This window comes from Chroogloeocystis siderophila 5.2 s.c.1 (assembly GCF_001904655.1).
Lineage (GTDB): Bacteria > Cyanobacteriota > Cyanobacteriia > Cyanobacteriales > Chroococcidiopsidaceae > Chroogloeocystis > Chroogloeocystis siderophila.
In genome coordinates, this window is record NZ_MRCC01000003.1 from 115,343 (window position 1) to 230,685 (window position 115,343).

A 115,343-nucleotide genomic window follows, 5' to 3' on the forward strand; every position below is an offset into this window, starting at 1 on the left:
TACATAAATGTCAAAACATTAAAGTTAAGTTGCTGACGTTCTCATAGGTCTTGAAATAATTTAATATTTCGTCAAGCAGCAAATAACTCGATTTTTCTTATTATTAGTTGTTTTAAAATAAAAACGGATACATTTTTGACAAAACAACTATTTTCTTTAAATCGAAGGGCATAATAAACTAATTTATTATAATTATCAAGAATTCAGAAATTAGCAACACAAATAAGTACTACTAAATAGTACAAAAAACCAGATTAAAAGTAGATAGACTGCTCCTAATTACTTATAACTAGTAAGTTTTAAATAATAAGGGACTCGCTTACACTGAGGAAGTCATCGTTTTGAGCGAGTCAGTTTCTATCGGAGAACCGTCAGGAGATTCGATCGCAAACCCAGCATCGCGAATCATTTCCAAATCGCTGTGCGTTGCTTGTCCAGGAGTTGTTAAATAATCACCAATAAAGATTGAGTTTGCTGGATAAAGTCCTAAAGGTTGCAGCGATCGCAAATGAACTTCTCTACCGCCAGCGATTCTAATTTCCTGTGCGGGAAGGACAAAGCGAAATAAACATAACACTCGCAGACAACGACGCGGGTTCAATTCTTGAATCTTCTCAAACGGCGTTCCTGGAATTGGAATCAAGAAATTTAGGGGAACACTTGTAACGTTTAATTCCCGTAGCGAAAATGCTAAGTCGATAACATCATCATCCGACTCGCCCATCCCAATAATTCCGCCCGAACAAGTTGTGATTCCTGCGGCTTTGACATTTTCTACTGTCGCGATGCGATCGCCAAACGTATGCGTCGTACAAATTTGCGAGTGGTAATCATCCGAAGTATTCAAATTGTGATTAACGCGGTCTACCCCGACTTCTGCTAAACGCTGCGTTTGCTCTTGACTTAACAACCCAAGACACGCACAAATTTTTAAATCATAGTTGGCTTTAACCGCTTGTACAGCGTCCAGAACCTGCGTAAATACTCGTTCGCTGGGAGAACGCCCCGAAATGACCATACAAAAAGTTCCAGCTTGCAATTTCTTTGCCTGCGCAGCAGCGTCTAAAATTTTTTCTTTAGCTAAGAGTGGGTACTTCTCAATTTCAGCAGTAGAAATCTTCGATTGCGAACAATAGTGACAATCTTCTGGACAAAGCCCACTTTGAGCATTAAGGAGAAAATGCAACCGGACGCGATTTTCCCAATAATGGTAGCGCACGCGATAGGCAGCAGCAAGTTGCTCAAGCAGTAAACAATCAGGCGCGTTGAGTACCGCATGGGCGGCTTCCCGCGTCAATAGTTCTCCAGCCAAAGCGCGATCGGCAAGTTCATTCCAGTTAAGTGCAGAAGATTTCAACATAAGAAGAGGTCAGAGGTCGGGGATTAGAGGTCAGAAATGATGATGAAAACAGGGACAATGCTTTGCTCATCACTGAAGCCATAATTCTGATTGACCATTGCTATATGATAGTATCAAGTACGCGGCGGATCGCTTGATAAATTGATTCGAGTTGCTCTGAGGTAATGCAGTAAGGTGGCATCAAGTAAAGCGTATTCCCCAGAGGACGTAAGAGAAATCCTTCCGCTAGAAACCTTTGTTTGAGGATTGGTGCGATCGCATTAAAATATCCACTCTGACTGTCTGTGACGATATCCATCGCGGCAATCGTCCCGCAAGTGCGCACTTTATCGATTTTGGGATGATCCGGCAAGTATTTTTTTAGATAGCAGCGATGCTGCTGTTCTAGATTGCGAAAGTTAGGATTTTGTTCTAGCAATTCTAAAGACGCAACGCCTGTAGCACACGCTAAGGGATTTCCTGTGTATGAATGGCCATGAAAAAATGTTTTACTGACATCATCACTGTAAAACGCACGATAAATATCCTCTGTCGCAACGGTTACAGCTAAAGGTAAGCAGCCGCCTGATAAACCTTTTGATAAACAAATGATATCCGGTGCGGTTTCTGCTTTTAAGCAAGCAAATAATTCACCAGTGCGCCCGAAGCCTGTCATCACCTCATCGTAAATGACAAGTACACCAAACGAGTGCGCCAAGTTTCCTAAAGCTTGTAGAAATTGTGGACGACATACTCGCATTCCCCCTGCACCCTGTACAAGTGGCTCGATAAAAAGACCTGCATATCGCGTAGGATTTTGTTTGAGAAGCCGCGTCAGGATTTCTAGAGTTTGTGCTTCACGTACTTCGACATCAGCATCATTATCAAACGTAGCAGGAAAAGGCACAAGCTCTGTCGAGAACATTAAGCGGTGAAAAGGCTGATCCCAGGGAGAATTACCTGCGATCGACATCGCTCCTATCGTATCGCCGTGATATCCACCTTCAAAGCTAATAAACGTCGTGCGATCGCTTTCTCCTTGATTAAACCAATATTGATAAGCCATTTTCAGCGCGACTTCCATCGCTGTTGAGCCATTATCCGAAAAAAATACTCGCCTCAGCGATTTTGGGAGATGCTGAAGTAATTTTCTCGCTAGCTGTTCAGCTGGTTCGTGCGTAAAACCTGTAAAAATGACATGTTCTAAGGCTTGGGCTTGTTTGTAAAGCGCCTCAGCAAGTATAGGATGGCCGTGTCCATGAATCGTCACCCACCAACTGGAAATACAATCCATAATTTGGCGTTTATCTTCGAGTTCGAGCATCACGCCTTGTCCCTTGACGACTTTCAAAGGTATCGGCGCGGTTTTCATTTGGGTGAATGGTTGCCAAATCGGAGAATCATAAATTTCTTCAGTGCTGCTCATAAAAAAATCAACTTCTTTAACTAGAAAAGCTGTTAATAATCCAGAAAAATCAGAGAATACGACTCAATTTATTCCTTTTACCCGCTGTTCGCGAGTCATTCGCTACTTAATTCTTACTTGACTGCTGCGGTGAGTTAAGCGAAACTGACAATAATTGATGTGAGACTTCATCTATTGCTAAATTTTGTTAATTTTTTATTCTCTATAATTCGATAGATGAAACATTATTTAGCAATAGTGATAGTGAGGAGAGCGTACAGTAGGCATAAAAGCTTACAAATAGCAACGAGCAGCCGATGCAGTGTCGGTGCAAATTATAAATAAAGCTATGGTGATTAGCTAGAAGTATGGAAACGCTAGAGTTTGTGATTTATCCCGATGGTCGCGTACAGGAAAAAGTTTCCGGTATAGTCGGAGCAACTTGTACTGAAGTCACAGCCGCAATCGAAGCAGAACTGGGACACGTCGTCAGTCACCAGCCAAGCTCAGAATTTTATAATGCAGTACAACACCAATCTACAGTTGCAACAACCCAAGCTAGTTTTAGCGAGTGGTAACTTTACTAACTAGTCCAGTTTGATTCAATTCACAACTACTACAATGTCACACTTTAGCCAAATCAAAACACAAATCCGTAATCTTTCATCGTTACAAGCTGCGCTCACTGATTTAGGTATTAATTGGAAATCTGGTCCTAGAGCAGTTCGAGGCTATCGCGGTCAAACTCGTAATGCCGAAATCACCATTGAGCAGGAGAATGGTTACGATGTCGGTTTTAGTTGGAATGGCAAAGAATACGAACTTGTTGCTGATTTGCAATATTGGCAGCAAAATTTGTCTGTCGAAGGTTTCTTGAAAAAAATTACGCAGCGTTATGCCTATCACACAGTATTGAACGAAACCTCGCGCTTAGGATTTCAAGTAGCAGAACAGCAACAAAACGAAGACGGTTCAATTCGACTATTAGTACAGCGCTGGAGTGCGTAATGTCTGATTTTATGCCGCTGGAGCGAGCAAAATCTGGAGCAATGCGGTCGCACCTTGAACCCGAACTAGGTGGAATTTTTCGCGATGCACCTGAACGTTCAGGCTTAGAACCTGAGTTAGGCGGTGAACTACGGCAAAAAGGTGTTTATGTTGACGAAATCACCTGCATTGGTTGCAAGCACTGCGCCCATGTTGCCCGCAACACCTTCTACATTGAACCAGATTACGGTCGTTCGCGCGTCGTCCGTCAAGACGGAGACTCAGAAGAGTTAATTCAGGAAGCAATTGACACGTGTCCAGTTGATTGCATCCATTGGGTTGACTATACCGAACTGAAAAAACTCGAAGAAGAGCGACAGTATCAAGTCATCCCTATTGTTGGATACCCTGTAGAAGAAGCTGTTGTTGCTGCTCATCGGCGGCGTAAGAAGCGCCAAGCCCAGAAAAAGGCTCGCTATTAACTTTGATTTATATAATTTTTGTTGAAAAGGCTGTAACAACAGCCTTTTTTTGGTTACTCAGCAGCCTCACGCGGATCTCGCGAAACTTGTGGCGCTTCGCGATCTTCCAAAAAGGTTTGCACTTTGCCATCGGGTGTTAAAACGACTCGAATTCTAGCTACTTGACCATCAGCAATGGGAGATACAAAAGGCTCGCCAATCAGAGGCATTCCAGTGCGGTCAATTTGGTCTCTAGCAGCTTGATTTAGCGGTTCAATACGTTGAATTGTGCCATCAACATCCAACAGCAAACTATACTCCAAGGTTTGCTTAACAGCTTCTGTTGGTTCCCAGCGGCGCTGAAAGAATTGTCGAGCTTCGGCTACCTGACTAATATTATCTAACGATGTAGGTTGACTTGGGGCTGGAGGAGGTTGGTTTGGCGATCGCACTGCCGCAGTCGTGTTATTTGCCGCCTGTCGCTGTGGTGCTGGTGCAGTTCGCTGCGTTTGAGATATTGCTGCTTGCGAACCAGGATTAGGAGCGTTAAGTTGCGCTAAAGGACTCGGTATCGCGATTGTGGGCGCAGAATTTCCCGCCGCAGCTGTACCGGTTTTATTCGGCGACCCTGGACTAATGACCGTTGTTTGTGGCGCTGGTGTCGTGCCCCCAGGAAGAGTAGACGACGGTGCGGCTGCGGTTGATTCAGTCGATGGGCTAGCGTTTGGGACAGGAATTGCGGGCAAGGGGGCGTTAGGCACGGGGACAGGAGAACCCGCAGGTGGTGGAGGTGGTAATGTATCTAATGATGATAAAGGTGGTAGTGGTGAAGGCTGCGCCGCAAGCTGCTGTGGATCTTCCGTGATTTGATTACTGGTTGCTGTTTGTTGAACAGGGCGATTAAGTTGTTGTAAGACAGCAAAGATACCTACGGCAAGTGTTAATCCGGCGGCAATCGTTGCCCAAGCGGGAGGAGTCGTACTTACTCGACGTTGGTTGAGGCTGGGTAGGGCTACAATATCCGCTTCAAATTCATCTAAAGCTGTTGCTAAATCAAAAAGTTGCAGTACGCTCAACTGCACTACAGGTCCGGTTGTGGGCGTTGCTAGAGGTCCCAAAAAGAGCGTATGTGATAACCCTGTACCAGGTTTCAGGAAGATTTGTTGCGCCCGCGCAAAAGGTGAATCAGAGGAATTGGTAGGTGAAATCACGATTTGGGAATTAGCAACCGAAGTGGTTGACTCAGCCGCAGTCGTTTGCGACGCCAACTGTGCAGTAAATTGGGCTGGCGATTGACTTAATAACTCTTGCACATACACTGAAACGGCTTGCTGTAAGGCTTCAAGTTGTTCGCGATCGCCTGTAATCTGAACTCGTTGGTCTGGCGATCGCGGATCGTCAAAATGCAAATGAAAGCGTAACTGCGTGGCTACTGTCCGCCCAGCCCAACGCGACAATGGTGATTGAGGAGCCACAATTTCTAACGTACAAGTGGGCGGAGTATACCGACGGAGAACCTGTGAATTTGACAAAGCCATAGGTGAGAACTTAGCAGGGGTCAGGGGTCAGGGGTTAGGGATCAGCGGGAAACTGGGAGTTATGAATGATGTCAGAATTCAAGACTAGTTAATAATCACTCGCTCCTTGCTCCTCGCTCCTCGCCCCTTAACTATTTCGAGCGATCTAGCAGTGCTAACCAAAGGCGACGATGACCGCCAGGCGCACTATAAAATAACAAGTCAATCAAGAGTTTGAGCGCCAACTGAGTTAGGACATCGGTGGAGACGTTTTCATCTTCCTCCATGCGTTCTTGGTAGGTGTTACTGAAAGCATCTAGATAATCTCCTAAAAGAGCGGCTTTGTGAGGAGCTTCATTGTTTTGGGTGACTTGTTCAAGCAAAGCAACCGCGCGGCGAATTCGTTCTTGGTGTTGTTTTGCGAGGTAGCAGCTGATTAAAACAAGCGATCGCGCTTCTTCTACATCGAGCTTTTTTCTTCCTCCTTCGCCTTTACGAAGTGGATTTGATTGGCGTAGTCGCCATAGTGCTACGCGGTCTGGGATTTTGGACTCTAGATTAAGTTGAGCCGCAGCTTGGAGCATTGCCTCTGAGCCAATCCCCGCCAAAGCTTCAAGCGCCAACAATACCAAGTCCAGCTGAGCCTTGATGTTATCTAATTGGGCTGGGTTGGGCTGAATATTAGTAAGCTCTTCCCATCGTGGAGTTGGTGTCGGCGATTGTGCGCTGGAGTGCATAACCTTAAGCATAGGAGATAATACAAAAATGGGCTTTTATTGTTACCCATTTTGAAACCAAAGTTGTCTAAATCGACGTTGATTTCTAATTAGCTACCAGCTTATCCTGTTTGGTTCAAATGTAAAATCGCTCTTGTAAAAAAAGCAGGGGAAGAAATACTACAAATAAACTTTTCTGTTACGATCACTAACCACTAGCGACTCATCACTAGTTACTCTTTCCCTCGCCCCCTATTACTTATTCGATATAAGCAACGGTGACACCTGTTCCACCATCTTCTGGGGCTGCTGGCTCAAAGCGGTTAACGCGGGGATTTTGTTGCAAGAAAGTGTGTACTCCCTGCCTTAGCTTGCCAGTTCCATGACCGTGAATAATCCATAATGGTCCTTGGGCTTGAGCGATCGCGCGTTCTAAGACAATCTCAGCATCTGCAACTCGGCTTCCGCGCAGATCGATAGTGTTTTGTGAGGTGCGGATTGCGAGGGCGGATTGCGGTGTAGTCAGGGCATCTTGCTTAGTACTATTGCGCGGTGTTTCTTTAACTTGCTTCTTAGTTGTGACTGGTTCGGCTTTTTGTCCGTCGAGCGATTCTATATCTTCGAGCTTGACATTCATTTTCATGATTCCGAAGCGAACACTTAATTCGCCATCTTCGTCGGGGGCGCTGATCACTTCAGCCGTTTGCTCAAGACGCGGTATGCGAATGCGATCGCCTACTTGAGGTTTAAATCCTGGTTTGGGTTTGGGTGGCGGCGGAAGATGATTTTTGGCAATTTGAGTCAGCGCATTTGTTGCTTGTTGCGCGTCTTGGGCTGTCGTCGAACCTTGCTGGAGACGACGTATTACTTGCGCGATTTCACCTTTGGCTTGCACAAGCGCTTGTTGAATCGATTGCTCTTGCTGCTGTCGCAGTTGCGCTTCGCGCTCTTGCAGTTGTGCGGCTTTTTGCGATACTTCGGTATATAGCCGCTGTACTTGTTGTAGTAATTGTTCTGCTTGAGCTGCTTTAGTTTCTTGGAGCCGCCGTTGTGCTTCTAATCCGGCGATTACCTGGTTGACGTCTTCGGTTGCACCGCCTATTTTAGTTTTAGCTTGCTCGACAACTTCAGCGTTTAGCCCTAGGCGGCGGGCAATTGTCAAGGCGTTAGAACGTCCTGGAATTCCCCACAACAGGCGATAAGTTGGCGAAAGGCTTTCCTCATCAAACTCGACAGAAGCATTCTCAAAGCGTTCGTCTTGATATTTCAAAGCTTTTAGTTCGCCAAAGTGAGTCGTGGCAATACTTAATTGCGTGTGGTCTGCTAAGTATTGTAGAAGCGCGATCGCTAAAGCACTGCCTTCTGCGGGGTCAGTTCCTGCACCTACTTCGTCGAGTAACACGAGCGAGGAGTGAGCGGTTAGTTCTTGAGTGTTTGATAGGGCATCGATAATTCGACTGATGCGGCGAATGTGACCGGAGAATGTCGATAAGCTCTGTTGAAGTGACTGTTCGTCGCCAATATCAGCTAATACCTGGTCAAACCACGGAATTTCTACAGGTTCGCGTGCTGGAACAAATAAACCCACCTTTGCCATCAAAGCCGCTAAGCCGAGGGTTTTGAGCGTGACTGTTTTACCTCCCGTATTTGGTCCTGTAATCGTCACTACCCGAATTTGTGGTTTAATGACTAAATCAACTGGAACGACTGCCGTGCCTTGTTCGTGAGCAAACTGCCATATTAGCAACGGATGGTGCAATTGCCGTAAGGTAATAGTTTCGCCTTCACTGCGTTGAATGAAGCGTGGTGGATTTGCTTTTAGCCAGTAGCTATAACGCGCGCGGGCGCACGCCAAGTCAAGAATTGTTGCAACACTTAATAAATGTTCTAAATCAGGTGTAACCGCCGCGATTTGCTCAGATAATTTCCGACGGATTGCGGTTTCTTCAGCTTGCTCTTTGACGGTTAATTGTCGTAATTGATTACCTAAAGGAACGACTGAATTCGGTTCAATGTAAAGTGTTGCGCCACTTGTAGAAGTATCATGTACAATTCCTGGAATCGCATCTTTTTGGGGTGCTTTGACGGGAATCACAAAGCGATCGCCGCGTTTAGTAATCAGTTGCTCTTGTACCGCACTCGCTTGCCGTTGCAGAATATTTTGCAGTTTTTGCGTGATTTGACTGCGAATTTGCCGCAGCGAACTGCGAATATTTGATAGTGTTGTGCTGGCACGATCGCTGACTTGTCCGCGCTCATCGATACAACGATGAATTTCCTGCTCGATTTCGGGATAAGTGCGAATGTCTTCTACTAAAGCGCTGAGGACGGGTACATCAGGATGGTTGTCAATTGCGCGACGTAGCTGGCGAGTTCCTGCAAGCGTCGTTGCGATCGCTAAAAGTTCTTCCCCAGCTAAAACGCCTTGGTGTTGTACGCGCGCTAACGCATCGCCAATATCTTGAATACCTTCAAACGACAAACCTCCCGTGAGGCTGTTTTCTAGCTGGTATGCTTCCTGCGTTTGGGCAAGAAGTTCTTCACTGTGTTTTTGGGATTGCGGGATTTGCAAATTACGCGCTGCTGTTGCCCCTAATTTCGTTGCCGCAAAAGTGGACAAGTGTTGACACAGGCGCGACCATTCGAGTAATTCTAGCGTCTCTGATTGAATCAAAGCTTAACCGTTATGCAGGTGCGATAAGTGGGTGAATAGCTTGTTATGATTAAGCAAACTGCTATTTCTATTGTAGCGAATTCGCAACAATTCTTTTGCAGCAATGAGTACTTGGATATCTAGAAGTAAAATAAATTTCCCTGCAATTTGGTACGCTAGCAAAAACAGTATTGGAACTTAAGAAGTAAACAGGCGTGGATATTCAGATTGGGCCTGGGAAAATGGCTCGCCGAGCCTACGGAATTGATGAGATTGCGCTCGTTCCTGGACAGCGCACAATAGTGTTGCCTCAGTATTGTTACCTTCAGCTAGTTTTACAACTAGTAATGTAGCGAGGGAAGATTCAGATTCCAGCGTTGCTCAGTAGAGATAAAGCTTAAGTTTGATTATTCTGATAAGCTACCTGCGTAAATCTTGCTTTTTATTACGAATTATTTTAGATAATTTCTGTAGTTTCTATAAATTGCCTGTACTCTCTTACCAAATTTCATGTGTAGGTCTGAAGCTAAGTTAACTAGTTCACTGTTGTTTTTGATACTTCTTACTGGATTACCTGTAACTGCACAAACAACCAATTTTAGTGGTAAAAAATTGCCGAGTCGAGCCAATGTGGAGTTCAATCAGCATTGGTCAGTTAAAGACGTAGTGGCTCTTGCCAACAAACATAAAGTCAAAATTTCGCAGCTTGAGAGTAGCTATGTTATTGGCTCTACAGAAATTTACGATGGTTATGTCAATCCTGAAACTGGAACCACAGCAGATCTTGAGGCAAATTATGCAAAAAAACGCTTGGATTATTTCGCTGACATAGTAGCCTTAGAATCTAATATGGCTAACTATGAACGTATTGAACTCCAGCCAAGGCTCAATGCAATGAAAGCAATTCTCAACAAGCGACAAAATATTGCACCAGTACGTGTAGCTAAGGCATCTTTTTACGGAGAAACATCAAATCTTATAGGAATTGCTCAATCTAATATATCGGCTAAAGTTAGCGTTATCGACCAACAGACCATACAAAAGCTAATACAAGAAAGGATTCAACGTGAAAGTCTTCCCAGGAGGTTCGGTCCAGAGTATGTTCCTAACCAAGTAAATGAACATTTGAATTTCCAACATCTATTTGCAGCATTAAACCCAAGCTGACTTTTGCCTGCAGCATTCAAAAACAACAAACTCATAGCACAAACATCGTCCGGAGGAAGAGCGCCTGATGTTGGGGCATCATATGTTTATCCCAGCGCAAACGGCGGACGCTATACACGTCAAACAATGCGGTGGGGAAACTTCCCAGGCTTCCGTTATGAAGAAACTTATGAACATGACTTTTTTCTATACAACTATGACAGGGCAACGTACTTAGATCCAAGAAATATAGGGTATCCCAATTGTTTGCCAGCAGCAACTTATTGGTCTACAACGTGGCCTGCGTCATCGCGACCATATTTAGATACAAGGTTTGGACAAAATAGCAAGTGTGAAGTTGATGAATTAGCGTACACTGTAGGAGCAGCCTTTGCTAATCAACTTTTCAACGGGATAACCTATGAAACATATATCCGCACTGCTAATGGTAATGCAAATTCAGACAGGTTTAGACTAAGTGGACAAATTGGCTATCGTTCACCCGTAACTAACTGCCCTCGCGATTGGACATGGTGTAGTTTTGGAAAATATTCAGTAGTGTTGGTACCAGCGTGGAGCGTTAATGTTCCTAACACTAGATCTTGGGTAAAATAATAACTTAGTTGAAGTGTAACTGTTATATATTTAGCTAGGAATAGAACAATTAAAGTAGACAAATAGCAGTAACTTCATAACGATTCATTCTGAGGTTACTGTTAATATTGGATAATTACTGGAGTAATTATATCCGTCAATAATCTAAGATTAAAAATCATTGTTTATGAAGCGCTCTGCTACACTTGCAGTATTACTACTTAGTGTTGTTACTGTTCTTGCTTCTGCCTACCTTCCTGTGACGGTTTACAGTCAAGCTAATTTATCTGAAGTCAAGCTAGGCTTACCTCTGCCATTTATCATCCAAAATCAAAACTATCATCCACAATTTCCTTGGCAAACTGGTCTTCGTTCTGTTTGGGAGAATCCAACGCAGATTCTTTGGCTAGTGTTTTTTCTTGACGTATTTATTGTCTTTGGAGCTTTCAGTTTGGTTTTAAAGGTTTTTCAAAATTTTTTTTACACAACACCGTAGGCAATAGCTGCGATAAATACTTTAAGCTTTTAGCTATCTGACAGTTTTTTTCATTATAAACTAGCTATTTGCACCAAAATTGATCATAAGTAATCTCATGAACCATAATTTCATCTGACGAATGAGAACTCTTTAGATCATCAAAATACTAAGCGATGAGAATGCCTGAACTACACCCGATTAGCCTGGCAATTTGGTACGCTAACAAAAACAGTATTGGAACTTAAGAAGTAAACAGGCGTGGATATTCAGATTGGGCGTGGGAAAATGGCTCGCCGAGCCTACGGAATTGATGAGATTGCGCTCGTTCCTGGACAGCGCACGCTAGACCCAAGTTTAGCAGATACACATTGGCAAATTGGCAGTATCCAGCGGGAAATTCCGATTATTGCCAGTGCTATGGATGGTGTTGTTGATGTCCGCATGGCAGTGCTTTTGTCGCAGTTGGGTGCGTTGGGTGTTTTGAATTTAGAAGGAATTCAAACGCGTTATGCTGACCCAAATCCTATTTTAGAAAGAATTGCCTCGGTAGGTCCGCAAGAATTTGTACCGCTGATGCAAGAACTTTATGCTGAACCTGTCAAGCCCGAACTCATTACACAGCGTATCCAAGAAATCAAACAGCAAGGAGGCATTGCCGCAGTCAGTGCGACGCCGCTAGGCGCAAGTAAATATGGCTCAATTGTCGCGAGTGCAGGCGCTGATTTATTTTTTGTCCAAGCAACAGTAGTTTCTACAGCGCATTTGTCACCTGAATCGATGGCAAACTTGGATTTAGCTGAATTCTGCCGCGAGATGCCCATGCCTGTCGTGTTGGGAAATTGCGTGACGTATGAAGTGACGCTAAACCTGATGAAGGCTGGTGCAGCGGCTGTGCTTGTGGGAATTGGTCCTGGCGCTGCGTGTACTTCGCGGGGTGTTCTGGGTGTGGGTATACCACAAGCAACCGCGATCGCTGACTGTGCGGCTGCGCGTGATGATTATCATCGGGAAACGGGTAATTATGTTCCAGTCATCGCTGATGGCGGTTTGATTACTGGTGGTGACATCTGTAAGTGTATCGCCTGCGGTGCTGATGGCGTGATGATTGGCTCCCCCTTTGCGCGTGCGGCTGAAGCCCCAGGACGCGGTTTTCACTGGGGTATGGCAACACCTAGCCCTGTATTACCTCGTGGCACGCGTATTCGAGTTGGTACGACGGGTACGTTAGAACAAATTCTGCGTGGGCCTGCGCAACTTGATGACGGAACACATAATTTTTTAGGCGCTTTAAAAACTAGCATGGGTACGTTGGGAGCTAAGGATATTAAAGAAATGCAGCAAGTCGAAGTTGTGATCGCGCCTTCGTTGCTAACCGAAGGTAAGGTTTATCAAAAAGCACAACAGTTGGGCATGGGCAAGTAAATCTACTTGGGTAAAACTCCCAATGAAGTTTGCAGGAATTGTTCAGTAAATTCTGAAAAAAGCTAACCTGTCGCCTACAATAGAAAAAGCGGAGACGCATGTTTCCGTTCACTCCTCACACCACACTCCGCTCGGACTTCTGTTCGAGCGGTTCCTTATTATTAGGGGTGAGAGACCTTTATAGGTATTATCTCCTCTGCTCTAAAGTCTACTTCTGGGTATAAGAACCTAAGATCTATCTAAATATAGACAGTTGAGAAAGCAGAACGCGGCACGCGGCTATGGTAGAATTTCAGCAAAGTAAGAGATATAGCTTAAGGATTTCTAGGCATGTCAGTAGCCGCACAAGTTACAGACTCGACGTTTAAACAGGAAGTACTCGAAAGCGAAGTTCCAGTTCTAGTGGACTTTTGGGCACCTTGGTGTGGTCCGTGCCGGATGGTAGCTCCTGTTGTGGATGAAATTGCACAGCAATACGACGGTCAGGTGAAAGTTGTAAAACTTAACACAGACGAAAACCCCAACGTTGCTAGTCAATACGGTATTCGCAGTATCCCGACATTAATGATTTTTAAGGGTGGGCAACGAGTTGATATGGTCGTAGGTGCAGTTCCTAAGAGTACTTTGTCTAACACGTTAGAAAAGTATTTGTAAAATTGCTCTTAGGCGAATAACTTTATCGTTTAGCAGTGCGGCATCTTAGTTGGACTGTTAGAGTAAAGTTGATAATATTTCGCTCAAATACCATGCTTAGAAGTATTATTGAGCTTTATTTGAGCGAATAAAATAATATGAGTTTGTAGTTTAAGTTGGGCGATCGCAAAAAAGTACTAAAAAGCAATATTAAAAAATTATTAATCTACGACTTGACAAATAACCCCCAAAATATCGATAAAATAGAGTGCCACTTGTGCGGAAGCACTCATGACCTCATCTTCCCATTTTCCATCATTAGAGTCTCTTGAATTAGACCTGACTGACTTAATCGAGAAGCTGCCGCATCACAAACACCGGCAACTGATTCAGTACGCGCTTGCCACGATTGTCAAGTTAGCCAATAGCGATATCGAACGCCTTGACTGGAAAATATTGTCAGCGTCATTAGCTGATATGGAGCAAGGCTTTAACATTTTTTACCCGTATCGACACGTACGCAAGGTAACAATTTTTGGCTCAGCGCGGACATCACCAGAAGCACCAGAATATCGTATGGCGTTTGATTTTGCGCGATGTGTGACGCAGTTAGGCTTCATGGTGATGACGGGGGGTGGCGGTGGAATTATGCAAGCAGGAAATGAAGGCGCTGGGCGAGAAAACTCGTTTGGGTTAAACATTCAACTACCGTTTGAACAAGAAGCAAACCCTGTTGTTGAAGGCGATGCTAAACTGATTCACTTTAAGTACTTTTTCACTCGCAAACTATTTCTACTGCGTGAAAGTGATGCGATCGCGCTATTCCCTGGCGGATTTGGCACGCAAGACGAAGCTTTTGAGTGCATGACGCTCAGTCAAACAGGTAAATTTGGTCCTGTACCTGTCGTTTTAATTGATCGCCCAGGAGGGGACTATTGGCGGGCTTGGAGTGAGTATATCGATAAGCACCTCCGCCAACAAGGATTAATTAGTCCTGAAGACGATAGCCTTTACACAATTACAGATAATCTGGAAGTGGCTTGCAATGCGATCACGCGGTTTTACCAGGTTTATCACTCTAGCCGCTACGTAGGTGACAAACTCGTCATTCGGATGAAAACAGATATCTCGGATGCAGATGTCGAGACGTTAAATACTAACTTTAACGATATTCTCGTTAAGGGACGCATCGAAAAAAGCCAAGCTTTACCACAAGAAGCGCAAGACGAAACCTCTGAACTACCCCGTCTCGTGTTGTATTTTAATCAGCGCGATTTAGGGCGTCTCTATCAAATGATCGCCACTATCAATGAAATGGGGACTCCTTCACCTGTAGAAGCGCATCCAGAACGAAAATGAGCCGGCGTTTGATCGCGTCCTTTTAACGTGGTGATGTTTGTGCTAGGTAATGGGTAATGGAAGCAGATATGCTACTGATTACCAACTGTATGTAATTTCAGGGTATTTTTCAGGAAGTCTAACTCAATGCGATCGCGCATACCTCATCGTAAGTTGCCACAATAGATAGGGAGGGCGATCCATTGCAGCAGGCATTAATGATAGGCAATGATCCCTGATCTCTAACCTTTGATCTCTGAATTTGATTGCATGGAATGGAAGGAAATTGCTGGTAACTGGGTTTTAGTTCCCCGACATCCTGTGGGGATTGTGCATTTTTTAGGAGGCGCTTTTGTTGCAACCGCACCTCAATTAACGTACCGTTGGTTGTTAGAACAATTGGGAAAAGAGTATGCTGTCGTTGCGACACCGTTTGTTAATACTTTAGACCATGCAGCGATCGCGCAAACGGTTTTAAATAGTTTTGATCAGGCGATCGCCGAATTACATGATCGCGCGCTATTACGTCGGCGCTATCTACCGACCTACGGGTTAGGACACAGTATGGGCTGTAAACTACACTTACTTATTGGTAGTCTGTTTGACGTCGAACGTGCAGGAAATATTCTCATTTCTTATAACAACTACGCAGCACGCGACGCGATTCCTTTAGTACAACAATTCACGCCTACTTTTGCGGTCGAGTTTACACCTTCTCCAGTGGAAACAACAAACTTAGTCCGTGATCGCTATCGTGTTCGCCGCAATTTGCTGATTCGATTTACTAATGACACAATTGACCAATCCACGGCACTGCATCAACTGTTACAACAGCGTTTTCCGGAAATGGTTACGTTACAAACACTACCAGGAAGTCATACAACACCTTTAGGACAAGATGTTAGTTGGCAAACTGGAATGAATTTTACACCGTTTGATGCGATGGGACAGTGGTTTAAGCAAGAGATCTATCGGGATTTAAACCAACTCAAACGCACTATTGTTTTGTGGCTCAATCCTTTTTCTCATGTCTCTAATCTTAGTAATCGATGATGACCCTACAGTGCAAACTCTGCTCTCTAGGGTACTAAAAAGCCAAGGTTATCAAGTTGTTGTAACTCATAACGGTGAAGAAGGAATTAGGCTGGCGCGCCAGTTGTATCCTGGGTTAGTGATTTGTGAGTGGACAATGCAATCGATGAGTGGGTTGGAAGTTTGTCGCCAAATCAAAGCTGATCCAAGATTATCGACAGTATTTTTCATTTTTCTTACAAGTTTAGGCTCGGTATCTGATTGCGTTCAAGCATTCGATGCAGGTGGAGACGATTTTATTACTAAGCCAATCGAACAAAATGAACTAACCGCGCGGGTGCGTGCTGGATTGCGCTTGCATCAAATGAGTCGGGATTTACAAAAACAAAAGCAATTACTCGAAGCAGAATTATCCGAAGCTGCTGACTATGTGCGATCGCTACTTCCACCACAGCTAAAAGAACCGCTCGAAATTAATTCTCGGTTTATTCCTTCATTGCGGCTAGGTGGAGATTGTTTTGATTATTACTGGCTAGATCCTGACTATTTGGCTATTTATTTACTTGATACGGCGGGACATGGGCTAGGGGCTACGCTTCCTTCAATTTCAGTCCTCAATATGTTACGTTCTCGTGCGCTTGATGGAATTAATTACTACCAACCAACCGAAGTACTCAGAGCTTTAAATAGTACGTTTCAAATGACTTCTCAAAACTCGAAGTACTTCACAATTTGGTATGGAGTTTATAATCGAGTCAATCGTCAATTAATCTACTCTAATGCCGGACACCCACCTGCTGTTTTGTTATCAGAAAAACCAAGTGTACAGGCAACAAAACTAGAAACTCCAAGCATACCAATTGGTATGTTTCCTGATACGAATTATACAGATAAGTTTTGTCATATTCCTGAATCGAGTACGCTTTATATTTTTAGCGATGGAGTTTACGAACTACACTTAGTAGATGGCTCAATTTGGGAACTTGATTCTTTTATTGATTTACTCAAAATGGATCATGTAGTAGGTAACTGCGATCTAGACACCATTTTAGCTCAGCTAAATCAAATCAATCATAAAGAGAGTTTTGATGATGACTTATCGATTCTTCAGATTAGGTTTGACAACTGAAAAAATCTGCTAATTTATTATACTCCTGTACTAAAAGATTTAAGTTTTAAGAATTCTGTGGAATTTAGATTACTAGGTATTTAGTAACCTATCTGTTTTGGGCGATCGCGATTTTCGCTAACCCTGAACATCTCACTCATATATATTCCTGAACAGCAACTCTATCACTATAGGACTTACGTAGTTGATGTCATGCTGAACCCTTCGCTATTACTCAAGCGCAAGCTCCGTGAAGCATCTCTGGGATTCTTTCTTAGCCTACAGCAAAGCTACGAAGAAGGGAACGCTGCACTCAGAATAAAATAGCGTTCAAGTGCGCAACGCCTAAACTACATACAAATACAGTTAAATTGCTATTTTTATTAAGAAAAATTATTATTGGGTCTAACTTAAATTTAGGTGTCAGTAACACCCAACCTTCTTGTAAATCAATCATGTAAGTAGCCCAACTGAGTAATGTGACCATGACAATTGCCTTCGAGGAGTTCATCGAGACAGCTGATTTAGTAAAAGAATATACAGATACAGACAACAATTACTCAGAAACGTTATCGGAATATCCTCAAGATTTAGGTAAAGGCAGTATCTTAAACGTTGAGCTACGCAACGGATTTTACCTCACAATCGAAGATTACCAAGTACATAACGATGTGATCATCAGTTACCCAGAATCGCAGCATCCTTTGGGGTTTTATTTCCAACTCTCAGGCGGTATACATTGTCAACGCTATGGCTTGAATTACGCTGGTGACAGCATTTATCCGGTAGTGGTTTAATACCACAATTACTTCATCAGAGAAGCTGTTAAAGTGCATTATAGTGCCAGAAGTGTTCAATAGTTTCATGAGGATTGGGGATGATGCTATTCCATTGCAAATGAAGCACCTTTTTAGGAAACCGGATCAAGAGTACTACCTTCCTTCGTAATAGGACAGTTACAACACAAATGCAAGTCGCTGTACAGCAGATTTGGCAGTGTCCTTTTCAAGGTTTGGTTAAACGTATTTACTTAGAAAGCAAAATTTTAGAGTTAATTGCTTTGTGGTTGCAACAAGACATTGAAGGAGAAGCAATAGTAAATCATTCTATTAAAAATGTGGAATCATTGCGTCATTCTTGCTGCTTGCTTCTCCCGTGCAAGCTTCGGAGTTGGGACAAGTTGCAGATAAAGAAGATATTCTTCAACTTGATCAAATTGAGCATTCTCAGAGTGCAGAATTACCCGTACAATCTCCAGCACCCACATCAGAATTGGTAAATTACGGACTCGCGCATCATCCCCTCCCGAAATATTTGTTGTATCAACTCCTTGTTGTGTTTTAACCCCGCTAAGATTTGCGTATAAACTGAGATTTCTGAGCGTTTTTCAACTTCTTCAAGTTGATTGACTCGTTTCACAACTTGCTTTAATAAGGTTTGAGGTTGCGTCGTTGCAGTTAATGGTGCAAATGGTAACAACGCTGGATTAACTAGAAATTGTGCAGCATTTTCCTCCCATAGTCGAATCACGCGATATTCATGGCGAGTTGTTTCCATGTTGAAGGAAGTTTCAATGATTGTGTCTGGTGCGGGTGGAACTAACAAAACGACGACTTGCGTGACGAAGATAGGTAGGCGGGTAGTTGGGAACAATAGCAATTAAATCTCTCAATCTCTACAACTTTCCCACACTCCCACGCTCCAACTCTCCCACAATGTAAAATGCGTTCTTGTAGCTGCAAAAATGTGACGTAATCCGCGCGAATTGGTTCAATGCTTAATTCGGTTGTTAAAACTTAAATTCAGTTTGCGGTGTACCTAGCACCCAACTAGCAAATGTTGTTGGATATTTTTTCGATAGCAGTTTGCAGAGATCATCAAGGGATATGAAAAACTGATAGCGATTAAATTAGGCATCGCTATTATCTTGATAAAGGTACACTACGATTATCAATAATGAATAAAATTCAACAAATTAGCTTGAGTGATACAATAGTTCAAGCGTTGATTGCGGAATTAAATAAGTTCCAAGAATGAGAGCGATCGCTCCCGGCAATGAAAGCGATCACCCCACAAAAACTAAGTCCCCTCACGCAATTTATCGAGGACGCCGCGATCTTCTAATGTAGACGTATCTCCAGAGACTTCTTGCCCAGCCGCAAGACTGCGTAACAACCGCCGCATAATTTTACCCGAACGAGTTTTTGGCAACGCATCGGTAAAACGAATTTCACCAGGACGCGCGATCGCACCGATTTCTTTCACAACGTGCTGTTTCAGTTCTTTACTAAGTGCTTCACTTGGTTGGTACGTACTTTCTAAAGTTACAAAAGCAACGATATCTTCACCTTTAACCTCATCAGGTTTACTGACAATTGCTGCCTCGGCAACGGCGGGGTGCGACACCAATGCCGATTCAACTTCCATTGTTCCTAAACGGTGTCCTGAGACATTGATCACATCATCAACACGCCCCATTACCCAAAAGTAACCATCTTCATCGCGCCTTGCACCATCACCCGCAAAATAGACGTATTTACCATCTTGCGGCGGAATGTGTTCCCAGTAAGTACGCCGAAAGCGATCAGGATCGCCATAGACTGTACGCATCATCCCAGGCCAAGGATGACGGACGACTAAATAACCACCTTCGTTGTTGCCTACAGGATTGCCCTCTAAATCAACGATATCGGCAAGAATTCCAGGGAAGGGACGTGTTGCAGAACCTGGCTTTGTAGGAATCGCACCAGGTAGCGGGGTAATCATAATTCCCCCAGTTTCCGTTTGCCACCAAGTATCGACAATCGGACAGCGATCGCCGCCGATGACGCGGTAATACCACATCCAAGCTTCGGGGTTAATCGGTTCGCCGACGGTTCCGAGTAAGCGCAAAGAAGATAGATTGCGGGCTTTCGGCAAGTGTTCGCCCATCTTAATAAACGCCCGAATCGCTGTCGGTGCGGTGTAGAAAAGCGTTACGCCATACTTTTCGATCACATCCCAGAAGCAACCAGGATTTGACGATCGCGGCGCACCTTCATACATTACCGTTGTCGCACCGTTGGAAAGCGGACCGTAAACAATATAGCTGTGTCCGGTAATCCAACCAATATCAGCCGTACACCAGTAAACATCGGTATCTTGCAAATCAAAAATCCATTTGGTAGTTATATGGGTGTATAAGTTGTAACCACCTGTAGTGTGTACTACTCCTTTAGGTTTACCTGTGCTACCCGAAGTGTAGAGGATAAACAGCATATCTTCACTGTCCATCGGTTCGGCGGGGCAATCGGCAAAGACACCCTGTTGCAGATCGTGCCACCAGTGATCGCGCCCTGGTTCCATCTGTACTTCTTGCCCAGTACGCCGCACAACTAATACATTTTCGACGCTGGTAACATCCCCACTCGCTAAAGCTTTATCAACTTGTTCTTTGAGCGGAACCGCCACATCTTTCCGATAACCACCATCTGCTGTGACAACAACTTTAGCTTGTCCATCGATTAAGCGATCGCGCAACGCTTCGGCACTAAAACCACCAAAAACGACTGTATGCGGCGCACCGATTCGCGCACAGGCTAACATCGCGATCGCCGCTTCGGGAATCATCGGCATATAAATTCCAACGCGATCGCCTTTTTGCACGCCCAACTGCTTTAAAACATTGGCAAATTGACACACTTCGCGATGCAACTGCGCGTAGGTAAGCGTGCGCGAGTCTCCTGGTTCACCTTCCCAAATCAACGCCGCTTTATTTTTACGCCAGGTGGTGAGATGGCGATCGAGACAATTGTAAGAAATATTAATTTTACCATTGACAAACCACTTCGCAAACGGCGGTTGCCAATCGAGTACTTTGTCCCACTTTTGGAACCAGTGCAACTCTTGTTCGGCAAGTTCTGCCCAAAATTTTTCTGGGTCGGAAGACGCTTTATCGTACAGTTGCTGATAATCTTCTAGGCTTTTGATATGTGCATTTTGCGAAAATTCAGCTGGAGGATGAAATAAACGTTTTTCTTGCAGAATTGATTCGATTGTGAGAGACATGACTGTTTCTAACTAATTGGCATTGCTACTCAAAACCATTTTGCGCGTAGATTTGCTCGAAAGTGTTTTGAATTTCTTTAAGCTTCAGAATTGTTTACTTGCACTATGCGATCGCAGTTTGATTTAGTCCGTTTATGCTTCAGTTATCAATACTTAACTCACCAATCGCAGCACACCCCCCATAATGTATGGATAACGAAGCGTATGAGTCGTCTTCTTCATTTGCTGTGAATTGCCTCGCTGCGGATTTCCTGTCTAAAGGTTAATTCCTTAAAGTATGGCGATTTGTTAAGATTCTTAGATTGATGTATTCGTTGCTATTAGGTTTGCTAGTTCAGGTGCGAAAAATTATTAATGATAGACCAAGTTTTTAATTCTCCCTTCAACATCGGGATTGAAGCCACTTTAGTTTTAATTATCCTGATTTTTTTAGAATCAGTACTTTCCGCAGACAATGCCATTGCGCTTGCAGCGATCGCCCAAGGACTAGAAGATAAAAAGCTGGAACGCCAAGCGCTCAACTTTGGTTTAGTTGTCGCTTACGTCTTGCGGATTAGCTTAATTATGACAGCGACATGGGTAACAAAGTTTTGGCAATTTGAACTTTTAGGCGCTGCTTATTTACTTTGGCTGGTATTTCAGTATTTCACAGCCAATGACAATCCGGAACACGAACATCATGGTCCGCGCTTCGCGAACTTATGGCAAGCGATTCCTGTGATTGCGTTTACCGATTTAGCCTTTTCGCTCGATAGCGTAACAACGGCGATCGCAGTTTCACAAGAAAAGTGGCTAGTCATTACAGGCGCCACAATTGGCATCATTACGCTGCGATTTATGGCAGGATTGTTTATTCGTTGGTTGGACGAATTTGTTCACCTAGAAGACGCAGGTTACATCACTGTAGCGCTAGTCGGCTTACGATTGCTATTGAGAGTCATCAACGCAGATTTAGTGCCACCCGAATGGTTGATGATTAGTGCGATCGCTGCGATCTTCGTGTGGGGTTTTTCCCAGCGAACCGAAACTAAGCTTGCTAAAGATGAACCAGCAGAAAGTCAGCGAGAAATTGTGCAAGTAGGAGAATCTGAAGGAAATCAACGGTGAGGAAGTTTCCTTGAGTAGAGGAAGCAGAGGTGCAGAGGAGAAGTACATATGATGTTCTCTCACCCCTCACCCCTCACCCCTCACCCCTAGTGACTAATTACTCGCGAATCCAGGAACTTAGACTCGATTGCCAACTCACAAGTTCTTCGTCTTTAAACCATAGGCTGACTTCTTGAGTTGCGGTTTCTGGCGCATCCGAACCATGAATGATGTTGCGTCCAATATCAACGCCAAAATCACCGCGAATTGTTCCTGGTTCAGCATTTAAGGGATTCGTTGCGCCAATCATTTTGCGGGCGGCGGCGATTACACCATCACCTTCCCAAACCATTGCTACAACAGGACCAGAAGTAATAAATTCTACCAATCCTGCAAAAAAGGGCTTTTCCCGATGAACGCCGTAATGCTGTTCGGCGAGTTCGCGGCTAACTTGCATGAATTTTAAGCCGACGAGGGTAAACCCCTTTGCTTCAAAGCGGCTAATAATTTCGCCTACAAGTCCGCGTTGTACACCATCGGGCTTAATTGCTAAAAACGTGCGTTCCAAGGTTATCTCCTGTAAAGATGAACAAAGCGATTAGCATATTAGCTTCTGAGATCAAAAGTATCCCAGAATCAACCTAAAGGTTAACTACAGGTTAAATTTGAATGCTAACAGCTGAATACTACCGCCATACAACAACAAAAAACAGATTATCTCAGAAAGTCTCTCTTAGTTCAGAATTCGTTTTGAAATAGATGAGTTAAACTGGCTATTCGTGGGTGAAACTATACGAGGTCAAGACATAATGGGTGTTGAGTTAAGCACAAATTCAGCATTAGAGAGCCAGCCGCCTCTTGAACTCCAACCGCAGAAGCAAGAACAAGCTTCTGAAGCTAAAAAGGCAGCAGATAATGGATACAAAGCGGAGCAAAATAATAAGAAGTCATTATCAAATCCTAAAACCGATTTGCCACAGAGAAAATGGAAAATAGAGGACAGCGAAGCTCTATATCGAATTGACGGATGGGGCGAGCCTTACTTTTCCATTAATGCTGCTGGTCATGTGACAGTTTCCCCAAAAGGCGATCGCGGTGGCTCTTTAGATTTGTATGAGTTAGTCAACGCGCTCAAGCAGCGTAATTTATCATTACCATTGCTGATTCGTTTTTCAGATATTTTGGAAGATCGAATTCAGCGGTTAAATGCGTGTTTTGCCAAAGCGATCGCGCGCTATAACTACCCTGGTGTTTATCGTGGTGTTTATCCGGTCAAGTGCAATCAACAAAAGCACTTAATCGAGGATCTCGTGCGATTTGGTCAACCGCATCAGTTCGGCTTGGAAGCTGGCTCTAAGCCGGAATTAATGATTGCTTTGGCAATGCTTGATACCCCTGGTGCGCTGTTAGTCTGTAATGGCTACAAAGACCGCGAATACATCGAAATTGCGATGCTAGCGACACGCCTAGGGCAAACTCCGATTATTGTTTTAGAGCAGATTGAAGAAGTCGATCTTGTGATCAACGCCAGTCGCCAGTTAGGAATTCGACCGATTTTAGGCGTGCGGGCAAAGTTAAGTACCCAAGGAATGGGACGTTGGGGAACGTCAAGCGGCGATCGCGCTAAATTTGGTTTAACAATTCCTGAAATTATTCAAGCAGTCGATAAGTTACGCGATGCAAATCTCCTCGATTCGCTGCAACTGCTTCACTTCCACATCGGCTCGCAAATTTCGGCAATTAACGTTATTAAAGATGCGATTCAAGAAGCTAGCCGCATTTATGTTGAGTTAGCTCAACTTGGCGCAGATATGAAGTATCTCGATGTTGGCGGTGGCTTAGGCGTAGACTACGACGGCTCGCAAACGAACTTCTACGCCTCGAAAAACTACAATATGCAAAATTACGCTAATGACATCGTTGCCGAGCTGAAAGACGCGTGTGCAGAACGGAAAATGCCTGTACCGACACTCATTAGTGAAAGTGGGAGAGCGATCGCATCGCATCAATCGATTCTCATTTTTGATGTGCTGAGTACCTGTGATGTTCCTTCTGGTTCACCCGAACCACCGCGCCCTGAAGAACCGCCGCTGATTCACAACCTGTGGGAAACGTATCAATCGATCAACGTTGAAAACTACCAAGAAGCCTATCACGACATTACTCAATTTAAAGAAGAATCGATCAGCCGCTTTAATTTGGGGATTCTCAGCCTGACTGAACGAGCGCGCGTCGAGCGGATATACTGGGCTTGCTGCGAAAAGATTATGAGCATTACGCGCCAGCAAGAATACGTTCCAGATGACTTAGAAGAACTCGAAAAAATTATGGCTTCGATCTACTACGTCAATCTGTCGGTATTTCAATCTGCACCAGATTGCTGGGCGATCGACCAGTTATTCCCAATTATGCCGATTCATCGATTAGATGAAGAACCAACACGGCGCGGTATCTTAGCAGATTTAACGTGCGATAGTGACGGTAAGATTGATAAGTTTATTGACCTGCGGGATGTCAAATCAGTTTTAGAACTCCACCCGTTTAAACCTAACGAACCCTACTACTTAGGAATGTTCCTCAGCGGTGCTTACCAAGAAATTATGGGCAACCTCCACAATTTGTTTGGTGACACAAATGCGGTTCATATTCAGTTAACGCCCAAGGGATACCAAATTGAGCACGTCGTCAAAGGTGACACGATGACCGAGGTTGTTGGGTATGTACAGTACGACTCTGAAGATTTAGTAGAAAGTATCCGCCAGCGGACTGAACAAGCACTCGAAGAGAAGCGGATTACGCTTGCTGAATCGCAACGACTGCTACAAACTTATGAGCAGAGCCTGAGTCGATATACTTACTTGTCTCCGTAATTACAGGGGTCAGAGGTCGGGGGTTTTGAAGCAGAGGGGGCAGAGGAGAAATATATATGATGTTCTCTATCCACTAGCTATTTGCCCTTAAAGACCCTGACCCCTCGCCTCTTACACCTCACCCCTAGTTGCCGTTTCCCAGCAATTCAACGATCGCGCGGTGTTCTAATGGCGGTTGTGAGGGTTGGGGATGGCGGGCGTCAGTAATTAGCCAATCGAGTGCAGCGGCTTGCACATCAATCGTCGCTCCGTTTTTATCGACGCAATAACGTCCAAACACTAACTTGTCAACCAAGCGGACTCCAGGTCCAAGACGCGAGTAATCAAAAATTACGCTGTTATCGACCGTAGCGCCGCTGCAAATCCAGCAATTTGGACCAATCATCGCTGGACCAATAATTTTTGCGCCATCTTCAATGCGCGTCATTCCACCGATATAAACCGGACCTGTAATATCAACTTTATCCCAGTTCACCGCTACATTTAACCCAGTGTAAATTCCTGGCGCAACTTCATGACCTGGAATTTCCACATTTTTGATTTCGCGCGAGAGAACACCGCGGATCGCGTGCCAATAGTCAGGGACTTTACCGATATCGACCCATTGAAAGTCCATCACTAATCCATAAAATGGCGCGCCGATTTCTACAAGTTTCGGAAATAATTGACTACCAATGTCGTATTGCTGACCGGAAGGAATGTAGTCTAAAACTTCCGGTTCAAAAATGTAGATCCCCGTACTGATATTGGTACTCAGCGCTGCTTCAACCGCAGGCTTTTCTTGGAAAGCTTTGACGCGCCCTGTGTCGTCGGTAACAACGATACCGTAACTGGAAACTTCCTCGCGAGGAACCGATCGCATAATCACCGTCGCGATCGCACCTTTGGCTTTATGCCATTTAACTGCGGCGGTAAGATCCAAGTCAATCAATGCATCACCGCACAGCACGACAAACGTATCATCAAAAAATGGGGAAAAGTCTTGGATGCGCCGCATTCCTCCAGCAGATCCGATCGCTTCTCCCACTAATTCACCGTCTTCAATGCGCCCTTCAAACGAATACGCAATCTGGACGCCAAAACGCTGTCCGTCACGAAAATAACTTTCAATTTCGCTGGCTAGATGGCTGACGTTGACCATGATTTGGTCAAATCCGTGCTGGCGTAGCAATTCCAAAAGAAACTCCATCACTGGTTTTTGCAGGATGGGAATCATTGGTTTAGGAATTGTGTAAGTAATTGGACGTACGCGAGTTCCTTTACCAGCCGCCAAAATCATGGCTTTCATAAATAGTTGCTCCTCAACCTCATATTTTTATACCTAAGTTAACGGATTGATACCTAATAATCGCTTAAATTTGAATATTTAGTCATCATTGAAACCACTGACAGCTATAAGTAGAAACTAGGGGCGGGGGGAAGAGTGGTTAGTGAGTAGTGATGATTTTTGAATGCGTGAGTTTTGAGTTATTTAAAACACTATTCCTCCCCTGCTTCCTCTGCCTCCTCTGCTTCTTTAACTCCCTGACCTCCGACCCTTGACCTCTGACCCCTTACCACTAATTGTCCGAATTTTGATTTCTTGATAAAACTCATCTTGGGATAATTCTACTTTTGACTGCGCTGATAGAAGTAATAACGCCCAGAAAACACTAACGCGTTCTTGGACGGGTGCATGACTTGAAGTTTCAAGTGTATGGGAACACTTCGTCTGAGTCCACAACTCTACCAATTGATCTAGATTTAGCCATCGCTGTTCCTGCAGTTGAGTATTGTACGTGCAAGAATTTAAAAATTGTTCGATTTCTCCTGCGACCTCAGTGAGATTTTCCTGATGCGCTAACTCCAACGCCTGACGCAATTGTGTACGCGATGGCGGGGAGAACTTACGCGTGCGCGTGTTGTTATTGGATGATACTTGTTGCGAAAGTTGCAATTGATTTGCCATTAATTGCAGCTGAGCGATGAGTTCTTGCAAAGTCACTCGGCGCTTTGGTGGTGGTAAAGCTGCTGGACGGCGACGTAGTTGCTGTTCTAGGGGTAAACGTACTCGCGTGTAGGTATCGTTGGCATCTACAAGAAAATCATCGTCAACAGGCTGTAGTTCAGCTTGTTGAGATTCTAGCTCAACTAAGGTGTTAGCTTTGAATAACACAAGCATTGACGCAGATAAGAAGGCTTGCCCTGATTGTGATAAGTTTTTTTCAGAGGCGGTTTGTGTTGTTTCATCAATTGCAAAAACTACACTCAAGTAGCGATCAATGACGTCAATTACTTGAACATCCCAGGGATCAATTTCTCCTTTCTCAGCAAGCTCAATTAAGTATGTAATTTTTGCTAGTAGTTGCGCAGCGTCCATAAGTTAGAGGTCGGGGATCAGGGATCGGAGATCAGAGGATAACAGCGATTCTCAAATTTCAGTGCCATAGTACTTGCAACTTGCATGACGTTGTGACCTCAATACGTAGTTGAGGAAAATTGTAGGGAAGAGTAACGTTTTAGACAACGCATGAAAAATCTGAAAGTTCACTAAAAGTTCACTAAGGGTTAAGTACTCAAAAGTAACGAAATGCGATCGCCACACCATAGCATACAAAATGCCCGCGCGATCGCACTTAGTACTCGAAATTTACAGATAAATATATCAGGGTTCTCTAGTTGTGGCTCGGTAAATTATCTTAACCCGTTTTAAAATCCAAATGAGGGTATAAGTAACGATCGAGCAATATGAATACCAGCGTAGCGGATCTTCGTAAAGACTATACTTTGCAAGGCTTTCAAGAAAAAGACGCCGATCCCAATCCGTTTAAACAGTTTCAAAGGTGGTTTGACCAAGCATTAGCCGCCGAGTTACCTGAACCCAACGCAATGACTTTAGCAACTGCTACCCCGGATGGGCGACCTTCGGCGCGGATGGTTCTGTTGAAAGATTTTGACGAACGCGGTTTTGTCTTTTTCACAAACTACCATAGTCACAAAGGACAAGAACTCGCAGCAAATCCACAAGCTGCTCTCGTCTTTTGGTGGGCGGAACTCGAACGTCAAGTACGCATCGAAGGGCGCGTAGAAAAAGTATCTGATGCAGAATCTGAAGCATATTTTCAAAGTCGCCCACTGAACAGTCGTTTGGGGGCTTGGGCATCAAATCAAAGTCAAGTTGTCGTTAATCGCGAAGCTTTAGAACAGCGCTTGCAGGAACTCAAAAGTAAGTATGAACATGAGGAAGTCCCGCGACCACCCCACTGGGGAGGATATCGTGTCATTCCCAGCGTGATTGAATTTTGGCAAGGACGCCCTAGCCGGCTCCACGATCGCCTCAACTATCGTCGTCTGGAAGACGGAAATTGGCAGATTGAACGCTTGTCACCGTAAATAGGGGTGAGGAAGCAGGAGAGAAATACTGTATACAAATTTCTCTGTTACTAAACTATGTTGCTTTTCTTGCTCAGCTTTTTAGGTTGTTTTCGTTTCAGGAGTTAAATTTTGTGCTAATTGAATTGTAGGATCGGGCATGAAACGGTAGCGTAAGTAGATTCCACAAGCGACAAATAGGATAATGATGAAGCTGCCAATTCCTAATGGGTTGGGTAACCAGAAAATAGCTTCGAGGTGATTGAGTTCACCTGGAAGCAGTCGCCATACGAGTTGTTTTCCGATAATTTCAGGCTGCACGGCGTTTTCGTCAGTTTCAACGCTTTTTGCACCCCAAGGAGTATTTAAGCGAAACTCTAAGTCGAGGATTTCGCTGGGGTTAACGAGAACGTTACCGTTTGTCGAGATTAAGGAAAGCGATCGCAAATCTAATTCATAAACTAAGCGATTGCGGAGTAAGAATATAAAGTTGTTTTGATTGAGGTTGAGTTGTGACTTAACGACAGGTAATTCGGACGGTTGGGAAACAGCAGTATTTGTTTTAACGGTGGGATGAAAGAATTCGTTGAATTTAGATGCGAGTTCTGCACCGTTATTAAAAGGAATCGTGACGGCGAGTTCCTCACTCGAAATGCGCTTGACTTTACCATCGAGCTTGCGCGCGCGACGTTCGATGCTGTTTAACCATTCTGTCGCTGAATCGCCGCTAAAAGTCATGAGGCGATCGCTGAGCTTAATATGCTGGATAATTTCACCATGGTTGGGGTTGTCAAAGTTTATACCAGCTTGATACTGCACGCACCCTGAAAGTAGCAGCGATGACAAGAGAATAATCCATACTAGCCGCCATCGCGCTAGAAATCGAAGTATAGTACGCAAAATGCGAGTTTTATGCATTGTCAAAATCGCAGACATTCAACCTCCTATAAATTCAAATCGACCAAATTAACCCAGCAAGGGTTAACGCGATCGCAATAAGTGCTACCCAAATAAACCGATTATCTTTTGTATTGACTTTACTCGGATCGATCGGTTCAGGAATCACAGATGTTGGCGATGGGCGTTTTTTCCTCACCGTACTACTACCTAATCGTGTTTGACTTTCATTATCGGGTAACGCGCCCAAGTCAGGAATTTGTGTTAACCATTCTTGAGGCCGTTTGAGTTGCGGTGCTTGTAATATATAAAGTAATCGGCGCGCTTGTTTACTTGTTTCGGGATGCGGATGGCGTTTAAGTTGTTCGCACAGTGTTACGGCTTCTTGCTGCTGTCCTGCGGCTTGATAGGCTGTTACTAACCAAATTTGAATTTCGCCTCCTACGCGTGTATTGCGGGCGATCAGAGCGCTGGCTTTTTCGAGATGTTGCACTGCTTCGCGGTACTTTCCGCGTTCAAATGCGGCTTGTCCCGCTTGGTACTCGGTTTTTGCGATCGCTTGTGGTTCAGAAGTCACTTTTCCTATTACAATACCTTCTTTCTTGATATTGCCACTTTCATCGGATTTTAGATTGAACCAGTTCTATGCTAATTGCCAAAGCACGGATGAAGCTTTCTTAGCCGTGTTCTAAGCTACGGTATCTTCTGAATTTAGTTGTTACCACTTAACTAATAAAAAGTGCTTTAAATCAAGAGGGCATCATGAAACGAGTTGCAATTAATGGATTTGGAAGAATTGGACGTGCGTTTTTACGGATTGCTTATGGCAAGCCAGATTTGGAAGTTGTCGCAATTAATGATATTGTCTTGAAACCCGACTTAGCGGCGTATTTGCTGCAATACGACTCAGTATATCGGCAGTTTCCGGCGGAAGTGGGCTATGACGATACAGGGTTGATAATTGACGGTAAAAAAATTGAACTCGTTGCCGAAAAAGATCCGGCGGCGCTTCCGTGGAAACAGATGGATATCGATGTGGTTATCGAATCGACAGGAATTTTTCGCAGTGCAGATAAAGCTGGATTACATCTCGAAGCGGGATGTAAAAAAGTGATTATCAGCGCGCCAGCGAAGGGTTCGGCTGTACCCACGTTTGTGTATGGTGTGAATCATGAAAGTTACGATCGCGATCACGATTCTGTGATTTCTGCGGCTTCTTGTACGACTAACTGTCTTGCACCGATCGCCAAAATCCTCAATGATGAATTTGGTATTGAGAAAGCGTTGATGACGACGGTTCATGCTTATACTGCGGATCAGCGATTAGTCGATACCGGACATCCTGCGGAGTGGACGCGAGGGCGTGGTGCAGCGCAAAATATTGTACCAACGACAACAGGTGCAGCAACCGCAGTCGCTTTAGTATTACCCGAACTCAAAGGAAAACTTGATGGCATGGCGTTGCGCATACCGACCCCTACAGGTTCAGTGACAGATCTAAATGCAGTTTTGCAAAAATCGGTATCTGTGGAAGAAGTGAATGATGCTTTACGCAAGTATGCAACTAACGGAATGCGCGAAATTCTCAAAGTCAGTGAAGTCCCTTTGGTTTCTTCCGATTGTGTTGGTGACCCGCATTCAGCAATTGTCAACCTCTCCTCTACAAGTGTTCTTAGTGATAACTTTGTTAAGGTGCTTGCTTACTATGATAACGAGTGGGGATATGCAAATCGTTTAGTAGACTTAGCAAGTTACATTTAAGGCAGGTAATAGGTAATGGGTAATGGGTGGAGAACAGCAATTACCTATTACTAGTTACAAAATTATTGATTTTATTAGTAAAAAAAAGATTTATGGTAAAAGTAGCTGAAGAACATTTCCCTTCTTCGCAAGCGCGATCGCTAATCCTTTGGTTCGATCAAGTTGGTATTGCGGATATCCCTTTGGTAGGTGGTAAAAATGCCTCGTTGGGAGAAATGATTCAACGGCTAACATCACAAGGTGTCAATGTTCCTAATGGGTTTGCAACAACAGCGACAGCGTATCGCTACTTTATTCAAGCAGCAGAGTTAGAAGCTAAACTGCGATCGCTATTTTCTGGTCTTGATGTTGCTGATGTTAACCATTTACGCCACGTTGGTAAACAAGCGCGATCACTGATTTTAAATACGCCCTTTCCTGAAGATTTGCAACAAGCAATTACAGATGCTTATCAAACCCTGTGCGATCACTACGGCGCTGATACTGATGTTGCAGTACGTTCGAGTGCGACTGCTGAAGATTTACCTGATGCCAGTTTTGCGGGACAACAGGAAACTTATCTCAATATAAGCGGTATTTCTAGAGTTTTAGAAGCCTGCCATCGTTGCTTTGCTTCCCTATTTACTGATCGCGCAATTTCTTATCGACAAATTAAAGGATTCGATCACTTCGATGTCGCGCTTTCTGTCGGCGTCCAAAAGATGGTGCGTTCCGATTTAGCAACTTCGGGTGTGATGTTCTCAATTGAAACTGAAACTGGTTTCCCCGATGCTGCATTAATTACAGCCGCCTATGGATTAGGAGAAAACGTTGTTCAAGGCGCGGTAAATCCCGATGAGTACTATGTTTTTAAAACAACTTTAAAAGCCGGATTTCGCCCAATTTTAGAGAAAAGATTGGGAAGTAAAGAATTAAAGATGGTGTATGACGATGGTTCTAAACTTACCAAAAATATCAAAGTATCTGCTGAAGAAAAAAATCAATTTGCGCTAAATGACGAAGAAATTTTACAACTTGCACGGTGGGCGTGTTTAATTGAAGACCATTATTCGCAAATTCACGGTAAACACACACCGATGGATATTGAATGGGCAAAAGATGGTGTTACGCAAGAATTGTTTATTGTTCAAGCACGTCCTGAAACAGTGCAGTCACAAAAAAGCACCAATATACTGCGTAACTATGAGTTTACCACCGAAGTAAAGGCACAACCATTAGTTATCGGGCGGGCGGTGGGAAGTGCGATCGCCCAAGGGAAAGCTCATGTCATCACTGATGCGAGTAAAATCGATCAATTCCTTCCAGGCGAAGTTTTAGTTACCGATCGCACCGATCCTGACTGGGAACCGATCATGAAAAAAGCCAGTGCGATGATTACTAATCAAGGTGGGCGGACGTGTCATGCAGCAATTATTGCACGCGAGTTGGGAATTCCGGCGATCGTGGGTTGTGGTGATGCAACAACAGTATTGCAAACAAACCAAGATGTGACTATTTCTTGTGCAGAAGGCGAAGAAGGCAAAGTTTATGCCGGATTATTGCCGTTTGAAGTCAAAGAAATTACCTTAGAAAACCTACCGCGTACCCGCACGCAAATTTTAATGAATGTGGGTAATCCGCAAGAAGCATTTCGCTTAGCGGCAATACCGAATGATGGGGTAGGATTAGCGCGATTTGAGTTTATTATTGCTAACCATATCCAAGTTCACCCGCTAGCTTTATTAAACTACGGCAAGTTAGACCAATTTACTAAAGCAAAAATTGCCGAATTAACTGCACTTTACGACGATAAACCGCAATATTTTGTTGATAAATTAGCACAAGGTGTTGGCAGAATTGCTGCGGCTTTTTATCCAAAGCCTGTGATTGTGCGAATGTCAGATTTTAAAAGTAATGAATATGCAAATCTTTTAGGTGGAAAACAATTTGAACCTGATGAAGAAAACCCCATGTTAGGATGGCGAGGTGCAGCGCGTTACTATGATGAAGGATATAGTGACGGTTTTGCTTTGGAATGTCAAGCAATTCTGCGGGTACGCGAAGAGATGGGGTTAACAAATATTATTCCAATGATTCCTTTTTGTCGCACTCCCGATGAGGGACGAATGGTACTCGCAGAAATGGCAAAAAATGGTTTGAAGCAAGGTGAAAATGGCTTGCAAGTTTACGTGATGTGCGAGTTGCCTAATAATGTGATTATGGCAGAGGAATTTGCCGAAGTATTTGATGGATTCTCGATTGGTTCTAACGATTTAACGCAGTTGACTTTGGGAATTGATCGTGATTCTGCACTTGTCGCCAGGTTATTTGACGAACGCAGCGAAGGAGTTAAACGGATGGTAAAAATGGCGATCGCTGCTGCAAAAAAACACAATCGTAAAATTGGTATTTGCGGACAAGCACCTAGCGACTATCCTGAATTTGCTCAGTTTTTAGTTGAACAAGGTATTGATACAATTAGTCTTAATCCTGATTCGGTTTTGAAAACAATGTTAATGGTAGCAGAAGCAGAGGAGAATGAATAATTACGAATCAATATTCTCTATAAATGGCTAACTTCGTTACCTATCTCTCATCCAATCCCCTAGCTGATGTGCGGCTATTTTGCTTTCCTTATGCTGGAGGAGGAACATTAAGCTTTCGTTCCTGGGGAAAAAACCTACCTGTTCTAGAAGTTTGTGCGATTGAACTTCCAGGGCGAGGAAGGCTAATGACAATACCGCCGTTTACACAATTAGAACCACTAGTTGAAGCGATCGCGACCAACATTCTACCGCACTTAAATAAGCCTTTTGCGTTTTTTGGTCATAGTATGGGAGCGATCGTTAGCTTTGAACTAACGCGCATCCTACGCAAAAATTATGGAATAGAACCCTTACATCTATTTGTTTCTGGTCGTCGCGCCCCGCAAACTTCTTCTGAAGCATCATTTATTCATACTTTACCCGAACCAGAGTTTCTCATTAAACTTCGTCACCTCAATGGTACTCCTGAAGCAATACTAGCCAATGCTGAATTAATGGAACTACTATCACCAATATTACGTGCAGACTTTGCAGCAGTTGAAACTTATGTCTATACAGAAGAATCGCCGCTAAATTGTTCAATTACGGCTTTTGGCGGATTACAAGATCCAGAAGTTAATTTTACTGAACTAGAAGCTTGGCAACAACAAACAATTGCAGCCTTTTCTGTGGAAATGTTTCCTGGCGATCATTTCTTTTTGCACTCTGCTGAAGATCTACTGTTACATAGTATTGAAAAATCTTTGCAGATAGGTAATGGGGAACGCGGTAATGGCAAAGCATGATATTGAATGAATACTGCTGAGTTGTGGGTGAATCCACCGTCAAATCTTACTTTATCCGGTAACGAAGTTCATGCATGGCGTGTGGCTTTAGATGTTGATGCAACGATTGTTTGCAGTCTTTTTAGTACTTTGTGCGCTACAGAACAGCAGCGAGCCGAACGTTTTTATTTACAATTACACCGTGATCGCTTTATTGTTGGTCGTGGCGTACTCCGACAAATACTTGCTAGTTATCTTCAGATTCACCCTAGCGAAATTAACTTTAGCTACAACACCTACGGTAAACCGAGAGTGATTATCGCCAATGAAGAACCGTTACGTTTTAATTTATCGCATTCGCAGGAACTTGCTTTAATTGCAGTGACCCAGAATTGTGATGTTGGAGTTGACTTAGAATACATTCGCTATGACTTTCCCTGTCAAGAAATTGCAGCAAGGTTCTTTTCTCCAACCGAAGTAGCCTTACTGCGATCGCTTCCACCACATCTGCAAACAGCCGCGTTTTTCACTTGTTGGACACGCAAAGAAGCTTTTATCAAAGCAACAGGCAAAGGTTTATCATTGCCACTATACCAATTTGATGTTTCCTTCCTACCAGGAGAACCCGCAAAATTACTCTACACCGCTTGGGATGAATCTGAAGCCCAACGCTGGATACTGCAAGAAATTATTCCTGACGTTGGATATGTGGGGGCGATCGCCGTTGCTGGGAATAATTGGCAGTTGCGTCAGTATCAGTTTTCTTGGTAGAGTAGAACTCATCATAAACAGCAAAAGCTCTGATTCACCAGTTTTTCCAACCCTTAAATACTTGATGTTCCTCTAAATGGGCTTGAATTTCTTGACGCGATCGCCACACTGGACGTAATTGCATTTGTGCAAACAACGATAAGTTGATCGCCGTTATGCTGCGAATTGGGTTGCGTTGAATTACCGTAGCTGTTGAGTGTCATTGCTCGAATGGGATTTGAGAATTCAATCGCCGCGACATACGAATCGCCACCGATCGCTGTAAAAGATCCCGTCTGTTTGGAGTGCGAACCAAACCGCGCGGAACACGCCCAAATCATCAAACCCCCATTACCAGGTAACTTTTGATTTCCGTACTCTAATTGAAAAACATCTCCCCAGTGGACATTTAATGCACCATACACCTGTTCTACCTTGCTAGCCGCCGTTTCTAAAGCTTTAACTGCACTTTGCGCGCGAGTCCATGAGGCGTAGTGAGAGGAGAATCAACTTGCCAAGGAGTTGCAAACACTTCAGGAAATTTAACTTCTTGTGTCCATGCTGCGAATAATACTACGCCGCTACTATCAACTTGCGTTTGACGAGCCCAAGCTTCGAGAACATCTGCCGCTTGACGTGCTAATTCATTGCCATACTGACGCGCTGCCAAAATCAAATCAGCGATAAGGCGATCGCCCAACTCCATGCGTGTTGAGTGCTTGTATTGTACCATCTCCTCAAACGAAATTTGTGGATCTTCATCTAACATCCGTGCGGATCGCTGCGCGCGAAAATGCATAAATTGCGGTGCCATATATGCGGGAAATTTTGCCGGATCTAACGCTTGCGGAAACGTTGTCGTCCACGGTGGATCGTTCGCGTTTTGTAACCAACTACTTGCAGGATCGACGACTCGTGGTAAATCTTGGTAGGCATGATACTTTGTCCATAGCGTCTTTGAAGTATCGCCAGGAATGACACCTGACCAAAATTCGTAATCTCCTTCGCGCCGAATCGGAACTTGACCGTTAAATAGGTGCATAATGTGACCGTCACGATCAGCATACATCACCGTAAACATTGGTAGCTGCAAACGTTGTAACGCCGCTTCAAACTGCGCGAGATTTTTAGCTCGCGCCATATCCCACCATTGTTCTAATACCCCTGGTTGGTCAAGTCCGACAACTCGTAACGCCAATGCCTTACCATCTTTTTATGATACCACAGGTCTATGAATTGAACGTCGTACTACGAGGGGTTGCGATCGCACGCTTCCATCTTGCTGCTTTACCCGTAGCGTTAAATTTTCCGTTTCAAACGCTTGCACCTTGCCATCAAAAAGATACCCATCATTTTGAAGTTACAATTCATACGCATCTCAACCATCGTGCGTATTGACGGTATACGTTCACCCCAAACAATCGTTAAATGCGATCACTAGCCCAAGAAACCCGACAAGTGTCGCGCCGTAAATATTCACACCACCAGCCTGCAACTGTGCTTCGTACCAAAAAAATCGATCCGACCACAACAAATGCGGATTTGCGAGTAACACTGCATGACTATTCGCGTTCCGCCTACGTCCTCTGCGCACGCTAGTTCGCTCAACAGAGGATACCTTCGCACCTCTTGCCTCCTGTGTGGTTCGTTTCTCTCTTAAGACAACCTACGTGCCAAATAACTACCTAGTTCCAAGCATAATACTCCTAAAAGCGCACTACTGATCCCATACACCACGGTCATGTTCCAATGTCTATCTATCAAGAGTTTTTCCGTATCTAGTTCATAAGTCGAAAACGTAGTGTACGATCCGAGAAAACCTACCGTAACGATGAGCCGTAAATCAGGTGAGATGAAAGTTTGGTTCACAGACAAAGTTGTGAAAAAGCCCATTACCAAAGCACCCAGTAAGTTAACAAAAAACGTACCAAAGGGAAAAGTTGTTCCCAACCATTGAGTTAAATTCAATGTCATGTAATAACGGCTCAAAGAACCGGCGATTGCACCAAAGCTGATCGCTAAAGGTACTCGTACCATCGCGACGGAGAGAATTTTTCGTGCTTGTCGTCGGTCACTCACTTTCGGCTACCTCACCATGTGAGCTAAACTCATTCCCATTGCCAGACAAATTCCCCCAAGCACTACACTCCCTGCCCAGTAAAAAAATGCTTTGACGCGAGCGCCGCCGTGCCACAAAATTGAGGTATCAAGCGCATAGGTAGAAAATGTTGTATATGAGCCAAGAAACCCTGTGGTAATGAGCAGTTGTAGCTTTGACGAAGTGATGACTTGCTCGATGAATAATGTTGTAAAAAAGCCCATCAGCAATGCACCAGACAAATTAATCACCAATGTGCCATAGGGGAAATGAGTTCCCCACCGTTGCGCCAAGTAAAGCATCAGATAATATCGGCTTAAGGCACCAGGAATTGCTCCTAAACTGATAGCAATCGCTGTACTGAGCGAAGCGTAATTCTGAACATTACTCCTAAGAAATAGTAGAGTAAACATTGCTCGCCATTATAGAAAGTAGGAGCCATCAGCCTTCGTTGGAAGCGAAGCATGGCAGTGAATTTTAGCTGGGACTAACTTTTCAGATTCTACACTAAGCGATCGCCCCTCTGACTTTGCGACTTAACGGAATACACATCGGCGTTCCCGCAACCGGATCAACAATAATCCGCGAATCTAATCCAAACACCTCACGTACAACTTCCTCCGTCATCACCTCTTTAGGAGTTCCATGCGCGTAAATTCCTCCCTCTTTCAGCGCCACTAAATAATCTGTATAGCGACAAGCTTGATTGAGATCGTGCAACACCATCACCAAAGTTCGACCTTGTGTATGATTTAACTCTTGTAACAAATCTAAGACCTCGATTTGGTGCGCCAAATCTAAAAAAGTCGTCGGTTCGTCTAACAGCAAAATTTCCGTATCCTGGGCTAGCGCCATCGCAATCCAGGCGCGTTGTCGTTGTCCACCCGACAACGTATCGAGTTCGCGTTCAGCAAATTGGGTCATTCCTGTTATATTTAGCGCCAACTCTACCATCCGCTCATCTTCTGGCGACCACTGCTGCAACCAACTTTGATAAGGATACCGCCCGCAAGCTACTAAATCTCTCACAGTTAAGCCTTCTGGCGCAATGGGCGATTGCGAAAGAATACCTAATTGCTTAGCAACCTCTTTGGTAGATAACTTAAACACATCCGCTGCATCGAGATATACAGCCCCTGATTTTGGTTTGAGTAATCTTGCTAAACCGCGTAAGAGTGTCGATTTACCACAACCATTCGCACCCACTAAAGCGGTCATTTTTCCCTTAGGGATTGCCAAATCTAAGTTTTTAATAATTGTTGCTCTGTCATAAGCAAGCGTGAGGCGGCGGGTTGCGAGTCGATTTGATGAGGAAGCTTTTGAAGTCATTTTTTGCAGTTTTGCACCAACAAAGCGTTGTAGTAGTACAGATAACTAACTACAAACAATTATCAAGTTCGTAAGTTAATCAATCACAATATTGGTCACTTCAACGATACAGACGCTAATGTTTTTTTGTACCATTGTCATGCAAGATAACCACTAAGAATTACTTTATACTTATTGCTAGTTATTATCAAGTTTTCTGCAAGGCGATCACTCAACGGATAACATCTGCGATAGGCTCCACTAAATTTGCAAATTTTCAGTACCATAAGTAACGCATCCAGGCAAAATATTAAGATGCTGTGAGCTAAAGAGCGTGGTTTTATGTCATTTGCAAAAAAATCTCTCCAGCAATCGCCGTGGTTTTGGCTAGGAATGTTAGCAATATTTCTGGTTTCGCTTGGGCTACGGTTTTGGCAACTAAGTCGGTTTAACACCTTAGTCTTTGATGAAGTTTACTACGCTATTTTCGCCAACAACTATCTAACTCGCACTCCCTTTTTTGATGGACATCCACCTTTAAGCAAATACATTATTGCGATCGGAATGTGGATTGGCAGTCATCTTCCCATTGGACAAGATACGGTGAATAGCTTCACAGGTTCGTTGCGGTCTACGTGGAGTTATCGCTGGTTAAACGCGCTTACAGGTTCTTTCATCCCTCTTGTCATTGCTGGGATCGCTTACCAATTAAGCTACAATCGCACCTATGCTTTAATTGCGGCTTTGTTCGCTGCTGCTGATGGCTTATTTTTAGTCGAGTCGCGCTATGCGTTGAACAACGTTTATTTAGTAATTTTTGGGCTATTAGGACAGTTGTGTTTCTTACTCGCCTTACAGCATAAAAGACAACGCGCGATTTGGCTCGCACTTGCTGGAATTGCTTTCGGCGCAACCATATCAGTCAAGTGGAATGGTTTATGGTTTTTACTAGGAGCTTATGCTATTTGGGCAGCAGCGTGGTTAAATCGGCTATTCCCGCAACATTATAGTCATCACAATGAGTTTATCCAAACAACGCCTTTAGTTAACCTCAGACAAGTCAATCTTTGGCAAGTTGTATTCTATCTAGGTATTATTCCCGTTGCTTTTTATAGCATTCAATGGGTTCCTCACTTGCAACTAAATCCATCTCCGAACTTTTGGGAAGTACAGCAAAAAATATTGACTTATCATCAAAACATTGGTAGCGGTGCGGATGTCCATCCTTATTGTTCTTCTTGGTTCAGTTGGCTGTTCATGATTAGACCCGTAGCCTACTTTTACTACATTGCACAGTCTACAACCGCACCCATATCAATTGTAGGACCACCGCTGCCTGTTAATTACGCTCGTGTAATTTATGACGTTCACGCGATCGGAAATCCCGTTTTATGGTGGCTGTCAACGGTGGGAATTGTCACTTTGTTTTGGAGACTATTAAGGCGTTTAATCACTTGGGTCACTAACACCAAAAAACGTTTATCTTATCGTGCATCAGTTACAGATACTTGGATTGCGCTGTACTTGGTACTAAACTGGTTAGCAAATCTATTACCTTGGGTAAGAGTCACCCGCTGTACATTTATTTATCACTACATGGGGGCTTCAGTCTTTGCGGGACTGGCGATCGCCTGGTTAGTGACTCGTTGGCTACAAAGTTACTCTTTGCTTTTGCGAGGAATCGCGGTGACAATCATTTTCTTGATTTTGGCAGCATTTATCTTTTGGATGCCAATTTATCTTGGTTTACCCTTAACCCCAGAAAGTTATCGATTGCGAATGTGGCTACCTACATGGATCTAAGTGTCAAGATCTATGATTTATACCATTTCACCAAATAAAAACAACAAATCTTTCTCCTCTGCTTTTGAAGCTGCCTATTTGTAGTAAATTCAAAGTGACATGGTGTTACTCACCCCTAATAAACACCGCCCGATACACAGGTTCTCCGCGTGACACGGTTGATTTTTCTCTTTCTGTTTGGATTGGTAAAGGATTTTCAGCCAACCATTGCCTTGTCTGGCGATGAAAAGCGGGATGTGCCGCAAAGCGATCGCACATTTCTTCAGCGATTGATTTAATATCCGATTGCAGAAAGACAATACCACCCGCAACTAGGTGTTCTGCTAACTCTGCGACTAACTCTGGTTGCACGACGCGCCGTTTAGCATGACGATTTTTAAACCAAGGATCAGGAAATTGAATTGTGACTCGTTGTAGTATGTTAGGAGCTAAATTACTCAAAAGCGGTGCTAGCGAATTATTGACATTACAAAACAAGTAATGTAAGTTACATAGTCCTAATTCGTCGCGCAAATGATTTGCTTCGACAACAAGCGGTTCGCGAATTTCTAACCCTAAGAAATTCCAATGTGGCTCACTTGTTGCCATTTCTAATAGAAATCGCCCCTTACCGCAACCAATATCTAGGTGCAACGGTTGAGTTGCATTTGCATATACTTTTTCCCAATTTAAAGGCTGAATGGGTGTTTGATACTTCTGCGATAATGGGTTGACGTGTTGACGTACGCGGACTGGTGCCAATGTTTACCCTCCAGATAATTTGAGTTGTGAGTTGTAAGTTTTGTTAGCTACCGCAATGCGTTAGCACATTTTGAGTTAAAAGAATTTGGTCAACAACCTCGCTCTTTACCCCTACCCGATCTGGATGTGATGCATAATGAGGCTTATTTATATAATTAACAGCGATAACAAACTTGCGTCATGAGCTTAAATTTTCGCTTTGCCGTAGTTAGCGACTTACACATCGCCCTTCCTCACACTGTCTGGAGTCATCCTAGTCGATTTCATATGGTGGAAGTGAGCATTCCTGCATTAGAGCTTGTTTTTGCGCATTTAGAACAACAACAACTCGATTTTATGTTACTACCTGGCGACTTAACCCAGGATGGTGAACCAGACAATCATGCGTGGTTGCAACAGCGTTTAGCACAGTTACCTTTTCCAGTTTATGTTATTCCAGGCAATCACGATTTTGAAACAGCGATTCCAGGCAAAGAAGCGATCGCTGCTAGCGATTTTCCCCAGTATTATCGCAAGTTTGGCTATGAAAATTCGCAGCAACTTTACTACACTTGTCAAGTGTTACCTGGTTTAAGACTCATTAGTTTAAATTCCAACTATTTTAATGCACAAGGACAACTCATCGGGCGCGTCGATGATCAGCAAATGAATTGGTTACAGCAAGTTCTCGCGCAAACTACAGAAGACGTTGTGTTGGTCATGGTACATCATAATGTCATCGAACACATACCGCATCAATCACGCCATCAACTCGGTCGGCGGTATATGTTAGAAAATGCACCGGATTTGTTGCAGCTACTCCAAGAATTTAACGTACAGTTAATTTTTACTGGACATTTGCACGTTCAGGATGTCGCGCAGTGGCAGAATATCTACGAAATTACCACAGGTTCGCTCGTCAGCTATCCTCATCCTTATCGGATTTTGCAGTTTCATCAAGACGATGGGGGTCAAAATTGGTTAAAAATCGAGTCGCATCGTGTCGAAGCTGTACCCGATGTTCCCGAATTGCAAGAAATGTCGCGTCAATGGATTGGCGATCGCAGTTTTCCCTTTATGATCAAGCTATTGACTCAGCCGCCTTTGAACTTACCGCAAGTTGAAGCTGAAAAACTTGCGCCTCATCTCCGCTATTTTTGGGCAGACATTGCAGCAGGAGATGCGCTATTTGAATTTCCTAATTTTCCTATAACTGCACAACGCTACTTTGCAGAATTTGGCGCGATTTCTCCTGAAGGCAAACCACTATTAATTGATAACAATACAACACTAAAACTTTGATGAGTAAACATATGTGGTGATACGCAGTGACATTAGGAGTAATTCTGTTTACTACTGACTTGTTTGAGCCGAGAATGTTATAAACCTAACTATCTGTAGCAGTCCTAAATCATTTGTGAAAACCTCTCGCTATCTCTTTCTTCTGCGCTCTCTGCGTCTGGAGTGGTTCGTTAAAATATATTGTTCACAAATCAAATAGAAGTGCTATCTTTATAACACGAGCTAAGTTAGGAGTGTGTTCCTAAGTAGTGTGCCGCTACAAATTTTCTGTTACATATGAGGTTCTAAGCAAGAACAAATCGGTGTCGCAGAAGCAGGAATAGATAATAGCACTAAATGTAATGAACTTCCTGCATGAGTGCTTGACGAACAGATTCGCAGCTAAATAAAAGAAAATCTACCGCTGTGAACTTATTGATAAAAGTTATAACTTAAGTGTACGAAGGTACACTTTGCTTGAGTAGCTTCTGACTTCAAACAGAGAGCGTTTGTGATTTATGCAGAAAGTCTAGCGTAGAGATTATCCAATTGCGTTATATTAAGTAATATAAAGATGTTTTCATAAATTACTATGCTGTTTGGATTAGGCAAGAAATTAACCATACCCAAGCCCGAAGAAGCTTTACCAGGGCGCGCCGAAAAGATGCCCGTTCCCGAACGTCACTATGTTAATGGCAATCCTTTGCAGCCTCCCTATCCTGAGGGCATGGAAGTTGCAATGTTTGGTATGGGTTGCTTCTGGGGTGCAGAGCGCAAATTCTGGCAGCAACACGGAGTTTTTGTCACAGCAGTAGGTTATGCGGGTGGCATCACACCCAATCCTACTTATCAAGAAGTGTGTAGCGGCATGACAGGACACAACGAAGTCGTGCGCGTTGTATTTGACCCTAAAGTGGTTGGTTACGAGCAACTATTGAAAATCTTTTGGGAAAACCACGATCCCACGCAAGGAATGCGTCAAGGAAATGATGTCGGTACGCAATACCGTTCTGGGATTTATGTCTACTCTGAAGTACAAAAAAAATTAGCCGAGGCGTCTAAAGCAGCTTATCAACAAGCATTGAGTGCTGCGGGCTATAAAGCAATTACGACAGAAATTCTGGAAGCTCCAGAGTTTTATTTTGCTGAAGGGTATCATCAACAGTATTTAGCGAAGAACCCAAATGGCTATTGTGGCTTAGGTGGAACTAACGTCGCTTGCCCCGTCGGAGTCAACATCTAAATTTGTCTTTGAAAATATTGTTCAAAACCCAATAATACCGTTTCACTTTAAAGTTGCGACACTTGGGCAGCAGAAGGCGCAAACAAAGCGGAGCTATACAGAAGCAACTATTTGTATTTCTTATCTAAAGTGAAATGGCATAACTCTTTATTCCTCGTTAGCCTTAGTTGTCTAGCCAGGGCTTTTTAGGTTCAAAATCAGTCGTCAAGTGAGTAATATTAGCAGTGGCTAAAGAGCTTGAAAGCAAGTCAGATAGCATCTTTACGAACACAGTAGCAGTAAGTTAACATCAACAGAGTAATAAGATTAAGTGATCCAAAATTCCTAGTCTTTGGTAAGCAAGCTACTTGACAATTTGGTGTGTCTTCTGGAGGTATTTTGGCTGCTGTTCCTTTGCCGCATAATGAATCAGAGCGTCTAGAAGCACTACGTCGCTACAACATCCTTGACACGCCTCCCGAAGAATCATTTGACCGTATTACAGCTTTGGCAGCACGCTTGTTTAATGTGCCTGTTGCGCTAGTTTCCTTCGTTGATGAATTTCGGGCTTGGTTCAAATCTGCGCATGGGTTTGATTCGCGGCAGATTCCTCGCCAAGACACTATCTGTAGTATTGCTATTTTGTCAGATGATGTTTTCGTCGTTTTAGATACTCGTGAAGATCCGCAATTTGCGTGTAAGGACTTTTCATTACGCGAACCAGGAATTCGTTTTTATGCGGGTGCGCCGCTGATCACGAGTGATGGCTTTAATTTAGGTACGATTTGCTTGGTAGATAGTCGACCGCATCAAGATTTTAGTTTACAACAGCGAGCAACACTTGCTGACCTAGCAGCGATCGTCGTTGATGAATTAGAGTTGCGGTTTGCTGCCTATAAAATCTCTCAGTTGGACGCTGCACTATTAAAAATTACTGAGGCAGTATCAGCGGCAACAGGGGATGCATTTTTTACGTCGCTGGTTACACACCTCACCCAAGCACTCGGCGTAGAATATGCATTTATTGGCGAATTAGTCGAGCCAGAAAAAGAGAACATCAGAACGATCGCACTCTATGCTCAAGAACGAATTAGCGAAAATATCGAGCATTCTTTGCTCAACACGCCTTGTCAACACGTTATTCAGCAAAAAAAGCCCTGCTGTTATCCGCGTAATATTCAAGCAGAGTTTCCGGAAAATTATTTACTCGCACAGATGGGAGTAGACAGCTATCTAGCAACTCCACTGTTAAATTCGACTGGTAAGGTGCTGGGATTGCTGGCGATTATGGCTTGCAAACCGCTAGAAAATATTTATCTCGCAGAACTGCTTTTAACAGTCTTTGCAACGCGTGCAACCGCAGAATTAGAGCGTAAACAAGCAGAAGAAGAACGCCTTAAGCTACTCAACCGCGAACGGCATTACACGCAACAGTTACATGGGTTAACCGAGGCAGCACTTGCGATTAACTCTGCGCTTTCGGTAGAAGAAGTACTACAAGTGATCACCGAACAGGCGCGGGCGATTATTGGCGCGCACCAGTCGGTTACGAGTATGACAGTTAATCAAAACTGGGCGCAGGCGATTAACGCGGTCTCCCTTTCTGACAAGTATGCGCAGTGGCGAAGCTACAGTCAAAAACCCGATGGTTCAGGAATTTATGCGTGTGTTTGTCATCTCAATCGCCCGATGCGAATGACGCAAGCTGAACTAGAAGCGCATCGGCGCTGGCGAGGATTTGGGATACACGCGGCGGAACATCCACCAATGCGGGGTTGGCTAGCAGCACCAATGACAGGACGCGATGGACGTAATATTGGGTTAATTCAGTTATCTGATAAGTATGTTGGCGAGTTTACGCAAGAAGACGAAGCGATTATTGTGCAATTAGCACAGATGGCGTCGGTAGCTGTCGAAAATGCTAGATTGTACGCAGCCGAACAACAAGCACGTACGCAAGCAGAAACCGCGAATCGGCTCAAAGATGAATTTCTTGCCGTACTTTCTCACGAATTGCGATCGCCACTTAATCCGATTTTGGGTTGGTCAAAGCTACTTTTAACGCATAATTTTGATGCGACAAAAACTCAGTACGCGCTAGAAACAATTGAACGCAATGCCAAGTTACAGTCGCAACTGATCGAAGACTTACTCGATGTCTCACGAATTCTACGCGCTAAGCTTAGTCTCAATGTAGCTCCCGTAGACCTGGCTACGGTGATTACCGCCGCGATGGAAACAGTGCGCCTAGCAGCGGAGGTCAAAGCAATCAAGCTCATCACCAATTTTGAACCAGTAGGGCAAGTCTTAGGAGATGCTAACCGCTTGCAGCAAGTTGTTTGGAATCTACTCTCTAATGCGGTTAAGTTTACTGCGGCTGGCGGTCAAGTTGAGATTGCACTCAACAGTAGTGATCGCCAAGCACAAATTCGCGTCATTGATACAGGTAAAGGTATTGAGTCTGAATTCTTACCTTTTGTCTTTGACTATTTTCGGCAAGCTGATAGTACGACGACACGCTCTTTTGGCGGGTTAGGGCTGGGACTCGCAATTGTACGTCACTTGGTAGAATTACACGGTGGTAGTGTTCAAGCCAAAAGCCCTGGAATAGGGCAAGGCGCAACTTTTACGGTACTCCTGCCTTTAGTCACTGCAACACCACCAGCGAACCAAGAAAATTTGGTAGTTGACGATGTACCGACGCTGCAAGGAATTAAGGTACTTGTTGTAGATGACGAAGCAGATACCCGCGATTTGATTGTGTTTATCCTCGAAGAGTATGGCGCTAGCGTACGCGCTGTTACGTCTGCAAAACAAGTGATTGAGGTGTTTACGCGCGGCGATCGCGCCGATATTCTTCTTAGTGATATCGGGATGCCCGAAATGGATGGTTATACATTAATGCGGACACTGCGATCGCTTCCTCAAAATCAAAGCGGCGATATTCCCGCGATCGCACTCACCGCCTACGCAGGCGAAACGAACCACCAACAAATCCTCGCGGCTGGCTTTCAAAAACACCTTGCTAAACCTGTCGACCCAGCCGAGTTAGTTAAAGCGATCGCCCAATTTGTGATGACTACTAATTAACCCCACAATCGCCGTCTTTCGCGTCCGTTGAGTCTACTATGAGTATCTTGGAGTAATGTCGGAATATCAAGCTGTTGTGGACAACGCGGCAGACAATCACCGCATTCGGTACAACGGTTTGCTTTCATTCCAGGAAACCAGTGTCCAGCATTTTCAAACATTCCATAACGATATTTGCCGTATTCAGTCATATCGTAAGCTACAGCAAGATTTCGCAATCGCAGAACTTCGGGAATATTAATCTTCTCAGGACAAGGTAAACACGCGTTGCATTGGCTACAGCGATCGCTTCCTAGCGTATTTTCTTGAGTTGTTTCTAAACACTGCATTACAGCAATTTCTTGCGGTGTTAAAGGTTCCGTGCGATCGCTTATACTGAGTGGTACTACAAGTTCTGTTGCGTTTGCGGCTCCAACACTCAGCGTTGTGATGCGCGGATCGCTGAGTAAAAACCGATAGTTTAACTCTAGTGGGGAAAAAGGTTGACACAACGCTTGTAATTTTGGCGGTGGTGTGTAAAGAAGTCCACCTTTATCAGCGGGTGAGATAATGAAAACTCCCATATCCTTTTGCGCTGCGAGTGCGATCGCTGCGACATTACGCTGAAAAAAATAGTAATAATGCAGATTGACAAATTCAAATAAATCTGTATTTATCGCTGCTAAGATAATTTCCAGTGGCGCATGGGTAGAAAAACCCAGATGACGGACTCTGCCATCTGCAACAGCTTGTTGAACTGCTTGCATATAGCCAGGCTGCTGAATGAGGTCAAGATGCTCCCAAGTGTTGATACCATGAATGGCCAAACAATCTAAATAATCTAATCCCAAGCGCGTGAGCGATTCATCAATACATCGCTGCATATTATCCGCATCAAGTGTAGGGGCGATTTTAGTTGTAATGTGCAGTTGCGATCGCGTTTTTGGTAATCCGGCTTTGATTGCTGCCCCTAGATACTGTTCGCTTTTGCCATAGCCTCTAGCAGTTTCTAGATGATTCACGCCTTGTAAGACAGCTTGGTACACTGTTTGCCGTGCATTTTCCTCCGAAGCCAGATAGCGCATCGTTCCCAAGGAGAACACGGATAAAAGGAGATTAGTTTTCCCGAAGCGGCGGTAGCGCATTGTCATAGGGGTGAGAGGTGAAGGGTGAGAGGTAAGGGGTGAGGAATGAGGGGTGAGGGGTGAGAGAACATCATATGTATTTTTCCTCTGCTTCCTCTGCTTCCTCTGCTTCCTCTGCTTCCTCTGCTTTCTTCTAGCTTTCGCCCATAAAGCCTCCTCCCTTGATTAAATCCTCTGGGCGGAGATTGGCAAGAAATTCACGAAATGCTTGCTGTTCGGCTTCATCCGCGTCGCGATCGACCGGAATCGAGGCATCAGCTACAACTTCTTCCATCACCCAAATCGGGCTATTGGTACGCAGCGCGATCGCGATCGCATCACTTGGACGGGCGTCGATTTCTTTTTTGACTTCTCCTTGGCTAACGGTGAGTAGCGCATAAAAGGTACCGTCTTGGATCGCATTAATTACAATCCGCTCTAAAGTCATGCCCCACGCTTCCAAGATATTGGCAATTAAATCGTGCGTTAGAGGACGCGGAGGCTTTTGATTTTCCAAAGCACCAATAATTGCCTTTGCCTGATCTTGGTTGATATAAATGGGTAAAGCGCGTCGCTCTTGACCATCTTTCAAAAGCACTATTGGGCTGCGGTTTACGGCATCTATTGCAATGCCAGCGACTCTCATTTCAATCATTGGCGTAGCCTCTAGAATCCTTTGTCATAGCAGTCAGAAGGAAACACATAAATTTCTATATACTTCTATTTTTGGCTGTCACAGAACTAATTGCCCTACTTACGCAAAAATTAGGTAGCAATACTCTGCTAAGTCATTCCAGCATAGACAAATTAAAATGTACTTATCCCAAGTATGCCCTGATCTTGATGTAGATAGATTAAACTAGCTTTGACTACATATAAGTTAGATAAAAGTAAGAAAACACGCCTTCTCCGGTCAGGTCATTCCTCTACTTATCTCATAAGTTGTAAGCTTTTAGACTTAATTTATACTGATATTCACAACAGAAATGCGATGTTTACAGGGTTAATTCAAGCATTGGGAACGATGCGATCACTAGGGGGCGATCGCTGGCAAATTAATTGTCATCACAGTAGTGACGCTATTCTACAGGATCTTGCCACGGGTGATAGCGTTGCGGTTGATGGTGTTTGTTTGACGGTTACAGAGGTATTACCGCAAGGTTTTGTCGCCACCGCATCGCCAGAAACACTGCGACGCACAACTTTAGGACAACATCCTGATCGCGTTGTTAATCTCGAAGCCGCGCTAAGAGTTGGCAGCAAACTCGGCGGTCATTTTGTCATGGGTCACGTCGATGGTGTAGGCTATTTGCAAAGCGCTGAGCAAACGGCGACGTCGTGGGAAATGACCTTTAGTGCACCCGATGCGATCGCGCGTTATATTGTTCCGAAAGGGAGTATCGCCGTTAACGGTGTCAGCTTGACTATTGCCGATTGGCATCCAGCGATGAATTCATTTAAAGTTGCGGTGATTCCACTATCTTATGCTGAAACAAACTTACAGTATCTCCGCCCTGGCGATGGAGTTAATTTGGAAGGAGATATTTTAGGCAAATACGTCGAGAAGCTAATTCAATCGGGTACTCATTATCAAGTTGCTGATTCGGTGGTTGATAGTGTCACCCCTGCGTTTTTAGTAGAAAATGGGTATCTGTAGGTTAGGTAACAGGTAATAAGTAATAGATTCTTTTTACCAATTGCCAACATAGTTTCTGTCTGCGGCACACTAGAGAAAATGAGCATCACCATCTAACCTATGCAGACGCTGGAAAAAACCCATCCCAAACTACAAGAACTAAAAACCCGTCTGAGTGAAATCAACGACATCGAGTCAGCCGCATCACTGCTTTACTGGGATCAAGCAACGTATATGCCCCCAGGCGGTGCAGCCGCGCGGGGACGCCAACTCGCAACGTTACGACACATCGCGCATACAAAATTTACCGATCCAGCCATTGGACAACTTTTAGAAGATTTAAGTTCGTACGAAACGAGTTTACCGCCTGATTCGGATGAAGCAAGCTTGATTCGCGTGACACGCCGCGATTACGAACGCGCCGTCAAAATTCCTGCTGACTTTACTGCGAGATTTTCGCAACATTCAACTGAAACGTATGAAGTGTGGGCAAAAGCGCGGAGTGCGAATGATTTTGCTGCGGTTCAACCGTATCTCGAAAAAACACTCGAACTCAGTCGCGAACTTGCGAATTTCTTTCCTGGTTACGAGCATATAGCCGATCCATTGATTGCGGAAGCTGATTATGGTATGAAAGCCACCAGCGTTAGGGAACTATTTGCCGAATTACGCCAGCAACTTGTACCGATTGTGGAAGCGATTTCTGCACAGCCTGTCATTGATGCTTCGTGTTTGCATCAGCATTTTCCTGAAGCCGAACAAATCGCGTTTAGCTTGAAGGTAATTGAAAAACTTGGTTACGACTTTCAGCGGGGACGACAAGATAAAACGTTGCATCCGTTTATGACGAAGTTCTCGACGGGTGATGTGCGGATTACGACGCGGATTCGCGAAAATGATTTGAACGAAGGGCTATTTAGTACAATTCATGAAACAGGTCATGCTTTGTACGAGCAAGGTGTGAATCGTGATTTTGAAGCAACGCCGCTAGCGGGTGGAACTTCTTCAGGCGTTCACGAAAGTCAATCGCGGTTGTGGGAAAACATGGTAGGGCGTAGTCGTCCTTTCTGGAAGTTTTTCTATCCACAATTACAAGCGCAGTTTCCGCAACAACTAGGTGATGTTGCTTTAGAGACATTTTATCGGGCGATTAATAAAGTTGAGCGATCGCTGATTCGCACCGATGCGGATGAAGTCACCTACAACCTGCACGTGATGATTCGCTTTGACTTGGAATTGCAACTTCTTGAAGGAACTTTAGCTGTTCGCGATTTGCCGCAAGCTTGGAATGAACGCTATCGTAGTGATTTGGGTATCGTACCACCGAATGATGCTCATGGCGTTTTACAAGATGTCCATTGGTATGGTGGCATGATCGGGGGAATGTTCCAAGGTTATACGCTAGGGAACTTGATGAGTGCGCAGTTTTTCCAAGCCGCCTTACAAGCGCATCCACATATCTCTACGGAAATCGAGCAAGGTAATTTTGATACATTACATAATTGGTTGAAAACAAATATTTATCAGCATGGACGTAAGTATACTGCTGCTGAAATTGTAGAACTGGCAACAGGAAAAGCTTTGAGTATTGAGCCATTCATTGCTTACATCCGCCGAAAATTCGGTGAATTGTACTCTTTGTAACAAGTGTTTCCGTACGAATTACACTACAGTGGAACATAGGCGAGATGATGCAAAGTTTCGCCTATTTTTTAGTTGAGGTAATACTGAAAATAAAGGTAACTTATTTTACTGGATAACAGCAAGCGCCGTTAAACTATTTCCATCCAACGATGAGTTGCTGAAATCAAAGTTAGCGAAACATTTGTACTAATAAGAAGTCAATCTGATTGTGGTGTTGTAGACAGTAGGTGTCGCATTATTTTTTTTGATTTGAAATGAGTCATCGGCTGAAAATTCTGCCGTTTAGTTGCTATAAAGGTAATGTTTCAATGTAGGGAGTGCTCATGTCGGAGTTAATCCAGGCTGTCATTAATAGTGAAGAGAAAAGCGATCTACGCTCGTTTGTTAGTGAAATTCGTCATCAAGAAAAGCGTTATTTATTGCGTAACGATATTTTGAGTGCTTATGCAGATTATTGTGATAAGCATCAAAAATCAGAAGATTTTATTCAGTCCTCTAATTTAAGTAAGCTGATCTATTATACACAGGAAATTTTACAAGAAGATGGCAACCTGTGTTTAATTATTCGCCCAAAAATTGCCAGTCAAGAAGTTTATCGGTTAACTGAAGATCTCAATGCCGAAGAATTGAGCGTGCAAGAACTTTTAGATGTACGCGATCGCTTTGTCAACCGCTATCATCCTAACGAAGGTGATATTTTAGAACTAGATTTTCAACCATTTTACGATTACTCTCCTGCGATTCGCGATCCCAAAAATATTGGTAAAGGCGTACAATATCTTAACCGCTACCTATCAAGTAAACTCTTCCAAGATCCACGGCAATGGTTAGAGAGTTTGTTTGATTTTCTGCGCTTGCATCAATACGAAGGTAGCCAACTGCTAATTAACGGACAAATTCAATCGCAGCAACGACTTTCAGACCAAATCAAAAAAGCGCTAACCTATGTCGGTAAATTAGATAGCGAAGAACCCTACGAAAAGTTTCGCTATGCACTACAATCGATGGGCTTTGAACCTGGTTGGGGAAATACTGCGGGTCGAGTCGCCGAAACGTTAGAAATTCTTGATGAACTCATCGACTCACCAGATCACCAAACACTGGAAGCGTTTATTTCGCGGATTCCAATGGTGTTTAAAATTGTATTGGTGTCTGCCCACGGTTGGTTTGGTCAAGAAGGAGTTTTAGGAAGACCGGACACGGGTGGTCAAGTTGTGTACGTCCTTGACCAAGCAAAAAGTTTAGAAAAACAATTACAAGAAGATACAACACTTGCGGGATTGGATGTCCTCAATGTTCAACCCAAAGTCATTATCCTTACGCGGTTGATTCCTAATAGCGATGGAACGCTGTGTAACCAACGCCTTGAAAAAGTCCATGGTACAGAAAATGCTTGGATTTTGCGCGTACCGTTGCGGGAATTTAATCCAAAAATGACGCAAAACTGGATTTCGCGTTTTGAGTTTTGGCCTTATCTAGAAACGTTTGCGATTGATTCGGAAAAAGAACTACGATCCGAGTTACGCGGTAATCCAGATTTGATTATTGGCAATTATACCGATGGCAATCTGGTGGCATTTTTACTCGCACGGCGGATGAAGGTAACGCAGTGCAATATTGCCCATGCGTTAGAAAAGTCGAAGTACTTGTTTAGTAACTTGTACTGGCAAGACTTAGAAGATAAATACCATTTTTCCTTGCAATTCACTGCTGATTTGATTGCGATGAATGCGGCAAATTTTATCATCAGCAGCACGTATCAAGAAATTGTGGGGACACCCGATAGTGTGGGACAGTACGAATCGTACAAGTGTTTCACAATGCCAGAGTTGTATCACGTTGTCAGTGGTATTGAGTTATTTAGTCCCAAATTCAACGTCGTACCGCCTGGAGTTAACGAGACATACTATTTCCCGTATTCGCGGTGGGAAGATCGTGTCGAAAGCGATCGCGCCCGTATAGAAGAGTTGCTATTTACCCAAGAAGACCCCAGCCAAATCTTTGGTAAACTCGACGATCCGACTAAGCGCCCAATTTTCTCAATGGCGCGTCTTGACCGTATTAAAAACTTGACGGGTCTAGCCGAATGCTTTGGTAAAAGTCCGGAATTACAAGAACATTGTAATTTAATCTTAGTTGCAGGTAAGTTACGCGTTGAAGAGTCAGGCGACAACGAAGAACGTGACGAAATAGAGAAGCTTTACCGCATCATTGATCAATACAATCTACATGGTAAGTTTCGCTGGTTAGGAGTGCGCCTGTCTAAAACTGATTCTGGCGAAATTTATCGCGTCATAGCCGATCGTCAAGGTATTTTTGTGCAACCAGCGTTATTTGAGGCGTTTGGTTTAACGATTCTTGAAGCAATGATTTCCGGATTACCAACGTTTGCAACGCAGTTTGGCGGTCCACTCGAGATTATTAATGACAAGGTAAATGGCTTCTACATCAACCCAACACATCTAGAAGAAACCGCCGAGAAAATTCTCGATTTTGTCACTAAATGCGAACAAAATCCTAACTATTGGTACGAGATTTCCACACGGGCGATGGATCGCGTTTACAGCACCTACACGTGGAAAATTCACACCACCAGGCTACTATCTTTAGCGCGAATCTATGGTTTTTGGAACTTTACTTCCAAGGAAAACCGCGAGGATTTGTTACGCTACCTTGAGGCACTATTCTACCTTATTTACAAGCCGAGAGCGCAACAGTTGCTAGAACAACATATGTATCGTTAAAGAGGAGTTAGGGGAGAGGAGCGAGTTATTGTTGAAATAGTCCTTCTTGCCCCCGCATTACTCTGTATTATTTAACCAATTCTATCGATGACTGGGTGGAAGTAGAAAGCAAGTCCTAGCACTGTATAAGTAGCGAGAAGTAATGTACCTTCTAGCCAGTTGGAACGACCGTCTGAACTGATAGAATTGGCGATGAGTACCGATACCGCAACAGCGACAAGTTCAAAAGGATTGAAGTCTAAATCCATTGGTTGACCAAAGAACCAACCAACTAATACTAAAACTGGAGCGACAAATAGCGCGATTTGTAAGCTTGATCCAACAGCGACAGACAGCGAAAGATCCATTTTGTTTTTCATCGCTACGGTAACAGCGGTAGCGTGTTCGGCGGCGTTACCGATGATCGGAACAAGAATGACTCCGGTAAAAAGTGCTGTCAATCCCAGTTGTGATGTGGCGACTTCGAGGGAATCAACTAAAAATTCTGACTCGACTGCAACTAATATGGTTGCGGCGAATAAAACACCAACCCACAACAATAAATTAGGCTTTGTGGTGTGTGCTTCGGCTTCGGTTTCTGCAACACCTACATCGTAAAGATACGAATGAGTTTTCATCGAGAATAGCAGTGTGAGTGCGTAGACTAGCATCAATACCACAGCAACTGCGATCGAAAGGTTTTGGATCGTAGCTTCGGTAATTCCGCTTGAGGTAATGTCAACGGTAGTTGGTACTAAAATCGCAATCACTGCTAGATTCATTGAGGCTGCGTTAACTCGCGCTACAACCGGCTGAAATTCTTGTTCTTTGTGGCGCAAGCCTCCGAGTAGCATTGCAAGCCCCATAACTAAAAGTAAGTTACCGATGATCGAACCGGTAATACTCGCTTTGACAACATCAACAAGACCTGATTTCAGCGCAATTAACGCAATAATAAGTTCGGTTGCATTCCCAAATGTCGCGTTGAGTAACCCTCCGAGAATTGGTCCTACCACGACAGCAATTTCTTCGGTAGCAGTCCCCATCCACGCAGCTAAAGGTAAAATCGCGAGTCCAGCTGTGATAAAAACTGCTAACTCACCCCACTCTAAAAAATGAGCAGCAAAGGAGATTGGGACAAATAGTAGCAGAACCGAAAATAGAATATTTTTAACTGACATTTCTAACTTTGAGCAAGGGTAATCGTTACAATCAATGCTTAATTGCTGTAACTCGACTCTAGGATACTCGTTTTGAGAGATCAGAAATCAGAGATCCAAGGTTAGAGAATTATTGAGAATTTTAGATGAAGTTGCTTTGTTAAGTTTTAGCTAAGATTTTTGTAACCAAAAATGAAGCTTTGTTTAGCAAGTCAAAGTCTAATTAGCAAAACATTAAGACAGTCTTAAATTCAGGCGATTTTTAGAGTTTAATGGTGATTGTAGAAGTTTGTTGCGGATTTAGACCTCTAGGGTGAGGCAGTACTCTCGTCTGGGTTAATAAAATATAACGATTGCTAAGGACAAAGTGAAACACCGCAACAATTGCCCAGGCTCTAAATTTATCTTTTTACCATCAATGCGGACTTGAGTACCGAATTTTGCTGTTGCAACACCAAGTTTGGCATTAGGTTTATATCCCTTCATATTGAGTTTGGATAGTATTATATGATTGCTTCTTCTCAAAGCTTAGGGGATCAAAGCGTTAAAGTATCTACTACGCACAATCCTCTTCAGACAGCTACAGGCGTTTACGTCACCGTCCACGGTCATTTCTATCAACCGCCACGGGAAAATCCTTATCTCGACGCGATTGAACGTCAACCAAGTGCTTCCCCATTCCACGATTGGAACGAACGTATTCACTATGAATGCTATCGTCCCAACGCTTTCGCTAGGGTGCTGAACGAACGAGGCGAGATTGTGGGGATCGTTAATAATTACGAGTATATGAGCTTTAACGTTGGACCAACGTTAATGTCTTGGTTGGAGCGTTATGATGTCGAGGTTTATCAACGAATTTTAGAAGCTGACCGTAAAAGTTGCGATCGCCTCAATGGTCACGGTAATGCGATCGCGCAAGTGTACAACCATATCATTATGCCGCTGGCGAATACGCGGGATAAATATACGCAAATTCGGTGGGGAAAAGAAGATTTTCGTTCGCGGTTTGGACGCGATCCCGAAGGAATGTGGTTAGCGGAAACGGCGGTAGACTACGCAACCTTAGAAGCATTAGTCGCAGAAGGCATTAAGTTTATCATTCTTGCACCTTCGCAGGCACAACGTTGTCGCACGATCCCCACAGAGGATCAGCCGGTGACGCAATGGCACGAAGTCGGTGGAAGTCAAATTGATCCGACTCGTCCTTATCGTTGTTACTTGAAAGGGTTTGGGGATCAGGGGTCGGAGATCAGGGAAATTAAGCCGGATACTCCTTATATTGATATCTTTTTCTATGATGGTCCCATTTCGCGGGATATGGGATTTAGTGATGTGCTATTTAATTCACAGCATCTTGCTGGACGAATTGGTTCAGCAGTCCGCGGGGATCATCGCCCAGCACAGTTAATTTCGGTGGCGACGGATGGAGAAACTTTTGGTCATCACAAAGGTGGAACGGAAAAAACGTTAGCGTATGCGTTCACAGAGGAGTTTCCCCGCCGCGAGTGGACGGTGACGAATTTTGCGCATTATCTGAGTCTCAATTCACCAACCTGGGAAGTTGAACTTAAACCTGTGACCGCGTGGAGTTGCGCGCATGGTGTTGATCGCTGGCAAGATGATTGTGGTTGCGGCGGTGAAGGTGGCGTTTGGCATCAAAAATGGCGGCGTCCTTTGCGTCAAGCCTTAGATTGGTTACGGGAGCAATTAATTAAGGTGTATGAGGAAGCTGGTAGACAGTTCTTCCGCGATCCCTGGGGTGCAAGAGACGAATATATTCAAGTGATCCGTGATCGCTCTCCGGCAAATATCAATCGTTTTCTATGTCGCCATCAAACACGGAAACTGAGCGCAGCGGAACAAATCGACGCTTTACGCTTATTAGAAATGCAGCGTCATACGTTGTTGATGTATACAAGTTGCGGTTGGTTTTTTGAAGAGATTTCGCGCCCAGAAGGAACGCAAATTTTGCGCTATGCGGCGCGAGCGTTGGAACTAGCTGGAGATGTCGCAGGCGTACAACTAGAAAAAGCGTTTATTAAGCGGCTGACGCAAGCACCGAGTAATGTTGACTTTTTTAAACACGGTGGTGAAGTTTATCGACACTTAGTCGTTTCTGCTCAAATTAGTTTTCAGCAAGTCGCCGCGCAGTACGCAATTACTTCGTTGTTCAATAATCATAAACTAGAACGCAGCCAAAATAATGGCTTCGTCCCTTCTTGCAATATTCGCTATTCTTCACAGCAGCACGTCTATTGCTACACCGCCCAACAACTAGATTATCAACTGCAACGCATGGGGGCGTTGACACTCGCTGTAGGACAATTGCGGCTGACTTCAGAGATTACTTGGGAAAGCGAACATTTGGTGTTTGCGGTGTTGCATTTAGGAGGCTGGGATTTTCATTGTTGCATTCAGCCTTTTAATGGACGTCGTGCTTATAGCCAGATGAAAGATAAATTGTTTGAAGCGTTGCAACAAGCAAGTGCGGCGCAGACGATTTTAGCAATGACGCAGATGTTCGGGGATCAGTCGTTCACTCTACAACATCTGTTTGCAGAAGAACGTCACAGAATTATGCGATTGTTAAGTCAGGAAACGCTGACGCGATTGGATCAGTTGTATACGCAGGTTTACAGAGATAATTATGGAGTCTTGATGGCATTTCATCGCGACGAATTAGCAGTACCGCAAGAATTGCAAGTCGCAGCAGAAATTGCGTTGGGAAATCGCTGTTTGAATACATTGCGATCGCTGTCTGATACCGTTGGAATACAAGATAGTAGTAATTACTTACTCGAACTGCAAGCTATTGCTACTGAAGCACAGCATTTGCGCTGTCGGTTGAATATTCCTGAAGGTAAGCAAATTTTAGAGCAACTGATTGTGCGATCGCTTTGGCAATTGTTGTACGATACGAATCCTGCAACAGTTGAAGTAGATGTCCAATACTTGGAACGCTTGATTGACACAGCCTATCAATTACAACTGGGTTGGTCGTTAGAACGGGCGCAAGAATTGTACTTTAGTTGTTTACATAGTCAGATTGTGCCTTTGTGTATAGATGCGCTGCAAGCACAAGGAGAAGATGAAAACTGCAATCAAGTACAATTCGGTTACTTGCGTCCATTACTCCAGTTAGGACAAAAGTTAGGGGTAGATGTGAGTGCTTGGTTGCATCAACTTGCCTAGGGTTGTCGTAAAAAGTAAGGGAGATAATGAGCTTGGATAAGTCTCCCTTTGCTTTTTTATGATTAGACATTTTTGGCGCGATCGCTGTGACAATAATAAGGGTAAAGCCACTCACATTTAACGATGCCTTTGCTGTATTTCTCTATCACAGTTCCAAAGTGAACTTGGGGAATAATATCAATACCAGCTTTTGATTTCATCTCATATAACTGTGGAAAGGCTGCAACGAGTAGCACAATGATAATTGCAATGCGTAAGAGCATTTGCAGGTGATTTTTCATGAGTGGTTGAGTTTTAATTTGGTTACTGAGGGCGACATCCATTATTCATAGAAAATAAAAAGCATTTCTTTGTATGCTTAACAAATAAGCCAGCGATCGCCTTGAAGATAATCAAGACTGAAGAAAATATTAAATCATATCTCTTCAAACTAGGGAAGTTTACTATATGCAACTTTCAGGAAAGGGAAGAAGCAATCCTGAAGTAATCATCAAAGGCTGAGAAGTAAACATATTGTAGTTAGTGATGCCTTAGGGTTAGGAGAAAACAGTGGCGTCAGGAATGATGATTGCAGGTAAATGGACAACTAACAGAAATAAATCAGATTCCAGTGGCAAGTTTAGTGAAATACCAACAACGTTTCGCGATCGCGTGACTGCTGATGGAAAAAGTAGGTTTAAGGCAGAAGCAGGACGCTATCACCTCTATGTTGCCTTGGGGTGTCCGTGGGCGCATCGCACCTTAATTATGCGAGAACTCAAAGGCTTAAACGATGCCATCTCAGTGTCTATTGTCGATCCAATTATGAGCGATCAAGGATGGCTGTTTAGTGACGCACCAGGAACAATTCCTGACTCGGTAAATCACGCTCAATATTTGCAAGAGATTTATATCAAAGCCGATCCCAAGTATACAGGAAGAGTTACAGTTCCGGTGTTGTGGGACAAGCAATCTTCAACAATCGTGAATAACGAGTCTCGCGAAATCATGCGGATTTTTGATGTAGAGTTCGCGCAATTCGCAACACAGAAAATAGACTTATACCCACGCAATCTACAGCAGCAAATTGATGAAATAATTGATGCAATTTATCTGCCAATTAATGCAGGAGTCTATCGGGCTGGTTTTGCAACTTCGCAAGCTGCTTATGAAGAGGCAGTCAGTGAACTTTTTGATAGTTTAAGTCTATGGGAAAATACTCTGAGCAAGCAGCGTTATTTATGTGGAAATCAACTTACAGAAGCTGATATTTGTCTGTTTGTAACGCTGTATCGTTTTGACTCAGTGTATTACGGTCACTTTAAATGCAATTTATGGCGAATTATCGACTATTCCAACCTCTGGAATTATCTCAAGGATTTATATCAACGTCCCGAATTCAAAGCGACGTGTAATCTAAACCATACCAAGCGCGGCTATTACGTGAGTATGACTGAGATTAATCCTAATCGAATTGTGCCCAAAGGACCCATTATAGATTTTGAAGCAGAGCACGATCGCGATCGCTTCGGTACTTAATGGCGATCGCACACTCATTAATACACTCCTTGGTGCTTTTGCCGGAGGACTGATAATTTTTATTTTTAAGGAACTATGGGAACATTAGTATTTGTAGCTTGAAAAAAGGCTTTCTTCTCAAACCCTAGAGTATTGGCAACTAAGACATTAGGAAAACTTTGAATTTGTTGATTATAAGCTTGTACTGCTTGGTTATACCGCATTCTTTCTACAGCTAGCCGATTTTCTGTACCTGTGAGTTCGTATTGCAGGTTAGTAAATAATTGACTTGATTGCAGTTGAGGATTGACAGTAGCATAATCGCGGAAACGGTCAATGGCTTGATTCACTTGTACTGTGGCTGCAACTTTTTCTTCAGGAGTCGTCGCTTGCAAATATGTTTGACGCGATCGCACTAATAAATTAACTAGTTCTTGTTCCTGTTTAGCATAAGCTTGAGTGACATTGACAAGGTTAGGAATTAAATCAGCACGACGTTGGAGTTGATTTTCGACTTGTGCCCAAGCTGCTTCTACTCTAGAGTAACTGCTAGAAATAGAATTGTAAGTCCAGATACTCCAGACACTCAAAGCAGCTACTACTCCAGTACCAGCAATGAGTAGTTTTTGACGCAGACGGGCTAAATGCTGTTGTTGCTGTTGTTGTTGTTTGTGTTTTGCTTGAACATCTAGAATAGCTTGTTGAATGAATTTGGCAGGAATATCAACTTCTTCGCCTGCGGCTACTAACTCTGAAGCTGAATAACTTTGAGTGTGATTAGCATAATTGCGTGCGGCTAACTCTAGCACTTCTGGAGCAATATTTTCAGGAATTCTTTTATCTGGATTATTCATAGATTTTACCAACTCCCACCAGCGCCACCACCACCACTACTACCACCACCAAAGCTACCACCACTACCACCAGAATCACTCCAAGAACCACTAGGAGGAGGCGGAGGCGGTGGAGGCGGTAAAGGAGGAATAATTTCTTCTTGCTGGCGATAGTAAGAACAACTATGACACTCATCAGTAATGAGTCGCATTCCAGAACTGTATTGAGTTGGCGCTCTCACAGTCTTCTCGTTACGAGTAATAGTTAATTCTTGACAGTGAGGACATTGCCGAAATTTGGAGGAACGAGACTCTTGGGCGATTAGGTGGAATCCATCACCAGTTTGCTTCTGACTGCAACTAAGACATTTCCACCCCTGAAACTTGACACTGCCGAGTTTTTGTGCTACCGATTCTGGTTTGCTTAAATAGGGTTGGATTGTGGAATGATCGACTTGTTGCATTGGTTGTTGGCAATCGGCGCAGAAAAAAGTGTAATTACCTTCACCTTTACGGGTACACCCTTCTGGTGTGATGAAGATTTTACGAGGACGACTGAAGTAAACCGCACTTCCTGCTGCTAGGGTTAATATTCCACCTCCTGTTAAAACTCCCCATAATCTCCAGTTATTATTATTTGGGGTTGTTTGGGTATTTGGAGGTATGACCTGATTTCCTGATGATGGTTCGGATTTGAGAACCACGATTAATGCTTGAGTTCCTGCTAGCGTACCGCCTGCAAAATCTCCTGATTTGAAGCGAGGGATAATTTGAGTATCGATGATATTGCCTACTTTGGCATCGGGTAATATTGCTTCTACACCATAACCCGTCTCAATTTCTACACGGCGATCGCCTACGGAAATCAAAAATAATACGCCATTATCTTGTCCTTGCTTACCAATTTCCCAATAATTGAATAATTCTGTAGCAAATGTTTTCGGTGATGTAGCAGGGCTTGTTTCTGGTACAGTCACTACTGCCATTTCCGTACCTTTTTCTGCTTCTAATTCAGAAATCATCTGGTTAATTTGGGCTTCAGTCTCGTCGCTAAGAATTCCTGCCATATCAGTTACCCAACCACCATATTCTTTGCGGGGATTTGGCACTTCTTTTACAGTTACAGCCCAACCAGCAATAGGAAAGAGAATGACAGAGAAGATACTCGCCCAAAAAATACGTTTCGGTTGAAGTAGATTAAACTTCATGGCTTTCGCCTCTAGTCAAAATGGTTTGGGGTTTACTTTAATGATAGTTGTGTTACTAAAGTGCTTTTAAAGGCAGAGAACACAGGGGAAATTGGAGATTATAGTGGCGCTGATATCGGGGATCAATGTGATGAGTTTTGCGCTGGTTGCAGTAACGACAGAGAGTTTGTAAGTTACTAATATCGTTTTTACCACCACGAGCAAGCGGAATGATGTGATCGATGGTGAGTGTCTCTATTGCAGTTTTACCACAACTTTGGCATTGCAGGCGATCGCGTTCAAACACATACTTCCTGACTGCTTGCGGAATGTGAATTCGTGGTGTTTTACTCATAAAAACTACTGCCCATTTTTTGGCATCATTTGACGAATATCATCTAATGGAGAATTGTCACTGTTGAGTGGTGATTCATTATTATCTTTCACTTCAAGTTCTTCTGGACAAAATTCCAGAGTAATTCTTACTTTTCCGCGCTGCCAACTTTTAGCACCTGGCTTTAGTAGTTTACAGTCTATTCCTTCCCCAAACCAATTAGCTTTTTCTTCTGTCCAAGTTGTTCCTGATTTGTCTTTTATCATCGGCATCATAGCTGAAATAAACTCATTAATTGTAAAAGTCCGGTTATTTACAAAAATTTGACTAGAGTATACAGATACAACATCTTCACGTTCTAAGCGATTGAATCCAGAAATCATTTTTATTTTCTCTATAATAACTATTTTTTTTAATTAGCTTGCTTTATCTTTTGCCGAATATCATCAAGTGGTGATTCTGATTTAACATCTTGCAATTCATCTAATTCATTATTAATTTCTGGTAAATCTGGATAAAATTCTAAAGAAATTTGAAGATTAATTTTTATTTTTCCTCTTTGCCAGCCCTCAGCACCAATTTTCAGGGTTTCACAAGCTATTCCGTTATCAAACCATTCTTCATAATGTTCAATAATACTTGAACTTCTACTCATAGCTTCACGTCTAACTGGTATATTTAAATTGTTTGCATTACAAGAATCGCTGATTTGTTTACCCAGCTTATATTGATGGAAAAACTTTTCTAATTCTTCTAATAATTGACCTACTTTGAACATGGCAGAGCTAAATGATAAAACATCTTCCCGCCCACAGTTGTGTAAAATTATTTTGTTATTCATAAACTTAATAGGTACCAAAAAATATCTTGTCAGCTTTTTTCATTAATCATCTTCCGAATGTCATCTAATGATGATTTTTGCTCATTACTCTCAAACGGGCTACTTGTGGTTACATCTTCACCTTCAGATTTGTCAGGACAAAATTCTAGTGTGAATTTAATTCTTCCTTTTTTCCATCCTTTCGCATCTAAATGAAGCACTTCTACTTCTAATCCTTTATCTAGCAGTTTATTAATATTGTCATGATTAATGTATGATTTAATTGCCCGAAGCATTTCTCCTACTTTAAAGGTGATAGATAAACTTGGTAAAGAAAAAGAGTTATATATGACCTCATATTTTTGCATCTGCTGACAGGCTTTATTCATAGTATTTAGCTCTAATTAATTTAGTTTGTCTTTGATTACAACTCAAGTAGATCGAAAATATTGTAAAATATTTTTTACTAAACACTACTTTCTAATAAGTTCTGCGTGTTGTTTGAATAAGCCGTTTTAGTAAAATCTGTATTAGTATTAAAAACATTTGCCTTCTCAGATGATGAGATAAAGCTTGATCTATCGACTACAGGTAGCAAACAATCAGATAGATGCATTGCTTGGAAACAACTATTTATTCCAGCAATGACTTGGTTGTAAGCTGCAATTTTATCTTGCAGTTCTCCTAGAAGTCGCTCATTTCTTCTAATTTTCTCTTCTACTTCTTGCTCTAGTGTTTGCTCTAAATAAGCACGGGCTTGAGTATATTGTTGTAGAATGTCATTAGCTTGTTGATTGGCTACTGGTAATAACAGCGTTTTTAGGGTTTGATTGATTGTTTGGCGGAAATTTCTCCGAATTGTGGCGGAAACTTTGGGTTCAAAATCTAACTTTAGTAATTGGCGAATTGCAGGTTCGGCTTCTACCATGCTTTCGCAATCATAACCTTGAGACGTTTGCTGTAATGTTTGACGGAATTGATAAATTGAAAAAGTACCTTCATCATAAAATCTAGGGCTTTCGCGCACAAAGCGATCGCATTCAACTCTTGCAGCACTAATCAACGCTTGCTTAACATCTTTTTCTAATAGTTTTAATTGCTGTTCAATTCCGCTGTCGTTACCGAGAAGTCGATACAAATTACGATAATATTCTGACTTGCGAACTCGTTCAATTAAACGTTGAAATAAGCTACTGATAACTTCTTGACATGACTCAACTAAAATATCTTCAAGTTGATTTGCTAAGTAATATAATGCCTCGACTAAAATAGCAATTAATGGTGCAGTTGCATTGCGAGGATGACTGAGTGTGGCGCGACTATATGCATCACTTACCGAAAATGTATCGAGTAATTCATCTAAGCGGCGAATCATCCGCGCTTGGAGTTTGCGAAAATCGTCTTCAAAAGCTGTACAAACATTAGTCACTACTGCATTAACTTCTGCTTCGATATGCGTTGCGTACTCTTTACCAATTTGCTGCAACTGCTGGCTGAGAAGTTCGAGTTCCCGCGCTTTCATTGCATCAATTTCACGCGGTTGACTATCCAATTCGCGCTGTGCATCCATATAATGTTTCCGCAGACTGATGCACAATGGCTGTAAGTCGTTTGCTAAAGTTGCAAACAACTGCGGGCGTTTTTCTGCAGTTAAATACTTCGTAATTGCACTGCGAAATTCTTCAATTCCACTATCTGTAATTAACTGATCGATTAGGGGTGTACCTTGTTCAGCTAAAATTCTGACATAGTTTTCATTGGGAGTTTCGTAGCTATTTACCGAAATACGAAACTTACTTGGCGAAAGCTTACCAGAATTAGCACAGTAGCGATTAAATTCACTAACAAATTGCGGGTTGTCTTCTTTACCATCAATACCTTTAACACTTTCAGCAAAGACAGAATCTAACCCAAAGCGATCGCTTCCACTCGTGTGTTTAATCTGACTACCATAAAATCCTAGTAATCCACTCGTTTTGTAAACGCGGCTACTGTCTTGAAACTGCGAGAAAACTAAATCATCCAACCGTTGCCGTAGTTGTGTATTGTACCAAGTTTCATCAATGCGGTTGAAGACATAAAAAACGCGATCGCGGATTCCCGAATTACCCCGCATCGTTTCGAGTAACTCAGTTTCTTCCTTCGTCATATCCCCAGCAGCAGCAGGTTTAAGTACGCACACCACCGCTGAAGTATCGGGATGTTCAATCTTGCGGTAGGTAAGTTCCGCATCTTTTTGTACTGGCGCATCAATTCCTGGCGTATCAATTAAAATATTGCCATCTTGTAATAGCGGATGATGACAGTAATACTCAACGCGTTTCAAAACTGCACTATTACTACCCCGACGCGCATAACTTGCAGCTTCCTTTAAATTAGAAAAGTTAAACTGCTCCATCGAATACGTGGCATTATTAGTATTGTGGATGCGATCGCGATTTGCTTCAAAACCTTCTAATAGTAGAATCAACGCCTTTGCTTGCTTGGCGCGTTCTGATTTACTCTCGCCACCTTCTTGTTGAATAATCAATTCACTTCCTTGACGTAGCAAGTGCATCACTTCCGGTTGATTTATTCTCACCTGTGTAGTTAAACCCAACCGCTGACTCAACACCTCAGCTTGTTCACAAATTTCCACTTCACTCAAGAAAGTGAGAATAACTTTTTCTGACTCAGGTTCAGCATAAGCTATATAACACTCAGTTCCCGTAGCATGACCTTCAGCACTATAAAGTAATTCACGTTCTAATAATGCATTAATCAACATTGATTTACCAGCGCTAAACGCCCCAGCAAACACAATCTCAAACGTCGGTGAAACAACTTTTCGCAGTGAAGATTGAACTGAAGACGTATCTTGAGTACGTAACGCAGGTTCTTGATGCAACAATTGTAAGAGACTTTCAACCTGTTCTGATAAATTCTCACATTGCGGAAACTGAAAAATCATATAAATAGTAGAATAAAATTTACTTTATTAAATTTATTGTATAAATTTCATTTCAATCTCACGTTAGTAAAATCACTGAGACAGCTTTTATTCAAACTAATAAACTTAAGTAAAAATACCAATTAACATCAATGGAAGTATTAGCATTAAGACTCAAACCCAATGCAGATTTACGCCAAAGCTTAAAAACTTTTACTGTTCAAAGAAATATTGAAGCAGGCTTCATTTTAAGTGCAATTGGTAGCCTCAAACAAGCAACAATTCGCTTTGCTAATCAAGACATAAGTGCTGTACTTGACAATAAATTTGAAATACTTTCCCTGAATGGAACATTAGCCACAAGCGGCGTCCATCTCCACATCTGTATAGCTGACAAACACGGTAAAACCATCGGCGGACACTTAGACAATGGCTGCATCATCTACACAACCGCAGAAATCATTATCGGAGCCACCAAAGACTTCTCCTTCACACGCACTCTCGATCCTCAAACAGGCTACAACGAACTAGAAATCATTCCCCATAAATAAACCCTCCTCGCCCTCTTTCTCTGCGTTCTCTGTGTCTCTGTGGTTTGTATCCTCCAACTTATACCTAATCCCCACCTGCAGCAACATCTCAAAATCTACGTGCTTTGTTTCCCCCACCTCAGTATTTTGAAATAACGCCGTAAATGCCCCTGTCCCTAATTTACTTTGAGGAAACAATCGATAACAAGGAAGATTAGTAAGCTGAGATTGATATTCTACCAATTTAGAAACATTCACTGCTTGAAACTGCGGAAACTTTTCCAAAAGCCACTCACAAACTTGCTCATTTTCTTCAACAGAATATGTACAAGTCATATAAGCTAAATAGCCTTGTGGTGCTACTAATTGTGCTGAATTAGCAATAATTCTCTTTTGCCGATTTGCATTTTTATTAATAGTATTGGGATGAAAACATCCTGGTACTTTACTACCTTTTGCTAACAAAGATTGACCACTGCAAGGAGCATCAACTATGACTAATTGGTGAGAAAAATTTATTTGACTTAAATCACCTGGATCTTTATTTAATACAATTGCTGGAGAAATATGACAGCGTTTTAAATTAGAAATTAGCATTCCAATACGCTTGCTAATTGCTTCATTACAAACAAGTAGTTGAGGTTGTAAAGCCCGCCAAGCAAAAATACTTTTACCTCCTGGTGCAGCACACATATCAAATATAGTGTTTATAGGCGATCGCACTGCATATAAACTCATTGCTGCAAACACTGAAGAAAAGTCTAAGCAGTAATAATAACCTTCATTATGTAAAGGATGCTGTCCTGGTTTTTCACCAAAAGATAAACGATCAACAAAACGTGGTTGCCAAGATATTGGTGGTTCTATTTTAAATGGCGATCGCTTTTCGCGACACCAAGCAATACAAGGATGGAAAGGTTGAGGACGAATGAGTGCATCAATAAATTTTTCTTGTTCTGTTGCATCATCAAACAAACGACGACTTAACTTTATCAATAAATTTGAAGGTTGATCCATCATCAAAACTTACAATGAAGTATAGCATCTGTGGCACAGGCGTCTCGCCCGTACATATCCATAGATACCACAGACAAAACTGTCACACTGCAAGCAATCAGCCCACAATGCTCACTTCACAATAAATATATACTAAGAAATAGCTATAACTATGACATTAACCTGCATCAATCTCATCACCCAATAGATGTCATCAAATATTACTTACGGAAAACTAGAAACTGAAGATTAAGTGAATAGTAATTAGATAAGCATAATTGGCAATTATAATTTTTTGTTAGGTAATAGGTAGTAGGTAATGAGCGATAAATACAGAAACCAAGGCATTTACCAATGACCAATGACCCGTTACCATCTTTCTTTCTTTAATTTACGTTTATTTTCACTAACTTACAATCTAAATTTAGGAGGCTGACGTGACTTCAGATAAGTTTCGTCACCAGTTGCGCCATGAAGCCCAAATATGGCAAGCTGAGGGACTCATTGATGAATTGCAATACGAACAGCTATCACAACGCTATCAATTTAACACACTTGATAGCACAGCCCGTAATAGTTTTATCGCAATTTTAGTTGGTTTAGGTAGTATTCTTATCGGTTTAGGAATTATTACGTTTGTTGCTGCAAATTGGCAAGAATTACCGCGGCTTGGTAAAGTCACACTGCTATTAAGTTTGTTTATCAGCGTCAACATTGCGGGTTTTTGGTTATGGAAACATCCTAAAGAATCGCGACAACGCCTAGGACACGGTTTACTGCTTTTGGGGGCGCTGGTTCTCGGTGCAAATATGGGCTTGATGGGGCAAATTTTTCATATTGATGCACCATTTTACGAACTATTGTTTGCTTGGGGGATTGGTGTATTAGCAATGGCGTACAGTCTGCGGTTAACTTCGTTGGGCGTATTGTCAATTATTTTGCTGTGGCTGGGTTATTGGGGATATTGGGGAAGCGCGATCGCCCAAAATTGGTCAACTGCAATGACAGAAGTAACATGGTCATCGCTCATGGGGCAGCATCTGCCACTACTATCTGTTGTATTATTTATTCCATTGGCTTATTGGTGTCGTTCTGGCTGGATATTTGCGCTCGGTGCGATCGCCATCATCACATCTTTAGAAGCAAACATTCAACCCTTTATCTGGGGAACATTTCAACGAGGTTGGGTAACAAGTATCGCATTTGCTTTACCAGCAGCTTTGTTGTGGAGTTACGATGACTCACCTCTAGTGCATGGTAATTTTCTGAGATTATATAGACACGATCGCCATTTCAGATTTGGTTCATTTCAAGCGATCGCGCGTAACTTAGCCTTATTTACCCTGGGAGTCTTATTCATTTTCGCAGCCACAACCGCTTTTTGGGACTCTTTGGCGCAATCTAGCGAGTATATTCCATCGCGACAAAACCAATTACTGCTCATTGATGCAGTCGTCTTAACTGGTATTGCAATTTGGCAATGGATCGGTTTAATCGCTTCGCACCGTCGCCGTCGTCAACAAAATGTTACTACCATTGTTGTCGGTGTGTTCATCTGCATTGTTGCTATAGTTACTTTTTGGCATATTGAAGTAACGAATATCACATCATTCGCCACATTCATCTTTAATGTCATGTTGTTCCTCTTTGCAGCAGGGTTAATTCGTACAGGATTAGCCAAAGGAGGAAGACGCGCCTTTTGGGGTGGAATGCTGCTCTTAAGCTTACGGATTTTCTACGTATTTTTATTATCTGCAACAGGATTACTCTTCAAATCCTTCATTTTCATTTTATGTGGCATTGGTGTCATGGCGGTAGGGCTATGGTTTGAACGCCACATCCGCATCAACTATCCAGCAAAATCATAGTTTTAAAAGGATTCAGTATGACATCTAAAGTTAAGACAACGCCTGAAGTATTAAAGCCGCAAAAACTTCCGCAAATTCCATTTTGGCGACTATGGCTTCCGCTACTGTTTCAAACAGGCATTATTTTAGCTGCACCAGCGCAGCCATTTTATACACAACTTACCGGAAAAACCGTAATTCTTCAAACTGTCCCTGTCGATCCTTACGATCCATTGCGGGGTTACTCGCAAACACTGAGTTATGATATTTCCCAAATCAATAACTTACAGCAACTTCCAGGTTGGCAAGAGTTAACTCAACAGCATACTACCGCGCCTTTGGTTCATGATGTACCCATAGGAACAAACCTTTATGTCACCCTGGAAGCGCCTACATCAAGTTCAACACCACCACCAGCGTGGAAACCTGTGCGTGTCAGTCGCGATCGCCCGCAACTCGCTGCAAATCAAGTCGCGATCAAAGGTAAGTTTACTGGTAACTCAATTGCTTACGGCTTAGAAACATACTATATGCCTGAAGCCCAGCGCGATGAAATTAATCAAAGCATTGCGCAAGCACAACGCGATCAACAACAGCAGCTTGTCGTTGAAGTTAAAGTAGACAATCAAGGTCGTGCAGTACCAATTAGTTTTTGGGTAAATCAACGTAACTATCGATTTTAATGTCAATTTTTGGAAAAGAGCTAATTGCTATATATAAATGGAGTTATCAGAATCAGAAAAGCAAATTATTTGCAATCATTGGTCATTTTTGACTGAGATAGTGCTAGAACCAATTCAGGGAGGAAGCAGTACAACATACTTTGTTTACACCCCGACTGATCAGTTTGTTTTGAAGGTTTATTCTACTACAACAGCAGCTTCTCAAATTGAATACGAACACTTGTTACTCGTCTTTTTGCAACAGGCGAATTTATCATTTGCCATTCCAGCCCCAATTGCTACATCATCGGGTGAGACACTGATTCCTATAGAAACTGAACTGCGATCGCTAAAAGTCGTTTTATTACCGCGATTAGTTGGACAACCTGCTAATCGACGTAACCTTCAACAAGTTCAATCTATAGGCTGTACACTAGCAGAGTTACATTGCGTCCTTACTGAATTTGATCCACATAGACAACTAGCTAGATTGCCATACTGGGGTAATTTAGCGCAAATTCATCCATTGATTAGCAATCCGTTGGCGATCGCACAAATACTTAATCTCAGTCTTGAAGAACAAACGCTTCTCAATCGGATATTAATTGAGGTAATAGAATCTGTACCTTATCTCTATAAAACATTACCACTTCAGACAATTCATGCTGATTACATCACACCGAATATTCTCGTTGAAGCCAATCGAGTTGTTGGTGTTTTAGATTTTGAGTTTGCAACTTTTGACTTAAGATTACTCGATTATTTAAGTAGCTTAGATCAACTTGCCTCGTTTCCTTGGAAAGAAGAACTTTTTGCTGATATTGTAAAAGCATTCAGCACAGGTTATCAAAAACGCAGTTCTTTGACATCACTAGAACAAGAAGCCCTACCTACAGTGTGGCGACTACAACGCGCAAGTTCACTAGTCTATTGGACAGGTTAGTTTATTGAAGGAAAAGCGAATCGTCAAAAAGTTATTGATGCAGTGATTGAGACATTAAAGTTTGAAACTTGGCTGGAAAATAATAGTAAATACTTTCTCGATCTTCTGATTGGTGTATCTTAGAACTTGCAGCAATTGAGTTTACTACTGTGTTTCGCCAGAAATTTCAATTTAGATCTTGTAGCGATCTAGCGATTATCAACTATTATAAATGTATGCTAACTCAGTAATGTTTCTACTTTCGCTAAGACCTCCTCAACTAATTCAGCAGAAGCTTTCTCAACGAACCTTGCTTGACGCGCTTTCCAATCGAAGCTTTTGATCTGATCGCTCAAAATAACACCTGTAGTTTGCATTCCATCGGTAAGCTGCACTTCAAACCGCAGCCCTTTTGACTGATTGGTAATTGGACACATCAAAGCCAAGCTTGCCATGCGATTATACCGAATTGGAGACAGGATAATTGCAGGACGTTCATATCCTTGTTCGCGTCCCCGATGTGGGCTGAAATTTAAATATACAATATGACCTCGGTCTGGCACATAAATTGAATTACCAGACTTCATTGCCTACGGGTGTTCCTGCGTCGGTTTCTGAATGAAAGTTATCTGGAGTCATTCCCTCAAGCAATTCTTCTAGGGTGTATTTTTTTCTTTGCGGTTGAATCATGACCCCGCCATCGACAACAGTAAATGTTACTGTTGTGCCTTCTTCTATATGAATTTGCTTGGCAATTGCACTAGGGATGCGAATACCTAAACTGTTTCCCCACTTTGTAACAATTTGGTCAACCATAATATAACTTAATGTATATACAAAGATTATACATTATTTTTAACCTACGCAGGTGGTTTTTGTCTGTGTAGTAGTGACTTTTAACCCAATACTTCAATTTATTCTTCCACGCGATAGCCTAATTCAGATAATCGAAAACGCGATTGTCGCCATTTGGGTTGCACTTTTACAAATAACTCAAGGTAAACTTTACCTGCAATTAACTTTTGCATTTGTTCTCGCGCTGCAGAACCGATCGCTTTGAGCATCGTACCGCCTTTACCAATTAAAATACCTTTTTGTGAGTCACGTTCAACGTGAATCGTTGCTAAAACGCGTGTAATTGTTGTATCTTCTTCAACGCGATCAATTGTCACAGCTACCGAGTGGGGGACTTCTTCGCGCGTCAACAGCAAAATTTGTTCGCGAATTAATTCACCCATAATAAATCGTTCAGGTTGATCGGTAACTAAATCTGGCGGATAGTAGTATGGTCCTGGTTCTAAATGCGTAACGAGTAATTGTTGAAGTGTGTCTAACCCGTTGCCTGTTAGTGCAGAAAACTTGACAATTTGCCACTGATAGGGTGCAGCTAAATCTTCATAAGTACGATCAAGCTGTGAATCCGCTTGTTGATCGATTTTATTGATACCTAAAATGACAGGATTTTCTGTACGACTGAGAAGATCGATAATAAAGCGATCGCCGCCGCCTGCGGGTTGCGTTCCATCGACGACGAATAATATAACATCAACAGCATCAATCGCAATTCGTGCGTTGCGGACTAAAACTTCGCCAAGTTGGTGGTGAGGTTTATGAATTCCTGGTGTATCTACAAAAATCAGTTGTGCTTCCGGTGTTGTTAAGATTCCCTGCAAGCGATTTCGCGTAGTTTGCGCCACAGGCGAAGTAATCGCAATTTTTTGTCCTACAAGTTGATTCATCAATGTCGATTTACCAACATTCGGACGACCAATAATACCAATAAAACCTGATTTGTATCCAGTAGGCGCTTGCGGAATACTCCACGCTTCAGAAAAATTCAAATTATCAATATCACTCACTTTTATTGTATTCCTTAAGAATTTTCAACTCAAAACTCGAATCTAACCACTCACTTCTTACTCTTTACCCGTTTGCAATTTTTAATATAGTTTCTTTGCCAAAAATCACAAATAATAAAATCCTGTAGTCATTTGCACAAAGTGTCCACTTAATCTAGTTTAATCATCTTCTAAAGAGGACTTTTAGCTTAAGTCAACATGGGAGAACACAAACGCATTGGTATTCTTACCAGTGGCGGTGATTGCGCTGGATTAAATGCTGTAATTCGGGCAGTGGTGAATCGCGCGGTAGGGACTTACAGTTGGGAAGTGTTGGGAATTCGTCAAGCTACGCTTGGATTAATGCAGCAACCACCGAAGTATATCGCTTTAGATGTTGAGAAGGTCAATTCTTTGCTGACTGCTGGTGGTACAGTGTTAGGCACAACTAATAAGGGTAATCCGTTTGCTTATCCGATGGCAGATGGTGGCGTATGCGATCGCTCGGAGGAAATTATCGCAGGTTATCGTCAACTCAACTTGGATGCCTTAATCGGGATTGGCGGCGATGGTAGTTTAGCAATTTTGCGGCGTCTGGCTCAACAAGGAGGAATCAATTTAGTTGCCATTCCCAAAACAATCGATAACGATGTCGGAGTCACTGAACTTTCGATTGGGTTTGAAACTGCGGTGAGTATTGCGACAGAAGCCTTGGATCGATTGCATTTTACGGCTGCGAGTCACAACCGCGTGATGATTTTGGAAGTCATGGGGCGCGATGCGGGACACATCGCAATTAGCGCCGGAATTGCAGGCGGTGCGGATGTAATATTAATTCCTGAAATTCCCTATACACTCGACCAAGTTTGCCGTAATATTAAAGAACGCCAAGAACAAGGCAAAAACTATTGTTTAATTGTCGTCTCTGAAGCTGTACGCAACGAAACTGGCGATTCGGTTGTGAGTACTGACCGCTTCGGTGAATGCAGATATGGTGGAATCGGTCAATATTTAGCAGATGAAATTTGCCATCGCATTGGTGCTGAAACTCGCGTCACTGTTTTAGGACATATTCAACGCGGTGGAACTCCTTCACCATTAGAAAGACTTATCGCGTCGGCTTTTGGCGTCGCCGCAGTTGATTTAATCGCCGAACAAAAGTATGACCAAATGGTGACATGGCAAAATCGTCAAGTTGTTAGCGTCTCCATTGCAGATGCGATCGCTCAATATCGCGCTGTCGATCCGCAGGGTACCCTTGTCAAAACCGCTAGAGGATTAAATATCTGCTTAGGAGATTAAGTAAGCTGTGGGATAGGCATTTTGCCTGTCCTTTAAACTACATCACTGCTAATACATACTCGCCTTCATTCACTGCATAATTAGTAGCAACATCATAAACTAAACCATCCTTTTCTGCGCAAATATCAATGACACAGGGCAACTCCCCCATTTTATTAAACATCAGAATTTGATATAATCTTTCTCCTGCTTTAACCGTGCTACCAAGTGGTACTCGCGCTTGCACCATACCACCAACAGGCGCATAATATTTAGTTACTTGGCTTTTGAGTGTAAAAGTCATTTCGCGGGCGATCGCCTTCGTCTCAGAAATGACTAATATGCCTTTGTGCAGTAAATAATTCTTCACTCCTTCTACACCTTTTTCTACCGACTGCGGTTGCATTTGCATTCCTGAACCAAGTTCTAATGTCCACGCTTCTACATCAAAAATAATTTTTCGTCCTAGCTGTTGAAAAGTGTTTTCTAATGCTAACCACGGTTTGATAAACGCCTCATCAAAAGCATCACCATCATAGTTATCAAGTAAAATTCCATAATCAAGTAGAAAATATTGCGCACTGATTTCGCGGCGGGGAAAATAATAAAGATAATTTAAACCTTGATCCGTGGAAGTGTGGAGATCAATGACGTAATCTGCATCGATACTCAGTGACTGCAATCGGTAACGAAAAAGTTCGGTAAAAGGTACGCTGCTTGACGAATGGATTTTTTCAGCAAGCGTTGTAAAGGCGTTGATAATTTTATTTAAATAGTTTATTCTAATAATATCTTTGTCTAAATTTATTTGCGTTTCAGCAAATTCTTCTAAATCTTCTTGATTTTTTTCATAATCCCAAAAAATACGATTCCAGTCTTTGCCTTCGTAAACACAATAGCGCCCAGAAGCAAAACGGTGCGATCGCTGATTAACTCCTAAGGGATTACATACAGGGACTAGCCAAACTTCACCAATTAATTCAGTATTTTGTAAAGTTTGAAAAAACTCAATAAGCTGATGTATCACGGCATTACCTGCAATTTCTGCACCGTGTAAATTTGCTTGAATATATGCCTTTTTCCCAGATTTAGCACCAACGAATCGATAGACTTGCAACGACATGCGATCGCCAGAAGCTAACTGAATGAGAGGAATTGTGTAAGTGTTAGAAAACATAACGAGTTAATGGAGTATATCAGAATGAAGTCAAGTAAGTAAAAAATAATATGTAACTTAAAAATCAGTCATTAGTAACAACATTTACTACTAATTTTTGTGAAAAAAGTATTTTACTTTACCAAAAGTTAAAGTTCGCTTACTGATTCATTAATCTAATAGTTGCTAATCTGCACAAGGATTCATTTAATTTATTCCGGATCAGGGCAGTAGGAATTGAGTTGCCAGTTGAGAAACATTATGCTTCTTCAGAGCAACTGATACTACATGAGGTTGCCATTTTTACTTTGTGAATAATGCCAAAATTGCACTCGAATACACGGAAAATCCAAATACTACAACTAGCAATTGGGCTGGAAATCAGTTTTTTTGCTGTTGAACTTGGTGTTGGGTTATGGGTCCACAGTTTGTCTCTGTTAGCAGATGCAGGTCATCTACTTTCAGATGTCGCAGCCTTAGGGGTAACACTGATAGCAAGCTGGATGGCGCAAAGCGCTAGACGTCATGCCAAGTATGGCAATGGTCGCATTGAATTGTATGCCGCATTGTTAAATAGTCTGAGCTTAATTATTTTGGCAAGTTGGGTAGCGACAGAAGCAATTGCAAGGATGCAATCTCCAACTTCATCAGATATTCTTAGCCTGCCAATGTTACTGACAGCAGTAGTCGGGTTAGGAATTAATGGTTGTAATGCTTTTTGGTTGCACGAGTGCTGTCACTGCGATCTTAATTTTAAAGCAGCCTTCTTGCACGTCCTGTCAGATTTATTTAGCTCGTTTGGTGTAATTTTAGCTGCGATCGCCATTTCCTGGCTTGGTTGGATGTGGGCTGATAGTGCAATTAGTCTTTTAGTATCAGGACTTGTTGCCATCTCGGCTACTGCATTACTGCTACAAAGCCTTTGGATGCTATTTGGCACCTCCCCTACTACTAATGCTTGCGACTGTGAAAAACGTGACATGGAAAAACTATTATTTCCATCATTAGAGGAGATTTTGCGATGAGCAGTTTATGCTCAATTCAGTTTGTGCAGAAGCGATGGAAAGTAGTTAGCACTTTTGCGATCATAGCAATGACTTGGCTAGCTACTATACTACCTGTCCAGGCGCAAGGAGCAGACGAAGAACTCGTTCGCATCTGGCCTACAAATAATACAACTATACTGGTTGGGCAACGTTTTGATTTGCGTGTAGAAAGCTTAATTCCTGCGCAGTCAACACCGAAATTAGAATCAATCACAATCAACGGCAATAACTTTACTGGAACTTTTAGACAGCGAATCAACGAACAGCTACAACTCCCTGGTGGTTCTATCGAAATAGGACAACCGCCCGAAGGCTCAAACCTTTTTGGTCAAACGCTACGCAACTGGAGTTTGCCCACTCCAGGACGTTACGAAATTGTAGCGACTCTGAACATCGACGGACGCCAAGTTTCTGCGCGTAATACTTACCGCGTTCAACCATTTCAAAAACGAGGTCAACTCAACAAAGTGATCTTTTTTGTTGGCGATGGAATGGGAACACCATTACGCACAGGGGCACGGATTATGAAATATGGTGTCAAAGATGGGCAACCAGGCGGTTATCTACAGATGGAGCAAATGCCAGTCACAGGCTTAGTGGCTACGCACTCACTCGATAGTATTATTCCAGATTCTGCGAACACTGCTGCTGCTTGGGTTTCTGGAGCAAAAACGATTAATAATGCCCTGAATGCCTTTCCTGACAATACACCAGAAAATCCGCTTGATAATCCTCGAATTGAAACTCTGCCCCAGTACATGAAGCGAAGATACAACTGGGGCATTGGATTGGCAACAACAGCGTTTTTAACTGACGCTACACCCGCAGCCTTCGCCGCAAACCAACGTCTGCGCTTCTCATATGAACAAATTGCACAACAATATTTTGATTTTGTGAGAGACGGTTGGGCTTTACCAGAAACCGGATATCGTAGCCTAAAAGAATTATCACAACCTGTTGATGTTATCCTTGGTCCAGGAGCGCGTCATTTTGTGCCAAATGAAGAGCGTGCTGCTGAATTTAGAGATACAGTATTCCGCCGCGATAATCAAGATTTAGTTGCTGTTGCTCAACAACAAGGTTACACCATTGTTACCGATGTAAACAGCATGAATCAAGCTCCTAATGATCGTAAAATTTTGGGTTTATTTTTAGGAGATTTTCGTGAAGGTGCGGCTTTGGGTCCACAGAATATTCCATCAGTACTAGATTTATTAATTGCGCGTGGTAGAGCAACAATTGATGGTAGAGGTGCAAGTCAACTCAATCCCCCTGTACCCCCAGAATTTGCAACGATTCCTAAACTTGAAGAAATGACCAGAAAAGCGATCGCTGTTCTCGAAGCAGTATCGCCCCAAGGTTGGATGTTGCAAGTTGAGTCCTCGCAATCTGATAAACTCGCTCATCCTCTTGATCCTGACCGGACGCTTTACGAAGTTCTGACTTTGGATAAATCTGTTGAAGTAGCACGACAATTTGTTGCCCAAAATCCGAATGCACTCGTTATTGTCACGGCGGATCATGCTCAAGGTCAAACTGTCGGTGGTACAGTAGATTCACGCGCAATCCGCGAAAACAGAATCGATTTAAATGATGCCATGCAGTCATTTGGAGACGCAGGGTTTACAACTTATCAAGACACAGATGGCGACGGCTATCCTAATGAAGCTAATCCTGACACTAAGTTAGCAATCGGAATTTCTGCAAGACCGACATTCCGTACTGACTTTCTCACCGACGACTTAAATTTACCTCCCTCTGGTGAGGATGGTACTGAACCTAATCCTGAGCGCGATCCAAACGGTTTACTGCTAACCAATGACCTAGAACGCGGTACAACTGTTGCCAATCATACTGGAGATGATGTTCCGATCGCTGTCCAAGGACCTGGAGCCGGATTATTCACTGGTGTCATGGATAACATCGAAGTCTTCCAACGCATGGCTGCTATTATCTCTGGCGTGAGAAACCGTCAAGACTTAGCTACTGGTAGACCATCAATTACTGCGACGGAGACTGAATCATGACATCAAGTAAACCAAGCTCAACTATGTTCAAACTCAAAAAATTACTGCGTTCCAAGCAAATGCGGTTAGTATTGGGTGTAGTCATTGCAGTAACAGTTTTTGCCGTACTGACTCTACAACCTACCCTAGCGTTTCGGGCGCAGCCGCAAGGAGACAGTTTACTCTATGGTAAATTAGCCGACTCTCGTGCTGTACATGGTGGTCATGGCGTAGTGGCAAATGCCAAGGTCACAATTAACTCGATTCCACCACAAACAACTCGTACCGATGACCAAGGTCAATTTTGGTTTAAAGGATTACGAGATATTCATTATGTCCTCAAGGTAGAACTACCTTATGATCGCAGCAACATTTACTCTTTATCTACTAGAGTGCATGGTCAAACAGGTAAATTTTTCGAGATTGGTGATGACGTACAACATAATCACGAAATCGACTACTAATGATGTTTCTTTAGGTTGACACGAATTTGTAGCGAGAAGCTGGGAAAAATTAAACCCCAGCTTTTTAATTAAGTTCCAGGTAGCGATCGCAAATGCTCATCAAGGTGAGTTCGATCAGCTAAAGCATGAAGCAGTGGACCATGCGTTCCAAATTCTACAATACTAAGAGAACCCACAGGACATCCCAAGCGATAACGAAAGCGCCCAACATCGATTCCGAGTAAGCTACATAACATGATGCGAATCGTTGCTTTATGCGAAACGACGAGAATATTGCCACTGTGATAGCGATTTTTGATTTCCTCGATAACTTGCATCGCGCGCGAAGCGATCGCCACAGCTAACTCACCACCCGTCGGCGGATACCACGCTGGATCTGCTGACCAGCGAATATAATCATCATGATAATCGCGGGCTACGGTATCAACTGATAAGCCTTCCCATTTGCCAAAGTTAATTTCTCTTAAACCATCGCGCAGTTGTGGATCGATTCCGATCACTTCGCATAAGGGTTTAGCCGTTGCGATCGTGCGTTGCATAGGGCTAGAAAAAACAGCATCCCAGGAAGTATGACAGTAAGCCGTAGCAAATGCTTGTGCCATTTCCAGTCCTTCTGGTGTCAAATCTGGATCAATAGCACCGCAAAAAGCATTATTTCTACTGCATTCAGTTTGTCCATGTCGCAAGAAATAAAGCGAGATAGCCACAATCACCTCTTCAATAATCGCTTTTCATTCGACCCTCAAGGTTAGCAATCTGAGTAGCAAAGCTCTAAAGCTTTAAGTCAACCTCATGAACCACGAGGGGCTTCATGGATAAAGATATCGAGAAACTCTATAAATTCGCTGTTTAAGTCTTGACTAATTTAATTATATAATATCAGCTTTCAGCAAATTAAGCAATACCACTGAAGTACTCAGTATTAAATAATACTTGAATTCTATAATTAAAAGATTGACAAAATAGATAGTTTGCTCAAACTCAAGCTCATATACATGAACTTGCTCGAAACAAATTTTATCTAAATCAAATTTGACAAATTAAAGATTTATGAAATACTTATGAAATTTAGCAAATCTGACCTGAATAGCTAAAAGCAACTTAAGTGATTGTATTCAAAGCCTTCAATTTTCATAGTAACTGAACTTGAATTAGTGGTGTAAAGAGGAGAAACATGATGCAAAAACTGACCTGCTCGTGTGTATTGTCATTTGTGGCGATCGCGAGTGTGTTACCGACTGCGGCGATCGCGGCTCCTGGCTTTATCTTTAAAACTAACGATAGCGTGAGCGCGAACAGTACCAGTAGCTACTGGACACCACAACGACTGCAAAATGCAAAACCATTAAACTTACCTAAACCAACTCACAATCAGATAACAACACAAGTGACACCTTTAGTAGGAACCCCAATTAGTGCAAGTGGTCAAGCACCAACCGTCAATATCCCGCCTAACTTCCAAAACAAACTCTTTCAACCGAACCAAGTTAACTTTAATTCTGTTGCAGACGAAGCAGTTCAACCTAATAACGCGGGTTCAGTAGGTGCGTATTTTACAAGTTCTCGACTGATTCCCCTTTCAGCAGATACTGTTTATCCATACAGGACAGTCGGAAAACTCTTCTTTACTCAACCAGGTCAAGGCGACTTTGTTTGCTCTGGCGCAGTTATCAAGCCCAGAATTGTCCTCACAGCAGGTCACTGCGTTCATAGCGGTAGCGGTGATCAAAGTGGCTTTTTCACAAATTTCTTATTTATTCCTGCTTATCGCGATGGTGCTGCGCCGTTTAAATCTTGGAGTTGGAGTTATGTCATTACTACAGATGCTTGGTCAAAAGGTAATGGTGTAGTTCCCAACGCTGCTGATTACGCGATGCTTGAAATTAACGACTTACCCTTCAATGGCGTCTATCGTAAGATCGGTCAAGTTACTGGTGTGTTGGGTTTTAAAACGCTTAGCCTTTTCCCCAATCATGCAACATTACTAGGCTATCCAGGTAATCTTGATAATGGCAACAAAATGCATCAAGTTACTGCCCAAAGTTTTCGTACCCGCAACCCCAATTCAGTAGAGTATGGTTCTGATATGCGCGGCGGTTCGAGTGGTGGACCTTGGGTACAGAATTTTGGTGTAGCCGCTGTAGGGCAAAATGGAGGCAGAAATCCAGGTTTGAATCAAATTATCGGTGTGACGTCATACGGTCCTGTAGCGACTGATCCGTTGTATCAAGGTAGTTCTATTCTAGACTCCCGCTTTGTCAATATGCTCAACACCCTCTGTAAAAGAAAGCCTGGAAACTGTTAGAGTACAACTCATTTTTATAATACTATTTGTCAGGTTTTGTGCAGTGGCAAAGCCTGATTTTTTTTATGTGACATTGTTGCCAAAATATTATCTTAACTTTTCTCCTCTTGACGCCCGAAGTAAAGAGTTATAAGTTATCTATAATCAAAATTAAATTTATATCAAGAGGAATTCTTTGTATATTAGATATGACTTATACATAATATATCTAGGCTTCATGTCGTAATTCAATATAACTTTATTATTAAAAGTATTCGATGTATAAAATATTTATTCTCAGTACAGTATTCAGCCTATTTCCTACTGTAATAGTTGCTCAAGACTCGCTATGCTATATAGAATGGCGCGGACAATTTATTGACTTATCTCATAATCTTTGTGACAACAAGCCTCAATCTTCTTTCAGGGAACTGACAGCAACTAAACGACAAATGATTCCGCTGAATAACGTGCGCGTCTCTGACCTGAGGATTGAGCTTGCAGAAAACGGACTTCCAGAAGTTAAAGGAACTCTGACGAATGAATCAAATCAATTAGGTGAAGTACCAATAATTCAATTCAATGTAATCGACCAGCGTAACAATCGCATACTTGCGAGTGAAGCTATTGCGTTAGATAGCAGTAATGGCATTGCCCCAGGAGAACAAATGTCCTTTATTAAGGCAATTAATACAAATATTCTTAGCAGCGGAGTAACACTATCGGATTTACATGTAGAAATCGTCAATTCTATTTAGAATTAAGATGAAAATTGCTGATAATACTGTTGTTAAATAGTTTTCCTTAACTAAATAAGAATTAGAGGAGCTAGTATCGCGCAAGGGATCTTTCCATTGAGCGAACCAGCATCCTATTAAGGAGCCTAACTTATTTATTTGTAACAAGCTGTTCGGCTTCGACTTCCAGCATCTGGATCAACTTTTTGTCGCCTCTCGCACGTGCGACTTGTAGTCGATGTTCTAAGTTTTGGCGAATATTAGCGATATGAGTATGATTTAACTCTTCTAATACTCTTTGACGACTGCTGGCGGTTGATACCTGATTTGCTCTTAGCTGAGTTTTAGCTGTCTCTGTATACTGTCTGCGAACAAGACTAGCTTCTACATCGATTGGATGACCTAGGCTGTAACTAGCACCACGATATTTTAAACCAACAACTGGCTGAGGTACAGGAATATGCCGAGGATAACGCTGTTTCCAATTCACACCTCGGTATTGACCGCCAATACCCCCCTCCGTCATTTCCATGTTAGGTACGCTTGATTCGTAGTTGACCCCTCGATAAGTAAGTTTCATTTTTGTAGCCTTTTCACTAGATTCCTTGATAGGTTTTAGGTTGTGTAAAGTGCGTTCCTTCGGGAAGTTTCCCTACTTCCGTCTCTACAAAGCATCTAACTTAAGGCGGATTCTTATCAAAAGAGTAGAGATGAACGTTGAATTTTCTGTATCTAATTTTACTGTTTTTTAGTGATAACGTCAACTTTAACAAAACTTAATATTTGCAAAACAGCATTGATATTATTGCGCTCTGCGTAATCGGATAATAAATCAAAACTCTATTTGAGAAATTTCAGTAGTGTAAAACCGTTTTGCCAATCTAGCTTAAGAAATTAGTGTAAACGCTTGTTTGACAATTTGTGTACTATTTAAATGCCAATGAGAACGTCGCGCTTCATCGCTTGCGATGCTACACCACTGGTTTAATAATTCTGCCACTGGCACTGGTTCACCAATATAATAACCTTGAGCATAATTGACACCTAACTCATGAACTAACTGCAATGTCTCTGGCGATGCAACAAACTCAGCAATCGTAGCAATAGATAACCCTCGCGCAACTTCCACGATCGCCCTAACCAAGTGTCGATCAAGAACGTCTTTCGCTAAATTCTTGATAAAACTACCGTCAATCTTGAGATAGTCTACTGGTAAGTGCTTGAGTTGTGCAAACGAAGAATAACCCATGCCAAAATCATCGATCGCAAATTGACAGCCAATTTGTTTGAGCGTATTAATAAATTTACGCGCTTGAGAAAAATCGGCGATCGCTGCTGTTTCTGTAATCTCTAAAACTAAAGATGCAGGATTAATACCTGTTGTTGCAAGCTCGTGCTGAATCATTGGCAAAAGTTCGCTGTCAGATAAAGATTTACCAGAAATATTAACTTCTAAGCGCAGATAGTTACCTACTTTTGCTTGAGCAGCAATCAAATGAATCGCTTGACAAACTACCCAACGATCAATATGAGAGATTAACCCACATTCTTCAGCGATTGGGAGGAAAGTATTAGGACTAATAATTTCTCCATCTTTTCCTGACATCCGAATGAGAATTTCGTAACAAGAAACACCATTTTGTAAATCTAAAATTGGTTGACAGTACAGTACAAATAAATTTTGCTCAAGCGCTTCGCGGATTTGATTTTTCCAGAAATTGCGCGATTGTATTTGCACTTGCCATTGTGGATCGGGAGTGTAGAGACTAAAACAATTGCTCCCCAGTTTTTTTGATTTGTACATCGCGAGATCGGCGTGAGCAAAAAGCTCATCTGCTATAGTTCCGTGATCCGGAAATACAGTAGCACCGATACTTACTGTCATTCGCACAGGCTGCCCATCAGCTACGACGACATGATTTTTGAGCGCGCCTACAATTTTTTGTTTAATTGAATCAATGTCATGCAAAGAAGTTTGGGGAATGAGTATCGCAAATTCATCGCCACCTAAACGTGCTAAAACATCTTTTTCCGCGATTTGTTCTTGTAGTAAAGCGGCGAGATTTTTGAGGAGATCGTCTCCGGCTTTGTGTCCTAGCGTATCGTTAATATCTTTAAAGTCATCGATATCGATTAAAACCAAAGCCCCAGACTGGCGATCGCGTTGTAACAGTTCTAAATAATGCTCTAATTGCGCTTGAAAGTAACGACGATTGAATAAGCCAGTCAAAGAATCGTGGTTGGCTAAGTACGAAAGTTGCGCTTCTAGGCGCTTGCGTTCGCTAATATCGCGTGCAATAGTCGCAACAAAATCAAGCTCTCCAGCCGCTGAACTTTTGGCTACAATCACTTGTGAAACCGGAATTTCTTCTTTCTGACGGTTGAGTAGCGCCATCTCTCCATTCCAAACTCCACGGGAAAGCAGCGTAGGAACAACTTTTTCCAGAAAAATTTCATTTGCCCAATCAGGATGACAATCAAAAATGTTGAGTTGTGAAATGTCTTGTTGTGGATCTAACCCTAAGATTTTGTAGCCAGCTTGATTGAGAAATAAAGGTTTTCCTTGACTATCGGCAATTCCTACAAAGTCTGTTGTTGCTTCTAAAATCGCTGTAAAGCGGGCTTGCGCCGCTTCGGTTTGCTTGCGCGTCGTGATATCTTCGACCGTACCCTCATAGCATACGACATCACCATGAGTATTACGGACAATTCTGGCGTTTTCTGAGATCCAAATCGTACTGCCATCTTTGCGGTAAACTTGCGATTCAAATCCTGATACGCAATTGTGCTGCTGCATTAAACGAATACACTCAGCACGGCGCTGCGGATCGACATAAAGTTGCTTTTCGACATTAGTTAGAGATGCTACAAGTTCTTCGGGTGAATCATAGCCATAGATGCGGGCGAGGGCTGGATTGGCGCTGAGATATTGTCCTGCGGGTGTCGTTTGAAAAATTCCTTCGCTGGCGTTTTCAAAAATACTGCGATATTTTGCTTCGGCTTGTCGTAGTGCTTCTTCAGTTTGAATTCTTTTAGTCACATCATGCGCCGAGACAACGACAGCGCGCTTGCCTAAGAAAGTAAGTGAATGACACGAAACTTCTACCTTGATGATGGTTCCATCTTTTTTTCGGTGTCTCCAAATCCCGTGGGGACTAAGTTCAGACTTGAGGTGTTTTAGCTGTTGCAGCAAACTCGCGACATCTTCTAATGGACGAATATCTTTAATCGTCATTGCTAAAAATTCATCGCGATCATAACCATAATGCGCGATCGCGGCATTATTAACAGCTAAAAAAGCGAGTGTCTCCACGTCGTACACCCACATCGGACAAGGATGACTTTCAAATAATTCGCGATATCTTTGTTCGCTTTCTTTAAGTGCAGCTTCGGAACGTTTCAGTTCGGAAATATCTGTAATAAATCCTTCTAAGCCCAGAACTTTACCATGACTATCAAAAACTCCATTACCTTTTTCCCATAACCATTTTTGCTCGCCAGATTTTGTACAAATCCGGTATTCTATGACATAAGGCTTTTGTGCTTCTATAGCTTTTGTAATACTCTGTAAAACTCTTGGTAAATCTTCTGGGTGAGTAATAGCGTTGTATAATCCTGTCGTACCGATTAATTCTTCGCTACAGTAACCTGTGAGTTCTAAGCAGCCTTCACTAACATAAGTCATTGACCAGTTAGGATCGTTACTACACGCAAAAGCGATTCCTGGTAACGAGTCGATCAAAGTCGCTAATCGACGTTGGCTTTCTGCAAGTGCTACTTCGGTATGCAAACGGCGCGAACTCAAAGCTTGCTGTAGAACTAAAACTAAAACAACTATTGTGGTAATGTCAGCTATTTTGATCGCTAGCTGAGCGGTAGGATAGGCATAGCGTATTCCTGTGTTGGCTGTAAGGATTGCGATTACAACACCAAAATGCCACCAAAAGGCTGTTTTTTTGGCAAAATGTAGTCTTAGCCAGAACGTTAAGCAGCAAAACGTCACGCTTCCTACTAACATCGGTAACATTGCCATCTTCATGTCATGCATTCCAGCCAAACTTGTGACTAGCGTACCACTGACTAAAAAAATTCTTTTGTCAAATTGCCAACGATTTAAAAGCCAAACAAAATTTATAACTGCTACAGAGATGAAACAAAAAGTAATCCAAGTAAAGTACGTTTGCAGAAATTGGCTGTCAATTAGCTTTAGAATAGTTTTTGAGGCGAGCGCCCCACAAATTAACACGGTTGCTGCACAACTAACAACTACAACAAAAATTATCGAAAGAATAATTATATGTGCATCAGATGTAGCTATCATAACTAGGCATTTTTTGTGAATGACTACATTGCTATAATGTAAGTAGCCAATTAGTTTTTAAGCGACTTACGTTTTATTGTTTAATTTATTTTTGCCCATTTTGAGAAACACTTTACCCTGTAATTTTGCTGATATTAATTTAGTTATTAAATACATCAAAACAGCTTGATTGTAAGTTTATTATCACTGTTAAATTACTGAGATTTTTGTAAAATCTAGGTAAAGAAATACAGCTTTATCTTCAGTTTTCTTCGTCGCAGTTCAATTCGGTTGATCGTAAAAACGGAACGCAAATTTTAGGAAACAACACCAATTGGCGCGAATCTCAGTCTGAGATTAGAGGATAAAAAGCATACTTGACGAAGCCAAGTTAGATTTACAGAGTTTATAAACGAGCCTAAAGGGTGCAAAATATAGGAAGAATTACAGTTGAGTAGCATAGTAGAAGTATGGCTGTTAAAAAGGGTGATTTAGTCCGTGCGGTTCGCGAAAAGTTGGAAAATTCCTTAGAATCTCAAGCAAGTGACACGCGTTTTCCGTCATATATATTTGAAACAAAGGGAGAGGTCTTAGATATTAAAGGAGACTATGCGCTTGTTGTGTTTGGACAAGTTCCCACTCCGAATATTTGGTTACGGGTCGATCAGCTAGAATCAGCGCAGTAACTTGTTGTCAAGTAGTTCTCAGGAATTAGTTTTGTGTCATGATACTCAGTAACAATCAGCTACTGTAAGCAACAATAGCTGTAATACACGACGAACTACAGTGACTTATAAGACTAATATTCCAAAGTGGGTTATGCGCTAACGGTGTAAATATAACTAGGAGAACGCATTTCTAAGTTATGCCCATTGCCTCTACTTCGCAGTTATTGGGTTACTCTCCCCGCGTCACGATCATTGGCGTTGGTAAAGTTGGCAGTACATTAGCGCAACAAATTGGTGAGAAAAACCTAGCCGATGTGGTTCTATTAGACGAAGTAGAGGGATTACCTCAGGGTTTAGCGCTTGATTTGATGGAAGCTAAAGGAATATCACTGCATAGTCGCCAGTTTATTGGCACAACAAATTACGCTGATACCGCTGGTTCAGATATTGTTGTGATTACCGCAGGGCAACCGCGTAAACCAGGAATGAGTCGCGACGAGTTGCTGAAAACGAACGCCAAAATAGTTGTAGAAACAGCAAAAAATGCGATCGCCTATTCTCCGAATGCGATTTTGATAGTAGTGACTAATCCGTTGGATGTCATGACTTATCTTGCTTGGCAAGCGACGCAATTGCCTACTCAACGCGTCATCGGTATGGCTGGAGTTTTAGACTCAGCAAGGTTTCAAGCTTTTGTGGCAATGGAATTAGGTGTCAGTATTGCAGATGTGCGCGCGATCGTCTTAGGCAGTCATGGCGATTTGATGGTACCTTTACCGCGCTATTCGACAGTCAATGGTATTCCCATTACAGAATTAATCGACGCCGCAACAATAGACCGCTTAGTAGAAAGAACCCGTAAGGGAGGTGCAGAAATCGTTGAGTTGATGCAAACAGGTAGCGCCTACTTTGCACCTGCGGCTTCCACATATTTAATGGTGGAAGCAATTTTACTCAACCAATCGCGCTTAGTTCCAGTAGCAGCCTATCTTCAAGGCGAGTATGGTTTACATGATATTTTTATTGGTGTTCCTACGCTGATTGGGGCGAGTGGAGTTGAGCAAATCTTAGAATTAAAACTGACAAATGCAGAAATCTCTGCGTTACATCTTGCAGCACAACAAGTTAAACAAAATATAGAGCAGGCGCGATCGCTTCTTGCAAATTAAATTAACGAATTTTAACGCTCAAAACGTCATATATCCTTAAATTTACTTAAGCTGTTGCATCTAGTAAATAAAACAGTGCGTATGATTACGGTGGAGAAGCTTTGACACCATTAATATAGTAGAAAATATAGTAGTTTTGTTGGTATCGCTACTATGTATCACAAGTTCAGCACGAGTCGTGCGTAACTTTACGTATAAAGCAGCACTTTTGAGTCATACTACTTAGCTATTATCTGGGCTTTTCTATATTTGGTGATCGCAAGTCTCAGTAGTAATCTGCTCGTATATAGCAAAATCTTTACTGAATTTTCATTGCTGATCGCGGTTTACACATCCATTTCTTTACTCAAAATCAGGCATTCTCTAATTACTAGCAACTATCTTGTATTGAAAAATACTTTCTATGAATATTATTTTTTTACTTTATCTCATCACGGCTTATATTTTTTCAGGATTTATTTGCTGGCTAGCGATCCTCAAAAATTGCAATCGGCGCTTTCCACCTCCAAGCTGGCAATGTCCTTTAATAATTACCTTTTGGCCTATTTGGATTTTTGTAGAAATTAAAAGCTAAACAACTTGCTGAAAAATCAACTAGCCAAATCGGGAAAAAGCTTTATCGCTGACAGTTAGGACAAAAGTGAGAAGATCGTCCCGCTAGTCGAATTCGCTGAATTGGCGTCTGGCAGATGCGACAGGGTTGACCAGTACGGTTGTAAACCCAAGCAATACCACTATATTTACCGTTAACACCTTGTATGTTTAAAAAAGTACTAAACGTTGTGCCACCTGCGGCAATACTTGTTTCGAGAACTTGAATGATGCTACGGCGCAGTTTTTCGATCTGTGGTAAGCGCAACTCGCTACAAAGGGTTGTTGGTCGTAGCTGGCTGAGAAACAATGCTTCATCAGCATAAATATTACCTAATCCGGCAACCATCGCTTGATCTAAAAGCGCGGTTTTGATTGCCCGTTGGCGATTTTTGAATTTTTGAGTTAAGTAATCGACCGAAAACGCTGGAGAGAAAGGATCTAATCCTAATTTAGCTAAACCTGTGATGACTCTTTCTACGGGATTTTCTGGCGGTACCCACCACATTTGACCAAACGTGCGTTGATCGACAAAGCGTAACTCTAACCCCTTATCAAAAAACAGCCTAACGCGGGTATGTTTATGTAATTCTTCATCCTGGTTTAACCATAATAGCTGACCAGTCATCCGCAAATGTACGCCCAACCAACCGGATGCGGTTAGAGAAGAATGTTGCGTGAGTTCGGCTAATAAGTATTTACCATAGCGATGCCACTGCGTGATCGTACATCCTCGAATTCCTGTTAAGAATTCTGCAATAGAAAGTGGGTGGGCGATCGTGCGTTCTAGTAACACATCTCCACCCATAATTTGCTGACTTAGGGTAACTTGATTGAGTCCCCGTCGTACAGTCTCTACTTCAGGTAGTTCCGGCACAATTTAACGTGATTCGGTTCCTTGGTTAGCATCACCAACTACTGTTGAGCTACCTTCGCCCGATTCTGGCGCAGCAGTCGTCTTGCCTTCAGGCTTCAACGGCGTTCCCTGACCTGTCGTGCGGGTACGTTCGTCGATAGTTGTTTGCTTGCCACCAGTAGTAGCAGGAGTTGCTTTTTTCGCCTTTGGCGCTGGTTTTTCAATCTCTACTAGTTCTGTTTCTGCAAAGTTATTCGTATTAACGCCCGCGTAGTTGACTTTATCAAAGCGGACAATCACCGGATAGCGAATGCCACTTTTGTCAACTGAAGCAACAACTCCTACATCTTGAAACCAGTAGGATTCTTTGCGGAGGATTCGCACTTTTGAACCACGTTCAACCATTTGTACTTTTCCTTTTAGTTATCGATTGCCACAGAGATACGGCTAATAGATTTCACTCTACAACCTGATGCCAGCAATAAAGTCGAGTATTAAGTTATTTATCTGACTTGAGCTACTAACTACTTTTCAGCGTACTACTCAGCAGCAACTTACTCTACTATCGAGTCTTTAAGTTTTATGAATTTGCTGTCAATTAATTGTCGCTCGATCTATCCAACTGACTTCCACAAAATAGGCAGCTTTTCCCCACGCATCCTGAGTCAGCTTGATGTTTCCCACTGCTAAGTTAAACGGAATTGCGGTAGTAAGATAACGTTGCGCTAGTGTACCCACATCGGGCGCTAAATGGGTAGCCATCGTTGCTGCTAAACCTAACCCTAACATTTGCTCAACTGGCCCGCGTGGTAAAAGTAGATGAAAGCCTACCGCAAGTCCTGCTGCAAGTAGAATTCCTGTTGATACGTTTGTCCCACAGCGGGGATGTACTGCTAGATTCCATTCTCCACCTGTAAGTCGCTGCAAGGCAATATTCACTGCGCTACGTAAGGTAGCTTGATTCAAATGACCGTAAAGGTAGAATCCTTGTTCAGTAGAGAAACCTGCCAACAATTGGCTGTCAGTAGATTGATAGCTACTTTGTTCGCTGAGTACCCATACTGTCGCGTGTTCTAGCGCATGAACCTGCCGCAGCATTAAAATGTCTCTTATTCCTGGAATAAAAGCTAGCTGTTGAATAAGTTCCGTATCTTGAGCTTGCGTAGGTCGGGTCAGGTTATCAAAACCAAAAAAATCTAAAATGGGCGTAGACATGGCAGCGTTTCTCCAGAAGCTGCTAGATGAGGAATGAGCGTAGCGTTTTATATTGTTAAGTGTTAATAGTTACTGCATTGAGAAAGAGGTATGTTCAAATTTAATATAGTTTGCCTTTGAATCGTTGAAATTCACTGTCAATCGCGAGGAAGTTGTTTGCGATACGCATAAACTGATTACGAAACCGTACCATCGTTATGGTTGGGCAAAGTACAGCAGTTCACATCATTCAAGCAAACTTTACCCCACTGTAGCGCCCATCGAACTAACGCCACTCGATTTTCAGTCGCGGTTTTAGTCAGAATGTTGCTAATGTGATTATCGACAGTACGTTTACTAATATCTAATTTTTCTGCTATCTCTTGGTTTGTTAAGCCAGCAGCTACTAGTTCAATAATTTGTAATTCTCGATCAGACAGGGAAACAGGGGTTTGAGACTCGCCACCAGCCATACTCGCAATTTATCCTTAGTAGATCTACTTACTCTCCTTCTTCAATTCTAAAGGATTCTTTTAATGGTCGGCTTTTCTAAGTATCAGATATGTTGTGTTTTTTCCTCAGAATGAAGCTGACTAAGTTCCCACCTACTGACAAAAAAAGTTTGTTGGCTTTTTTACAACACATACAGTAGAGGCAAGCTTAAGTAAAAACACTTATTTACTTTAGGCAAAAATGAATTCTCAGATACATCAAAATCAATCGCTGAAATGTATTTGCGTTGAGGTCTAATATCATTTCACTTTGAAGTTACTACAAATAGGCAACTTCAAAAGCAGAGGAAGCAGAGGAGAAATGATTTGTCGTTTTTATATAGTGAAATGGTCTAAATAATCAAATTTGAGCGTGAAACAATTTGAATACTTTTTGAATACTTTACTTGAGCTCAGGTTAACTCAATACTCAAAAATTTGGAAAACAAAATCCGTTTTCAGCGGACTTACGTTAAATCTTTCTTATTTTTAATGAAGTCAATTTTGTGCGATCGCTAAACTCGATCAAACATTCGCGCTGTTTACCGAACGATAAGTTTGCTGTGTTTAAATTGAAATGGGTGAAAAAAAAGACACTCAGTAACTTCGGTTGGTTAAAGTATATTGTATGTCATTATGCTTAAAATTTATCCAGCGCCAGCAGCAATCATTTTTCTTTCAAGTACAATCGCGATCGCTGGTGTTGGTTGCAATAGCAAACCGTATACTCATCGGTTAAGTCATACAGCCTCAGTTACTCATAAAAGCCCATCAGATACAGCATCAGTCAAAAAATCTGCCGTTGCCACAAAGTTACCATCCGTAACGCCAAACGTGCAGCCAAGTCAGTTTGAATTAGCATTAGACAAAGCAACAGCGGCGTATACTATTAGTCAATCAGCGCGGTCAGCCGACGATTGGCGCTTAGTTGTAAGTAAATGGCAAGAAGCGCTGGCTTTGATGAAAGCAGTACCTACAGACAGTCAGCAGCGTGTGATCGCGCAAAAAAAGATAACTGAATACCAACAAAATATTGAGTATGCTCAGCAACAAGTCAATCTGAACTCGACTACTACACCGCAACTAGAAGGCTTACCTTTAAACGCGGTAGAACCCGAGGTGCTTGAAGTTTTACCACCCGTAGAACAAAATCAAACAGTTATTCGCATTCCGGTAAAACGCCGCGAAAGTGGCACACCCGTTATCAATGTGACGTTTAACGGAACACAAAAGTTTGAAATGATTGTCGATACTGGGGCTAGCAACACGGTGATTACGCAAGCGATCGCAACTGCACTAGGAATTAAACCCACAACAACCGCAAAAGCAAATACTGCTAGTGATAGAGGTGTGGAATTTCTGATTGGCTATGTTGATACTATCGAGGTTGGAGGAGTCATTGTTAACAATTTACCCGTAGCGATCGCGCCGTCTGCGCAACTAGAAACTGGATTACTAGGACACGACTTCTTTCAAAATTACGATCTCACATTCAAGCGGGATGTTATTGAATTTCGCCCGCGTTAGATTTATAGGAGAGGTCAGGGCTGAGGAATCGGAGGTTAGGGAATATTTTAGATTTCAAAGTTTTGAATGTAAAAACACGCCTAGTTTTTACTCATCAATAACCTCGTAAAAAAAGATAATGCAGCTACCTATTTTACTTCTGATTAAAATTACAGTGACTCTTGTGGGAATCAACTTTATTGTGCCGCAAGCGAATGCGCAAGAAGCCGAAAGGTGTTACATGATTAATGCTACAGGCACGGTAGTCAACTTGAGCCAACTTTGTACAAATTACCAGCGATCGCCATTAACAACGCGACAAGTATTTACTGCCAAAATTAAACGCCGTTATGGTGGGACACCAGTAATCGATGTCACATTTAATAATCAGCAAAAATTTGAAATGATTTTGGATACAGGCGCAACACAAACGACAATTACATCTGCTAAGGCAAATCAACTTGGATTAATTCCAGTAGATAGCCAAAGAGTCCAAGTTGCCAGTGGAGAGGCTGTTAGCTTGCCGATAGGACGCGTAGAATCAATCGAAGTTGGTGGTGCCATCCTCCGCGATACTAAAGTATTAGTTGCCCCGTTACCATTATTAGGGCAAAACTTTTTTAGCCGTTACGACTTGACAATTAAGCAAGATGTGGTCGAGTTTCACTTGCGTTGAAGAAACTCGACTAATTGCTCAAGCTTTGCCCAAGCCGCACCACTACGTAAAATTTCCTTTGAGAGTGCGATACCTGCCGTATGATCTTCAGCCGGAACAAGTTCTCCTACTTGTAAAGCAAGCGAGGCATTGAGTGCCACAATATCTTGCTGCGCTTGAGTGCCTTTACCTTGCAAGACTGCTTGGAGAATTGCCGCATTTTCTTGAACATCACCACCACGAATGGCTGCGGTGGAAGCAGGAGTTAAACCTAGCTGTTGAGGATCGAGCGTTGTTAAACGAACTTCACCTTGACTTAGCACGGCTAAATCTGTCACATCAGCCAAGCCTGCTTCATCGAGTCTTTCCCGTCCATGGAGGGCGATCGCGCGTTGTGTGCCTAATTGACACAAAGCTTGAGCAACAGTTTCCAAGATTGCCGCATCAAATACCCCAATCACCTGTCCAGTAGGGCGCAATGGGTTGATTAATGGTCCTAATAAATTAAAAACCGTGCGTACCTTCAGCGTTTGTCGTAGCGGTGCGACAACCTTCATTGCTGGATGCCAACCCCGTGCAAACAAGAATGTAATCCCGACTTCCTCAAGCGCAGCTTGAACTTGTTGGGGAGGTGCATTTAAATCGACACCCACTGCTTCTAGAACATCGGCCGAACCCACACGACTCGAAGCCGAACGATTGCCATGTTTTGCAACACGTATCCCCGCCGCAGCTGCCACAAAAGCAACAGCAGTCGAAATATTGAAAGTAGCAGCACCATCACCACCCGTACCACAAGTATCAATGACTGGCTCGTGGTGCAGGATTGTTTCTTGACATTGCGATTGAGCGAGCAAAACCTCAGCCATTCCCGTAAGTTCTGTTGCGGATACGCCTTTGGCTTGAATTGCGGCTAGAATGGCTCCCGACAAAACTGGTGGAATTGTTTCATCGAGCCATGCTTGCATCAGTTGTGCAGCTTGTTCGCGCGATAGTGAGGCGCGGTCTAATAGTTGTTGTAGTAGCTCACTATCCCAACCTGGAGTGCGCTCTGAAGTGGCGGTTGCTATTGATGGTGAATAGGTCATACATTCTGTTAAAAAAGTGGTTAGCTCTTAGCTGTACCCCACGACTAAAAGTCAGAGGATTAAATTACAAACGCGTTGCTTGTTTTCCTTAAACTCAAAGTCAGGGGGATAATGTTACTGTCTAATAGCTCAATGACTATTGTTCAACTGCGATCGGAAAAAAACGCTTTTCCTCTGACGAGTACTCCCAAGCAATTCCCTCTGGATCGCGGCTGCGACTCCATTCCGCAAAATCTGGATTAGAGCGATGTTTGTAAACTGTACTCGAATTTACGTCTAATCGCTTCGCAAGTTCAGATTGCAGAAGTGATTCTGGTGCTACTTGAACGTGAGTAGGCGTGTCAGGGCTAGAAGTCTCAGCCTCCGCAATAGTTGTCTGTTCTGGAGTTGCTACTTCGTTTTCCTCTGGTTCTTGGACTTGGTTTTCTTCTAATGCAGGCAAGTCTTCTACAAGCGTCTTTTGCTCAAATTCAGGTTCGGGCAAAGACAAAGGCGGTTCGCTGTCATCGAAAATACTACCAAGAGTTCTAGCCGTGACAAAGAAATAGCCACTACTGCCATTTTCTGGTTCAAGTACCCGCGCGCCAAATTCTGCTGCTTTGTAATCGAGGTAACGTTTTGCCTTTGCGGCTGAAAGATTAGCGCGCATTGCCAAATCAAGCGTTGTAATTCGTCCTTGATTTTCTTGAATCAATTTGTGGAAAGTCGGGTTGAGGGTTTTGCTCCACTTTTGCCATCGATAGCGTTGGAAAATATTCAAAAGCGCAACAAAACCAGCAATTGCTAGGAGCAATCGCCAGGTGGAAAAGAGAAAAGTAATCGCTAGCGCGACTGGCAAGATGAGAATGAGAAAGCTATCAGCGCTGTCGGATGATTTTACTGTCATGCCCATTTTTGCAAATTAGATTGCTGGCAAACAATCTTATCTTGGCAAAGATTGCGCTCAATTTTACCGCTGACTTTATAAAAAACAACTATTCGAGTAATTTTTTGCGGGCGCGATTTGCCCTCGCTTCTACACTTGCCATTACCTCGTCTCTTTTTTCCAGCATTTCGCCAGGATAATTTTCTAGAACCCTTGTGGAAAGGGAAATTCGACTTTGGCTTTCATCAACATCCACGACAACTGCCGAAATTTCCTGCCCTGTTTGGAAAAGTGAAGGCAAAGATTCGACATAGTTTTGACTAATTTGCTTGATGTGCAGTAAACCGTTAATTCCATCTAATTCAACAAAGACGCCAAACGGCTTAATTGCGCTAATTTTGCCGGTTACAACTTGCCCAGGCTCAAACTGAGTCATCGCTTGTGATCGCGTAGCAAGACGTTGCGATAGAACAAGTTTATTATTGTCGCGATTGACCTCTAGCAAACTCGCGTTGAGATTTTGCCCGACGAGATTTTCCAAATTTTCACGTTCGAGTAAGTGCGATCGCGGAATAAACCCACGTAATCCTTGCACATCAACGGTAACGCCACCTTTATTGACTCCCTTAACACGTACTTCCAAGCTTTTGCCGTCTTCTTGCATTTCTCCTAGCTGTTGCCACAGTTGTTTGATTTGCAGTTGGCGGCGTGATAGCGTGACTTGTCCATCCGCATTTTGCTCACGGATAATCAAAAATTCTTGTTCTTCCTGCAACGGTAAAACGGTAGATAGATCGCTCACGGAGTGCAAACCAACTTCAGTTAAAGGGATGAAAGCTGCGGATTTTCCGCCAATATCTACATAAGCACCATCGCTTTCGTATTGAAATACCTTCCCACGCACTATTTGTCCTTTGCTAAATTGAAAATCTTGTTGGTCTAAGGCTTTGGCAAAATCATCCATAGAAAAGGATGAACTAGTAGAAGAAGGCTGAGATTGAGATGTCATGAGGTATCAAAACAAAATGAAATTAATGTAACTTAAAGGCAGGCTAGTCATTGGTAACTGGTAATTGGTTACTAACAAATTACAATTGGCTATTAGCTTCTGTTTAATTGCTAAATTCTCAATGCTTCCCTATTACCTATTACCCAACTTATTTACGCACTCAACTATTAATTGTATGTTCTCTAAATCTAGAGCAGGTGCTTTACGCTTCCTTGAGATGCTGCTGAAATAGTCTTTTGACGTGTTCCCAAGCATCAGCCGCAGCTTCGGGATTATAGCTAGCGCGGCGATCGCAGAAAAAACCATGATCCGCTTGCGCATAGCGAAAGATCTTGTGGGAAACTTGATATTTCTTTAACTCTGCCTCAATCTGATCGACATCCGCTGCTGGAATACTCGCATCTTGCATCCCAAAGAAAGCATAAATCGTGCCGCTGATTTCTGGAGTCCGCGTAATTGTGGGCGCACCACCTCCAGGCGTTTGACTTGTTAGCCCTGCCCCGTAGAAAGACGCGGTTGCTTGAATATCTTGGAGTGTAGCCGCTAAATAAGCAACATGACCGCCGAAGCAAAAGCCAATACACCCAAAACCGTCTTTTCTGACTTGTGGTAGATCTTTGAGGTAGTCAATTGCCGCTTGGATATCACTCAAAAGTTCGGCTGCTTTGGTTTGTTGCTTGTATTTTCTTCCCAGTTCAAGATCTTGTGGCGAGTAACCGACTTCAAAATTTGGCGCGACACGGTGAAAAATTGCGGGGGCGATCGCAACATATCCTTCTTTGGCGATTCTTTCTGTTACGTCGCGAATGTGTTCATTAACACCAAAAACCTCCTGAATGACAATAATACCTGGATAAGAACCTTCACCGACAGGCATCGTCAGATAAGCTGGAACTTGAAGGTCGCCGTTAGGAACTTTTACATGAGAAGAACGAATTTCTATGCTAGTCATGACGAATGTGTTTACTATCGTATGGGAGTTGGTCACTGGTAACGGATCATTAAATAGCGATTAGCTATTAGCAGTTGTTTAAATAGCTAAATGCTTATCGCCAAGTGCTAAAGGCTTTTCTATTAACATCAGCTGCTCTCACGCGCGAACACCTCCAAGGGCGTACTGGCTCCCCATTATCTATGACCCAATATCAATACGCGAGATATTTAATTATGTCCATCTATTTATCGGAGCGTAGCACAGCCACTTAAATATTAAAGAAACTTTGCTAAATGTTGAGAACTTATGCAGATTTGGCGAGAAACCAACAAATAAAGTAAAGATTTTAAGCACAGTTCACTTTTAACCGAACAAATATGCCTTACTCGTGGCTGCAAACCTTGTATATCTTCTGTATTTTCGTCTGTTCATAGTCAATCTGTAAGCAACCATCTCAGGATCAAACATCTTTTTTGGTTTTTGCCGCAGATTGTCTTTTGGAGGAACAATGGTTCAGTTTCATATCCAACCAGATAGTGAAATTCCAGCTTCAACTCAGTTACTTAATCAAATTTGGTACGCAATTACATCGCGACAATTTCCCCCAGGTCACAGACTTCCAAGTACACGCGCCCTCGCGATGCAAACAGGGTTACACCGAAACACGATCAGCAAAGTCTATCGCCATTTAGAGGAAGACGGACTTGTTGAAAGCCGTGCGGGTTCTGGTATTTACGTCCGCGCCCAGCCATCGATGCGTAACCCAGCACCAATTCCGATCTTGGAAAAATATCCCCAAGCCGAAAGAATTGTACAGAATAGTCTTGATGAGCTACTTAAAGCAGGTTGTTCTTTAAATCAAGCAAGAGACCTATTTTTAGCAGAAATTGACTGGCGGTTGCGATCAAGTGCGCGAGTATTGGTAACTGTTCCAGCCGATGATATTGGTGCGGGTAGGTTAATGGTTGACGAACTTGAGCAATCAATTCAACGACCTGTACAATTAGTTCCGTTAGAGGAATTAGCGCAAGTACTAGAGCAAACTCCGGCAGGGACCGTGGTGACAACTCGGTATTTTATTGCTCGCGCCGAAGCGATCGCCGCACCAAAGTCCGTCCGCGTTATTCCTATTGATATTTACGACTATGCCAAAGAAATACAACTCTTGAAAAAACTCCCTAAAGGCACTAGCCTGGGCATGGTCAGCTTGAGTTCTGGTATTCTTCGCGCCGCAGAAGTCATTGCCTACAGTCTTAGAGGTGATGAACTCTTAGTGATGAGCGCCCAACTCGGCGATAACTATAAACTCAACGCGATTGTCAAAAGTGCGCAAGTTATCATCAGTTTTGATCAAGCAAGTTTTCCTGCGGTGAAAGCAGCCGTCCAAGCTGCTAGAGAAGACATTATTCGTCCGCCGCAACTCATTTGCAGCGAGAATTACATCAGCGAAAAATCAATTGATTTTCTCAAGCGCGAACTGGGATTATAGTAGGAATCGGGGAGCGCGCCGCAGCGCAAACCTACCGTTCAGGGTTCAGAGGCTAGGATTTTAGCGTTAAAACAGGTTTATTGACCGTTGGTATAGAAGTCATATTCAAGGGTTTTTTCACCGCAATAAATTTGGTGCTGCTTCTCTTAAGAGCGTAACCGTACCATCGGCGATAAATTGTACAGCGATCGCCAAAATAAAAAAACCAAGGACTCGATTTAACGCTCCCAAACCATTTTTGCCTAATATACCAACTAAAGGTTCTCCCAAAGCTAGGCACAAGTAAATCGTCACCCCAAGCAAGACGATTCCAGCTAAGCAACCGATATTATCAATCCATCCGCTGTTACTCGCCGCAAAACCAATCACGACACCGATCGCGCCAGGACCACTAATGATCGGAATTGCCATTGGTGTAAAAGAAATATCGTCCTTGTCAAGCGCTTCATCGCTTTCTGGAGTAGTAAGTCTTTGACGCGCTGTCACCATTTCCCAAGCCGTATGCGCAATTAGTAAACCACCAGCAATCCGCAAAACTCCTAGCGAGATCCCAAAAAAGCTGAGTATTTCTCTGCCTGCTAGTAAAAAGACTCCCAAAACTAAAACAACATTAATTGCTGTCTGACGCGCCTGGCGGAGGCGATAAAATTTTGTGGTTGCGCCTGTCAGACCATAAAAAATCGGGATTGCACCGACTGGATTAGTCACTGGAAACAAAGTTAGGAATGTTCCCACAATAACGGAGGTTAACTGTTGCCACATTCGCTACTCATTCCTTCAACCAGCAATCTTGACTGGCTGCTCGATTTGCAAGAATGCACGCACTTTTTGCAGATAAGTTTCTGCATCTTCTAGCATGGGGAAATGAGCCGTGTTAGGAATCATGACATATTCAACTAAGGGGTTTAACGCCGCAGCTTGGCGTCCCATTTCGGCAGGAATAATTTTGTCATATTCTCCAGCGACTAACAGTGTTGGTACTGCAATCCGCGCGAATTCTTGCGGCATAACTTCAGCCGCTTGTTTACTCACCGAAGTAAAGATTGTCCCTAAAGCCGCCTGATAATCAGCAACAAGAAAATCTTGTAAGAAAGCTTTACGTTCCGCCGCTGGGATCGGACGATGTAAAAACCGCGCAATAAACATCCGGTCTACAAAAGGGATTTTACTCAACCACTTTGGGCGAAACTTGACAACATAGCCGCCAAACTTATGAAAGGCAGCAAAAGCTTTTTCATCGTACTCAAAAATTCCACTACACGTAAGAATTGCGCGGTGTACTCGTTGTGGGTAGCGGTTCAGAAATAAAGTGGCAACCGATGCGCCCATCGAATGCGCGTTAATGTAGACTTGCTGAAGTTGCAATTGATCTAATAGTGCTGCCAAGTCGTCTGCGTATTCTGCCAACTCGTAGGTTAATTCTTGCACTGCTGCTGATTCTTCTTGCGGAATTTCTGAGTCAGCAACTGCAATACTTGTCGATAGTAAAGGCGATTTACCTTGAGATCTGCCAAATCCTCGCAAATCGTAAAGTAAACAGTCAAAACTATCTGCCAGAGCATGAGCTACACTTTGCCAATACCGCGCAGAACCAGCCCATCCGTGGACAAATACCATCACAGGTTTAGCTTGGGATTCCAAACTTGGCGTCCGAATCCACTCATAGTAATGTTCTACACCGCGAACATCAATGTAAGGCATTTTTCTCAGACTTTGGCAAAAAGAGATGTTATGTATTTGAAGTACAGCTAAAGGTATAGAAATATTCCTTTACTTTTAACCTACGACTGATTGGCAACTTTTGCAAAATGTCTGATGGGGTAGCTACGCTGATTCTGGCTTAGGTAAGGATGAAGGATGCACTAATAATTCTGCTGTCGAGCGTTTTTCTACCATTTCAGGTGTAACAGTACAGCGCGTGACATCTTTGCGCGAAGGCAACTCGTACATCACATCTAGCATTAATTCTTCAACGATACCGCGTAATGCTCTTGCACCCGTTTTGCGGCGATAGGCTTCTTGCGCGATCGCCCGTAATGCATCGGGTTTAAACTCAAGTTGCACATTGTCCATCTTGAGTAATTTTTGATACTGCTTCACCAATGCACTGCGTGGCTGCGTCAAAATCGCCATTAAGGCTTCTTCGTCGAGCGGGTCAAGTACTGCTACTACTGGTACCCTACCAATAAACTCAGGAATCATCCCAAACTTCACGAGGTCATCCGGTTCTAAGTGCCTGAGGACGTCTGCTGTGCGCTGATCGCGTGACGAGCTTTCTCCTGGTTGAATGAAGCCCATCGATTTTTTGCCAGTCCGCTGTTCGACGACTTTTTCCAAACCAACAAACGCACCACCGCAAATAAATAAAATATTGCTCGTATCGATTTGAATACAGTCTTGATAAGGATGCTTGCGTCCTCCTTGTGGCGGTACATTGGCTAGAGTTCCTTCTAGCATTTTCAGTAACGCTTGTTGCACTCCCTCACCAGAGACATCGCGTGTAATCGAAGGATTTTCACTCTTGCGCGCGATTTTATCAATCTCATCAATGTAGATAATGCCGCGCTGCGCTTCTTCTACATCCAAGTCCGCGACTTGCAATAGTCGCAGCAAAATATTTTCAACGTCTTCGCCAACATATCCTGCTTCGGTTAGCGTTGTCGCATCAGCTACCGCAAAAGGCACATCTAATATCTTTGCTAAAGTTTGTGCTAAAAGCGTTTTGCCGCAGCCGGTAGGACCAATTAAGAGAATATTTGATTTTTGAAGTTCTACTGCCTCTTCTGACGATGCCTTACCACTATTTTTGGCTTGTACTAAACTTAACCGTTTGTAGTGGTTATAAACAGCAACCGACAGCACTTTTTTTGCCTCATCTTGACCAATAACATGATCGTCAAGATGTTTTTTGATCTCGCGTGGCTTGGGCATTTGGCTAAATGAGAAATTACTCGCACGAGTTCGCCGCTTTGGTGGAGCTTCGACTCGATTTGGTGGCTGTGGGGCAGTTTCCTTCGAGTCGAGCAATTCCTCATCTAATATCTCGTTACATAAGTCAACACATTCGTCACAGATGTAGACTCCCGGTCCAGCAATTAGCTTGCGCACCTGCTCTTGTGATTTGCCGCAGAATGAACATTTTAAATGGGAGTCGTACTTTGACATACCTGCCTCTTAATTTACTGTGCTTACTGGTTCGTTGGCTTTGGGGAGATTTTGTTTAGAGATCACTTGGTCGATCAAACCGTAGTTCTTAGCCTCTTCAGCGGACATGAAAAAGTCTCTTTCAGTATCAGCTTCAATGCGCTCTAGAGGTTTACCGGTGTGATAAGCCAAGATTTCATTAAGCTTGCGCTTGAGGTATAGGATCTCTTTGGCTTGAATTTCAATATCTACTGCTTGCCCTTGAGCGCCACCTAATGGTTGGTGAATCATGATCCGCGAATTGGGTAGTGACATCCGCTTGCCGTGTGCTCCTGCTGCTAAGAGGAAAGCACCCATACTTGCAGCCAGCCCAAAGCAGATCGTAGCAACATCACAGCGAATTTGCTGCATTGTGTCATAAATTGCCATACCTGCTGTTACCGATCCCCCTGGGGAATTGATATAAAGTTGAATATCTTTTTCAGGGTCTTCTGCATCTAAGAATAGCAATTGTGCAACAATTGAGTCGGCTACAGCGTCATCTACCTGAGTTCCCAAAAAGATAATTCGCTCTCTGAGTAGTCTTGAGTAGATGTCAAATGCCCGCTCTCCCATACCCGATTGCTCTACAACCATGGGGACAATATTGCTGGCACCAAGCGAGTTGATTTCTAAGGAGTGTGAACTAGTTATCGGGTGATTTGAAGTTTGAGATACGAGCATATCACAGTGTCTCAGAATGATACTGAATGTGTCGTGCATTTAAACTATTTACAGCGCTTTGCAGTTCATGTTATCGAATGCACCACCTGTGAACTATTATGCCTTATTCATTAAAGAGTTAACTTTGGGATATTTTCATAACTTGAAGAAACAATATACTTCGATAAAATACATTGTTTCTCTGTTTCAAAGATAGCTGCAAGAGTGTCTTTGCGCTTGCAGCTTAGGCAAGATATTTCTTGCTGGGCAGATTTATCGTATGACTCAACCTCTACTGCCGTTTCAGTATTCAGTAAAGTTCAGGAATTTTAACTCAGCAATGCTCACAATGCCTCAATTTCCTTAGTCGGGGCTGGGCGATCGCTCGTCTCAATCTCAGCAGCAGCTTCTACAGGTTCATCTTCAGTTGATGCTTCCGAAGCATTTAACGAGCCTTCAGGTAGCAATTCCACTGTATTGTGTTCTTCTAGCCAACTCATAATTTTTTCTTTGAGAAGGTCTTCTTCTACAACTTCACGCAATCTATTAACGTCGATATCTTCGTTTGAGTACTGCGATAAAATTTCTTTAGCTTTCGCTTCTACTTCAGATTTCTCAACTGTTATTGACTCGCGTCGAGCGACTTCCTGAAGTGCCAATGCGCTTCTTAGTCGCTCAATCGCTTCTGGACGAGAGTTTTCTCTTAACTTAGCAACACTTTCTTGCGTAAATAATTTTTTAACATCAATTCCTTGTTGACTTAACTGCACAGCGGCTTGTGTCAGCATGGCATTGACTTCTTGTTCGATGAGCGTTTCAGGTAAGTCTACTTCCAGATGTTTAACTAATTCATCTGTTAAAGCCTTTTCTTTATTTGCTTTCGTTTGTCGCTCGGCTTCTCCTCTAAAGCGTTCCTCTAATGAACTGCGTAATTCCTCCAGCGTTTCAAACTCGCTCACTTCTTGCGCGAAATCATCATCAAGTTCTGGAAGTTCTTTTTCTTTAAGCTCTTTCAACGTCACAGTGAAAACTGCTGCACGCCCTGCGACATCTGGCTGAGGATAATCTTCAGGAAACTGCGCCGAAACTTCTTTGGTTTCGCCTGGCTGCATTCCGACGATTCCATCGATAAACCCAGGGATAAAGCGTTCTTGTTGCAGTTCTAATTGAAAGTCGTCAGCTGATGCACCAGCAATTTCTTGCGGTTCTGCTTCGGCTTCTTGAGCTAAATAGCCTTTGAAGTTTACTATTGCGACATCTCCAAGCTGCGCGGCTCGTCCCTCTACAGGAATCAAAGGCGCCATTTCACTTTGTTGTTCGGCAATAAGCTTATCAACTTTTTCGGGGTTGTATTTGACTTCCTCGGCTTTTACTTGTAAACCAGTGTACTGCGTCAGGTTGACTTCGGGTTGAACATCAACCGCAGCTAAGAAGTGCAAAGCTTTTCCTGGTTCGTATTGAGCGATCAATTCTTCAAATGACGAGCGTAATTGCGGTTGACCGATCGCCTGTATAGCTTCTTGCTTGATCGCTTCTGTAATTCCAGTTTGAATGAGTTCCTCTAAGGCTGCGGCTTTAACCTGCACCGCACCTAAACGTTGTAGTAGGATTTGGCGCGGTACTTTACCTTTGCGAAACCCAGGAACATTCATGGTGCGCGTAAGTTTCTGAATAACCTGGTCATAGGTCTGTTGCGACTTTTCGGCAGGAATTTCTATATCCAAACCAATTTGACTAGCGGGAAGTTTTTCCTGGGTGACTTTCATGTTGCGCTTGTATTTCCGAACAATTTTGACTACTCAAGCAATTCTTAATCAAATCAATAGCTACTCGTTATTAGCCCCTGAGCATTAAACCATTCTATCTTTAAGCTTAGTGTCTGCTAAGGAGTATCTGCACAGAATCTATAGGAAGCTACATTACTCTTTATATCAATGAAAGAGCATTTTAATTCGCCACTTGGATGGCAAGGCGATGTACAGCAGTTGCAGGCTTGGGTTAAAGTAGCAGGCAGCTATCCTAAATGTTTTAACTATAAAATTATGCTGATATACGCTACAAGCAAGCTTGTTGACGACGCGCTTGTGCATAAACCACTAAAACTATTCGATTACCTAGATGTTTGATGGTCGATGCGTTGATATCTTATACCCCTATTAGTAGCCGCCTCTGGGAGTAGGATACTTGTTATTACTGTGAACCTGCACAAACATAGAGTTATTATTTAGATTGTTAAAATTAGTTTAAGATAGAAAGGTATGCTATCTACTGCTGACTAGCTTAAAAATAATTAAAAAATGTCTACATATAGTAATTTTTTATTGTTAGTTGGGAAAACTAATATCTCCAATAAAAACTGATAAGGGATAAACCTGAAATTAGAAAAAGTGTATAGCACTCTTTATAAAGATAAGTTAATTAAATAAGCCGGCTAAGGAGGACATTTGTCAAAATCATATCGTATTGCTATTTTAGGCGCGACAGGTGCTGTTGGTGCAGAGCTACTAGATTTACTAGCTAGTAGAAACTTCCCCGTCGCTAGCTTAAAGCTTTTAGCATCTCCTCGAAGTGCAGGTAAGAGTTTGCCGTTTCAAGGAGAAAACATTGTTGTAGAAGCAGTCAGCGATCGCGCATTTGATAACGTAGATATCGTTTTGGCATCAGCAGGCGGTTCTACTGCCAAAGCATGGGCAGCAAAAGCCGTTGCGGCGGGTGCGGTTGTGATTGATAATTCCAGCGCTTTTCGTATGGAACCACACGTTCCCTTAGTCGTTCCCGAAGTCAATCCCCAAGCGGCTGCTCGTCATCAAGGAATCATTGCTAATCCCAATTGTACGACTATTCTCATGACTGTCGCAGTTTGGCCATTACACCAAGTCAAGCGCGTACAGCGCATTGTTGCAGCCACTTATCAATCTGCCAGTGGTGCTGGGGCTAGAGCAATGGAAGAAGTAAAAATCCAAGCGCAGGCGATCTTAAATGGAGAAACACCAGTCGCTGAGATTTTGCCTTATCCGTTAGCTTTCAACTTGTTTCCGCACAATTCCCCGCTAAATGACTTGGGATACTGCGAGGAAGAAATGAAAATGGTCAACGAAACTCGTAAGATTTTTAATGACCAAAACATTCGAGTCACAGCAACTTGTGTTCGGGTTCCCGTCTTGCGCGCGCACTCAGAAGCAATAAACTTAGAATTTGAGACACCGATGAGTGTCCAAGAAGCAAAAGAAATTCTGCAAAACGCTCCTGGAGTGCAAATTATCGAAGACTGGCAAGCCAACCATTTCCCCATGCCAATTGAGGCGACAGGTCGCGACCCCGTTCTGGTTGGGCGTATTCGCCAAGATATTTCGCATCCACACGGCTTAGAAATATGGCTTTGTGGCGACCAAATCCGCAAAGGCGCAGCTTTAAATGCGGTACAGATTGCCGAAGTGTTGATCGAAAAAAACTGGTTACAACCAGCAACATCTGAAAATCAACTATCAGCAACAAGTAATCGTGGGTAATAGTTAATAATACATAGGTGCTAACCGCTACGAATGAGGAGTTGAAGGGTGATAGATTTTGGACGAGTTGTAACCGCGATGATTACGCCATTTACAGAAGATGGCAGCGTCAATTATGCTGTAGCGGAGCAACTAGCAGTGTATCTGGCTGGAAACGGGACAGATACGATAGTCGTCTGTGGGACAACTGGCGAATCACCCACACTTTCTTGGGATGAAGAGTACGAGTTATTTCAAGTCATCCTCAAAGCCGTAGCGGGAAAAGCTTTGGTAATGGCAGGAACAGGGTCGAATTCGACAAAAGAAGCGATCGCAGCTACGCAAAAAGCCGCTAAAATAGGAGTACATGGATCTTTACAAATTGTTCCTTACTACAATAAGCCACCACAAGCTGGTATCTATCAACACTTTAAGGCGATCGCCTCTTCTTGTCCTGAAATACCAATTATTTTGTATAACGTGCCCGGGCGCACTGGCATCAATGTCCATCCTGATACAGTAGCGCGGTTGGCGGAGATAGAAAACATAGTAGGGATCAAAGAATCAAGTGGTAATCTTGACCAAGCCAGTGAAATTCGCCGGATAACTCCCAGTGAATTCAAACTATACTCAGGTGATGATTCCTTGACATTACCGTTATTATCAGTTGGTGGTAGCGGTGTAGTGAGTGTTGCAAGTCATTTGGTAGGCACGCAGCTACAAAGTATGATTCAAGCTTTTACATCAGGGCAAATTCAAAAAGCAACTCAAATTCATTTGAAACTTTTTCCACTATTCAAAGCTCTATTTACGACAACTAATCCAATTCCTATAAAAGCAGCGCTTAGACTTCAAGGATGGGAAGTTGGTTCAACACGCTTACCGCTTTATGAAGAAGTGGATGAAGTTAGTCAAAAACTCAAAACGATACTTATAGAAACAGGTATTTTGTGATTTCATCTTTGAAAACTAAATAAAATTTGAGTTCGATAAAAATATATTGGCACCTAGAAAATGCAATTTCATTGTGTTTTCTAAGGTTTTATTAAAACTTAAATAGCAAAAATCTCATTGCTTTTTTAGGAAAAACTCACACGTAAAATTGGGAAATATGAGCAACAACGAATCAGCAGCAGTAAAAATTATTCCCCTGGGTGGGCTACATGAAATTGGGAAAAACACTTGTGTCTTTGAATATGATGATGAAATCATTCTGTTAGATGCAGGGCTAGCCTTTCCTACCGATGAAATGCATGGCGTCAATATTGTGCTGCCAGACATGACGTATCTGCGGGAAAATCGCCATAAGATCAAAGGCATGATTGTGACCCACGGTCATGAAGATCATATCGGGGGAATTGCCTTTCACCTTAAGCAATTTGAAATTCCTGTCATTTATGGTCCCCGCTTAGCAATGACAATGCTAGAGGGTAAACTTGAAGAAGCAGGAGTTCGCGATCGCACTGAACTTAGAAGCGTGCGCCCCCGCGATGTTGTGCGCCTAGGTTCCTCATTTTTAGTCGAGTTTATCCGCAATACGCACTCAATTGCTGATAGCTTTACGGTCGCAATTCATACGCCGGTAGGTGCGATCATTCATACAGGCGACTTCAAAATTGACCATACTCCAGTAGATGGCGAATTCTTCGATTTACACCGTTTAGCAGAACATGGGGAAAAAGGAGTTCTCTGCTTAATTAGCGACTCGACTAATTCAGAAGTTCCTGGACACACGCCTTCAGAACGCTCGGTTTATCCTAATTTAGACCGCATTTTTAGCCAAGCATCAGGGCGACTTTTAATCACAACTTTTGCTTCCTCGGTACATCGAATCAACATGATTTTAGAGTTGGCGAAGAAGCATAAGCGTGTTGTCTCAGTCGTTGGGCGTTCGATGCTGAATGTGATTGCTCATGCGCGGAACTTAGGCTATATCAAATGCGAAGATGAGCTTTTACAACCGTTGCACGTTGTGCGATCGCTTCCTGACGAGCAAGTACTCATTCTCACGACCGGTTCTCAAGGCGAGCCAATGTCAGCCTTAACGCGAATCTCTAAGGGCGAACATTCACAACTGCGTATTCGTGAGGGCGATACCGTCGTCTTCTCAGCTAACCCAATTCCAGGCAATACAATTGCGGTTGTGAATACTATAGACCGCCTGATGATGCAAGGAGCAAAAGTTGTTTATGGTAAAGAGAAGGGAATCCATGTTTCGGGTCACGGTTGTCAGGAAGACCAAAAGCTGATGATAGCGCTGACTAAACCAAAGTTCTTCTTACCCGTACACGGCGAGTATCGGATGCTAACGAAGCACGCCGAAACCGCACAAAGCATGGGAATCCCCCCAGAAAACATGGTCATTATTCGTAACGGCGATGTTGTTGAAGTTTCCCAAGACTCGATTCAAATCGCAGGTAAAGTCCCAGCAGGAATCGAGTTAGTCGATACGTCCGGTTCTGGAATGGTTAGTGGTACAGTTCTTAAAGAGCGCCAGCAGCTTGCAGAAGAAGGAATTGTTACCATCGCCGCCGCCGTAGACTGGAATGGAAAATTGATGATCAAACCCGAAATTCACCTACGCGGTGTAGTGATCTCAATTGAGCGATCGCTACTGCAAAAATGGGTACAAGAGCGTATCGAAAATTTCCTACACTATCGTTGGTCAGACTTTGCGCCAGCAACTAATGGGGAACAACCCGAAGTCGATTGGGCGGGACTTCAAGGACAACTCGAACGCGAACTTTATCGCGAAATCCGGCGCGAACTTCAGTGTCAGCCGTCTGTCACCTTATTACTACAAACTCCTGACGAACCTACGAAAGTTGCTGATGGTAGACGTCGCCGCCGTACTGCTGCGCAAGTAGCCTCATAATTAATTTGTTGCTGGCAATTTGAAAAGCAGATTCAGCGTTTGAGGCTTCTCGCCCCCTAAATCCACGCCACGTGCTACAACAGAGGACACTCCCAAGGGCGCAGTGGCTCCCCACTTGTGGGGGACTTAAAGTAGAGTGGGTTAGAAGTCTCCAATTTTGGGGTTTGGGGGCTGAATTCAGAATTTTAAATAATCAGTCATACCTGTCAACGAGTGTTTTTCCGGCTTCTGTGTATTATGGGAGGGAAGCTAGTTAATTTGTGCTAGTCGTACGTTATTGAGAATATACTAATAGTCAATTGGCTTAAGACATAATGGAAGATCAATTCCATTGTCTTGGAAACTCCCCGATGACGGAGGACAGTGCGCCCTTGGGAGTGTCCCTCGTTAAGTGCAACTGTCTGTGAGGACGTCTCTGGACGGTTTTTTACTGATGCAACTCGCTTTGAATTCTGACCTCTGACCCCTACTTTATGTGTGAATTTACTGAACTACGCGTTTATGTGCTTCAACAAAGTTCAGTAATGCTTCCCATTTTATTTGGAAATAAATTAGCGAAGATGATTGCAGTTGCAAGTTAAGCTTCTATAGAAAAAATCCTCCTTATGCATGAGTGCATCTACTTTTATTTTCTTCAATCTTTCTAGCTATGTATGTTTAACAATTATCTGTATTTCTGCCGTGAATTAACATTATCTACTCACTATCATTTTTAACTTCATTAAATTTTTAACTATAGCAAGTTACAAACAAGATCAGCTAAGTAGTCTTACAGACAAGCAATATTTTTAGTTAATGTGAACGTTATAGAGAAACGTTTCTCAATTGATTGCGTCAATATATATCAGCCTGCATCTTAATTTAAAGCAGGACGATTCCGATATCGCTGATTAGCGTCTTGTAGATCTGAATTAGAAGTTCAATTTGCCTCGCGGTTTTTGAGGAGTGAACGATGAATGTATCTGAGTACACAACAAAAATTTTACTTTCTAGCTGGGTAGGAATTGACCAAGCAATTGCTGCCAATAGCCCTAGCCAACCGTTACAACAACCTGGCGGTACGTCTAAGTTTGATATTTTGCAACCGCTACGTCAATGGGTTAATACGATCAACGTTGGCGATCGCAAATTTGCTCACCGTTTGTGTCAATTGATTCCTGCACAGTGTCCTTTTGAGCGTGATTTAAAACTTTTTGGTCGCACACTTCACATTCCGCCAATGTGTAAGCTAAATCCACTTTATGAAGAAGTTGTGGGTTTGCGCTTTCGGGCGTTGTGCTACTTAGCTGACGAGTGTGGCGAAGATATCACAGCTTATTGTTAAATAGTCGAGTTCTAGCTTGGTAAAACAGTCCTGACATTACGGCTTCTAGTAGCTAAGCCGATGATTGACTTTCTCAATTTCGAGCGTGAAACTTCTTCATCCCTGACCTTTTTTACTCTTTCTTAATTTACAGCGTCCAAAAACTTAATTTTGTAGACTCACTGGGCTTATTCGTTGATTTCAGTGAGTTTTTTATCGTTAATAGCAGATCTACTCACTAGGAAATATACGACTTCTATTTTTTTTATGACTTACGCAATCTTAGCGTTTTAATTCAGAACCAAGACTTGGGGGGCTTCCCCCCATTCCCCCCATCGGGGGACGCAACCGTCCCCCAAACCCCCTCCAAAAACGGCTACTCATAAAGTAGCGATTGTTTGGGGTAGCTGTTGCGTAAGTCCTGTTTTTCTAACAAGTGATTATGCGATCACTGTAATGCATTATGGCACGATGGAGACTGCCCTCATAATTATTTAGGAATCCTTGATTGTGACTATTTTACCGACATCGAGCAGACTGCAATTGACTGAAGATTTAAATATTTGCCGCATTTTGAATGGGATGTGGCAAGTTTCTGGCGCGCATGGGCGAATTAACCCTCAAGTTGCGATTCAGAATATGTTCGAGTATAAAGATGCAGGCTTCACGACTTGGGATTTAGCAGATCATTACGGTCCTGCTGAAGATTTTATCGGTGAGTTTCGGCGACAGCTTGCAGCTAAATACGGCAAAGCTGCGTTATCTGAAATACAGGCTTTTACGAAATGGGTTCCTAGACCTGGTAGAATGACAAAAAAAATCGTCGCCGAAAACATTGATATCTCGCGTCGCCGGATGGATACCGAAACGTTAGACCTTTTGCAATTTCATTGGTGGGAATACCGCGATCGCAGCTATCTAGACGCGCTAAAGTACATGACAGAACTTCAGGGAGAAGGCAAGATTAAGCACCTAGCTCTCACAAACTTTGATACCGAACATCTAGAGATAATCATTCAAAACGGTATCAATATCATATCAAATCAAGTGCAATATTCTTTGATTGACCGTCGTCCTCAAGTGTGTATGAGTTCGTATTGCCAGCAGCATCATGTACAACTATTTGCTTATGGTTCGCTCTGCGGCGGTTTTTTGTCGGAAAGATATTTAGGTAAATCAGAACCACGCGGCGGTGAACTCAATACCGTCAGTTTGCGAAAGTACAAAAATATGATTGATGCTTGGGGTGGATGGCAATTATTTCAAGATTTACTCACAACACTAAAGTCGATTGCAGAAAAACACGCTGTCAGCATCCCAAATATCGCAGTTCGTTATGTTTTAGAACAGCCTGCCGTCGCTGGTGTCATTGTTGGCGCACGACTGAGCATTTCTCAGCATATCGAGGATAATGCTGCTGTTTTTGGTTTTGCGTTGGATACAACCGATTATCAACAAATCGAGACAATTCTCGCGAAGTCACGCAACCTTTACCAACTTATCGGTGACTGCGGCGACGAATACCGCCGCTAAAGGCGAAAAATAAAAGCAAGACAATAATTCTAGCGCACAAAAAATAAATTTCATCTGACATAGGACAGATTTTTTTCAAAAAAGTTGCCACAAATCTGAAATAATCAGTTATATTTGACGACAAAATTTAACATTCAAGGCAAGGCTAAGCCCTAGGCTTGTCGAGTCAGGTGTTTATTTAAGGAGATGCGGTAATGATGTATTTTTACCATCAGCCCTCAAAGAAAACTCAATCTACCTGCGACAACTGGACAAAGTATCACAAAGTTGCTGCGAATGTAAGCCGGATTGTGACATTAGCTGCATTAGTTGGACTAGGAGGGGAGGTTTTAGGAAATTTTCAAGCGATCGCACAAACAACACAACCGATTTCAACGACGCAAGTTACACCAGCGCGCATGAATCTTAAAGTTAATCGGCAGCCGCAGGAAAGCTACGAAAGTTTGATGAATCGGGCAGAAACTGTCGCCGTGACTGCGGTGAAACAACGCTTTAGTCAGGATCGACATACACCCGCAATATCAGTCATGATTGTTGCAGATAGTTACGGTGCGATCGCGCCTGTTTTGTCTCTAGAAATTAGCCGTAACGAATGGCAGTACAGTAAAGCAGAAACGAAAGACCAAATGAAATACTTCTCAACCGCAAAAATGCTGTTGGGATTTGATAGCGTTCCAGGAAACACAAATCAGCCGCAAACGACGACTACGGCGACTCCTGAAATCACGCCAGAAATGGAGCAAATAGATCGGTTCATTCGCGAGTCTGATAATAAACCAGCACAAACAATAGAAGAAATGCCTGAAGATGCAGGAATCGAAGCACCCGCGATCGTACCTGTAGAAACACCAACTCCTGAATTACCCACACTCATCCCTGGTGACGCTCCTGTTCCAGAGACAAGTAATAATACTACTCCGAATATAGTTCCAGTCAATAGCACAACAGATCCAAGTACCACACTGCAACCTAATAATCTAAATCCGAATGTGCCAACTTCACCAATACCAACAAATGATGCTTCGTTGGGGAATATTCCGGAAGTTAACCAAAACTAACTCGTCTTGCGATGCTATTTGGTGATTGAAGTATTGAATCAAAGACAGATTATTATATCAGGGTTGCCTACTTACTTTTGTAAATTGCGTGATTTAGAGGTTTTTGCCACAACACAACTGTGTAGTAGTATTCATGCTCTAGAATAGAAAGGTTGTGAAAAGCGGTGTAACGTATTATGGCTGTTCCTAAGAAGAAGACATCTAAATCGAAACGCGACCAAAGAAGAGCAACTTGGAGACGTAAAGCAGCAGTGGAAGCACAAAAAGCGCTGTCTTTAGGCAAATCAATTTTGACTGGACGCTCTACGTTTGTCTATCCTTCCAAGGAAGAAGAAACTGAAGACGAGGAATAGACACGCGTTGACTTGATTGTGACAAGTAGCAATAAGCGTTGTTAGGTAAATATCAAGATGATCAAAGCTTCAGCTTGAGGTTTTCTCCTGCCTATTTCAAGAGTTTTATCTCAAAATGAAGTTAAGTATATCTCACAACGTAATCTACCCAAGCAAATGCTAGGAAAATTTTTTCAAAAACCAGGAGGCGAACAAAGCGATCGCGTTCCACCTGGTCAGTATTTAACAAAAGGGTTTCCCGTCTTAACCTACGGTCAAACGCCCAAAATTGACTTAGAAGAATGGCGGTTTCGGGTATGGGGTCTAGCCAAACCGGCGACGTTTACTATGTCCGATTTTATGGCACTGCCACAACACGAATTTACTGCGGATTTTCATTGCGTAACGCGCTGGTCTAAACTCGATGTAAAGTGGACTGGCGTCAAGGTGACAGATTTTATGCAGTTAATCGAGGTTGACCCCAAAGCAATCCATGTGATGGAACACTGCTACGGAGGTTACACCACAAATCTTCCCTTGGAAGACTTTGTTCGTGAAGAAAACTTTTTTGCGCATACGCTATTTGGCGAACCGCTACCCGCAGAACATGGCGGTCCATTGCGGCTGGTTGTTCCGCATCTGTATGCTTGGAAAAGCGCTAAGTGGATCAACGGTTTGGAATTTCTCGACCATGAAGAGTCGGGCTTTTGGGAACGTAACGGCTATCACCGACGCGGCGAACCCTGGGCGGAAGAACGCTATAGTGGTTTCTTTGGGTTGTAAAGTTTCATAAGTAACAATCAGGGGAAGGAGTGATGTTTTAAACACCGACCCCTGACCTCTTCAACTAGCCGATTAACCGTTTGATTAAGTCTAGTTTACCTGCATAGGGCGCATAACGCCATTTTAAATCAAGCCAAAAAGATTTCTTTAAGACGCTTTTTTCATGCGATAACGTATCAAAACTCGCCTTACCGTGGTATCTTCCGATTCCGCTATCTCCGACACCACCAAACGGTAAAGATGAAACGCCAACTTGCATTACAGTGTCGTTAATACAAACACCGCCAGAAGAAGTTTCTTGTAAAACTCGCTGTTGAATATCCTTGTTGCGCGAAAACAAGTACAACGCTAAAGGTTTTGGCTTTTCGTTGATAATGGCGATCGCTTCGCTCAAATCGCTGTATTCGATAATTGGTAAAATTGGACCAAAAATTTCTTCTTGCATCACTGGCTTTTCCAGTGAGACGCGATCAATAATCGTTGGAGCAATATAAAAGTCACGCGAATTGGTAGTTCCTCCGGTAACGATTTCTCCATCGTGTAGTAATTCGGCTAAACGTGAAAATTGTTTTTGATTGACAATTCTGGCATAGTCAGAACTCTGTTGCGGATCTTCGCCATAAAATTCTTTGATAACTTTTTGTAAGCTATCAAGCAGTTGTGGCTTGATTTGACGATTGACTAAAAGATAATCGGGTGCAATGCACGTTTGTCCAGCGTTGATAAATTTACCCCAAGCTATTCTGCGCGCAGTATGTTCAAGATTAATATCGCTGTCTACAATGCAAGGACTTTTACCGCCTAATTCTAAAGTGACTGGTGTAAGATGTTTTGCGGCGGCTTCCATCACAATTTTACCGACGGCTGTACCACCTGTAAAAAAGATATGATCGAACTTTTCTGCTAGGAGTTGTTTACTAACATCAATACCGCCTTCTACTACCGCAATATAGGTTGGGTCAAAGTATTTCTGAACAATTTGTGAAACAACTGCTGAGGTGTTTGGCGCAATTTCAGAAGGCTTAACAATAACACAATTGCCAGCAGCGATCGCACCAATTAAAGGCGCTATGATTAACTGAAACGGGTAATTCCACGGACCAATAACTAAGACAACTCCTAATGGTTCGGGATAGATGTATCCAGTTCCAGGAAGTTGTTCGAGGGGAAGACGTACTTTCTTGGGCTTTACCCATGATTTAATATGTTTCAATGCATAATCAATTTCTCGTATAATGCTAATCTCTGTAGCATATGTTTCTAATTCTGGTTTATATAAATCTTTTTTGAGCGCCTTTACAATACTGTCTGTATTCTCTTGAATTGCTCGCTTTAGCGTTTTTAATTGTTCAATCCGAAACTCAACACTTTTTGTTTTCCCACTCTGGAAACAAATACGCTGTCTGCGGATAATGTCATTTATAGATAGTTCAGCAAGCATCGATATCCTCTGACTTTAAGCTTTTTATAATCTCTTAATATTTTTATTTTACAGGCTATTTTCAAGCCTGAACTTCTTGTTATTGATAAGCTAACTATATACTTAAGATAAATTGATTATGCTATTGATTTATGATTTCTAATTGACAAAGGGAGATTAATAGTTGTTTAAGTTAGCTGTAGCCAAGGGAACAATTTTATTATTTTAGTACCAGCTGGTATTTAAGCCAGCTAGTTAATTAGGAAGGAAATTATCACTGAATGTACTGAGCAATCGGTAAGTCAACGATAAACACACTACCTTGACCAGGCGTTGATTTAACATTGATCGTACCTTGGTGAGCTTCTACAATTCTACGTGAAAGGTAAAGTCCTAAACCGCTACCAGAACGTTTGTGGCTTCCTTGGCGAAATCTTTCAAATAAGGTCGCTTGTTCTTCTTGAGGAATACCTGTACCCGTGTCTGCAACTTCAACTGTAATGTATGCGTCTGAGTTTTCATTCTCAGACGGCTTCATCCGTACCTTTACCGAACCAGAGTCAGTAAACTTAATGGCATTTCCGACTAAGTTTGTAAATAAACGGTGAATTTCCAAGCGATCGCCAATCACTTTCAGGTTGACTGGCGCCTCCGCCTC

General features: G+C 42.7%; 106 protein-coding genes, 1 pseudogene and 1 riboswitch (1 of these 108 cut by a window edge). Of the genes and pseudogenes, 53 read left to right on the forward strand and 54 right to left on the reverse strand.

The features are described 5' to 3' along the window. Positions 1-319 precede the first annotated feature (319 nt). The gene (gene bioB, locus NIES1031_RS03920; RefSeq protein ID WP_073548197.1) at positions 320-1,360 is read right to left on the reverse strand and encodes a biotin synthase BioB; all 1,041 of its coding nucleotides are present in this window, start codon (positions 1,358-1,360) and stop codon (positions 320-322) included. A gap of 100 nt (positions 1,361-1,460) precedes the next feature. Then, positions 1,461-2,765: an adenosylmethionine--8-amino-7-oxononanoate transaminase gene (gene bioA, locus NIES1031_RS03925; protein ID WP_073548198.1), complete on the reverse strand. Its 1,305-nt coding sequence runs from the start codon at positions 2,763-2,765 to the stop codon at positions 1,461-1,463. Positions 2,766-3,112: 347 nt separating this feature from the next. Here bioA and NIES1031_RS03930 point away from each other — a divergent pair, with 347 nt between their 5' ends. Genes NIES1031_RS03930 through NIES1031_RS03940 form a run of 3 tightly spaced genes read left to right on the forward strand, consistent with a single transcriptional unit; the run spans position 3,113 to position 4,213 of the window. Next, positions 3,113-3,322 (forward strand): DUF2997 domain-containing protein, encoded by a 210-nt coding sequence (locus NIES1031_RS03930; protein WP_073548199.1) that lies wholly within the window; start codon positions 3,113-3,115, stop codon positions 3,320-3,322. A gap of 43 nt (positions 3,323-3,365) precedes the next feature. Further along, entirely contained in the window at positions 3,366-3,752 is a 387-nt protein-coding gene (locus NIES1031_RS03935; protein WP_073548200.1) for a DUF1257 domain-containing protein, read from the forward strand. Further along, a complete protein-coding gene (locus NIES1031_RS03940; protein WP_073548201.1) occupies positions 3,752-4,213 on the forward strand; it encodes a ferredoxin in 462 nt (153 codons plus the stop codon). The genes NIES1031_RS03935 and NIES1031_RS03940 overlap by 1 nt, the downstream gene beginning before the upstream one ends. Before the next feature lie 53 nt (positions 4,214-4,266). Here NIES1031_RS03940 and NIES1031_RS03945 read toward each other — a convergent pair whose 3' ends face one another. The 3 genes from NIES1031_RS03945 to NIES1031_RS03955 all read right to left on the reverse strand — a co-directional run bounded on the left by NIES1031_RS03945 (position 4,267) and on the right by NIES1031_RS03955 (position 9,099). After that, entirely contained in the window at positions 4,267-5,730 is a 1,464-nt protein-coding gene (locus NIES1031_RS03945) for a DUF4335 domain-containing protein (RefSeq protein WP_073548202.1), read from the reverse strand. 131 nt (positions 5,731-5,861) lie between these two features. Then, positions 5,862-6,458: a DUF3038 domain-containing protein gene (locus NIES1031_RS03950; protein ID WP_015186842.1), complete on the reverse strand. Its 597-nt coding sequence runs from the start codon at positions 6,456-6,458 to the stop codon at positions 5,862-5,864. Between the two features lie 226 nt (positions 6,459-6,684). Continuing rightward, on the reverse strand, positions 6,685-9,099 hold the full coding sequence (locus NIES1031_RS03955; protein WP_073548203.1) for an endonuclease MutS2: 2,415 nt from the start codon (positions 9,097-9,099) through the stop codon (positions 6,685-6,687). A 489-nt stretch (positions 9,100-9,588) separates the two neighbouring features. Between NIES1031_RS03955 and NIES1031_RS03960 the strand changes: the two genes are divergently transcribed. From NIES1031_RS03960 to NIES1031_RS04000, 9 genes are all read left to right on the forward strand, one after another. Continuing rightward, entirely contained in the window at positions 9,589-10,245 is a 657-nt protein-coding gene (locus NIES1031_RS03960) for a hypothetical protein (protein ID WP_143167694.1), read from the forward strand. Positions 10,246-10,248: 3 nt separating this feature from the next. Beyond that, positions 10,249-10,839, forward strand: a complete 591-nt coding sequence (locus tag NIES1031_RS03965) for a hypothetical protein (RefSeq protein ID WP_073548205.1) — start codon at positions 10,249-10,251, stop codon at positions 10,837-10,839. A 166-nt stretch (positions 10,840-11,005) separates the two neighbouring features. Next, the gene (locus NIES1031_RS03970) at positions 11,006-11,314 is read left to right on the forward strand and encodes a hypothetical protein (protein ID WP_073548206.1); all 309 of its coding nucleotides are present in this window, start codon (positions 11,006-11,008) and stop codon (positions 11,312-11,314) included. A gap of 240 nt (positions 11,315-11,554) precedes the next feature. Further along, positions 11,555-12,718, forward strand: coding sequence for a GuaB3 family IMP dehydrogenase-related protein (locus NIES1031_RS03975; RefSeq protein ID WP_073548207.1), 1,164 nt, complete (start codon positions 11,555-11,557; stop codon positions 12,716-12,718). Between the two features lie 330 nt (positions 12,719-13,048). After that, the gene (trxA, locus tag NIES1031_RS03980) at positions 13,049-13,372 is read left to right on the forward strand and encodes a thioredoxin (protein WP_015186845.1); all 324 of its coding nucleotides are present in this window, start codon (positions 13,049-13,051) and stop codon (positions 13,370-13,372) included. Between the two features lie 270 nt (positions 13,373-13,642). Then, on the forward strand, positions 13,643-14,710 hold the full coding sequence (locus tag NIES1031_RS03985) for an LOG family protein (RefSeq protein WP_073548208.1): 1,068 nt from the start codon (positions 13,643-13,645) through the stop codon (positions 14,708-14,710). Between the two features lie 249 nt (positions 14,711-14,959). Further along, complete coding sequence (locus NIES1031_RS03990; RefSeq protein WP_073548209.1) at positions 14,960-15,742, forward strand: DUF1350 family protein; 783 nt, start codon at positions 14,960-14,962, stop codon at positions 15,740-15,742. Continuing rightward, positions 15,717-16,850, forward strand: a complete 1,134-nt coding sequence (locus NIES1031_RS03995; RefSeq protein ID WP_073548210.1) for a PP2C family protein-serine/threonine phosphatase — start codon at positions 15,717-15,719, stop codon at positions 16,848-16,850. Before NIES1031_RS03990 ends, NIES1031_RS03995 begins: the two co-directional genes overlap by 26 nt. A gap of 464 nt (positions 16,851-17,314) precedes the next feature. Next, positions 17,315-17,626: a hypothetical protein gene (locus NIES1031_RS04000; protein ID WP_073548211.1), complete on the forward strand. Its 312-nt coding sequence runs from the start codon at positions 17,315-17,317 to the stop codon at positions 17,624-17,626. A gap of 469 nt (positions 17,627-18,095) precedes the next feature. Here NIES1031_RS04000 and NIES1031_RS25415 read toward each other — a convergent pair whose 3' ends face one another. Continuing rightward, positions 18,096-18,488, reverse strand: a complete 393-nt coding sequence (locus tag NIES1031_RS25415) for an RpnC/YadD family protein (RefSeq protein WP_236738715.1) — start codon at positions 18,486-18,488, stop codon at positions 18,096-18,098. 420 nt (positions 18,489-18,908) lie between these two features. After that, positions 18,909-20,876, reverse strand: coding sequence for an acetate--CoA ligase (acs, locus tag NIES1031_RS04015; RefSeq protein WP_073548213.1), 1,968 nt, complete (start codon positions 20,874-20,876; stop codon positions 18,909-18,911). A gap of 354 nt (positions 20,877-21,230) precedes the next feature. Here acs and NIES1031_RS04020 point away from each other — a divergent pair, with 354 nt between their 5' ends. Further along, on the forward strand, positions 21,231-21,983 hold the full coding sequence (locus NIES1031_RS04020) for a TerC family protein (protein ID WP_073548214.1): 753 nt from the start codon (positions 21,231-21,233) through the stop codon (positions 21,981-21,983). Between the two features lie 97 nt (positions 21,984-22,080). On the opposite strand, the gene ndk is transcribed toward NIES1031_RS04020, so the two are convergent. Continuing rightward, positions 22,081-22,530: a nucleoside-diphosphate kinase gene (ndk, locus tag NIES1031_RS04025; protein ID WP_073548215.1), complete on the reverse strand. Its 450-nt coding sequence runs from the start codon at positions 22,528-22,530 to the stop codon at positions 22,081-22,083. A gap of 241 nt (positions 22,531-22,771) precedes the next feature. Here ndk and speA point away from each other — a divergent pair, with 241 nt between their 5' ends. After that, positions 22,772-24,832 carry a biosynthetic arginine decarboxylase gene (gene speA, locus NIES1031_RS04030; protein ID WP_073548216.1) on the forward strand — a complete coding sequence of 687 codons (2,061 nt, stop codon included), beginning with the start codon at positions 22,772-22,774 and terminating at the stop codon, positions 24,830-24,832. 124 nt (positions 24,833-24,956) lie between these two features. On the opposite strand, the gene NIES1031_RS04035 is transcribed toward speA, so the two are convergent. Both NIES1031_RS04035 and NIES1031_RS04040 read right to left on the reverse strand, forming a co-directional pair. Further along, complete coding sequence (locus tag NIES1031_RS04035) at positions 24,957-26,120, reverse strand: nucleotidyltransferase family protein (protein WP_073548217.1); 1,164 nt, start codon at positions 26,118-26,120, stop codon at positions 24,957-24,959. A gap of 228 nt (positions 26,121-26,348) precedes the next feature. Continuing rightward, positions 26,349-27,191, reverse strand: a complete 843-nt coding sequence (locus NIES1031_RS04040) for a segregation/condensation protein A (RefSeq protein ID WP_073548218.1) — start codon at positions 27,189-27,191, stop codon at positions 26,349-26,351. Between the two features lie 368 nt (positions 27,192-27,559). Here NIES1031_RS04040 and pdxH point away from each other — a divergent pair, with 368 nt between their 5' ends. Then, positions 27,560-28,204: a pyridoxamine 5'-phosphate oxidase gene (gene pdxH / locus NIES1031_RS04045; protein ID WP_073548219.1), complete on the forward strand. Its 645-nt coding sequence runs from the start codon at positions 27,560-27,562 to the stop codon at positions 28,202-28,204. A gap of 81 nt (positions 28,205-28,285) precedes the next feature. On the opposite strand, the gene NIES1031_RS04050 is transcribed toward pdxH, so the two are convergent. Continuing rightward, positions 28,286-29,119: a DUF3153 domain-containing protein gene (locus NIES1031_RS04050; protein WP_084544248.1), complete on the reverse strand. Its 834-nt coding sequence runs from the start codon at positions 29,117-29,119 to the stop codon at positions 28,286-28,288. Positions 29,120-29,135: 16 nt separating this feature from the next. After that, on the reverse strand, positions 29,136-29,657 hold the full coding sequence (locus tag NIES1031_RS04055) for a tetratricopeptide repeat protein (RefSeq protein ID WP_073548220.1): 522 nt from the start codon (positions 29,655-29,657) through the stop codon (positions 29,136-29,138). 185 nt (positions 29,658-29,842) lie between these two features. Between NIES1031_RS04055 and gap the strand changes: the two genes are divergently transcribed. The 4 genes from gap (at position 29,843) to NIES1031_RS04075 (ending at position 34,901) form a co-directional block, all read left to right on the forward strand. Beyond that, entirely contained in the window at positions 29,843-30,841 is a 999-nt protein-coding gene (gap, locus tag NIES1031_RS04060) for a type I glyceraldehyde-3-phosphate dehydrogenase (protein ID WP_073548221.1), read from the forward strand. A 92-nt stretch (positions 30,842-30,933) separates the two neighbouring features. Further along, the gene (ppsA, locus tag NIES1031_RS04065) at positions 30,934-33,366 is read left to right on the forward strand and encodes a phosphoenolpyruvate synthase (protein ID WP_073548222.1); all 2,433 of its coding nucleotides are present in this window, start codon (positions 30,934-30,936) and stop codon (positions 33,364-33,366) included. Between the two features lie 23 nt (positions 33,367-33,389). After that, positions 33,390-34,151: a thioesterase II family protein gene (locus tag NIES1031_RS04070; RefSeq protein ID WP_073548223.1), complete on the forward strand. Its 762-nt coding sequence runs from the start codon at positions 33,390-33,392 to the stop codon at positions 34,149-34,151. Between the two features lie 6 nt (positions 34,152-34,157). Next, complete coding sequence (locus NIES1031_RS04075; protein ID WP_073548224.1) at positions 34,158-34,901, forward strand: 4'-phosphopantetheinyl transferase family protein; 744 nt, start codon at positions 34,158-34,160, stop codon at positions 34,899-34,901. Between the two features lie 53 nt (positions 34,902-34,954). Here NIES1031_RS04075 and NIES1031_RS25925 read toward each other — a convergent pair whose 3' ends face one another. Both NIES1031_RS25925 and NIES1031_RS25930 read right to left on the reverse strand, forming a co-directional pair. Further along, complete coding sequence (locus NIES1031_RS25925; protein ID WP_073548225.1) at positions 34,955-35,305, reverse strand: penicillin acylase family protein; 351 nt, start codon at positions 35,303-35,305, stop codon at positions 34,955-34,957. 26 nt (positions 35,306-35,331) lie between these two features. Beyond that, complete coding sequence (locus NIES1031_RS25930; protein WP_073548226.1) at positions 35,332-36,078, reverse strand: penicillin acylase family protein; 747 nt, start codon at positions 36,076-36,078, stop codon at positions 35,332-35,334. Here NIES1031_RS25930 and NIES1031_RS25420 point away from each other — a divergent pair. Further along, on the forward strand, positions 36,078-36,278 hold the full coding sequence (locus NIES1031_RS25420) for a hypothetical protein (RefSeq protein WP_073548227.1): 201 nt from the start codon (positions 36,078-36,080) through the stop codon (positions 36,276-36,278). The genes NIES1031_RS25930 and NIES1031_RS25420 overlap by 1 nt on opposite strands. A gap of 10 nt (positions 36,279-36,288) precedes the next feature. Here NIES1031_RS25420 and NIES1031_RS25425 read toward each other — a convergent pair whose 3' ends face one another. The 4 genes from NIES1031_RS25425 to NIES1031_RS04110 all read right to left on the reverse strand — a co-directional run bounded on the left by NIES1031_RS25425 (position 36,289) and on the right by NIES1031_RS04110 (position 38,307). Continuing rightward, entirely contained in the window at positions 36,289-36,474 is a 186-nt protein-coding gene (locus tag NIES1031_RS25425) for a penicillin acylase family protein (protein WP_236738716.1), read from the reverse strand. Between the two features lie 62 nt (positions 36,475-36,536). After that, a complete protein-coding gene (crcB, locus tag NIES1031_RS04100) occupies positions 36,537-36,959 on the reverse strand; it encodes a fluoride efflux transporter CrcB (protein ID WP_218596657.1) in 423 nt (140 codons plus the stop codon). 6 nt (positions 36,960-36,965) lie between these two features. Beyond that, positions 36,966-37,391 (reverse strand): fluoride efflux transporter CrcB, encoded by a 426-nt coding sequence (crcB, locus tag NIES1031_RS04105; protein WP_073548228.1) that lies wholly within the window; start codon positions 37,389-37,391, stop codon positions 36,966-36,968. A gap of 94 nt (positions 37,392-37,485) precedes the next feature. Further along, positions 37,486-38,307 (reverse strand): ABC transporter ATP-binding protein, encoded by an 822-nt coding sequence (locus NIES1031_RS04110; protein ID WP_073548229.1) that lies wholly within the window; start codon positions 38,305-38,307, stop codon positions 37,486-37,488. Between the two features lie 321 nt (positions 38,308-38,628). Between NIES1031_RS04110 and NIES1031_RS04115 the strand changes: the two genes are divergently transcribed. After that, a complete protein-coding gene (locus NIES1031_RS04115; protein WP_073548230.1) occupies positions 38,629-40,089 on the forward strand; it encodes a dolichyl-phosphate-mannose--protein mannosyltransferase in 1,461 nt (486 codons plus the stop codon). Positions 40,090-40,194: 105 nt separating this feature from the next. On the opposite strand, the gene trmB is transcribed toward NIES1031_RS04115, so the two are convergent. Next, positions 40,195-40,830 (reverse strand): tRNA (guanosine(46)-N7)-methyltransferase TrmB, encoded by a 636-nt coding sequence (gene trmB, locus NIES1031_RS04120; RefSeq protein ID WP_073548231.1) that lies wholly within the window; start codon positions 40,828-40,830, stop codon positions 40,195-40,197. Positions 40,831-41,010: 180 nt separating this feature from the next. Between trmB and NIES1031_RS04125 the strand changes: the two genes are divergently transcribed. The 3 genes from NIES1031_RS04125 (at position 41,011) to NIES1031_RS04135 (ending at position 46,402) form a co-directional block, all read left to right on the forward strand. After that, a complete protein-coding gene (locus tag NIES1031_RS04125) occupies positions 41,011-42,111 on the forward strand; it encodes a metallophosphoesterase family protein (RefSeq protein WP_073548232.1) in 1,101 nt (366 codons plus the stop codon). 571 nt (positions 42,112-42,682) lie between these two features. Then, positions 42,683-43,333, forward strand: a complete 651-nt coding sequence (gene msrA / locus NIES1031_RS04130) for a peptide-methionine (S)-S-oxide reductase MsrA (RefSeq protein WP_073548233.1) — start codon at positions 42,683-42,685, stop codon at positions 43,331-43,333. 360 nt (positions 43,334-43,693) lie between these two features. Next, on the forward strand, positions 43,694-46,402 hold the full coding sequence (locus tag NIES1031_RS04135; protein WP_073548234.1) for a hybrid sensor histidine kinase/response regulator: 2,709 nt from the start codon (positions 43,694-43,696) through the stop codon (positions 46,400-46,402). Here NIES1031_RS04135 and NIES1031_RS04140 read toward each other — a convergent pair. Together NIES1031_RS04140 and NIES1031_RS04145 are read right to left on the reverse strand one after the other, a co-directional pair. Continuing rightward, positions 46,399-47,526: an aldo/keto reductase gene (locus NIES1031_RS04140; protein ID WP_073548393.1), complete on the reverse strand. Its 1,128-nt coding sequence runs from the start codon at positions 47,524-47,526 to the stop codon at positions 46,399-46,401. The two genes, NIES1031_RS04135 and NIES1031_RS04140, sit on opposite strands and share 4 nt — an antisense overlap. A gap of 133 nt (positions 47,527-47,659) precedes the next feature. Next, complete coding sequence (locus tag NIES1031_RS04145) at positions 47,660-48,160, reverse strand: bifunctional nuclease family protein (RefSeq protein ID WP_015186883.1); 501 nt, start codon at positions 48,158-48,160, stop codon at positions 47,660-47,662. A 336-nt stretch (positions 48,161-48,496) separates the two neighbouring features. Between NIES1031_RS04145 and NIES1031_RS04150 the strand changes: the two genes are divergently transcribed. From NIES1031_RS04150 to NIES1031_RS04160, 3 genes are all read left to right on the forward strand, one after another. Then, complete coding sequence (locus NIES1031_RS04150; RefSeq protein ID WP_073548235.1) at positions 48,497-49,162, forward strand: riboflavin synthase; 666 nt, start codon at positions 48,497-48,499, stop codon at positions 49,160-49,162. Positions 49,163-49,261: 99 nt separating this feature from the next. Beyond that, positions 49,262-50,785 carry a carboxypeptidase M32 gene (locus NIES1031_RS04155; RefSeq protein ID WP_073548236.1) on the forward strand — a complete coding sequence of 508 codons (1,524 nt, stop codon included), beginning with the start codon at positions 49,262-49,264 and terminating at the stop codon, positions 50,783-50,785. A 323-nt stretch (positions 50,786-51,108) separates the two neighbouring features. Next, entirely contained in the window at positions 51,109-53,529 is a 2,421-nt protein-coding gene (locus NIES1031_RS04160; RefSeq protein ID WP_073548237.1) for a sucrose synthase, read from the forward strand. Positions 53,530-53,600: 71 nt separating this feature from the next. Here the strand turns inward: NIES1031_RS04160 and cax are convergent, their stop codons facing one another. Both cax and NIES1031_RS24705 read right to left on the reverse strand, forming a co-directional pair. After that, a complete protein-coding gene (cax, locus tag NIES1031_RS04165) occupies positions 53,601-54,689 on the reverse strand; it encodes a calcium/proton exchanger (RefSeq protein WP_073548238.1) in 1,089 nt (362 codons plus the stop codon). 315 nt (positions 54,690-55,004) lie between these two features. Continuing rightward, positions 55,005-55,154, reverse strand: a complete 150-nt coding sequence (locus NIES1031_RS24705) for a hypothetical protein (protein WP_218596658.1) — start codon at positions 55,152-55,154, stop codon at positions 55,005-55,007. 21 nt (positions 55,155-55,175) lie between these two features. Between NIES1031_RS24705 and NIES1031_RS04170 the strand changes: the two genes are divergently transcribed. After that, positions 55,176-57,863, forward strand: coding sequence for a DUF3536 domain-containing protein (locus NIES1031_RS04170; RefSeq protein ID WP_073548239.1), 2,688 nt, complete (start codon positions 55,176-55,178; stop codon positions 57,861-57,863). Between the two features lie 62 nt (positions 57,864-57,925). Here the strand turns inward: NIES1031_RS04170 and NIES1031_RS04175 are convergent, their stop codons facing one another. Further along, entirely contained in the window at positions 57,926-58,144 is a 219-nt protein-coding gene (locus NIES1031_RS04175) for a hypothetical protein (RefSeq protein WP_073548394.1), read from the reverse strand. 268 nt (positions 58,145-58,412) lie between these two features. On the opposite strand from NIES1031_RS04175, the gene NIES1031_RS04180 reads away from it, so the two are divergent. After that, the gene (locus NIES1031_RS04180; RefSeq protein WP_073548240.1) at positions 58,413-59,381 is read left to right on the forward strand and encodes a glutathione S-transferase family protein; all 969 of its coding nucleotides are present in this window, start codon (positions 58,413-58,415) and stop codon (positions 59,379-59,381) included. Between the two features lie 65 nt (positions 59,382-59,446). Here the strand turns inward: NIES1031_RS04180 and NIES1031_RS04185 are convergent, their stop codons facing one another. The 7 genes from NIES1031_RS04185 to NIES1031_RS04215 form a co-directional block, all read right to left on the reverse strand. Beyond that, entirely contained in the window at positions 59,447-60,214 is a 768-nt protein-coding gene (locus NIES1031_RS04185; protein WP_073548241.1) for a LemA family protein, read from the reverse strand. 5 nt (positions 60,215-60,219) lie between these two features. Next, positions 60,220-61,401 carry a TPM domain-containing protein gene (locus NIES1031_RS04190; RefSeq protein WP_073548242.1) on the reverse strand — a complete coding sequence of 394 codons (1,182 nt, stop codon included), beginning with the start codon at positions 61,399-61,401 and terminating at the stop codon, positions 60,220-60,222. 55 nt (positions 61,402-61,456) lie between these two features. Next, positions 61,457-61,735, reverse strand: coding sequence for an HNH endonuclease (locus tag NIES1031_RS04195; RefSeq protein WP_073548243.1), 279 nt, complete (start codon positions 61,733-61,735; stop codon positions 61,457-61,459). Between the two features lie 5 nt (positions 61,736-61,740). Continuing rightward, complete coding sequence (locus NIES1031_RS04200) at positions 61,741-62,097, reverse strand: KGK domain-containing protein (RefSeq protein ID WP_073548244.1); 357 nt, start codon at positions 62,095-62,097, stop codon at positions 61,741-61,743. A 29-nt stretch (positions 62,098-62,126) separates the two neighbouring features. Beyond that, positions 62,127-62,555, reverse strand: coding sequence for a KGK domain-containing protein (locus NIES1031_RS04205; RefSeq protein ID WP_073548245.1), 429 nt, complete (start codon positions 62,553-62,555; stop codon positions 62,127-62,129). 29 nt (positions 62,556-62,584) lie between these two features. Next, positions 62,585-62,923 carry a KGK domain-containing protein gene (locus tag NIES1031_RS04210; RefSeq protein ID WP_073548246.1) on the reverse strand — a complete coding sequence of 113 codons (339 nt, stop codon included), beginning with the start codon at positions 62,921-62,923 and terminating at the stop codon, positions 62,585-62,587. A 77-nt stretch (positions 62,924-63,000) separates the two neighbouring features. Next, the gene (locus NIES1031_RS04215) at positions 63,001-65,484 is read right to left on the reverse strand and encodes a dynamin-like GTPase family protein (RefSeq protein ID WP_073548247.1); all 2,484 of its coding nucleotides are present in this window, start codon (positions 65,482-65,484) and stop codon (positions 63,001-63,003) included. Between the two features lie 131 nt (positions 65,485-65,615). Here NIES1031_RS04215 and NIES1031_RS04220 point away from each other — a divergent pair, with 131 nt between their 5' ends. After that, positions 65,616-66,014, forward strand: a complete 399-nt coding sequence (locus NIES1031_RS04220) for a PPC domain-containing DNA-binding protein (protein WP_073548248.1) — start codon at positions 65,616-65,618, stop codon at positions 66,012-66,014. On the opposite strand, the gene NIES1031_RS04225 is transcribed toward NIES1031_RS04220, so the two are convergent. Next, entirely contained in the window at positions 65,991-67,013 is a 1,023-nt protein-coding gene (locus tag NIES1031_RS04225; protein ID WP_236738717.1) for an NOL1/NOP2/SUN domain family protein, read from the reverse strand. The two genes, NIES1031_RS04220 and NIES1031_RS04225, sit on opposite strands and share 24 nt — an antisense overlap. 413 nt (positions 67,014-67,426) lie before the next feature. Between NIES1031_RS04225 and NIES1031_RS04230 the strand changes: the two genes are divergently transcribed. From NIES1031_RS04230 to NIES1031_RS04240, 3 genes are read left to right on the forward strand one after another with little or no spacing between them, the layout of a single operon-like run. After that, a complete protein-coding gene (locus NIES1031_RS04230; RefSeq protein WP_073548250.1) occupies positions 67,427-68,857 on the forward strand; it encodes a DUF2157 domain-containing protein in 1,431 nt (476 codons plus the stop codon). Positions 68,858-68,874: 17 nt separating this feature from the next. Beyond that, a complete protein-coding gene (locus NIES1031_RS04235) occupies positions 68,875-69,519 on the forward strand; it encodes a GDYXXLXY domain-containing protein (RefSeq protein ID WP_073548251.1) in 645 nt (214 codons plus the stop codon). Positions 69,520-69,556: 37 nt separating this feature from the next. Then, entirely contained in the window at positions 69,557-70,441 is an 885-nt protein-coding gene (locus NIES1031_RS04240; RefSeq protein ID WP_073548252.1) for a phosphotransferase, read from the forward strand. A 218-nt stretch (positions 70,442-70,659) separates the two neighbouring features. Here the strand turns inward: NIES1031_RS04240 and NIES1031_RS04245 are convergent, their stop codons facing one another. The 3 genes from NIES1031_RS04245 to era all read right to left on the reverse strand — a co-directional run bounded on the left by NIES1031_RS04245 (position 70,660) and on the right by era (position 72,270). After that, entirely contained in the window at positions 70,660-71,007 is a 348-nt protein-coding gene (locus tag NIES1031_RS04245) for a type II toxin-antitoxin system PemK/MazF family toxin (RefSeq protein ID WP_073548253.1), read from the reverse strand. Beyond that, on the reverse strand, positions 70,994-71,236 hold the full coding sequence (locus tag NIES1031_RS04250) for an AbrB/MazE/SpoVT family DNA-binding domain-containing protein (protein WP_073548254.1): 243 nt from the start codon (positions 71,234-71,236) through the stop codon (positions 70,994-70,996). Before NIES1031_RS04250 ends, NIES1031_RS04245 begins: the two co-directional genes overlap by 14 nt. 98 nt (positions 71,237-71,334) lie before the next feature. Next, on the reverse strand, positions 71,335-72,270 hold the full coding sequence (gene era / locus NIES1031_RS04255) for a GTPase Era (RefSeq protein ID WP_218596667.1): 936 nt from the start codon (positions 72,268-72,270) through the stop codon (positions 71,335-71,337). Between the two features lie 207 nt (positions 72,271-72,477). On the opposite strand from era, the gene NIES1031_RS04260 reads away from it, so the two are divergent. Beyond that, positions 72,478-73,560 carry an ATP-dependent 6-phosphofructokinase gene (locus NIES1031_RS04260; RefSeq protein ID WP_073548256.1) on the forward strand — a complete coding sequence of 361 codons (1,083 nt, stop codon included), beginning with the start codon at positions 72,478-72,480 and terminating at the stop codon, positions 73,558-73,560. Between the two features lie 37 nt (positions 73,561-73,597). Here the strand turns inward: NIES1031_RS04260 and NIES1031_RS04265 are convergent, their stop codons facing one another. Further along, on the reverse strand, positions 73,598-74,716 hold the full coding sequence (locus NIES1031_RS04265; protein WP_073548257.1) for a succinylglutamate desuccinylase/aspartoacylase family protein: 1,119 nt from the start codon (positions 74,714-74,716) through the stop codon (positions 73,598-73,600). Between the two features lie 296 nt (positions 74,717-75,012). On the opposite strand from NIES1031_RS04265, the gene NIES1031_RS04270 reads away from it, so the two are divergent. The 3 genes from NIES1031_RS04270 to NIES1031_RS04280 are packed head-to-tail and all read left to right on the forward strand — an operon-like array spanning position 75,013 to position 78,211. Next, positions 75,013-75,720, forward strand: coding sequence for a cation diffusion facilitator family transporter (locus NIES1031_RS04270; protein ID WP_073548258.1), 708 nt, complete (start codon positions 75,013-75,015; stop codon positions 75,718-75,720). Then, positions 75,717-77,768 carry an alkaline phosphatase gene (locus NIES1031_RS04275; RefSeq protein WP_073548259.1) on the forward strand — a complete coding sequence of 684 codons (2,052 nt, stop codon included), beginning with the start codon at positions 75,717-75,719 and terminating at the stop codon, positions 77,766-77,768. Before NIES1031_RS04270 ends, NIES1031_RS04275 begins: the two co-directional genes overlap by 4 nt. After that, on the forward strand, positions 77,765-78,211 hold the full coding sequence (locus tag NIES1031_RS04280) for a carboxypeptidase-like regulatory domain-containing protein (RefSeq protein ID WP_084544249.1): 447 nt from the start codon (positions 77,765-77,767) through the stop codon (positions 78,209-78,211). The genes NIES1031_RS04275 and NIES1031_RS04280 overlap by 4 nt, the downstream gene beginning before the upstream one ends. Positions 78,212-78,279: 68 nt before the next feature. On the opposite strand, the gene NIES1031_RS04285 is transcribed toward NIES1031_RS04280, so the two are convergent. After that, complete coding sequence (locus tag NIES1031_RS04285) at positions 78,280-78,918, reverse strand: histidine phosphatase family protein (protein ID WP_073548396.1); 639 nt, start codon at positions 78,916-78,918, stop codon at positions 78,280-78,282. Between the two features lie 467 nt (positions 78,919-79,385). Between NIES1031_RS04285 and NIES1031_RS04290 the strand changes: the two genes are divergently transcribed. Further along, on the forward strand, positions 79,386-80,516 hold the full coding sequence (locus NIES1031_RS04290; RefSeq protein WP_073548260.1) for a trypsin-like serine peptidase: 1,131 nt from the start codon (positions 79,386-79,388) through the stop codon (positions 80,514-80,516). Between the two features lie 257 nt (positions 80,517-80,773). Continuing rightward, positions 80,774-81,253, forward strand: coding sequence for a hypothetical protein (locus NIES1031_RS23620; RefSeq protein ID WP_143167696.1), 480 nt, complete (start codon positions 80,774-80,776; stop codon positions 81,251-81,253). A 130-nt stretch (positions 81,254-81,383) separates the two neighbouring features. Here NIES1031_RS23620 and pirA read toward each other — a convergent pair whose 3' ends face one another. Both pirA and NIES1031_RS04305 read right to left on the reverse strand, forming a co-directional pair. Then, positions 81,384-81,812 (reverse strand): arginine synthesis PII-interacting regulator PirA, encoded by a 429-nt coding sequence (gene pirA, locus NIES1031_RS04300; RefSeq protein WP_073548262.1) that lies wholly within the window; start codon positions 81,810-81,812, stop codon positions 81,384-81,386. 48 nt (positions 81,813-81,860) lie between these two features. After that, positions 81,861-81,951: riboswitch (Glutamine riboswitch) on the reverse strand. Between the two features lie 167 nt (positions 81,952-82,118). After that, positions 82,119-85,553, reverse strand: a complete 3,435-nt coding sequence (locus tag NIES1031_RS04305) for a sensor domain-containing protein (RefSeq protein WP_073548263.1) — start codon at positions 85,551-85,553, stop codon at positions 82,119-82,121. 449 nt (positions 85,554-86,002) lie between these two features. Here NIES1031_RS04305 and ndhO point away from each other — a divergent pair, with 449 nt between their 5' ends. Beyond that, positions 86,003-86,218: an NAD(P)H-quinone oxidoreductase subunit O gene (gene ndhO, locus NIES1031_RS04310; RefSeq protein WP_073548264.1), complete on the forward strand. Its 216-nt coding sequence runs from the start codon at positions 86,003-86,005 to the stop codon at positions 86,216-86,218. 179 nt (positions 86,219-86,397) lie between these two features. Then, positions 86,398-87,369, forward strand: coding sequence for a malate dehydrogenase (mdh, locus tag NIES1031_RS04315; RefSeq protein ID WP_073548265.1), 972 nt, complete (start codon positions 86,398-86,400; stop codon positions 87,367-87,369). 616 nt (positions 87,370-87,985) lie between these two features. Here mdh and NIES1031_RS04320 read toward each other — a convergent pair. The 4 genes and pseudogenes from NIES1031_RS04320 to pedR all read right to left on the reverse strand — a co-directional run bounded on the left by NIES1031_RS04320 (position 87,986) and on the right by pedR (position 90,483). Further along, a complete protein-coding gene (locus NIES1031_RS04320) occupies positions 87,986-88,837 on the reverse strand; it encodes a DNA-formamidopyrimidine glycosylase (RefSeq protein WP_073548266.1) in 852 nt (283 codons plus the stop codon). A 177-nt stretch (positions 88,838-89,014) separates the two neighbouring features. Further along, positions 89,015-89,221: pseudogene (locus tag NIES1031_RS26205) on the reverse strand (photosystem I reaction center subunit IV); the annotation flags it as partial. A gap of 189 nt (positions 89,222-89,410) precedes the next feature. Continuing rightward, the gene (locus NIES1031_RS04330; protein WP_073548268.1) at positions 89,411-90,031 is read right to left on the reverse strand and encodes a DUF6391 domain-containing protein; all 621 of its coding nucleotides are present in this window, start codon (positions 90,029-90,031) and stop codon (positions 89,411-89,413) included. A 176-nt stretch (positions 90,032-90,207) separates the two neighbouring features. Beyond that, on the reverse strand, positions 90,208-90,483 hold the full coding sequence (gene pedR / locus NIES1031_RS04335) for a photosynthetic electron transport-dependent transcriptional regulator PedR (RefSeq protein ID WP_015186915.1): 276 nt from the start codon (positions 90,481-90,483) through the stop codon (positions 90,208-90,210). A gap of 654 nt (positions 90,484-91,137) precedes the next feature. Between pedR and NIES1031_RS04340 the strand changes: the two genes are divergently transcribed. Both NIES1031_RS04340 and NIES1031_RS04345 read left to right on the forward strand, forming a co-directional pair. Further along, positions 91,138-92,028 carry a retropepsin-like aspartic protease family protein gene (locus NIES1031_RS04340; RefSeq protein ID WP_073548269.1) on the forward strand — a complete coding sequence of 297 codons (891 nt, stop codon included), beginning with the start codon at positions 91,138-91,140 and terminating at the stop codon, positions 92,026-92,028. A gap of 118 nt (positions 92,029-92,146) precedes the next feature. Further along, positions 92,147-92,683 carry a retropepsin-like aspartic protease family protein gene (locus NIES1031_RS04345; RefSeq protein WP_073548270.1) on the forward strand — a complete coding sequence of 179 codons (537 nt, stop codon included), beginning with the start codon at positions 92,147-92,149 and terminating at the stop codon, positions 92,681-92,683. Here NIES1031_RS04345 and trpD read toward each other — a convergent pair. The 4 genes from trpD to NIES1031_RS04365 form a co-directional block, all read right to left on the reverse strand. Further along, positions 92,671-93,750, reverse strand: coding sequence for an anthranilate phosphoribosyltransferase (trpD, locus tag NIES1031_RS04350; protein WP_073548271.1), 1,080 nt, complete (start codon positions 93,748-93,750; stop codon positions 92,671-92,673). The genes NIES1031_RS04345 and trpD overlap by 13 nt on opposite strands. 136 nt (positions 93,751-93,886) lie before the next feature. Next, positions 93,887-94,636, reverse strand: coding sequence for a hypothetical protein (locus NIES1031_RS04355; protein WP_073548272.1), 750 nt, complete (start codon positions 94,634-94,636; stop codon positions 93,887-93,889). An 88-nt stretch (positions 94,637-94,724) separates the two neighbouring features. Continuing rightward, positions 94,725-95,624 (reverse strand): S1 RNA-binding domain-containing protein, encoded by a 900-nt coding sequence (locus NIES1031_RS04360; protein WP_073548273.1) that lies wholly within the window; start codon positions 95,622-95,624, stop codon positions 94,725-94,727. A gap of 202 nt (positions 95,625-95,826) precedes the next feature. Then, the gene (locus tag NIES1031_RS04365; protein ID WP_073548274.1) at positions 95,827-96,576 is read right to left on the reverse strand and encodes a dienelactone hydrolase family protein; all 750 of its coding nucleotides are present in this window, start codon (positions 96,574-96,576) and stop codon (positions 95,827-95,829) included. Positions 96,577-97,066: 490 nt separating this feature from the next. Here NIES1031_RS04365 and NIES1031_RS04370 point away from each other — a divergent pair, with 490 nt between their 5' ends. Further along, positions 97,067-98,047: a GntR family transcriptional regulator gene (locus NIES1031_RS04370; RefSeq protein ID WP_073548275.1), complete on the forward strand. Its 981-nt coding sequence runs from the start codon at positions 97,067-97,069 to the stop codon at positions 98,045-98,047. 117 nt (positions 98,048-98,164) lie between these two features. Here NIES1031_RS04370 and NIES1031_RS04375 read toward each other — a convergent pair whose 3' ends face one another. The 5 genes from NIES1031_RS04375 to tig all read right to left on the reverse strand — a co-directional run bounded on the left by NIES1031_RS04375 (position 98,165) and on the right by tig (position 103,659). After that, positions 98,165-98,809 (reverse strand): MarC family protein, encoded by a 645-nt coding sequence (locus NIES1031_RS04375; RefSeq protein WP_073548276.1) that lies wholly within the window; start codon positions 98,807-98,809, stop codon positions 98,165-98,167. Between the two features lie 15 nt (positions 98,810-98,824). Then, positions 98,825-99,748 carry an alpha/beta fold hydrolase gene (locus NIES1031_RS04380; protein ID WP_073548277.1) on the reverse strand — a complete coding sequence of 308 codons (924 nt, stop codon included), beginning with the start codon at positions 99,746-99,748 and terminating at the stop codon, positions 98,825-98,827. 123 nt (positions 99,749-99,871) lie between these two features. Continuing rightward, positions 99,872-101,212: an ATP-dependent protease ATP-binding subunit ClpX gene (gene clpX, locus NIES1031_RS04385; RefSeq protein WP_073548278.1), complete on the reverse strand. Its 1,341-nt coding sequence runs from the start codon at positions 101,210-101,212 to the stop codon at positions 99,872-99,874. A 9-nt stretch (positions 101,213-101,221) separates the two neighbouring features. Continuing rightward, positions 101,222-101,914: an ATP-dependent Clp endopeptidase proteolytic subunit ClpP gene (gene clpP, locus NIES1031_RS04390; protein ID WP_073548279.1), complete on the reverse strand. Its 693-nt coding sequence runs from the start codon at positions 101,912-101,914 to the stop codon at positions 101,222-101,224. Positions 101,915-102,237: 323 nt separating this feature from the next. Continuing rightward, entirely contained in the window at positions 102,238-103,659 is a 1,422-nt protein-coding gene (gene tig, locus NIES1031_RS04395) for a trigger factor (RefSeq protein WP_073548280.1), read from the reverse strand. A 168-nt stretch (positions 103,660-103,827) separates the two neighbouring features. Here tig and NIES1031_RS24710 point away from each other — a divergent pair, with 168 nt between their 5' ends. From NIES1031_RS24710 to NIES1031_RS04440, 9 genes are all read left to right on the forward strand, one after another. Next, a complete protein-coding gene (locus tag NIES1031_RS24710) occupies positions 103,828-104,019 on the forward strand; it encodes a hypothetical protein (protein ID WP_073548281.1) in 192 nt (63 codons plus the stop codon). Between the two features lie 318 nt (positions 104,020-104,337). Next, positions 104,338-105,402, forward strand: coding sequence for an aspartate-semialdehyde dehydrogenase (locus tag NIES1031_RS04405; protein WP_073548282.1), 1,065 nt, complete (start codon positions 104,338-104,340; stop codon positions 105,400-105,402). Positions 105,403-105,450: 48 nt separating this feature from the next. Beyond that, the gene (gene dapA / locus NIES1031_RS04410) at positions 105,451-106,335 is read left to right on the forward strand and encodes a 4-hydroxy-tetrahydrodipicolinate synthase (protein ID WP_073548283.1); all 885 of its coding nucleotides are present in this window, start codon (positions 105,451-105,453) and stop codon (positions 106,333-106,335) included. Between the two features lie 157 nt (positions 106,336-106,492). Beyond that, on the forward strand, positions 106,493-108,256 hold the full coding sequence (locus NIES1031_RS04415; protein ID WP_073548284.1) for a ribonuclease J: 1,764 nt from the start codon (positions 106,493-106,495) through the stop codon (positions 108,254-108,256). A 952-nt stretch (positions 108,257-109,208) separates the two neighbouring features. Next, entirely contained in the window at positions 109,209-109,580 is a 372-nt protein-coding gene (locus NIES1031_RS04420) for a Mo-dependent nitrogenase C-terminal domain-containing protein (RefSeq protein ID WP_073548285.1), read from the forward strand. A gap of 489 nt (positions 109,581-110,069) precedes the next feature. Next, on the forward strand, positions 110,070-111,092 hold the full coding sequence (locus NIES1031_RS04425; RefSeq protein WP_236738718.1) for an aldo/keto reductase: 1,023 nt from the start codon (positions 110,070-110,072) through the stop codon (positions 111,090-111,092). Positions 111,093-111,286: 194 nt separating this feature from the next. Continuing rightward, positions 111,287-112,150, forward strand: a complete 864-nt coding sequence (locus NIES1031_RS04430) for a hypothetical protein (protein ID WP_143167697.1) — start codon at positions 111,287-111,289, stop codon at positions 112,148-112,150. A 176-nt stretch (positions 112,151-112,326) separates the two neighbouring features. Then, a complete protein-coding gene (rpmF, locus tag NIES1031_RS04435; protein WP_015186934.1) occupies positions 112,327-112,503 on the forward strand; it encodes a 50S ribosomal protein L32 in 177 nt (58 codons plus the stop codon). Positions 112,504-112,659: 156 nt separating this feature from the next. Further along, entirely contained in the window at positions 112,660-113,265 is a 606-nt protein-coding gene (locus tag NIES1031_RS04440) for a sulfite oxidase-like oxidoreductase (protein WP_073548287.1), read from the forward strand. A 64-nt stretch (positions 113,266-113,329) separates the two neighbouring features. Here the strand turns inward: NIES1031_RS04440 and NIES1031_RS04445 are convergent, their stop codons facing one another. Next, on the reverse strand, positions 113,330-114,706 hold the full coding sequence (locus NIES1031_RS04445; RefSeq protein ID WP_073548288.1) for an aldehyde dehydrogenase: 1,377 nt from the start codon (positions 114,704-114,706) through the stop codon (positions 113,330-113,332). Positions 114,707-114,959: 253 nt separating this feature from the next. After that, on the reverse strand, positions 114,960-115,343 hold the final stretch of the coding sequence (locus tag NIES1031_RS04450) for an ATP-binding response regulator (RefSeq protein ID WP_073548289.1). Its footprint extends 726 nt past the window's final position; 384 of the gene's 1,110 nt are visible here — the last part of the coding sequence; the start codon falls outside the window, past its right edge; its stop codon occupies positions 114,960-114,962.

What these genes read in the sequence shown, in the direction of transcription:
- NIES1031_RS04235 (WP_073548251.1), top strand. Translation starts at nt 68,875, where the DNA reads ATGACATCTAAAGTTAAGACAACGCCTGAAGTATTAAAGCCGCAAAAA.
- NIES1031_RS04215 (WP_073548247.1), bottom strand. Translation starts at nt 65,484, where the DNA reads ATGATTTTTCAGTTTCCGCAATGTGAGAATTTATCAGAACAGGTTGAA.
- ndhO (WP_073548264.1), top strand. Translation starts at nt 86,003, where the DNA reads ATGGCTGTTAAAAAGGGTGATTTAGTCCGTGCGGTTCGCGAAAAGTTG.
- NIES1031_RS03985 (WP_073548208.1), top strand. Translation starts at nt 13,643, where the DNA reads ATGACCTCATCTTCCCATTTTCCATCATTAGAGTCTCTTGAATTAGAC.
- NIES1031_RS04175 (WP_073548394.1), bottom strand. Translation starts at nt 58,144, where the DNA reads ATGAAAAATCACCTGCAAATGCTCTTACGCATTGCAATTATCATTGTG.
- NIES1031_RS04115 (WP_073548230.1), top strand. Translation starts at nt 38,629, where the DNA reads ATGTCATTTGCAAAAAAATCTCTCCAGCAATCGCCGTGGTTTTGGCTA.
- NIES1031_RS04140 (WP_073548393.1), bottom strand. Translation starts at nt 47,526, where the DNA reads ATGCGCTACCGCCGCTTCGGGAAAACTAATCTCCTTTTATCCGTGTTC.
- cax (WP_073548238.1), bottom strand. Translation starts at nt 54,689, where the DNA reads ATGTCAGTTAAAAATATTCTATTTTCGGTTCTGCTACTATTTGTCCCA.
- NIES1031_RS04265 (WP_073548257.1), bottom strand. Translation starts at nt 74,716, where the DNA reads ATGTTTTCTAACACTTACACAATTCCTCTCATTCAGTTAGCTTCTGGC.
- NIES1031_RS04440 (WP_073548287.1), top strand. Translation starts at nt 112,660, where the DNA reads ATGCTAGGAAAATTTTTTCAAAAACCAGGAGGCGAACAAAGCGATCGC.
- NIES1031_RS04220 (WP_073548248.1), top strand. Translation starts at nt 65,616, where the DNA reads ATGGAAGTATTAGCATTAAGACTCAAACCCAATGCAGATTTACGCCAA.
- NIES1031_RS04340 (WP_073548269.1), top strand. Translation starts at nt 91,138, where the DNA reads ATGCTTAAAATTTATCCAGCGCCAGCAGCAATCATTTTTCTTTCAAGT.
- NIES1031_RS04160 (WP_073548237.1), top strand. Translation starts at nt 51,109, where the DNA reads ATGTCGGAGTTAATCCAGGCTGTCATTAATAGTGAAGAGAAAAGCGAT.
- NIES1031_RS25420 (WP_073548227.1), top strand. Translation starts at nt 36,078, where the DNA reads ATGCCTTACCATCTTTTTATGATACCACAGGTCTATGAATTGAACGTC.
- NIES1031_RS04240 (WP_073548252.1), top strand. Translation starts at nt 69,557, where the DNA reads ATGGAGTTATCAGAATCAGAAAAGCAAATTATTTGCAATCATTGGTCA.
- speA (WP_073548216.1), top strand. Translation starts at nt 22,772, where the DNA reads ATGGGTGTTGAGTTAAGCACAAATTCAGCATTAGAGAGCCAGCCGCCT.
- NIES1031_RS04225 (WP_236738717.1), bottom strand. Translation starts at nt 67,013, where the DNA reads ATGATGGATCAACCTTCAAATTTATTGATAAAGTTAAGTCGTCGTTTG.
- NIES1031_RS03945 (WP_073548202.1), bottom strand. Translation starts at nt 5,730, where the DNA reads ATGGCTTTGTCAAATTCACAGGTTCTCCGTCGGTATACTCCGCCCACT.
- NIES1031_RS03930 (WP_073548199.1), top strand. Translation starts at nt 3,113, where the DNA reads ATGGAAACGCTAGAGTTTGTGATTTATCCCGATGGTCGCGTACAGGAA.
- NIES1031_RS04210 (WP_073548246.1), bottom strand. Translation starts at nt 62,923, where the DNA reads ATGAATAAAGCCTGTCAGCAGATGCAAAAATATGAGGTCATATATAAC.
- tig (WP_073548280.1), bottom strand. Translation starts at nt 103,659, where the DNA reads ATGAAAGTCACCCAGGAAAAACTTCCCGCTAGTCAAATTGGTTTGGAT.
- NIES1031_RS04330 (WP_073548268.1), bottom strand. Translation starts at nt 90,031, where the DNA reads ATGTCTACGCCCATTTTAGATTTTTTTGGTTTTGATAACCTGACCCGA.
- gap (WP_073548221.1), top strand. Translation starts at nt 29,843, where the DNA reads ATGAAACGAGTTGCAATTAATGGATTTGGAAGAATTGGACGTGCGTTT.
- NIES1031_RS04185 (WP_073548241.1), bottom strand. Translation starts at nt 60,214, where the DNA reads ATGAATAATCCAGATAAAAGAATTCCTGAAAATATTGCTCCAGAAGTG.
- NIES1031_RS04250 (WP_073548254.1), bottom strand. Translation starts at nt 71,236, where the DNA reads ATGGTTGACCAAATTGTTACAAAGTGGGGAAACAGTTTAGGTATTCGC.
- NIES1031_RS03940 (WP_073548201.1), top strand. Translation starts at nt 3,752, where the DNA reads ATGTCTGATTTTATGCCGCTGGAGCGAGCAAAATCTGGAGCAATGCGG.
- NIES1031_RS03950 (WP_015186842.1), bottom strand. Translation starts at nt 6,458, where the DNA reads ATGCTTAAGGTTATGCACTCCAGCGCACAATCGCCGACACCAACTCCA.
- acs (WP_073548213.1), bottom strand. Translation starts at nt 20,876, where the DNA reads ATGTCTCTCACAATCGAATCAATTCTGCAAGAAAAACGTTTATTTCAT.
- pirA (WP_073548262.1), bottom strand. Translation starts at nt 81,812, where the DNA reads ATGAAACTTACTTATCGAGGGGTCAACTACGAATCAAGCGTACCTAAC.
- NIES1031_RS04110 (WP_073548229.1), bottom strand. Translation starts at nt 38,307, where the DNA reads ATGACTTCAAAAGCTTCCTCATCAAATCGACTCGCAACCCGCCGCCTC.
- NIES1031_RS04035 (WP_073548217.1), bottom strand. Translation starts at nt 26,120, where the DNA reads ATGAAAGCCATGATTTTGGCGGCTGGTAAAGGAACTCGCGTACGTCCA.
- NIES1031_RS04260 (WP_073548256.1), top strand. Translation starts at nt 72,478, where the DNA reads ATGGGAGAACACAAACGCATTGGTATTCTTACCAGTGGCGGTGATTGC.
- NIES1031_RS04430 (WP_143167697.1), top strand. Translation starts at nt 111,287, where the DNA reads ATGATGTATTTTTACCATCAGCCCTCAAAGAAAACTCAATCTACCTGC.
- ppsA (WP_073548222.1), top strand. Translation starts at nt 30,934, where the DNA reads ATGGTAAAAGTAGCTGAAGAACATTTCCCTTCTTCGCAAGCGCGATCG.
- NIES1031_RS04345 (WP_073548270.1), top strand. Translation starts at nt 92,147, where the DNA reads ATGCAGCTACCTATTTTACTTCTGATTAAAATTACAGTGACTCTTGTG.
- NIES1031_RS04020 (WP_073548214.1), top strand. Translation starts at nt 21,231, where the DNA reads ATGATAGACCAAGTTTTTAATTCTCCCTTCAACATCGGGATTGAAGCC.
- bioA (WP_073548198.1), bottom strand. Translation starts at nt 2,765, where the DNA reads ATGAGCAGCACTGAAGAAATTTATGATTCTCCGATTTGGCAACCATTC.
- NIES1031_RS04420 (WP_073548285.1), top strand. Translation starts at nt 109,209, where the DNA reads ATGAATGTATCTGAGTACACAACAAAAATTTTACTTTCTAGCTGGGTA.
- NIES1031_RS04205 (WP_073548245.1), bottom strand. Translation starts at nt 62,555, where the DNA reads ATGAATAACAAAATAATTTTACACAACTGTGGGCGGGAAGATGTTTTA.
- pdxH (WP_073548219.1), top strand. Translation starts at nt 27,560, where the DNA reads ATGAATACCAGCGTAGCGGATCTTCGTAAAGACTATACTTTGCAAGGC.
- NIES1031_RS24710 (WP_073548281.1), top strand. Translation starts at nt 103,828, where the DNA reads ATGAAAGAGCATTTTAATTCGCCACTTGGATGGCAAGGCGATGTACAG.
- clpP (WP_073548279.1), bottom strand. Translation starts at nt 101,914, where the DNA reads ATGCTCGTATCTCAAACTTCAAATCACCCGATAACTAGTTCACACTCC.
- NIES1031_RS04360 (WP_073548273.1), bottom strand. Translation starts at nt 95,624, where the DNA reads ATGACATCTCAATCTCAGCCTTCTTCTACTAGTTCATCCTTTTCTATG.
- NIES1031_RS04305 (WP_073548263.1), bottom strand. Translation starts at nt 85,553, where the DNA reads ATGATAGCTACATCTGATGCACATATAATTATTCTTTCGATAATTTTT.
- trpD (WP_073548271.1), bottom strand. Translation starts at nt 93,750, where the DNA reads ATGACCTATTCACCATCAATAGCAACCGCCACTTCAGAGCGCACTCCA.
- NIES1031_RS04155 (WP_073548236.1), top strand. Translation starts at nt 49,262, where the DNA reads ATGCAGACGCTGGAAAAAACCCATCCCAAACTACAAGAACTAAAAACC.
- pedR (WP_015186915.1), bottom strand. Translation starts at nt 90,483, where the DNA reads ATGGCTGGTGGCGAGTCTCAAACCCCTGTTTCCCTGTCTGATCGAGAA.
- NIES1031_RS04290 (WP_073548260.1), top strand. Translation starts at nt 79,386, where the DNA reads ATGATGCAAAAACTGACCTGCTCGTGTGTATTGTCATTTGTGGCGATC.
- NIES1031_RS04070 (WP_073548223.1), top strand. Translation starts at nt 33,390, where the DNA reads ATGGCTAACTTCGTTACCTATCTCTCATCCAATCCCCTAGCTGATGTG.
- NIES1031_RS04200 (WP_073548244.1), bottom strand. Translation starts at nt 62,097, where the DNA reads ATGATTTCTGGATTCAATCGCTTAGAACGTGAAGATGTTGTATCTGTA.
- NIES1031_RS03960 (WP_143167694.1), top strand. Translation starts at nt 9,589, where the DNA reads ATGTGTAGGTCTGAAGCTAAGTTAACTAGTTCACTGTTGTTTTTGATA.
- NIES1031_RS03970 (WP_073548206.1), top strand. Translation starts at nt 11,006, where the DNA reads ATGAAGCGCTCTGCTACACTTGCAGTATTACTACTTAGTGTTGTTACT.
- NIES1031_RS04150 (WP_073548235.1), top strand. Translation starts at nt 48,497, where the DNA reads ATGTTTACAGGGTTAATTCAAGCATTGGGAACGATGCGATCACTAGGG.
- NIES1031_RS04275 (WP_073548259.1), top strand. Translation starts at nt 75,717, where the DNA reads ATGAGCAGTTTATGCTCAATTCAGTTTGTGCAGAAGCGATGGAAAGTA.
- NIES1031_RS04050 (WP_084544248.1), bottom strand. Translation starts at nt 29,119, where the DNA reads ATGTCTGCGATTTTGACAATGCATAAAACTCGCATTTTGCGTACTATA.
- mdh (WP_073548265.1), top strand. Translation starts at nt 86,398, where the DNA reads ATGCCCATTGCCTCTACTTCGCAGTTATTGGGTTACTCTCCCCGCGTC.
- NIES1031_RS04195 (WP_073548243.1), bottom strand. Translation starts at nt 61,735, where the DNA reads ATGAGTAAAACACCACGAATTCACATTCCGCAAGCAGTCAGGAAGTAT.
- NIES1031_RS04355 (WP_073548272.1), bottom strand. Translation starts at nt 94,636, where the DNA reads ATGACAGTAAAATCATCCGACAGCGCTGATAGCTTTCTCATTCTCATC.
- NIES1031_RS04245 (WP_073548253.1), bottom strand. Translation starts at nt 71,007, where the DNA reads ATGAAGTCTGGTAATTCAATTTATGTGCCAGACCGAGGTCATATTGTA.
- crcB (WP_073548228.1), bottom strand. Translation starts at nt 37,391, where the DNA reads ATGTTTACTCTACTATTTCTTAGGAGTAATGTTCAGAATTACGCTTCG.
- NIES1031_RS03995 (WP_073548210.1), top strand. Translation starts at nt 15,717, where the DNA reads ATGTCTCTAATCTTAGTAATCGATGATGACCCTACAGTGCAAACTCTG.
- trxA (WP_015186845.1), top strand. Translation starts at nt 13,049, where the DNA reads ATGTCAGTAGCCGCACAAGTTACAGACTCGACGTTTAAACAGGAAGTA.
- NIES1031_RS03990 (WP_073548209.1), top strand. Translation starts at nt 14,960, where the DNA reads ATGGAATGGAAGGAAATTGCTGGTAACTGGGTTTTAGTTCCCCGACAT.
- NIES1031_RS04380 (WP_073548277.1), bottom strand. Translation starts at nt 99,748, where the DNA reads ATGCCTTACATTGATGTTCGCGGTGTAGAACATTACTATGAGTGGATT.
- NIES1031_RS04040 (WP_073548218.1), bottom strand. Translation starts at nt 27,191, where the DNA reads ATGGACGCTGCGCAACTACTAGCAAAAATTACATACTTAATTGAGCTT.
- NIES1031_RS04075 (WP_073548224.1), top strand. Translation starts at nt 34,158, where the DNA reads ATGAATACTGCTGAGTTGTGGGTGAATCCACCGTCAAATCTTACTTTA.
- NIES1031_RS04375 (WP_073548276.1), bottom strand. Translation starts at nt 98,809, where the DNA reads ATGTGGCAACAGTTAACCTCCGTTATTGTGGGAACATTCCTAACTTTG.
- NIES1031_RS04365 (WP_073548274.1), bottom strand. Translation starts at nt 96,576, where the DNA reads ATGACTAGCATAGAAATTCGTTCTTCTCATGTAAAAGTTCCTAACGGC.
- NIES1031_RS04125 (WP_073548232.1), top strand. Translation starts at nt 41,011, where the DNA reads ATGAGCTTAAATTTTCGCTTTGCCGTAGTTAGCGACTTACACATCGCC.
- clpX (WP_073548278.1), bottom strand. Translation starts at nt 101,212, where the DNA reads ATGTCAAAGTACGACTCCCATTTAAAATGTTCATTCTGCGGCAAATCA.
- rpmF (WP_015186934.1), top strand. Translation starts at nt 112,327, where the DNA reads ATGGCTGTTCCTAAGAAGAAGACATCTAAATCGAAACGCGACCAAAGA.
- NIES1031_RS04270 (WP_073548258.1), top strand. Translation starts at nt 75,013, where the DNA reads ATGCCAAAATTGCACTCGAATACACGGAAAATCCAAATACTACAACTA.
- NIES1031_RS04145 (WP_015186883.1), bottom strand. Translation starts at nt 48,160, where the DNA reads ATGATTGAAATGAGAGTCGCTGGCATTGCAATAGATGCCGTAAACCGC.
- NIES1031_RS04000 (WP_073548211.1), top strand. Translation starts at nt 17,315, where the DNA reads ATGACAATTGCCTTCGAGGAGTTCATCGAGACAGCTGATTTAGTAAAA.
- NIES1031_RS04280 (WP_084544249.1), top strand. Translation starts at nt 77,765, where the DNA reads ATGACATCAAGTAAACCAAGCTCAACTATGTTCAAACTCAAAAAATTA.
- NIES1031_RS04445 (WP_073548288.1), bottom strand. Translation starts at nt 114,706, where the DNA reads ATGCTTGCTGAACTATCTATAAATGACATTATCCGCAGACAGCGTATT.
- NIES1031_RS04415 (WP_073548284.1), top strand. Translation starts at nt 106,493, where the DNA reads ATGAGCAACAACGAATCAGCAGCAGTAAAAATTATTCCCCTGGGTGGG.
- bioB (WP_073548197.1), bottom strand. Translation starts at nt 1,360, where the DNA reads ATGTTGAAATCTTCTGCACTTAACTGGAATGAACTTGCCGATCGCGCT.
- msrA (WP_073548233.1), top strand. Translation starts at nt 42,683, where the DNA reads ATGCTGTTTGGATTAGGCAAGAAATTAACCATACCCAAGCCCGAAGAA.
- NIES1031_RS23620 (WP_143167696.1), top strand. Translation starts at nt 80,774, where the DNA reads ATGTATAAAATATTTATTCTCAGTACAGTATTCAGCCTATTTCCTACT.
- NIES1031_RS04370 (WP_073548275.1), top strand. Translation starts at nt 97,067, where the DNA reads ATGGTTCAGTTTCATATCCAACCAGATAGTGAAATTCCAGCTTCAACT.
- NIES1031_RS03935 (WP_073548200.1), top strand. Translation starts at nt 3,366, where the DNA reads ATGTCACACTTTAGCCAAATCAAAACACAAATCCGTAATCTTTCATCG.
- NIES1031_RS04170 (WP_073548239.1), top strand. Translation starts at nt 55,176, where the DNA reads ATGATTGCTTCTTCTCAAAGCTTAGGGGATCAAAGCGTTAAAGTATCT.
- NIES1031_RS24705 (WP_218596658.1), bottom strand. Translation starts at nt 55,154, where the DNA reads ATGAAGGGATATAAACCTAATGCCAAACTTGGTGTTGCAACAGCAAAA.
- NIES1031_RS04190 (WP_073548242.1), bottom strand. Translation starts at nt 61,401, where the DNA reads ATGAAGTTTAATCTACTTCAACCGAAACGTATTTTTTGGGCGAGTATC.